At 64.9% G+C, this 108493-nt stretch carries 121 protein-coding genes and 1 tRNA gene (1 of these 122 cut by a window edge); 63 read left to right on the forward strand and 59 right to left on the reverse strand.

From position 1 onward, the window contains the following. Both AO684_RS00145 and AO684_RS00150 read left to right on the forward strand, forming a co-directional pair. Positions 1-295, forward strand: a 295-nt coding sequence (locus AO684_RS00145) for a GcrA family cell cycle regulator (RefSeq protein ID WP_304437858.1), incomplete at its 5' end; no start/stop codon positions are given. Positions 296-372: 77 nt separating this feature from the next. Then, positions 373-783 carry a PaaI family thioesterase gene (locus AO684_RS00150; RefSeq protein ID WP_054300722.1) on the forward strand — a complete coding sequence of 137 codons (411 nt, stop codon included), beginning with the start codon at positions 373-375 and terminating at the stop codon, positions 781-783. A 63-nt stretch (positions 784-846) separates the two neighbouring features. Here the strand turns inward: AO684_RS00150 and glpX are convergent, their stop codons facing one another. From glpX to AO684_RS00165, 3 genes are all read right to left on the reverse strand, one after another. Then, entirely contained in the window at positions 847-1815 is a 969-nt protein-coding gene (glpX, locus tag AO684_RS00155) for a class II fructose-bisphosphatase (RefSeq protein WP_054300869.1), read from the reverse strand. Positions 1816-1932: 117 nt separating this feature from the next. After that, positions 1933-3228 (reverse strand): homoserine dehydrogenase, encoded by a 1296-nt coding sequence (locus AO684_RS00160; RefSeq protein WP_054300723.1) that lies wholly within the window; start codon positions 3226-3228, stop codon positions 1933-1935. A 67-nt stretch (positions 3229-3295) separates the two neighbouring features. Next, a complete protein-coding gene (locus AO684_RS00165; protein ID WP_054300724.1) occupies positions 3296-3586 on the reverse strand; it encodes a hypothetical protein in 291 nt (96 codons plus the stop codon). A 104-nt stretch (positions 3587-3690) separates the two neighbouring features. Between AO684_RS00165 and AO684_RS00170 the strand changes: the two genes are divergently transcribed. The 4 genes from AO684_RS00170 (at position 3691) to AO684_RS00185 (ending at position 9782) form a co-directional block, all read left to right on the forward strand. Next, complete coding sequence (locus tag AO684_RS00170; RefSeq protein WP_054300725.1) at positions 3691-4296, forward strand: TetR/AcrR family transcriptional regulator; 606 nt, start codon at positions 3691-3693, stop codon at positions 4294-4296. A gap of 134 nt (positions 4297-4430) precedes the next feature. Continuing rightward, on the forward strand, positions 4431-7025 hold the full coding sequence (mprF, locus tag AO684_RS00175; protein WP_054300726.1) for a bifunctional lysylphosphatidylglycerol flippase/synthetase MprF: 2595 nt from the start codon (positions 4431-4433) through the stop codon (positions 7023-7025). Positions 7026-7141: 116 nt separating this feature from the next. Beyond that, positions 7142-8896, forward strand: a complete 1755-nt coding sequence (locus tag AO684_RS00180; protein WP_054300727.1) for a tetratricopeptide repeat protein — start codon at positions 7142-7144, stop codon at positions 8894-8896. Continuing rightward, positions 8889-9782 carry a 4-(cytidine 5'-diphospho)-2-C-methyl-D-erythritol kinase gene (locus tag AO684_RS00185; RefSeq protein WP_054300870.1) on the forward strand — a complete coding sequence of 298 codons (894 nt, stop codon included), beginning with the start codon at positions 8889-8891 and terminating at the stop codon, positions 9780-9782. Before AO684_RS00180 ends, AO684_RS00185 begins: the two co-directional genes overlap by 8 nt. Here AO684_RS00185 and AO684_RS00190 read toward each other — a convergent pair. After that, positions 9758-10759: a polyprenyl synthetase family protein gene (locus AO684_RS00190; protein WP_054300871.1), complete on the reverse strand. Its 1002-nt coding sequence runs from the start codon at positions 10757-10759 to the stop codon at positions 9758-9760. The genes AO684_RS00185 and AO684_RS00190 overlap by 25 nt on opposite strands. A gap of 54 nt (positions 10760-10813) precedes the next feature. Between AO684_RS00190 and AO684_RS00195 the strand changes: the two genes are divergently transcribed. The 3 genes from AO684_RS00195 to AO684_RS21150 all read left to right on the forward strand — a co-directional run bounded on the left by AO684_RS00195 (position 10814) and on the right by AO684_RS21150 (position 12052). After that, entirely contained in the window at positions 10814-11029 is a 216-nt protein-coding gene (locus tag AO684_RS00195; RefSeq protein WP_054300728.1) for a DUF2007 domain-containing protein, read from the forward strand. Then, positions 11029-11787, forward strand: coding sequence for a tRNA1(Val) (adenine(37)-N6)-methyltransferase (locus tag AO684_RS00200; RefSeq protein ID WP_054300729.1), 759 nt, complete (start codon positions 11029-11031; stop codon positions 11785-11787). The genes AO684_RS00195 and AO684_RS00200 overlap by 1 nt, the downstream gene beginning before the upstream one ends. Positions 11788-11884: 97 nt before the next feature. Next, positions 11885-12052: a YdcH family protein gene (locus tag AO684_RS21150; RefSeq protein ID WP_082400616.1), complete on the forward strand. Its 168-nt coding sequence runs from the start codon at positions 11885-11887 to the stop codon at positions 12050-12052. On the opposite strand, the gene AO684_RS00205 is transcribed toward AO684_RS21150, so the two are convergent. The 4 genes from AO684_RS00205 to AO684_RS00220 all read right to left on the reverse strand — a co-directional run bounded on the left by AO684_RS00205 (position 12043) and on the right by AO684_RS00220 (position 16100). After that, positions 12043-12924, reverse strand: coding sequence for a DMT family transporter (locus AO684_RS00205; protein WP_054300730.1), 882 nt, complete (start codon positions 12922-12924; stop codon positions 12043-12045). The genes AO684_RS21150 and AO684_RS00205 overlap by 10 nt on opposite strands. Positions 12925-13048: 124 nt before the next feature. Then, positions 13049-13774: an acetoacetyl-CoA reductase gene (gene phbB, locus AO684_RS00210; RefSeq protein ID WP_054300731.1), complete on the reverse strand. Its 726-nt coding sequence runs from the start codon at positions 13772-13774 to the stop codon at positions 13049-13051. 169 nt (positions 13775-13943) lie between these two features. Next, on the reverse strand, positions 13944-15119 hold the full coding sequence (locus AO684_RS00215) for an acetyl-CoA C-acetyltransferase (RefSeq protein WP_054300732.1): 1176 nt from the start codon (positions 15117-15119) through the stop codon (positions 13944-13946). A 135-nt stretch (positions 15120-15254) separates the two neighbouring features. Beyond that, on the reverse strand, positions 15255-16100 hold the full coding sequence (locus AO684_RS00220) for an EAL domain-containing protein (protein WP_229825211.1): 846 nt from the start codon (positions 16098-16100) through the stop codon (positions 15255-15257). A gap of 85 nt (positions 16101-16185) precedes the next feature. On the opposite strand from AO684_RS00220, the gene AO684_RS00225 reads away from it, so the two are divergent. Both AO684_RS00225 and AO684_RS00230 read left to right on the forward strand, forming a co-directional pair. Further along, positions 16186-16764, forward strand: a complete 579-nt coding sequence (locus AO684_RS00225; protein ID WP_054300733.1) for a DNA-3-methyladenine glycosylase I — start codon at positions 16186-16188, stop codon at positions 16762-16764. A 139-nt stretch (positions 16765-16903) separates the two neighbouring features. Continuing rightward, a complete protein-coding gene (locus tag AO684_RS00230) occupies positions 16904-17446 on the forward strand; it encodes a DUF2087 domain-containing protein (protein ID WP_054300734.1) in 543 nt (180 codons plus the stop codon). On the opposite strand, the gene AO684_RS00235 is transcribed toward AO684_RS00230, so the two are convergent. Then, the gene (locus AO684_RS00235; protein WP_054300735.1) at positions 17427-17975 is read right to left on the reverse strand and encodes a TlpA disulfide reductase family protein; all 549 of its coding nucleotides are present in this window, start codon (positions 17973-17975) and stop codon (positions 17427-17429) included. The genes AO684_RS00230 and AO684_RS00235 overlap by 20 nt on opposite strands. Before the next feature lie 26 nt (positions 17976-18001). On the opposite strand from AO684_RS00235, the gene argH reads away from it, so the two are divergent. The 6 genes from argH (at position 18002) to AO684_RS00260 (ending at position 23955) form a co-directional block, all read left to right on the forward strand. Further along, positions 18002-19426 carry an argininosuccinate lyase gene (gene argH, locus AO684_RS00240; protein WP_054300736.1) on the forward strand — a complete coding sequence of 475 codons (1425 nt, stop codon included), beginning with the start codon at positions 18002-18004 and terminating at the stop codon, positions 19424-19426. A 66-nt stretch (positions 19427-19492) separates the two neighbouring features. After that, positions 19493-19645 (forward strand): argininosuccinate lyase, encoded by a 153-nt coding sequence (locus tag AO684_RS21465; protein ID WP_108128149.1) that lies wholly within the window; start codon positions 19493-19495, stop codon positions 19643-19645. After that, entirely contained in the window at positions 19645-19863 is a 219-nt protein-coding gene (locus tag AO684_RS00245) for a hypothetical protein (protein ID WP_054300737.1), read from the forward strand. The genes AO684_RS21465 and AO684_RS00245 overlap by 1 nt, the downstream gene beginning before the upstream one ends. Beyond that, the gene (locus AO684_RS00250; protein WP_054300738.1) at positions 19863-20144 is read left to right on the forward strand and encodes a DUF2834 domain-containing protein; all 282 of its coding nucleotides are present in this window, start codon (positions 19863-19865) and stop codon (positions 20142-20144) included. Before AO684_RS00245 ends, AO684_RS00250 begins: the two co-directional genes overlap by 1 nt. Positions 20145-20213: 69 nt before the next feature. After that, on the forward strand, positions 20214-21479 hold the full coding sequence (lysA, locus tag AO684_RS00255) for a diaminopimelate decarboxylase (protein ID WP_054300739.1): 1266 nt from the start codon (positions 20214-20216) through the stop codon (positions 21477-21479). Positions 21480-21507: 28 nt separating this feature from the next. Continuing rightward, the gene (locus AO684_RS00260) at positions 21508-23955 is read left to right on the forward strand and encodes a DUF4175 domain-containing protein (protein ID WP_054300740.1); all 2448 of its coding nucleotides are present in this window, start codon (positions 21508-21510) and stop codon (positions 23953-23955) included. Positions 23956-23964: 9 nt separating this feature from the next. Here AO684_RS00260 and AO684_RS00265 read toward each other — a convergent pair whose 3' ends face one another. Further along, positions 23965-24804 carry a zinc-ribbon domain-containing protein gene (locus AO684_RS00265; RefSeq protein WP_054300741.1) on the reverse strand — a complete coding sequence of 280 codons (840 nt, stop codon included), beginning with the start codon at positions 24802-24804 and terminating at the stop codon, positions 23965-23967. A gap of 172 nt (positions 24805-24976) precedes the next feature. Here AO684_RS00265 and AO684_RS00270 point away from each other — a divergent pair, with 172 nt between their 5' ends. The 4 genes from AO684_RS00270 to AO684_RS00285 are packed head-to-tail and all read left to right on the forward strand — an operon-like array spanning position 24977 to position 27881. Beyond that, positions 24977-25648 (forward strand): cell division ATP-binding protein FtsE, encoded by a 672-nt coding sequence (locus AO684_RS00270; RefSeq protein ID WP_054300873.1) that lies wholly within the window; start codon positions 24977-24979, stop codon positions 25646-25648. Next, positions 25648-26544 carry an ABC transporter permease gene (locus AO684_RS00275; RefSeq protein ID WP_054300742.1) on the forward strand — a complete coding sequence of 299 codons (897 nt, stop codon included), beginning with the start codon at positions 25648-25650 and terminating at the stop codon, positions 26542-26544. The genes AO684_RS00270 and AO684_RS00275 overlap by 1 nt, the downstream gene beginning before the upstream one ends. Next, positions 26545-27279: a 1-acyl-sn-glycerol-3-phosphate acyltransferase gene (locus AO684_RS00280; protein ID WP_054300743.1), complete on the forward strand. Its 735-nt coding sequence runs from the start codon at positions 26545-26547 to the stop codon at positions 27277-27279. Next, complete coding sequence (locus AO684_RS00285) at positions 27276-27881, forward strand: pyridoxamine 5'-phosphate oxidase family protein (RefSeq protein ID WP_054300744.1); 606 nt, start codon at positions 27276-27278, stop codon at positions 27879-27881. Before AO684_RS00280 ends, AO684_RS00285 begins: the two co-directional genes overlap by 4 nt. A 1-nt stretch (position 27882) precedes the next feature. On the opposite strand, the gene AO684_RS00290 is transcribed toward AO684_RS00285, so the two are convergent. The 3 genes from AO684_RS00290 to AO684_RS00300 all read right to left on the reverse strand — a co-directional run bounded on the left by AO684_RS00290 (position 27883) and on the right by AO684_RS00300 (position 31274). Further along, complete coding sequence (locus AO684_RS00290) at positions 27883-28935, reverse strand: Hint domain-containing protein (RefSeq protein ID WP_054300745.1); 1053 nt, start codon at positions 28933-28935, stop codon at positions 27883-27885. A gap of 106 nt (positions 28936-29041) precedes the next feature. Further along, positions 29042-30001, reverse strand: coding sequence for an acetyl-CoA carboxylase carboxyltransferase subunit alpha (locus AO684_RS00295; protein WP_054300746.1), 960 nt, complete (start codon positions 29999-30001; stop codon positions 29042-29044). Between the two features lie 313 nt (positions 30002-30314). Next, positions 30315-31274 (reverse strand): L-malyl-CoA/beta-methylmalyl-CoA lyase, encoded by a 960-nt coding sequence (locus AO684_RS00300; RefSeq protein WP_054300747.1) that lies wholly within the window; start codon positions 31272-31274, stop codon positions 30315-30317. A 190-nt stretch (positions 31275-31464) separates the two neighbouring features. Between AO684_RS00300 and AO684_RS00305 the strand changes: the two genes are divergently transcribed. Further along, positions 31465-32325, forward strand: coding sequence for a D-amino-acid transaminase (locus AO684_RS00305; protein ID WP_054300874.1), 861 nt, complete (start codon positions 31465-31467; stop codon positions 32323-32325). A gap of 18 nt (positions 32326-32343) precedes the next feature. Here AO684_RS00305 and AO684_RS21695 read toward each other — a convergent pair whose 3' ends face one another. Both AO684_RS21695 and AO684_RS00310 read right to left on the reverse strand, forming a co-directional pair. Further along, a complete protein-coding gene (locus AO684_RS21695; protein ID WP_158640449.1) occupies positions 32344-32496 on the reverse strand; it encodes a hypothetical protein in 153 nt (50 codons plus the stop codon). A gap of 117 nt (positions 32497-32613) precedes the next feature. Then, entirely contained in the window at positions 32614-33351 is a 738-nt protein-coding gene (locus AO684_RS00310) for an N-formylglutamate amidohydrolase (protein WP_054300748.1), read from the reverse strand. 212 nt (positions 33352-33563) lie between these two features. On the opposite strand from AO684_RS00310, the gene pyk reads away from it, so the two are divergent. From pyk to pheS, 6 genes are all read left to right on the forward strand, one after another. Continuing rightward, the gene (gene pyk, locus AO684_RS00315; protein WP_054300749.1) at positions 33564-35009 is read left to right on the forward strand and encodes a pyruvate kinase; all 1446 of its coding nucleotides are present in this window, start codon (positions 33564-33566) and stop codon (positions 35007-35009) included. A 28-nt stretch (positions 35010-35037) separates the two neighbouring features. Further along, positions 35038-35262, forward strand: coding sequence for a hypothetical protein (locus tag AO684_RS00320; protein WP_054300750.1), 225 nt, complete (start codon positions 35038-35040; stop codon positions 35260-35262). A 109-nt stretch (positions 35263-35371) separates the two neighbouring features. After that, positions 35372-35572 (forward strand): 50S ribosomal protein L35, encoded by a 201-nt coding sequence (rpmI, locus tag AO684_RS00325; RefSeq protein ID WP_054300875.1) that lies wholly within the window; start codon positions 35372-35374, stop codon positions 35570-35572. A gap of 12 nt (positions 35573-35584) precedes the next feature. Beyond that, entirely contained in the window at positions 35585-35947 is a 363-nt protein-coding gene (gene rplT, locus AO684_RS00330) for a 50S ribosomal protein L20 (protein ID WP_054300751.1), read from the forward strand. A 202-nt stretch (positions 35948-36149) separates the two neighbouring features. Continuing rightward, positions 36150-37565 carry a sodium:alanine symporter family protein gene (locus tag AO684_RS00335; protein ID WP_054300752.1) on the forward strand — a complete coding sequence of 472 codons (1416 nt, stop codon included), beginning with the start codon at positions 36150-36152 and terminating at the stop codon, positions 37563-37565. 90 nt (positions 37566-37655) lie between these two features. Next, positions 37656-38735: a phenylalanine--tRNA ligase subunit alpha gene (gene pheS / locus AO684_RS00340; RefSeq protein ID WP_108128138.1), complete on the forward strand. Its 1080-nt coding sequence runs from the start codon at positions 37656-37658 to the stop codon at positions 38733-38735. 36 nt (positions 38736-38771) lie between these two features. On the opposite strand, the gene AO684_RS22525 is transcribed toward pheS, so the two are convergent. Together AO684_RS22525 and AO684_RS00350 are read right to left on the reverse strand one after the other, a co-directional pair. After that, positions 38772-39686: a calcium-binding protein gene (locus tag AO684_RS22525; protein ID WP_054300753.1), complete on the reverse strand. Its 915-nt coding sequence runs from the start codon at positions 39684-39686 to the stop codon at positions 38772-38774. An 80-nt stretch (positions 39687-39766) separates the two neighbouring features. Continuing rightward, positions 39767-42070 carry a DNA topoisomerase IV subunit A gene (locus AO684_RS00350; protein WP_054300754.1) on the reverse strand — a complete coding sequence of 768 codons (2304 nt, stop codon included), beginning with the start codon at positions 42068-42070 and terminating at the stop codon, positions 39767-39769. A gap of 139 nt (positions 42071-42209) precedes the next feature. Here AO684_RS00350 and AO684_RS00355 point away from each other — a divergent pair, with 139 nt between their 5' ends. The 6 genes from AO684_RS00355 (at position 42210) to AO684_RS00380 (ending at position 46296) form a co-directional block, all read left to right on the forward strand. After that, positions 42210-42692 carry an SH3 domain-containing protein gene (locus tag AO684_RS00355; protein WP_054300755.1) on the forward strand — a complete coding sequence of 161 codons (483 nt, stop codon included), beginning with the start codon at positions 42210-42212 and terminating at the stop codon, positions 42690-42692. Positions 42693-42755: 63 nt separating this feature from the next. Next, entirely contained in the window at positions 42756-43589 is an 834-nt protein-coding gene (locus tag AO684_RS00360) for an SDR family NAD(P)-dependent oxidoreductase (RefSeq protein WP_054300756.1), read from the forward strand. 80 nt (positions 43590-43669) lie between these two features. Further along, entirely contained in the window at positions 43670-43882 is a 213-nt protein-coding gene (locus tag AO684_RS00365; protein ID WP_054300757.1) for a twin transmembrane helix small protein, read from the forward strand. Further along, on the forward strand, positions 43882-44454 hold the full coding sequence (locus AO684_RS00370; protein WP_054300758.1) for a cob(I)yrinic acid a,c-diamide adenosyltransferase: 573 nt from the start codon (positions 43882-43884) through the stop codon (positions 44452-44454). The genes AO684_RS00365 and AO684_RS00370 overlap by 1 nt, the downstream gene beginning before the upstream one ends. Positions 44455-44608: 154 nt before the next feature. Beyond that, positions 44609-45370, forward strand: coding sequence for an electron transfer flavoprotein subunit beta/FixA family protein (locus AO684_RS00375; RefSeq protein ID WP_054300877.1), 762 nt, complete (start codon positions 44609-44611; stop codon positions 45368-45370). Continuing rightward, a complete protein-coding gene (locus AO684_RS00380; protein ID WP_054300759.1) occupies positions 45370-46296 on the forward strand; it encodes an electron transfer flavoprotein subunit alpha/FixB family protein in 927 nt (308 codons plus the stop codon). Before AO684_RS00375 ends, AO684_RS00380 begins: the two co-directional genes overlap by 1 nt. A gap of 54 nt (positions 46297-46350) precedes the next feature. Here the strand turns inward: AO684_RS00380 and AO684_RS00385 are convergent, their stop codons facing one another. Continuing rightward, entirely contained in the window at positions 46351-47166 is an 816-nt protein-coding gene (locus AO684_RS00385; protein WP_054300760.1) for a DUF6473 family protein, read from the reverse strand. A 159-nt stretch (positions 47167-47325) separates the two neighbouring features. Between AO684_RS00385 and AO684_RS00390 the strand changes: the two genes are divergently transcribed. Further along, positions 47326-48201, forward strand: coding sequence for a 3-hydroxybutyryl-CoA dehydrogenase (locus tag AO684_RS00390; protein ID WP_054300761.1), 876 nt, complete (start codon positions 47326-47328; stop codon positions 48199-48201). 9 nt (positions 48202-48210) lie between these two features. On the opposite strand, the gene AO684_RS00395 is transcribed toward AO684_RS00390, so the two are convergent. Genes AO684_RS00395 through AO684_RS00425 form a run of 7 tightly spaced genes read right to left on the reverse strand, consistent with a single transcriptional unit; the run spans position 48211 to position 53510 of the window. After that, entirely contained in the window at positions 48211-49017 is an 807-nt protein-coding gene (locus AO684_RS00395) for a lysophospholipid acyltransferase family protein (RefSeq protein WP_082400623.1), read from the reverse strand. Positions 49018-49076: 59 nt separating this feature from the next. Continuing rightward, positions 49077-49346, reverse strand: coding sequence for an HPr family phosphocarrier protein (locus AO684_RS00400; protein ID WP_054300763.1), 270 nt, complete (start codon positions 49344-49346; stop codon positions 49077-49079). Continuing rightward, positions 49343-49762, reverse strand: a complete 420-nt coding sequence (locus tag AO684_RS00405) for a PTS sugar transporter subunit IIA (protein ID WP_054300878.1) — start codon at positions 49760-49762, stop codon at positions 49343-49345. Before AO684_RS00405 ends, AO684_RS00400 begins: the two co-directional genes overlap by 4 nt. 16 nt (positions 49763-49778) lie before the next feature. After that, on the reverse strand, positions 49779-50678 hold the full coding sequence (gene rapZ, locus AO684_RS00410) for an RNase adapter RapZ (RefSeq protein WP_054300879.1): 900 nt from the start codon (positions 50676-50678) through the stop codon (positions 49779-49781). Continuing rightward, positions 50678-51136, reverse strand: coding sequence for an HPr kinase/phosphorylase (locus AO684_RS00415; protein WP_229825213.1), 459 nt, complete (start codon positions 51134-51136; stop codon positions 50678-50680). The genes rapZ and AO684_RS00415 overlap by 1 nt, the downstream gene beginning before the upstream one ends. After that, positions 51114-52799 carry a sensor histidine kinase gene (locus AO684_RS00420; RefSeq protein ID WP_054300764.1) on the reverse strand — a complete coding sequence of 562 codons (1686 nt, stop codon included), beginning with the start codon at positions 52797-52799 and terminating at the stop codon, positions 51114-51116. Before AO684_RS00420 ends, AO684_RS00415 begins: the two co-directional genes overlap by 23 nt. A 9-nt stretch (positions 52800-52808) precedes the next feature. Continuing rightward, positions 52809-53510, reverse strand: a complete 702-nt coding sequence (locus tag AO684_RS00425; RefSeq protein ID WP_054300765.1) for a response regulator transcription factor — start codon at positions 53508-53510, stop codon at positions 52809-52811. A gap of 349 nt (positions 53511-53859) precedes the next feature. Between AO684_RS00425 and AO684_RS00430 the strand changes: the two genes are divergently transcribed. Then, on the forward strand, positions 53860-55458 hold the full coding sequence (locus AO684_RS00430; protein ID WP_054300766.1) for a phosphoenolpyruvate carboxykinase: 1599 nt from the start codon (positions 53860-53862) through the stop codon (positions 55456-55458). Positions 55459-55504: 46 nt separating this feature from the next. On the opposite strand, the gene AO684_RS00435 is transcribed toward AO684_RS00430, so the two are convergent. Next, on the reverse strand, positions 55505-56272 hold the full coding sequence (locus AO684_RS00435; protein WP_235451182.1) for a sulfite exporter TauE/SafE family protein: 768 nt from the start codon (positions 56270-56272) through the stop codon (positions 55505-55507). A 165-nt stretch (positions 56273-56437) separates the two neighbouring features. Between AO684_RS00435 and AO684_RS00440 the strand changes: the two genes are divergently transcribed. Next, positions 56438-58102 (forward strand): acyl-CoA dehydrogenase family protein, encoded by a 1665-nt coding sequence (locus tag AO684_RS00440; RefSeq protein WP_054300767.1) that lies wholly within the window; start codon positions 56438-56440, stop codon positions 58100-58102. 41 nt (positions 58103-58143) lie between these two features. Here AO684_RS00440 and AO684_RS00445 read toward each other — a convergent pair whose 3' ends face one another. The 12 genes from AO684_RS00445 to folK all read right to left on the reverse strand — a co-directional run bounded on the left by AO684_RS00445 (position 58144) and on the right by folK (position 68197). Beyond that, complete coding sequence (locus AO684_RS00445) at positions 58144-59361, reverse strand: MFS transporter (protein ID WP_054300768.1); 1218 nt, start codon at positions 59359-59361, stop codon at positions 58144-58146. 106 nt (positions 59362-59467) lie between these two features. Then, positions 59468-60190 carry a DNA repair protein RecO gene (gene recO / locus AO684_RS00450; RefSeq protein ID WP_054300769.1) on the reverse strand — a complete coding sequence of 241 codons (723 nt, stop codon included), beginning with the start codon at positions 60188-60190 and terminating at the stop codon, positions 59468-59470. 63 nt (positions 60191-60253) lie between these two features. Then, positions 60254-60586: a DUF1491 family protein gene (locus AO684_RS00455; protein ID WP_054300770.1), complete on the reverse strand. Its 333-nt coding sequence runs from the start codon at positions 60584-60586 to the stop codon at positions 60254-60256. 3 nt (positions 60587-60589) lie between these two features. Further along, positions 60590-61498: a GTPase Era gene (era, locus tag AO684_RS00460; protein WP_054300771.1), complete on the reverse strand. Its 909-nt coding sequence runs from the start codon at positions 61496-61498 to the stop codon at positions 60590-60592. Next, positions 61491-62180 carry a ribonuclease III gene (gene rnc / locus AO684_RS00465; protein WP_054300772.1) on the reverse strand — a complete coding sequence of 230 codons (690 nt, stop codon included), beginning with the start codon at positions 62178-62180 and terminating at the stop codon, positions 61491-61493. The genes era and rnc overlap by 8 nt, the downstream gene beginning before the upstream one ends. Beyond that, on the reverse strand, positions 62177-62965 hold the full coding sequence (gene lepB, locus AO684_RS00470; protein WP_054300773.1) for a signal peptidase I: 789 nt from the start codon (positions 62963-62965) through the stop codon (positions 62177-62179). The genes rnc and lepB overlap by 4 nt, the downstream gene beginning before the upstream one ends. A gap of 77 nt (positions 62966-63042) precedes the next feature. Next, the gene (gene acpS / locus AO684_RS00475) at positions 63043-63468 is read right to left on the reverse strand and encodes a holo-ACP synthase (RefSeq protein WP_054300774.1); all 426 of its coding nucleotides are present in this window, start codon (positions 63466-63468) and stop codon (positions 63043-63045) included. A gap of 70 nt (positions 63469-63538) precedes the next feature. After that, on the reverse strand, positions 63539-64288 hold the full coding sequence (locus AO684_RS00480; protein ID WP_108128126.1) for a pyridoxine 5'-phosphate synthase: 750 nt from the start codon (positions 64286-64288) through the stop codon (positions 63539-63541). A 25-nt stretch (positions 64289-64313) separates the two neighbouring features. Next, positions 64314-65006: a DUF2062 domain-containing protein gene (locus AO684_RS00485; RefSeq protein WP_054300775.1), complete on the reverse strand. Its 693-nt coding sequence runs from the start codon at positions 65004-65006 to the stop codon at positions 64314-64316. A gap of 22 nt (positions 65007-65028) precedes the next feature. Beyond that, complete coding sequence (locus AO684_RS00490) at positions 65029-67146, reverse strand: bifunctional (p)ppGpp synthetase/guanosine-3',5'-bis(diphosphate) 3'-pyrophosphohydrolase (RefSeq protein ID WP_054300776.1); 2118 nt, start codon at positions 67144-67146, stop codon at positions 65029-65031. Positions 67147-67177: 31 nt separating this feature from the next. Next, a complete protein-coding gene (gene rpoZ / locus AO684_RS00495; protein ID WP_054300777.1) occupies positions 67178-67537 on the reverse strand; it encodes a DNA-directed RNA polymerase subunit omega in 360 nt (119 codons plus the stop codon). A 90-nt stretch (positions 67538-67627) separates the two neighbouring features. After that, the gene (gene folK / locus AO684_RS00500) at positions 67628-68197 is read right to left on the reverse strand and encodes a 2-amino-4-hydroxy-6-hydroxymethyldihydropteridine diphosphokinase (RefSeq protein WP_054300778.1); all 570 of its coding nucleotides are present in this window, start codon (positions 68195-68197) and stop codon (positions 67628-67630) included. A gap of 138 nt (positions 68198-68335) precedes the next feature. Here folK and AO684_RS00505 point away from each other — a divergent pair, with 138 nt between their 5' ends. The 8 genes from AO684_RS00505 to AO684_RS00540 all read left to right on the forward strand — a co-directional run bounded on the left by AO684_RS00505 (position 68336) and on the right by AO684_RS00540 (position 73207). Further along, a complete protein-coding gene (locus AO684_RS00505) occupies positions 68336-68914 on the forward strand; it encodes an NYN domain-containing protein (protein ID WP_054300779.1) in 579 nt (192 codons plus the stop codon). 58 nt (positions 68915-68972) lie between these two features. Further along, positions 68973-69410 carry a YqaA family protein gene (locus AO684_RS00510; protein ID WP_235451183.1) on the forward strand — a complete coding sequence of 146 codons (438 nt, stop codon included), beginning with the start codon at positions 68973-68975 and terminating at the stop codon, positions 69408-69410. A 63-nt stretch (positions 69411-69473) separates the two neighbouring features. After that, positions 69474-70430 (forward strand): 4-hydroxy-3-methylbut-2-enyl diphosphate reductase, encoded by a 957-nt coding sequence (ispH, locus tag AO684_RS00515; protein ID WP_054300781.1) that lies wholly within the window; start codon positions 69474-69476, stop codon positions 70428-70430. 66 nt (positions 70431-70496) lie between these two features. Further along, positions 70497-71105 carry a LysE family translocator gene (locus AO684_RS00520; RefSeq protein ID WP_054300782.1) on the forward strand — a complete coding sequence of 203 codons (609 nt, stop codon included), beginning with the start codon at positions 70497-70499 and terminating at the stop codon, positions 71103-71105. Beyond that, positions 71102-71530 carry a DUF3429 domain-containing protein gene (locus AO684_RS00525; RefSeq protein WP_054300783.1) on the forward strand — a complete coding sequence of 143 codons (429 nt, stop codon included), beginning with the start codon at positions 71102-71104 and terminating at the stop codon, positions 71528-71530. The genes AO684_RS00520 and AO684_RS00525 overlap by 4 nt, the downstream gene beginning before the upstream one ends. Before the next feature lie 27 nt (positions 71531-71557). Next, the gene (gene rnhA, locus AO684_RS00530; protein WP_054300784.1) at positions 71558-72022 is read left to right on the forward strand and encodes a ribonuclease HI; all 465 of its coding nucleotides are present in this window, start codon (positions 71558-71560) and stop codon (positions 72020-72022) included. Then, the gene (locus AO684_RS00535; RefSeq protein ID WP_054300785.1) at positions 72019-72645 is read left to right on the forward strand and encodes a trimeric intracellular cation channel family protein; all 627 of its coding nucleotides are present in this window, start codon (positions 72019-72021) and stop codon (positions 72643-72645) included. Before rnhA ends, AO684_RS00535 begins: the two co-directional genes overlap by 4 nt. A 37-nt stretch (positions 72646-72682) precedes the next feature. After that, entirely contained in the window at positions 72683-73207 is a 525-nt protein-coding gene (locus tag AO684_RS00540; protein ID WP_054300786.1) for a TetR family transcriptional regulator, read from the forward strand. Here the strand turns inward: AO684_RS00540 and AO684_RS00545 are convergent. From AO684_RS00545 to def (AO684_RS00570), 6 genes are read right to left on the reverse strand one after another with little or no spacing between them, the layout of a single operon-like run. Further along, complete coding sequence (locus tag AO684_RS00545) at positions 73197-73430, reverse strand: hypothetical protein (protein WP_054300883.1); 234 nt, start codon at positions 73428-73430, stop codon at positions 73197-73199. The genes AO684_RS00540 and AO684_RS00545 overlap by 11 nt on opposite strands. A 19-nt stretch (positions 73431-73449) precedes the next feature. Further along, the gene (locus AO684_RS00550) at positions 73450-73920 is read right to left on the reverse strand and encodes an EVE domain-containing protein (RefSeq protein ID WP_054300787.1); all 471 of its coding nucleotides are present in this window, start codon (positions 73918-73920) and stop codon (positions 73450-73452) included. Between the two features lie 56 nt (positions 73921-73976). Continuing rightward, positions 73977-74873 carry a methionyl-tRNA formyltransferase gene (gene fmt / locus AO684_RS00555; RefSeq protein WP_054300788.1) on the reverse strand — a complete coding sequence of 299 codons (897 nt, stop codon included), beginning with the start codon at positions 74871-74873 and terminating at the stop codon, positions 73977-73979. Next, positions 74870-75373 carry a peptide deformylase gene (def, locus tag AO684_RS00560; RefSeq protein WP_054300789.1) on the reverse strand — a complete coding sequence of 168 codons (504 nt, stop codon included), beginning with the start codon at positions 75371-75373 and terminating at the stop codon, positions 74870-74872. Before def (AO684_RS00560) ends, fmt begins: the two co-directional genes overlap by 4 nt. Next, positions 75370-75864 carry a peptide deformylase gene (gene def / locus AO684_RS00565; protein WP_054300790.1) on the reverse strand — a complete coding sequence of 165 codons (495 nt, stop codon included), beginning with the start codon at positions 75862-75864 and terminating at the stop codon, positions 75370-75372. The genes def (AO684_RS00560) and def (AO684_RS00565) overlap by 4 nt, the downstream gene beginning before the upstream one ends. After that, positions 75865-76383 carry a peptide deformylase gene (gene def, locus AO684_RS00570; protein WP_054300791.1) on the reverse strand — a complete coding sequence of 173 codons (519 nt, stop codon included), beginning with the start codon at positions 76381-76383 and terminating at the stop codon, positions 75865-75867. 241 nt (positions 76384-76624) lie between these two features. Here def (AO684_RS00570) and AO684_RS00575 point away from each other — a divergent pair, with 241 nt between their 5' ends. Beyond that, the gene (locus AO684_RS00575) at positions 76625-77809 is read left to right on the forward strand and encodes a MalY/PatB family protein (protein ID WP_054300792.1); all 1185 of its coding nucleotides are present in this window, start codon (positions 76625-76627) and stop codon (positions 77807-77809) included. A gap of 3 nt (positions 77810-77812) precedes the next feature. Here AO684_RS00575 and AO684_RS00580 read toward each other — a convergent pair whose 3' ends face one another. After that, entirely contained in the window at positions 77813-78562 is a 750-nt protein-coding gene (locus tag AO684_RS00580; RefSeq protein WP_200907776.1) for a class I SAM-dependent methyltransferase, read from the reverse strand. Further along, entirely contained in the window at positions 78553-78900 is a 348-nt protein-coding gene (locus AO684_RS00585) for a hypothetical protein (protein ID WP_054300793.1), read from the reverse strand. Before AO684_RS00585 ends, AO684_RS00580 begins: the two co-directional genes overlap by 10 nt. A 177-nt stretch (positions 78901-79077) precedes the next feature. Between AO684_RS00585 and AO684_RS00590 the strand changes: the two genes are divergently transcribed. The 7 genes from AO684_RS00590 (at position 79078) to AO684_RS00620 (ending at position 84502) form a co-directional block, all read left to right on the forward strand. Beyond that, entirely contained in the window at positions 79078-80019 is a 942-nt protein-coding gene (locus AO684_RS00590; RefSeq protein WP_054300794.1) for a threonine-phosphate decarboxylase, read from the forward strand. After that, complete coding sequence (cbiB, locus tag AO684_RS00595; RefSeq protein ID WP_054300795.1) at positions 80016-80927, forward strand: adenosylcobinamide-phosphate synthase CbiB; 912 nt, start codon at positions 80016-80018, stop codon at positions 80925-80927. Before AO684_RS00590 ends, cbiB begins: the two co-directional genes overlap by 4 nt. A 252-nt stretch (positions 80928-81179) precedes the next feature. After that, the gene (locus AO684_RS00600; protein ID WP_054300796.1) at positions 81180-81683 is read left to right on the forward strand and encodes a YbjN domain-containing protein; all 504 of its coding nucleotides are present in this window, start codon (positions 81180-81182) and stop codon (positions 81681-81683) included. A gap of 80 nt (positions 81684-81763) precedes the next feature. Continuing rightward, positions 81764-82573: a pyrroline-5-carboxylate reductase gene (gene proC / locus AO684_RS00605; protein WP_054300797.1), complete on the forward strand. Its 810-nt coding sequence runs from the start codon at positions 81764-81766 to the stop codon at positions 82571-82573. Next, positions 82570-82905 carry a tRNA-binding protein gene (locus tag AO684_RS00610; protein WP_054300798.1) on the forward strand — a complete coding sequence of 112 codons (336 nt, stop codon included), beginning with the start codon at positions 82570-82572 and terminating at the stop codon, positions 82903-82905. Before proC ends, AO684_RS00610 begins: the two co-directional genes overlap by 4 nt. Then, a complete protein-coding gene (locus AO684_RS00615; RefSeq protein WP_054300799.1) occupies positions 82905-83852 on the forward strand; it encodes a D-glycerate dehydrogenase in 948 nt (315 codons plus the stop codon). The genes AO684_RS00610 and AO684_RS00615 overlap by 1 nt, the downstream gene beginning before the upstream one ends. Further along, on the forward strand, positions 83849-84502 hold the full coding sequence (locus AO684_RS00620; protein WP_054300800.1) for a sulfotransferase family 2 domain-containing protein: 654 nt from the start codon (positions 83849-83851) through the stop codon (positions 84500-84502). Before AO684_RS00615 ends, AO684_RS00620 begins: the two co-directional genes overlap by 4 nt. A 64-nt stretch (positions 84503-84566) precedes the next feature. On the opposite strand, the gene AO684_RS00625 is transcribed toward AO684_RS00620, so the two are convergent. The 6 genes from AO684_RS00625 to AO684_RS00650 all read right to left on the reverse strand — a co-directional run bounded on the left by AO684_RS00625 (position 84567) and on the right by AO684_RS00650 (position 89980). Then, positions 84567-86750 (reverse strand): 3-hydroxyacyl-CoA dehydrogenase NAD-binding domain-containing protein, encoded by a 2184-nt coding sequence (locus AO684_RS00625; protein ID WP_054300801.1) that lies wholly within the window; start codon positions 86748-86750, stop codon positions 84567-84569. An 88-nt stretch (positions 86751-86838) separates the two neighbouring features. After that, positions 86839-87291: a cupin domain-containing protein gene (locus AO684_RS00630; protein WP_082400618.1), complete on the reverse strand. Its 453-nt coding sequence runs from the start codon at positions 87289-87291 to the stop codon at positions 86839-86841. After that, positions 87291-87761: a cupin domain-containing protein gene (locus AO684_RS00635; RefSeq protein ID WP_054300802.1), complete on the reverse strand. Its 471-nt coding sequence runs from the start codon at positions 87759-87761 to the stop codon at positions 87291-87293. Before AO684_RS00635 ends, AO684_RS00630 begins: the two co-directional genes overlap by 1 nt. After that, complete coding sequence (locus AO684_RS00640; protein ID WP_054300803.1) at positions 87761-88972, reverse strand: acetyl-CoA C-acetyltransferase; 1212 nt, start codon at positions 88970-88972, stop codon at positions 87761-87763. The genes AO684_RS00635 and AO684_RS00640 overlap by 1 nt, the downstream gene beginning before the upstream one ends. A gap of 137 nt (positions 88973-89109) precedes the next feature. Then, positions 89110-89742, reverse strand: coding sequence for a glutathione S-transferase family protein (locus AO684_RS00645; protein WP_054300804.1), 633 nt, complete (start codon positions 89740-89742; stop codon positions 89110-89112). Between the two features lie 154 nt (positions 89743-89896). Continuing rightward, positions 89897-89980: transfer RNA gene (locus AO684_RS00650), tRNA-Tyr, on the reverse strand. 120 nt (positions 89981-90100) lie between these two features. On the opposite strand from AO684_RS00650, the gene rlmB reads away from it, so the two are divergent. Both rlmB and AO684_RS00660 read left to right on the forward strand, forming a co-directional pair. Next, positions 90101-90889 (forward strand): 23S rRNA (guanosine(2251)-2'-O)-methyltransferase RlmB, encoded by a 789-nt coding sequence (gene rlmB, locus AO684_RS00655; RefSeq protein WP_054300805.1) that lies wholly within the window; start codon positions 90101-90103, stop codon positions 90887-90889. Between the two features lie 162 nt (positions 90890-91051). Beyond that, a complete protein-coding gene (locus AO684_RS00660) occupies positions 91052-91474 on the forward strand; it encodes a CoA-binding protein (RefSeq protein WP_054300806.1) in 423 nt (140 codons plus the stop codon). A gap of 4 nt (positions 91475-91478) precedes the next feature. Here AO684_RS00660 and AO684_RS00665 read toward each other — a convergent pair whose 3' ends face one another. Continuing rightward, positions 91479-91943 carry a hypothetical protein gene (locus AO684_RS00665; protein WP_054300807.1) on the reverse strand — a complete coding sequence of 155 codons (465 nt, stop codon included), beginning with the start codon at positions 91941-91943 and terminating at the stop codon, positions 91479-91481. A gap of 54 nt (positions 91944-91997) precedes the next feature. Continuing rightward, positions 91998-92678, reverse strand: a complete 681-nt coding sequence (locus AO684_RS00670) for a hypothetical protein (RefSeq protein WP_054300808.1) — start codon at positions 92676-92678, stop codon at positions 91998-92000. Positions 92679-92825: 147 nt separating this feature from the next. Between AO684_RS00670 and AO684_RS00675 the strand changes: the two genes are divergently transcribed. After that, positions 92826-93623 carry a dimethylarginine dimethylaminohydrolase family protein gene (locus AO684_RS00675; RefSeq protein WP_054300809.1) on the forward strand — a complete coding sequence of 266 codons (798 nt, stop codon included), beginning with the start codon at positions 92826-92828 and terminating at the stop codon, positions 93621-93623. On the opposite strand, the gene AO684_RS00680 is transcribed toward AO684_RS00675, so the two are convergent. Further along, positions 93620-94024, reverse strand: a complete 405-nt coding sequence (locus AO684_RS00680; RefSeq protein WP_054300810.1) for a hypothetical protein — start codon at positions 94022-94024, stop codon at positions 93620-93622. The genes AO684_RS00675 and AO684_RS00680 overlap by 4 nt on opposite strands. 87 nt (positions 94025-94111) lie before the next feature. Here AO684_RS00680 and AO684_RS00685 point away from each other — a divergent pair, with 87 nt between their 5' ends. The 3 genes from AO684_RS00685 to AO684_RS00695 all read left to right on the forward strand — a co-directional run bounded on the left by AO684_RS00685 (position 94112) and on the right by AO684_RS00695 (position 98154). Then, positions 94112-95113: a hypothetical protein gene (locus AO684_RS00685; protein ID WP_054300811.1), complete on the forward strand. Its 1002-nt coding sequence runs from the start codon at positions 94112-94114 to the stop codon at positions 95111-95113. Positions 95114-95121: 8 nt separating this feature from the next. Beyond that, on the forward strand, positions 95122-96783 hold the full coding sequence (locus tag AO684_RS00690) for a hypothetical protein (RefSeq protein ID WP_054300812.1): 1662 nt from the start codon (positions 95122-95124) through the stop codon (positions 96781-96783). A gap of 81 nt (positions 96784-96864) precedes the next feature. After that, positions 96865-98154: an O-acetylhomoserine aminocarboxypropyltransferase/cysteine synthase family protein gene (locus AO684_RS00695; protein ID WP_054300813.1), complete on the forward strand. Its 1290-nt coding sequence runs from the start codon at positions 96865-96867 to the stop codon at positions 98152-98154. A 36-nt stretch (positions 98155-98190) separates the two neighbouring features. On the opposite strand, the gene AO684_RS00700 is transcribed toward AO684_RS00695, so the two are convergent. Then, complete coding sequence (locus AO684_RS00700; RefSeq protein WP_054300886.1) at positions 98191-98883, reverse strand: SIMPL domain-containing protein; 693 nt, start codon at positions 98881-98883, stop codon at positions 98191-98193. A gap of 172 nt (positions 98884-99055) precedes the next feature. Here AO684_RS00700 and AO684_RS00705 point away from each other — a divergent pair, with 172 nt between their 5' ends. Next, entirely contained in the window at positions 99056-102301 is a 3246-nt protein-coding gene (locus AO684_RS00705) for a hypothetical protein (protein WP_054300814.1), read from the forward strand. Between the two features lie 3 nt (positions 102302-102304). On the opposite strand, the gene hppD (AO684_RS00710) is transcribed toward AO684_RS00705, so the two are convergent. Together hppD (AO684_RS00710) and hppD (AO684_RS00715) are read right to left on the reverse strand one after the other, a co-directional pair. Next, positions 102305-103387: a 4-hydroxyphenylpyruvate dioxygenase gene (gene hppD / locus AO684_RS00710; RefSeq protein WP_054300815.1), complete on the reverse strand. Its 1083-nt coding sequence runs from the start codon at positions 103385-103387 to the stop codon at positions 102305-102307. A gap of 153 nt (positions 103388-103540) precedes the next feature. Next, on the reverse strand, positions 103541-104635 hold the full coding sequence (gene hppD / locus AO684_RS00715) for a 4-hydroxyphenylpyruvate dioxygenase (RefSeq protein ID WP_054300816.1): 1095 nt from the start codon (positions 104633-104635) through the stop codon (positions 103541-103543). 134 nt (positions 104636-104769) lie between these two features. On the opposite strand from hppD (AO684_RS00715), the gene AO684_RS00720 reads away from it, so the two are divergent. Both AO684_RS00720 and AO684_RS00725 read left to right on the forward strand, forming a co-directional pair. After that, a complete protein-coding gene (locus AO684_RS00720) occupies positions 104770-105231 on the forward strand; it encodes an Lrp/AsnC family transcriptional regulator (RefSeq protein WP_054300817.1) in 462 nt (153 codons plus the stop codon). A gap of 81 nt (positions 105232-105312) precedes the next feature. Continuing rightward, positions 105313-107163 (forward strand): cation:proton antiporter, encoded by a 1851-nt coding sequence (locus AO684_RS00725; RefSeq protein ID WP_054300818.1) that lies wholly within the window; start codon positions 105313-105315, stop codon positions 107161-107163. A gap of 39 nt (positions 107164-107202) precedes the next feature. Here the strand turns inward: AO684_RS00725 and cobT are convergent, their stop codons facing one another. Further along, the gene (cobT, locus tag AO684_RS00730) at positions 107203-108213 is read right to left on the reverse strand and encodes a nicotinate-nucleotide--dimethylbenzimidazole phosphoribosyltransferase (protein ID WP_054300819.1); all 1011 of its coding nucleotides are present in this window, start codon (positions 108211-108213) and stop codon (positions 107203-107205) included. 81 nt (positions 108214-108294) lie between these two features. Here cobT and AO684_RS00735 point away from each other — a divergent pair, with 81 nt between their 5' ends. Then, on the forward strand, positions 108295-108493 hold the 5' end (the start) of the coding sequence (locus tag AO684_RS00735; protein ID WP_054300820.1) for an adenosylcobinamide-GDP ribazoletransferase. The gene runs 566 nt beyond the window's last position; only the first 199 of its 765 coding nucleotides appear in the window; its start codon is at positions 108295-108297; the stop codon falls past the right edge of the window.

Genomic DNA, 108493 nt, shown 5'->3' on the forward strand with positions numbered 1-108493 from the left:
CCCGATCCCGCTGCGCAAGGCCATCGTTCCGGCAGGCCAGCCGCTGCCGCCGCAACCTTCGGCCAACGAGATCAGCCCCGAGGCGCTGGCCTCGGTGCGCGAGGTGGAAAAGCGCGCCCGCAAGCTGACGCTGATGGAACTGACCGAACGCACCTGCAAATGGCCGATCGGTGATCCGGCGACCGAAGATTTCTGGTTCTGCGGCCTGCCCTCGCAGGCGGGCAAGCCCTATTGCGACGCCCATGTCGGCGTGGCCTTCCAGCCGATGAGCGCGCGGCGCGACCGCCGCCGCTGACCCGGCCTTGTGAAATTCGAACGCCCGCCCCGCAAGGTGGCGGGCGTTTTCTTCTCAACACAGTCCCCGAGTTTCACATGTCTGACATTCCGCCCATCGCTGCCGATCAGCCTGCCTTCGCCCGCCTGCTGGGTCTGAGGATCGTGTCGGCCACGCCCGACCGGGTGGAGGCCGAACTTGAGGTGACCGAGGCTCTGGGAAACCGGAACGGCGTTCTGCATGGCGGCGCCATCATGGGCCTCGCGGATAATCTGGGCGGGACGGCGACCTTCCTCAACCTGCGCGAGGGTGAGGGGACGGTGACAGTGGAAAGCAAGACCGGCTTCTTCCGCCCCGTGCCGCTGGGCACCACCGCCCGCGCGGTGACCGAGCCGCTGCACAAGGGGCGCAAGACAATGGTGTGGCAGACCCGCATCCTGCGCGAGGATGGCAAGCTGGCGGCGATGGTTACGCAGACCCAGATGGTGCTGCGGCCCGAGGACAGGTGAAAACCCGACACTCAGAATGCAAAAGGCCCCCGAAACCGGGGGCCTTTTTGACATTTCGGAACCTCAGGCTTTCACAGGGCTGCGATAGCTCATCCGCCGCACCGATCCGGTTTTCGACCGCATCAAGAGCGTCTCGGTCGTCACCCAGCCCGGCTCGCGCTTGATACCCGACAGGATCGAACCATTGGTCACCCCGGTCGCGGCAAAGATCACATCGCCGGTAACCATCTCGTCACGGGTATAAATCCGGTTCAGATCGGTGATCCCGGCACTGGCGGCACGGGCACGTTCATCATCGTTGCGGAACAGCAGCTGGCCATAGATCTGGCCGCCCATGCACTTCAGGGCCGAAGCTGCCAGTACGCCCTCCGGCGCCCCGCCCGACCCCATATACATGTCGATGCCGGTCTTGTCGCTTTCGGCGCAATGGATCACGCCCGCCACATCGCCATCGGTAATCAGCCGGATCGCCGCGCCGGTGCCGCGCACCTCGGCAATCAGCGTCTCGTGGCGCGGACGCTCCAGGATGCAGACGGTGATATCGCCCGGTGCACAACCCTTGGCGCGGGCCAGCGCCTCCACACGCTCCGCCGGGCTCATCTCCAGTGTCACGGTGTCGGGCGCATAGCCCGGACCGATGGCCAGCTTTTCCATGTAAACATCGGGCGCATGCAGCAACGTGCCGCGCGGCGCCATGGCGATCACGGTCAGCGCGTTCGGCATGTCCTTGGCGGTCAGCGTGGTCCCTTCCAGCGGATCGAGCGCGATATCCACAGCCGGGCCGTTGCCGGTGCCGACTTCCTCGCCGATATACAGCATCGGCGCCTCGTCACGCTCGCCCTCGCCGATCACCACAACACCGGCAATGTCCAGGAGGTTGAGCTGATCGCGCATCGCATTGACGGCCGCCTGATCCGCCGCCTTCTCGTTCCCCCGGCCGATCAGCGTCGCCGAGGCAAGTGCTGCCGCCTCGGACACGCGGGCGAGTCCGAGGGAAAGCATCCGATCCTGAAACTGAGCCGCATCGGCCATGAAAACCCCCATTGTCTGCCCCGTATGGAGGCCGGTTAAAGACTTTGCCCTGTCCTAGCCGCCGCAAGCCCTGCCCGCAAGGATGGTTCCGCTAACGCACTGGCGCGGCCTGCCCGCTTACAGTTCCTCGATGCGGATGGCGACGGGCTGACCAACAAGCACGCCGGTCTGCGCAAAGCTTGTGAGTGCATGTGCCACATCGGCCGGGGCCGCTTTGTGCGTGACAAAGATGACGATGGCATCGTCATCTTCCTCGCCCGGCTGGTTGATCTGGCGCATCTGGTCGATGGAGATGCCCGCCTCGCCCAGACAGGTGGCGATCTTGGCCAGGGCGCCGGGTTTGTCCAGCAGCGTCATCCGCAGGTAATAGGGCGCGGGGGTCGCGGCCTTGGCCGGAACCGCCGGAACCAGCGTGGCGGCAGGCCGCCCGAAGGTCGGCAGTCGCAGACCGCGCGCGATGTCGATGACATCGGACATCACCGCGCTGGCGGTCGGGCCCTCGCCCGCGCCGGGGCCGCGCAGCACGATCTGGCCCACACTGTCGCCTTCCAGCATCACCATATTGGTGCCGCCTTGCAGCTGGCCAAAGGGGCTTTCGGCAGGCACAAGGCACGGGGTCATGCGCTGTTCCAGCCCGCGTCCCGACATCTGCGCCACGCCGAGGAGCTTGATGTGATAGCCCATGTCGTCGGCCAGTTCGATATCCTCGATCGAGACATTGCCGATGCCTTCAAGCTCTACCGCGTCGAAGGCGACGCGGGTGCCGAAGGCGATGGCGGCCAGCAGCGACAGCTTGTGTCCGGCGTCGATCCCGCCCACATCAAGGTTCGGATCGGCCTCAAGATAGCCCAGTTGGCGGGCTTCCTCGAACACGGTTTCATAGGGCAGGCCTGCGTTCTGCATCCGGGTCAGGATATAGTTGCAGGTGCCGTTCATAACGCCCATGACACGGGTGATACGGTTGCCGGCCAGACCTTCGGTCAGCGCCTTGATGACGGGGATACCCCCCGCCACCGCCGCCTCGAACCGGATCACGCGGCCCGCGGCCTCGGCCGCTTCGGCCAGCGCCTGCCCGTGATGCGCCAGCAGCGCCTTGTTCGCAGTCACCACATCCTTGCCCGCTGCGATGGCGGCCTCGGTCGCAGCTTTCGCCGCGCCCTCATGCCCGCCCATCACCTCGACGAACACGTCGACATCTTCGCGCTGCGCAAGAGCAACCGGATCGGTTTCCCAGGCATAGGCCGAAAGATCGGCATCGCGGTTCTTCGTGCGGTCCCGCGCCGAAACGGCGGTAATCACCACGGGGCGGCCAGTGCGCGCAGTGATCAGATCGGCATGTTGCTGAACGATCTTCACCACTCCGATGCCGACGGTTCCAAGACCGGCGAGCCCGAGACGCAGGGGCTGAACCATAATATGCTCCGTGATTTGTCTGTCCGTCTGTTAGCCCGTTCAACCGCCCTGCGCAATCGGGCTGGCGTCAGCCGTCCGTTGCCGGGGTCGGCTCCGGCGTCGTCAGACGCAGCGCGCGCAGGGCAGCCGCACGGGACTGCAGCGCGGCGGCACGACCCGCCAGACCATCCGCCGCGTTGACCGGCACAGCATCAAGCTGCGCCTCTGCCAGAAGCGTATCAATCGGCTGAAGCGCGGGGGCCGGTCCCGCAGGGGCGGCAGGCGGCGCCAGTTCCGGCATGGCCGTGCAGGCCGCAAGGGCCAGCGGCGCAACAAGGAAGGGGCGGAAAGCATTCATCGGCAGGTCCGGCGCTGGCATCGTGCCGCCTATCCTTACAGGGAGGCCGGGCCTTTCGGCAAGCCAGAGCCGCGGCCCGGAAAGGGCGGGCTTGAACTGAACATGCGTTCAGATAGCATGGACACATGGCACGCAAGACCGGCTCACATTCCGAAATCACCGGCCCCCGCATCCGCGCGGCGGCTGAACACCTGTTCGCCCGGCACGGCTATGCCGCCGTTTCCATGCGACAGATCGCAGCCGAGGTCGGGGTGCAGGCCGGGGCGCTGTATCTGTACACGCCCGACAAGCAAAGCCTGCTGGCCGATCTGATGCGCGACCATCTGGACGGTCTGCTGGCCGCCTGCGCCGCCCTGCCCCCTGTCAACGGCCCCGAGGCCCGGCTGGATCAGTTCGCCCGGTTCCATATCGGCTATCACATCGACCGGCCCGACGCGGTTTTCGTTGCCTACATGGAATTGCGCAATCTGGAGCCTGCCAATTTCACCGCCATCGAAGCCCTGCGACGCCGCTACGAGAATATGCTTGAGGCGATCCTGCGTGATGGCCGCGCCGCCGGGGTCTTTGCGGTGCCCGACACCAAGCTTGCCACGCTGGCGCTGATTGCCATGCTGACCGGGGTGACGAACTGGTATCGCGAGGGCGGTCGCCTTGGTCGCGCCGAGGTCGAGGCGATCTATGCCGCCATGGCACTGAATGCGGTCGGAGCCTCCCCCTTGCCGACCCGCTGAATGCCCCCGATGCGCGGCGCTCTGCCACAGCGGCCGCTCCGCCACGGCACAATCCTCCCGTCAGTGTTTACACGCGCACGGTGATGGCCTAGCTGAAACGGGGCCGGAAGACCGCGACAGGCAGCATTTTCAAGATGATCTCATCCACTCTCACTTTCCTGCGCCGAAGCTTTCCGATCCTGCTGGGTATCGGGTTGTTCGGGCTGGGTCTTTATGCGCTGTATCACCTGCTGCGGCCGGTCGATCCGGCGGATGTGATGGCACATATCCGTGCAACCCCGTGGCACAGCCTGATCGGCGCGGTTCTGGCAACAGCGGTCGGCTATGCGGCGCTGGTGGGTTATGATGTCTTCGCGCTGCATTTCATCGGACACCGGCTGCCGTGGCGGGTCGTGGGGCTGGGCGGTTTTCTGGGCTATGCCTTCGGCAATACCATCGGCGTCAGCATCGTTTCCGGCGGGGCGGTGCGCTATCGCATCTATTCCGCCTTCGGGCTGAATGCCTTCGAGGTGGCGGCGGTTTCAGCCTATATCGCCATGGCGCTCGGCACCGGCCTGACGCTGATCGGCCTGGCCGCGCTGGCGGTGCATCCGATGGCGGCCTCGGACGTGCTGCCACTGTCCCCCGGCCTGGTCCGCTGGGGCTCGCTGGCGGTTCTGGTGATCTCGGTCGCGGTGATCGTGTTCATTTCCTGGGGCAACCGCTCCCTGAAGGTCTGGCGGTTCGACCTGCGCCTGCCGCCGCCGCGCAGTCTGGCCGGGCAGCTTGCGGTGACGCTGATCGACGTGGTGGCAGCGGCCTATACGCTCTGGGTGCTGATGCCCGCCGGCACCCCCGATTTTGCATCCTTCGTGGCGATCTACGCTATCGCCATGATGATCGGCATTCTGAGCCACGTCCCCGGCGGCGTCGGTGTGTTTGAAACCGTGGTCATCGGCACCCTGCCTCCGGAAGTGCCCGTCAGTGAGGCTGCCGCCGCGCTGCTGATGTTCCGAATGATCTATTACATCCTGCCCTTCGTGCTGGGCTTCGTCATCGTTTCGGTCAACGAGGCGCGGATGGCGGGCGGGTTCATCACCCGGCTGATGGGGCGCCTGCCTGCACAAAGCCGCCCCGTGACCGAGGCTCTGGGCGGCGTGGTGCCCTCGCTGGTGGGGCTGGTGACCTTCGGCTTCGGGGTCTATCTGCTGATGGCCTCGCTGATCCCGTCGGTTCGGGGGGATGCGATGGCGGACCGCGACGTCATCGCGGCCCTGCTGATCGAAGGCGGCACGCTGGCCTCCGCTGTGGCCGGGGTGCTGCTGCTGATCCTGTCGCACGGTCTGGCCCGGAGGGTGGAGGCCGCGTTCTGGCTGACTCAGACCGTGCTGGCGGGCGGCCTGGTTGCCTCGCTGCTGAACGGGTTTGATGTGGACAGCGCGCTGCTGCTGGGGGCGGGCCTGCTGCTGCTGTTGCCATTCCGGGGAGCCTTCCACCGTAAGGCCAAGCTGACCGAGGGTGTATTCAGCCCGGCATGGTTCGCGCTGGTTCTGGGGGTCGTGCTGGCGGCGGCGGTGTTCTTTTTCTTCGTCCACCGCACCACGCCCTATTCCAACGATCTGTGGACCGAAATCGCCCATGGCGCCAATACGCCCCGCGCGTTGCGGGCCGGGCTGGTCGCCTCGGCCATCCTGCTGTTTTTCGGCATTTATCTGGCGCTGCGCCCGGTGCGCAGCCGCCCGGTACGCGCGCAAGATCCCGGCGTGCTGGAGCGCGCAGCGGCCATCGTGGCGGCGGCGGGCGATCCGCAGGGCTGTATCGGCCTGTCGGGTGACAAGCGTTTTCTGTTCTCGGATGCCGGTGGCGCCTTCATCATGTACGGCGTGCAAGGCGCGACCTGGGTCGCGCTGAGCGATCCCGTCGGCCGCCCGGAGGAGGTGCCTGACCTCTGCTGGGCCTTCATCGACCAGGCGCAGCGCGCCAATTGCCGTCCGATGTTCTACGAGGTCGGGCCCCAGCATCTGCCGGTCTATGTCGATCTGGGCATGGCGCTCCACAAGGTCGGCGAAGAGGCCGTCATCCCGTTGCAGAATTTCAGCCTGTCGGGCGCCGCCTTCAAGTCCCTGCGCGCCACCCACAACCGGCAGGAGCGTGACGGCCTGCGGATGGAACTTCTGACACCGCCGCATGACGCCGCGCTGCTCGCGGAACTGGCCACGGTGTCGGAGGCCTGGCTCGGCGGCAAGACCGCACGCGAAAAGGGCTTTTCCGTCGGACGGTTCGAGCCGTCCTATCTGGCCCGCTTTCCGATCGCCGTGGTGCGGCGCGCGGCGGACGGGCCGATCCTCGCCTTCGCCAATGTGCTGGCTCCGGGTGACGGGCGCCGGGTGTCGGTGGACCTCATGCGCTATCTGCCCGATGAGGCTTCAGGCATGATGGAATTCCTGTTCCTGACGCTGATGGAACATTACCGCGATCTGGGCGCGACCGAATTCAGCCTTGGCGTCGCGCCGCTGGCGGGCCTGTCGGAGCGGTCGGTCGGGCGGCTGTGGAACCGTTTCGGGCGGCTGATCTATCGCCATGGCGGGGCTTTTTACAATTTCGCGGGCCTGCGTGCCTTCAAGCAGAAGTTCCACCCGGACTGGCAGCCGCGCTATATCGCCGTACCACCCGGACTTTCACCCACACGGGCGATGACCGATGTTGCCCTGCTGATCGCAGGCGGGGCGCGCGGGCTGTTGCGCAAGTGATTGAAATAACATCTGCGCGACTTCACGCCATCAACGCCCCTGCGCGGCCCCCGGCGCATTGCGCTGTGCCCAAGCGCAGCCTAATCTGGCGTATCGGCCAGTCAGCGGAGATTTGAATGCGCCTCGGACCTACCGCCCTCGTCCTTGCCCTTGCAGCCCTTGCGGGCGCGCCGCTGGCACGGGCCGAAACAGCCCCCGCGCAAACGACCGAGACCGCACCCGCCCCGGAACAGCCGGTGGATGCCGGCGCCTATCTGGCCGCCCGTGTCGCCGCCACGGACAGCAATTACGCCGAGGCGGCAGGCTGGTTTGCCCGCGCGCTCGCGAAGGACCCGCAGAACACCGATATGCTGAATGGCGCCATCGTCGCCACCATGGGTTCGGGTGATTTCGAGGCTGCGGCGCGCTATGGCCAACAGCTTGTCGATCTGGGGGGCAAAAGCCAGTTCGCCAGCCTCGCCCTGCTGGCCGACGAGGCCAAACGCGGAGATTACGCCGCCATCGTAGCGGCTATTGCCAAGGGGCAAAGCACCAATACGCTGTTCGACCAGCTGGTCGGCGCCTGGTCCGAGGCCGGTCAGGGCCGGATGACCGAGGCATTGGCCGCGTTCGACAAGGCCGCCGAGGCAAAAGGTGCCGCCCTCTTCGCGCGCTATCACAAGGCGCTGGCGCTGGCATCGGTCGGTGATTTCGAAGGGGCAGACAAGATCCTGTCGGACCCTGCCCTCGCCCCCCTGAAAACCGTGCGCCGCGCTTTGCTCGGTCATGCCCAGATCCTCAGCCAATTGGAACGCAATGCCGATGCCGTCGCGCTTCTGGACGGCGCTTTCGCGCAGGGGCAAGATCCGGCGGTCGATGAGATGCGCGCACGTCTGGATGCGGGCGAGCCTGTGCCCTATGCCATCGCAACCAACCCTGCCGAAGGCGTGGCCGAGGCCTTCTACACCATGGCCGTGGCGCTGAATGGTGAGGCGGACAACAGCTATACCCTGATCTATGCCCGCACGGCTGCCTGGCTGCGCCCCGATCACACCGAGGCGGTGCTGATGTCGGCGAGCCTGCTGAATGCGGAAGGCCAGCATGATATGGCCGCCGCAACCTTTGCGCTGGTTCCGAACACCGCGCCGGAATTCTATATGGCTGAACTGGGCCGGGCCGACACCCTGCTGGCCAGCGACCGCACCGATGCCGCGCTGGAGGTGCTCCAGAACCTTGCCCGTACCTATCCGAAGCTTCTCAGCGTGCAGATCGCCTATGCCGACCTGCTGCGTCGCGAGGATCGGTTCGAGGATGCGACCAAGGGCTATGACGCCGCCATCGCGCTGGTCGGCACCCCGACCGCCCGCGACTGGCCGCTGTTCTTCAGCCGCGGCATCTGTCACGAGCGCCAGAAACGCTGGGATCAGGCTGAGGCCGATCTGCGCAAGGCGCTGGAACTGAGCCCCGATCAGCCGCAGGTGCTCAATTACCTCGGCTACAGCTTTCTTGAACTGAACAAGAACCTCGACGAGGCGCTGGACCTGATCAAGCGCGCCGTCGCCGCGCAACCCGACAGCGGGTATATCACTGACAGCCTGGCCTGGGCCTATTTCCGCCTTGGCCGCTATGACGAGGCGGTCGAGCCGATGGAAGCCGCCTCGCTGATGGAGCCGGTGGACCCGATCGTGACCGACCATCTGGGCGATGTCTATTGGGCGGTCGGTCGCAAGCTGGAAGCGCAATTCCAGTGGCGCCGCGCCCTGTCGTTCGACCCCGACGAAAAAGAGGCGAAGCGCATTCGCCGCAAGCTGGAAATCGGGCTGGACCGCGTGCTTGCCGATGAAGGCGCAGCCCCGCTGGGCAAGGTCGATGCTGCCGAAAACGATCACTGAATTCGCTCATGCCAAGATCAACCTCTGCCTGCATGTCACCGGACAGCGGGCAGACGGTTATCACCTGCTGGACAGTCTGGTTGTCTTCGCCGGGATCGGCGACGGGCTCCGCGCGACCCCGGCGGACGGGCTAAATCTGCGGATCACGGGGCCTTTTGCAGCGGGCGTGCCTGCCGGTGACGATAATCTGGTCCTGCGCGCGGCACGGCTGGTGGCGGGCGACATGGGTGCCGAACTGGTGCTGGACAAGCGCCTGCCCCCGGCCAGCGGGATTGGCGGCGGGTCGGCTGATGCGGCGGCGGCCATCCGCGTGCTGCTGCGGCTTCAGGCCATGGCAGGGCGAATGCCGGTCATGGCACAGGCGCAGGCCGATGCGGTGGCCGCGCTGGGGGCGGATGTGCCGGTCTGTCTTGCCTCGCATCCTGCCCGGATGCGTGGCATCGGAGAGAAGCTGGACTGGCTGCCGCCGCTGCCCGAAGTGCATGTGGTTCTGGCCAATCCGCGCGTCGAGGTGCCGACGCCAGCGGTTTTCAAGACCCTGCCCCATAAGGAAAACCCGTCTCTGCCCGAGGCTTTGCCGGGATGGATCGACGCCGCCGCGCTGGCGGATTGGCTGCGCGAGACCCGCAATGATCTGGAGGCCCCCGCCCGGACCATTGCCCCGGTGATCGGCGATGTGGTCAGCGCGCTGGCGGCCCTGCCCGGTGCGCTGTTCGCGCGCATGTCAGGATCGGGCGCCACCTGTTTCGCACTGTTCGCGAAGGAGGCCGAGGCGATTGCGGCGTCCGAGGCTCTGGCAGCAGACCAGCCCGAGTGGTGGGTCGCGTCGGGCCTGATCTATCCGGGACGGGCCGATATGGCTCAGTTGATCCGCGCGACCACATAGGCAGCGAGATCCGACAGCATGCCGCGCAGCGGATGGTCGGGCAGCGTGTCGATGGCGGCCCGCGCCTTTGCGGCCCAGGCCAGCGCATCGTCGCGCGCCGCTTCCATCGCGCCATGACGGACCATGATGGCCAGCGCCTGCTCCAGATCACCGTCTTCCTGACGGCCCTTTGCTATCGTGCGCTCCCAGAAGGCAAGCTCTGCCGCATCGGCCTGCGCCACGGCCTTGATCACCGGCAGGGTCAGCTTGCGCTCGCGAAAATCATCACCCACATTCTTGCCGATGGCGGCAGAGGTGCCGCCATAATCCAGCAGGTCGTCAGCAATCTGGAAGGCAATGCCAAGCGCATCCCCATAGGTATAAAGCGCCTGCACCTGTTCAGCCGAAGCTCCTGCGATGACGCCACCCACCTCGGTCGCGGCAGAAAACAGCGCCGCCGTCTTGCCGCGCACGACTTGCAGATAAATGCTTTCCGTTGTCGCAAGATCCTGCGCTGCCGTCAGTTGCAGCACCTCGCCTTCGGCAATCGTGGCGCTGGCGTTGGACAGAATCTCCATCACCCGCAGCGAGCCCGTCTCGGTCATCAACTGAAAGCTGCGGGCGAACAGGTAATCGCCGACCAGAACCGAGGATTTGTTATCCCACAGCAGGTTGGCCGTCGGACGCCCGCGCCGCTGGGTGCTTTCATCCACCACATCGTCATGCAACAGGGTGGCGGTGTGGATGAATTCCACCGTCGCCGCCAGATGGATGTGGAACGGGCCGTCATAGCCACACAGCCGCGCCGCCGCCAGCGTCAGCATCGGGCGTAACCGCTTGCCCCCGGCCTCCACCAGATGCGCGGTGACCTCGGGAATGCGCGGCGCATGTTCAGACGCCATTCTGGCGCGGATCATGGCGTTCACCGCCTCCATATCGGCGGCCAGCCATTCGCCAAGGCGATCATGCGGTTTCTGTGCAGCCTCGTCCAACCCCATATCGCCCCCGTTCATCCCCTCGACAAGCGCGCCTTTTGCCGACATTGCTGCGACATGAAGGAAATCCTGCGCAGCACAGACCCGACCGTCATCGCCTTCGCCACGACCCTTCTTGAGGGCGAGGGTATAGCGGTGTTTCCGCTCGACGTCCACATGAGCATCCTTGATGGAAGCCTTGGCATTCTGCCGCAGCGGCTGATGGTGGCGGACCGTGACCTTTTCATCGCGCGCGCCGTGCTGCGCGACAATGAGATCGACCCGGGGAGCTGATGTTTTCCGACGCGGACCTCAGTGATGACAAGTTTCTGTGCGGAAAGCTGCGATTGTGGCAGCCGCTGAAAGGCTATCGCGCGGCGACAGATCCGGTGCTGCTCGCCGCCGCCTGTCCGGCAGAGGCGGGGCAGAGCGTGCTGGATCTTGGCTGCGGTGCCGGGGCCGCCTCCTTATGTCTGGGCTGGCGTGTGCCGGGCCTGCGTCTTGCCGGGCTGGAATTGCAAGCCGACTATGCTGATCTTGCCCGCCGCAACGCCGCCCGCAACGGCATCGCGCTGGAGGTGGCAGAAGGCGACCTGCGCGACATGCCGCGCGATCTGCGCCGCGACTTTGACCATGTGATCTGCAACCCGCCCTACTACCCGCCTGGCGGCACCCCCTCGCCCGTCGCCGGCCGCGCACTGGCCATGCGGGTCGAAGCTGTCGCTGTGGGAGAATGGGTCAGCACCGCCGCGCGTCGGCTGCGCCCGGGCGGCTGGCTGACCATGATCACCGGCACCGATGCCCTGCCCGACCTTCTGTCGGCACTTGGCACGCTCGGCTCGGCCAGTGTATTGCCGCTGGCCTCCCGCGAGGGCCGCGCCGCGCGCCGGTTGATTCTGCGCGCCCGCAAGGGCGGGCGGGCACCTTTCCGGCTGCTCGCACCCTTTGTCATCCATCACGGCGCATCACATGAGGGCGACCGCGAAAGCTATACCCCCGCCGCGAACGAAATCCTGCGCACCGGCGGCGACCTTTCGGCGCAGTTCGGCTAATTGCCCGAAAATGCCGCGCCGCAGCGGTGACATTTTGATGACAAGCGAATGAATCCGTGGTGCAATCAACCTGTCGAACACAAAACAGGAGGCTTTGATGACCGTCGCTTCGCATATTGTCGAGCTGAGGAGAAAGCACGAACACCTGTCCGAAATGGTTGAGCGCGCCCAGCGCGCGCCCGGAAGTGACGATCTCGAAATCGCGGCGCTGAAAAAGCAGAAGCTCAAGCTCAAGGAAGAGATTGAGCGGCTGTCTCACGCCTGACCGCGTTTCGCGCCGGGCCGCGCCGATCTTGACCGCGCGGCCAGCGCAGCCCCTCCGGTGATCAGAACCGCCGAGACAAGCAGTGTCAGCGATGGGGGCGCGATACCGGCAATCACCAGCGCCAGCGTGGAGAGGAGCGGCGCAGCATAAGAGGCGACTCCAAGCAACTGGATGTCGCCTTTTTTCATGCCGATATCCCATGTGAAAAACGCCAGCCCCACTGGCCCAAGCCCCAGCGCCAGCACCGACAGCCAGCCTGTCGCGGTTGCGGGCCAGACCGTCTGTTCGATGGCCAGATGCGCAATCGCTGACAGCAGCGCCGTCGCAAGGCAATAGACTGCCACCGCAGCCGTCGGCACCTGCCCGAAGGCGCGTGAAGCGACCGAATAAACTGCCCAGGTGATCGCGCAACCGAAGGCCAGCAGAAGCCCCGTCACATTGGCCTGCCCGCCGTCGCGGCCCAAAACGATCAGCGCCGCCCCGGCGAAGGCGATCAGCGCGCCGAGGATATGCCCCGCGCGCAAACGCTCGCCCGGCAGAAGGCCCGACAGCAGCACGATGAAGAGTGGCCAGAGATAGGCGATCAGCCCGGTTTCTGCAGAGGGCGCGATGCGGAAGGCGGTGAAATAGAGGGCGTGATACCCGAAAAGCCCGATGGCGCCGAAGAGATAGACATACCACGGCACACGGCGCAGCACCGCGCCCTCGCCGCTGGCGAGAACGCGAACCAATCCAAGGCCACCGCCAATGGCGAAGCAGATCGCATTCAGCAGAAAGGGCGGCACCGGCGCCGAACCGATAGTGAACAGCGCAAGCAGTGCCCAAAGCAGCACTGCACTGAATCCGATGGCGGTCGCCCTGCCCTGTGTCATCTGCCCCCGCAAATTTCTTGCAAGAAATTTGCAAAAATCTTTCAAAGATTTTTGCGTCCGACCGCAGGTCTAGGCAAAGAAAAAGGCCCGCGCAAGCGGGCCTTTGAGCGATTGTGTGAACGGGTCAGACGAAGAACTGGCCGCCATTGGCGCTGATGGTCGCGCCAGTGATGAAGCCTGCGTCCTCGGCCGCAAGGAAAACCACGCAGCGCGCGATTTCTTCGGGCTCCCCCAGACGACCGACCGGGATCTGCGGGATGATGCGCTCGTTCAGCACCTTTTCATCAATCGCGCGGACCATCTCGGTGCCGATATAGCCCGGACAAATTGCATTGACGGTGATGCCCGCCCGCGCGCCCTCTTGCGCCAGCGCCTTGGTGAAGCCCAGATCGCCCGCCTTCGCCGCCGAATAGTTCGCCTGCCCCGCCTGGCCTTTCTGCCCGTTGATCGAGGAGATATTGATCACGCGCCCGAATTTGCGGTCACGCATTCCCGACCACAGCGGATGGGTCATGTTGAACAGGCCGGTGAGGTTGGTATCCATCACCTCCTGCCATTGCGCACGGGTCATCTTGTGGAACATCGCATCGCGGGTGATGCCCGCATTGTTCACCAGAACCGATACCGGACCCAGTTCTGCCTCGACCTTGGCGATACCGGCCGCGCAGGCATCGTAATCGGCGACAGACCATTTGTAGGTGGGAATGCCGGTTTCCTTGGTGAAGGCGGCGGCGGCATCGTCATTGCCAGCGTAATTCGCCGCAACGGAATAGCCCGCATTCTTCAGCGCGACCGAGATCGCCGCACCGATGCCGCGCGACCCGCCGGTGACCAGAGCAACTTTCGACATGATTCCTCCTTGAAATGTCTGCTTGGAATCTTGCTATCGGACAGAGCGCGCCTTCGCAACAATGTTGCGAAAGTTTTTTTGCAATCGCAGCAAAATTTCGCAAAGGATCAAAAGACAAGCGGCGCACTGTTGCCAGTGCGCCGCCGAAAGTTTTTAAAGTCTGAAATATTCAGACGCGCTCAAGGCACATGGCGACGCCCATGCCGCCCCCGATGCAAAGCGTGGCAAGGCCCTTTTTCGCGTCCCGGCGCTGCATTTCGAACAGCAGTGTGTTCAGGATGCGGCAGCCCGAAGCGCCAATCGGGTGACCGATGGCAATGGCACCGCCGTTCACGTTCACGATCGACGGGTCCCAGCCCATGTCCTTGTTCACCGCGCAGGCCTGAGCCGCAAACGCCTCGTTCGCTTCGACCAGATCGAGGTCCGCAGCTTTCCAGCCCGCCTTTTCCAGCGCCTTGCGGCTGGCATAGATAGGGCCGACGCCCATGATCGCCGGGTCCAGACCCGCAGTCGCGTAGGAAGCGATGCGCGCCAGCGGCTTCAGACCACGCTTCGCGGCTTCGTCCGCCGACATCAACAGCACCGCCGCCGCACCATCATTGATACCCGAGGCATTGGCCGCGGTAACCGAGCCGTCTTTCACGAAGGCCGGTTTCAGCTTCTGCATCGCATCCATGGTCGCGCCGTGACGGATATATTCATCGGCATCCACCACGATGTCGCCCTTGCGACCCTTGATCGTGAAGGGAATGATCTCGTCCTTGAAGCGGCCGGCTTTCTGCGCCGCTTCGGCCTTGTTCTGGCTGGCCAGAGCAAATTCGTCCTGCATGTCGCGGCTGATCTGCCATTGGTTCGCGACATTCTCTGCCGTCTGCCCCATGTGATAGCCATTGAAGGCATCCCACAGCCCGTCCTTGATCATCGAATCGATGAACTTCATGTCACCCATCTTGTGACCCGCCCGCAGATGCGCGACGTGGGGCGACAGCGACATGTTTTCCTGACCGCCTGCCACGACGATACTGGCATCGCCAAGCTGCACATGCTGTGCGCCCAGCGCGACCGCGCGCAGGCCGGACCCGCAAACCTGATTGAGGCTCCAGGCAGAGCTTTCCTGCGGCAGCCCAGCCAGGATATGCGCCTGGCGGGCCGGGTTCTGGCCCTGACCGGCGGTCAGCACCTGACCCAGAATGGTCTCGGAAACTTCGGATTTGTCGATCCCGGCGCGGGCCACCACGCCCTCAATCACCGAAGCGCCCAGCTCATGCGCCGGCGTATTGGCAAAAGACCCGTTGAAGCTGCCGACGGCAGTCCGCCCGGCAGAAACGATAACGACATTCGTCATGGCTGTAGTCCTCTCCCTTGGCCGATGCGGCGGAGGGGCTCCTCTGCCGCCTTGCAGCATGGGGTAAGCAAGTTTCGGGCGCTGAGCAAGAAGATTGCGCGGCGACGTGCCAATTTTGGCGATTCGTCGCAGATGTCAGGCAAGCTTGCGATCCTCGGGCAAGAAAGCGGGCTTCAGCGTCGGCGCCCCGAAAAGGTAGCCCTGCATACAGTCAATGCCCAGAGTTTGCAGAAACTGCGCCTCTTCCACGGTTTCCACCGCCTCGGCCACGGTAAACATCTCGAACTGACGTGCGATGGAGATCAGCGCCCGGGTCAGCGCCTGATTGTCGCGGTCTGTATGGATGTTGCGGATGAACTGGCCATCAATCTTCAGGATGTCAAAGAAGAACTCCTTGAAGTAGCGGAAGGCGGTATAGCCCGCCCCGAAATCGTCGAGCGCGAAGGCAATGCCCTCACGTTGCAGATCATCCATGAAGGCCGTCACGGTTTCCGGCACCGCAATGGCCGAGCTTTCGGTGATTTCGAGGATCAGCCTTTCCCCGATGGTCGGGGATTGCCGCAACCCGCGTTTGAGAATGCGCATCCAGCGGGGATAGCCGATGGAACGGGCCGACATGTTGACTGACAGACGGATATCCGTATGGCGCGCCAGCGTCCGCAGCCCCAGATCCAGCGCGGCACAATCAATTTGTCGCCCGAGTTCCTGCGTTTCGACGGCGCCCATGAACTCCCGTGCCGGGATCACCCGCCCGGCAGGGTCCAGCAGGCGGATCAGCCCTTCGTGGAAGGCGATTTTCCGGGTATCCGCCGCGATCACGACGGGCTGGAAAGCCAGCCGCACCCGGCCATCGCGCAGCGCCTCCTCCACCATGGTCATGGTCTGCCGGTCCAGTTCGGATATCGCAAAGCTGAGCGGATCGGACAATGGCCCTTTCGGTTTGGCACCGCCTGGCTGCCGGAACTCCATCACCACCCCCATGCTTGCTTCCGCTCGACAGATTGCGTGGCCAAAGGTAAAGACCGGATGAAAGTTCACATTTAGTTCTAATTTTGCGGAGTTTGTCATGGAAGGCAGATGCACCTGGTGCGGCACCGAGCCGCTTTATGTCGCGTATCACGATACCGAATGGGGGGTGCCCGAACACGACAGCCGCGCCCTGTTCGAAAAGCTGATCCTCGACGGGTTTCAGGCCGGGCTGAGCTGGATCACCATTCTGCGCAAGCGCGAGACCTTTCGCGCCGCCTTTGAAGGTTTCCGCCCGGAGGTCATCGCAGGCTGGGGTGAGCCCGAGGTGCTGCGCCTTCTGGCCGATCCGGGCATCGTGCGCCATCGCGGCAAGATCGAGGGCACCATTGCAGGCGCCCGCGCCTGGCTGCGCATCGAGGAACGCGAGGGGTTTTCGCCCTTCCTGTGGCGCTTCGTCGGCGGCAACCCCATCGTGAACCGCTTCTCCAGCATGGCCGAAGTGCCGACCGAGACGCCCGAATCGCGGGCCATGTCGAAAGCGCTGAAGGCCGAAGGGTTCAAGTTCTGCGGCCCGACCATCGTCTACGCCTTCATGCAGGCAACCGGCATGGTGAACGACCACATGGTCACCTGCCCCTGTCATGGCCGGCTTGCCGCCGGAATACCGCCGCGCTAGACTTTGTGCAGGGTCCGCAGTTCACCCAGGCGTCACCAGCCGAAAGGCCAGCTAAACCTGCCGTCCCGCCAGCCATGGTTTCCCCATGCCCGGCCGCCAAGGGTGACCCGCGCCGTTCCGGGCCAGACATGAGGGTGCCATGACACGCCTTTCCCTGCCCTATCGGGCAGAAGACATCTCTGTGCTCGCGCGCCGTCTTGGCGCGGAGCTCGCCGGACATGAGGGCCAGCCAGGCCATCTGACCTTGCTGAACATGCTGGCGCGCGGTGCAGGCTTTCGGAACTTTCAGCATTTCCGGGCCCAGGACGCCGCCCGGCTCCGGCTCGATCCGCCGCTCCTGCCCGAGGTCGACCTGCGTGCGGTCGAAAAGGTCCGGCGGTATTTCGATGCGGAGGCGCGGCTGAAAAGCTGGCCCGCCAAGACCTCGGCCCAGCATCTGGCGCTGTGGGGGCTCTGGGCACAGGTGCCAAAGGGTCAAAGCTGGACGGAGCGCGCGTTTTCATCCCTGCTGGACCGGCTGCACCTGTTCGGAGATGCCGCCATCCTGCGCCGCACCATGGCGCAGAGCGGCCTGATTGCCAGGCAGCCCGACGGAACCGGTTATCGGCGGATCGAACAGGCTCCCCCGGCCGAAGCAGTGGCACTGATCCGGTCGCTTCGGCTCAGCGCATCAGCGCGGTAAGGACGGCCCGCGCCTCGGCGCTGTTCCAGTCGGCATCGCCGATCAGGCGGCCAACCTCCTCGCCCTCGGGGTTGAGGATCAGCGTCACCGGAAGACCCGCGATCCCGACATTGCGGGCCAGCGCCGATTTCGGATCACGCAGCGCGGTCAGATGGGTGACACCCGCCTCTTCGAAGAACTCTTCGATGGCCGGAACGGCATTGCGGCCGGTGGCGACAGTCACGACCTCGAACTCCGGCCCGCCCATCACCTGTTGCAAGGCTCCGAGCGAAGGCATCTCGTGGCGGCAAGGCGGGCACCATGTGGCCCAGAAGTTCACCACCGTCCACTTGCCGCGAAACTCAGACAATGCGCGGGGGCTGTCGTCCAGCCCGACCAGCCCGATTTCGGGCAGTTCCTGAGCCTCGGCGAAGTTCAGCTTCTTCATGTCACCGTCGCGCAGCGCATCGGCGGCGGCAATATCGGCAGCAGCCGGGTTTGCACCGAACAGCAAGGCCGTATAAAGGACGGCGGCACGGACAGGCAGCATTTTCCCTCCACAAAGGCAGGCCCAGAATGAGCGCAGACGACAAGACCCAGACTTCCGCAAACGCCCCGGATACGGCGAATGCCATGTGGGGCGGTCGCTTCAGCAGCGGGCCGGATGCCATCATGCAGGCGATCAACGCCTCCATCGGCTTCGACCAGCGGCTTTACGCCCAGGATATTGCCGGTTCGCGCGCCCATGCCGCGATGCTGGCGGCGCAGGGCATCCTTACCGATAAAGACGCCGGGGCGATCCGGGAAGGGCTGCTCACGGTCTTGTCAGAGATCGAGGCCGGAAACTTCACCTTCAGGGTCGAACATGAAGACATTCATATGTCGGTCGAGGCCCGCCTGACCGAGATCGTGGGCGAGGCCGGCAAGCGGCTGCACACGGCACGGTCGCGCAATGATCAGGTCGCCGTCGACTTCCGGCTTTGGGTCCGCGACCAGTGCGATGCGGCGATTGCCGGAGTGACTGCGCTGATGAAAGCCTTCCTGTCGCAGGCCGAAGCAGGCGCCGACTGGATCATGCCGGGCTTCACCCATCTGCAAACCGCCCAGCCCGTGACCTGGGGCCATCACATGCTGGCCTATGTGGAAATGCTGGCGCGGGACCGTTCGCGGTTCGAGGACGCGCGGCGCCGGATGAACGAATGCCCGCTGGGCGCCGCGGCGCTGGCCGGAACCTCCTTCCCCATCGACCGCCATGCCACGGCGGCGGCTCTGGGTTTTGACCGGCCGACAGCCAACAGTCTCGATTCGGTCAGCGACCGCGATTTCGCGCTGGAATTCCTGTCGGCCTCGGCGATCTGCGCCATGCACCTGAGCCGCTTTGCTGAAGAGCTGGTGATCTGGTCCTCGGCCCAGTTCCGCTTTGTCAAACTGTCGGACAAATGGACAACCGGCTCGTCCATCATGCCGCAGAAGAAGAACCCCGACGCGGCCGAACTGCTGCGCGCGAAACTCGGGCGTATCCTCGGCGCGACGGTGGCGCTGTTCACCGTGATGAAGGGCCTGCCATTGACCTATTCCAAGGACATGCAGGAGGACAAGGAACAGGTGTTTGACGCCGCAGACACGCTGATGCTGGGTCTGGCCGCGATGACCGGCATGGTCAGCGACATGCAGGCGATGACCGAAAACCTGCGTGCCGCCGCCGCCTCGGGCTTCTCCACCGCGACCGATCTGGCCGACTGGCTGGTGCGCGAACTGGGCCTGCCCTTCCGCGAAGCGCATCATGTGACCGGCACGCTGGTTGCGCTGGCCGAGAAGAAGGGCTGTGACCTGCCCGAGCTGACCATGACCGAAATGCAATCCGTTCACGAAGGTATAAACCAAAGTGTATATTCGGTGCTGGGGGTCGAGAATTCCGTGATCTCCCGGCAGTCATATGGCGGAACATCGCCGGTTCAGGTGCGCGAACAGATCGCGCGCTGGCAGGGGCTGTTGCGCTGACGCTCGCCGCCTGATTGCCTGCGGCGCATGTGCCGCGACAGGCGGCGGAGAGTCTTGGAGACGAAAATGACGAATGCAGGCAAAGGGTTGATCGGGCTGGCGCTGGCCGCGCTTCTGGCAGGCTGCGGGGCCGACGGCCCGCCGAAGGCGCCCGAGGCCCAGACCGGGGTTACGCTGTCCGGCGACGCCCGTGCCGGACTGACCCATGTGAGCCCGTGATGCGAACAGCCGCCGTTCTCGGGCTGATCCTGCTGGCCGCCTGCGCCGCCCCGGTGCCGGAGCCGCAGACCAACCTGAACGTTCATGCCACGCCCACCGGCGTGGCGGTGACACCCTCTGTCAGCACGCGGGTCGGAACGGCTCGGGTCGGCGTCACGCCTCATGGCGCGCGGATCGGAACCCGGATCGGCGGCATCGGAATCGGGATCGGCCTCTGATGTCAGCGTTGCGCCTTCTGTATCTGGCGCTGGCACTGGCCGGGGCGGTGGCTCCCCTGTCACAATTACTGGCGGGCGGGCTGCCCGCCGCCCTCGCCCGCTTCACACCCGGCCCGTCGGACATGCTGATCACCGCCATCGCGCTTGCCCTCTGGGCCATCGCGGAAACCTGGGTGCGGCGCAACTGGCTGGCGCTGATCGCCCTGCCGGTGACCTTTCTGCTTGGCCCCGGCTGCGGTCTGCCGCTCTACCTGTTTCTGCGCACCGCGCCGGTGCGGTAACCCTTTGCGCCGCGATTGCGAAGATGCTGTGTTCTGCTATAGGCGGGGCGACTGCTTGAGGAGGCGCGCATGGATCACTTCATCTACCGCAATGGCAGCCTGCACGCCGAGGATGTGCCGCTGACCGAAATCGCCGCTGCGGTGGGTACGCCGTTCTATTGCTATTCCGCTGCGACGCTGACCCGGCATTACCAACTGTTCAAACAGGCGCTGGACCCGCTGCCGAACATGGTCTGCTTCGCCATCAAGTCGCTGTCCAACGTGGCGGTGCTGAAGCTGCTGGGCGATCTGGGCGCGGGGATGGACGTGGTCTCCATCGGGGAATATCTGCGCGCCAAGGCCGCCGGGGTGTCGGGGGATCGCATCGTGTTCTCGGGCGTCGGCAAGACGCGCGAGGAAATGCGGATCGCGCTGGAAGGCGGCATCCGCCAGTTCAACCTGGAAAGCGAACCCGAGATGCGGGCGCTGTCCGAAGTCGCCGCCTCGATGGGCCTGCGCGCACCCGTCACCGTCCGGGTAAACCCGGATGTGGATGCCCGGACCCACGAAAAGATCGCCACCGGGAAAAGCGAGAACAAGTTCGGCATCCCGATCGCGCGCGCGCGCGAAGTCTATGCCGAAATCGCACGGCTGCCTGGGCTGGAGATCGTGGGTATCGACGTGCATATCGGCAGCCAGCTGACCGATCTGGAGCCGTTCGGCCAGGCCTTTGACAAGGTGGCCGACCTGACCGCCGCGCTGCGGGCCGATGGTCATACGATCCGCCGCCTTGATCTGGGCGGGGGTCTGGGTATTCCCTATACCCGGTCGAACGAGGCGCCGCCGCTGCCACTGGATTACGGCGCACTGATCAAGCAGAAACTGGGACATCTGGATTGTGAGATCGAGATCGAGCCCGGGCGGCTGATTTCCGGAAATTCCGGCATTCTGGTGTCGAAGGTGATCTATGTGAAACATGGCGAGGGCCGTGATTTCCTGATCGTCGACGCCGCAATGAACGATCTGGTGCGCCCGGCGATGTATGGTGCGCATCACGACATCGTCGCGGTGGCAGAACCCGCCCCCGCCACGCCGACCCAGCCTTTCGACATCGTGGGCCCGATCTGCGAAACCGGCGATACGTTCGCCAAGGCACGCGATCTTCCGCTGATGGCAGAGGGAGATCTGGTGGCCTTCCGCTCGGCCGGGGCCTATGGAGCGGTCATGGCCAACGAATACAACTCGCGCCCTCTTGTGCCCGAGGTTCTGGTGCGCGACGATCACTTCGCCGTCATCCGGGAACGCCCGAGCTATGACGAGATGCTGAGCCGCGATAAGCTGCCGTCATGGCTGTGACTTCGCGGCCCCAACTGTGACGGAGGCAATGCAGGCGAAATCCGCGCCCGAGCTGTTTCACCGTATCCGTTGGCCGCTTCGGCTGACGTGGGCGGGGCTGTGGGCCGAACGCCTGTCACGCGCCTTCTGGCCGCTGTGGACCGTGCTTCTGCTGGTCCTGTCCGTGCTGGCCTTCGGGCTTCAGGATATCCTGCCACTTGAAGCGGCCTGGACCGGGCTGGTCGCCGCCTGTGTCGGTGCGTGCTGGGCCCTGTGGCGCGGGTTACGCCGCTTTCACGCCCCCCGGCGGACCGAAGCTTTGGCGCGACTGGATGCTTCGCTGCCCGGCCAGCCGATTTCGGCGCTGACCGACGAACAGGCGGTGGGTGGCTCTGATCCGGCCTCGGTCGCGGTCTGGCAGACCCATCGCGCCCGCATGACAGCCCGCGCCGCCACCGCCCGCCCGGTGCGGCCCGATCTGCGTCTGGCGGAGCGCGACCCGTTCGGGCTCCGCTACATGGCGCTGACCGCCATGGTGATGGCGCTGCTGTTCGGATCGATCTGGCGGGTCGCCAGCGTGTCCGGCCTCGCCCCCGGCGCCGCCGAGGCCATGATGGCCGGCCCCTCGTGGGAAGGCTGGGCCCAGCCGCCGCTTTATACCGGCAAGCCGGCGCTTTACCTCAATGACGTACCCGCCGGCCCGCTGGAGCTACCGCAGGGCAGCAAGGTCCAGATCCGGCTTTACGGCGATGTCGGCGCGCTGACGCTGAACGAAACCATCTCGGGCAGCACCCGGCCCGGTGCCGCCTCGGACCCGGCGCAGAGCTTTGAGGTGATGCAAAGCGGCGCCCTTTCGATCAGCGGACGCGGCGGACGCGAATGGCAGGTGGCCGTCAGCCCGGACAAGGCACCGGGCGTTTCAGTGACGGGGCCGGTAACCCGCGAACGCGATGGCAAGATGAAGCTGCCCTTCTCCGCGGAGGACGATTATGGCATTACCTCGGGCAGCGTCAGCATCACGCTGGACCTGCCGCAGGTTGACCGGCGGTATGGCCTTGCGACCGAGCCGGAACCGCGCCCTGCTCTTACGCTTGACCTGCCGCTGCCGATCAGCGGCAACCGCGCCAGCTTCGAGGATGCGCTGGTCGAGGATATCTCGGAACATCCCTTCGCCAACCTGCCCGTGCAGGTGCAGCTTGAAGTGACGGACGGACGCGGACAGACCGGCCAGACTGAGCCCCTGAGTCTCGTGCTGCCCGGCAAGCGCTTTTTCGATCCGCTGGCCGCCGCAATCGTCGAGATGCGGCGTGATCTGCTTTGGAACCGCAGCAATGCCCCGCGCGCCGCGCAGATTTTCCGAGCGATCACCTATCATCCCGACGGGTTGATCCGCGACGAAAAAACTTTCGACCGGCTGAAAACGGCGATGGCAAAGCTGGATACCAATGCCGCAACGCTGACCCCGGAACTGCGCGATGAACTGGCGAAAGAGTTCTGGGAGATTGCGCTGCTGGTCGAGGAAGGCGATCTGGCCTCAGCCCGCGCCCGGCTGGAACGCGCACAGGACCGGCTGAACGAGGCGATCCGCAACGGCGCCGATCCGGCCGAAATTCAGGAACTGATGGAAGAGCTGCGCGCCGCAACGCAGGATTATGTGCGCATGCTCGCCGAACGCGCCCAGCGCAACCCGGATGGGCAGCAGGCCGAAAATCAGGAACGCATGCAGATCACCGGCAACCAGATTCAGGAAATGATGGATGAAATCCAGCGCCTGATCGAGGAAGGAAAGATGGCCGAAGCCGCGCAGGCCATGGCCATGTTGCAGCAATTGCTGGAGAATTTGCAGATCACCGAAGGTGGCGCGGGCGATGATGGCTTTTCGGTACCCGGCATGGGGGCGCTTCAGGAAACGCTGCGCGACCAACAGGATCTGTCAGACGAATCCTTCCGCCAGTTGCAGCAGGGCGATCAGGGTCAGGGCGAAAAGGAAGAGGGCGAAGGCGGCAGTCTGGCCGAGCGTCAGCGCGCTTTGCGCGAACGGCTGGAAGGGCTGGGCAATCGCCAGCTTCCCGGCGAGGGCAGCGAGAAGGGTCAACAGGGACGGCAGGCGCTGGATGGGGCCGAGCAATCCATGGACGAGGCGGAACGCGCGCTGCGCGACGGCGATCTGTCCGGCGCACTGGACCGGCAGGCCGAGGCGATGGACCGGCTGCGTCAGGGGATGCGGGCGCTTGACGAAGCCGCGCGCGAAGCCCGGCGTGCCGATCAGGGCGAGCAGCAGCCTGGCGGTAACGATGATCCCGGCCGCTCCCGCGATCCGCTGGGCCGTGAGCAGGGCGACAGTCGCGCCATCGGTTCGGACAGCAACATGGCGCAGGGGCAGGATGTTTACCGCCGCGCGCAGGATCTGCTGGACGAGATCCGGCGCCGGGCGGGCGAGCAACAGCGCGCCGACAACGAACTTGGTTATCTGAAGCGGCTGCTTGATCTGTTCTGAAGCCGGGCGTCAGCCCTGCAAGGCGGCAATTGCCCGCTGCATCAGCCCGTCAAGCCAAAGTCGTGCCGCATCGACGCCTTCGACATAGCCCGCCAGAGGTTTCGCAAGCGCCGGGATTTGCTGGGCAATCCGGGGCGCCATCACATAGGCCAGCGCAAGGGCGACCGCGACCAGCAGCATCAGCGCAAAGCCGCTGCGGAACGAACTGCCCTGCGGCTGCGTCGCCGACGAGACCTCTGCCTCGTTGACACCGCGCTCGCTTGAAGGGCGGAGCGTGGAATTGATTTCCTCGATATCGGGCAGCAAATCCCGGCCCTTGGCGATACGCGCCGCGGCGGCTTCGCCCTCGGCATCCTCCTGCGGGTCGGTCTCGATTCCTTTCAGCCGGGCCACGCGCTGCGCAGCGGCAGGCACAACAGCCCCCACGGAATCCAGCCCGAGATCACCCTGCACTTCCAGCCCGCGTGGCTCTTCCCTCGCCCGAGCCTGCGCCTCACGCTCCGCCTCTTCGCGCAGGACGGCCATCAGGCTGTCGTCCAGACTGCTGCGGCGGGGTGGTGCTGCGACGGGCGGGACTGGGGGTTCTGGAACAGGCTCGACAATCGGCGGCGGTGGCACAGGCGCCGGTTCCGGCTCCACCAGCGGCGGCGTCCCGGTTTCTAGCACGGGATCGGGCAGCGTCAGCGCGGCTTCCAGCGCATCGGCCTCTTCGCGGGCTTCAAGAACCGAAGGGTGCTCCTGATACCAGGCGTGGCCACAATTCGAACATTGCACATCGCGGCCCTCGGTCGGAATGGCATCATCCGCGACCTCGTACTGCGCATCGCAATTGGGGCAAATCAGCCGCATCCTGTCCCGCTCCCGCCCGCCGTTTCCGGCTTGTTACTGGCCCAGTTGTAGCAACGATATGTTGCTTGTCCAACCCCAAGTCGGACAGGATTCTCCGCAAGTCGTCGCGCATGTGGTTGAATCCGCCGCGCCACTGGGCGAATGTGCGCGCCATGCGACAATGGGGCATCCGGTGATTTCCTTCGAGAACGTGGCCTACAGTTACGGCGGGGGCGAACTGCTCTCGGACATGACGCTCCGGCTGGCACCGGGGTCTTTTCATTTTCTGACAGGCCCTTCGGGCGCTGGCAAATCGACCTTCCTGAAGCTTTGCTATGCCGAGCTTTTGCCCACGGCAGGCCATGTCACGCTGTTTGACCGCGAAGTCCGCAGCCTTGGTCGCGATGACGTGGCGCAGATGCGGCGACGCATCGGGGTGGTGCACCAGGATTGCCAGTTTCTTGACCATCTGCCGCTGGCCGCCAATGTGACGCTGCCGCTGACCGTTTCGCAACGCGAGATCGACAACCGCGATCTGGGCGATCTTCTGGCCTGGGTCGGACTGAAACATCTGGCCGATGCCTTGCCCCCCTCGCTGTCCGGAGGCGAGCGACAGCGGGCGGTTCTGGCCCGCGCCATCATCATGGACCCGGAAGTCATCCTCGCGGACGAGCCGACCGGCAACCTCGACTGGGAAATGTCGCTGCGGCTGCTGACCCTGCTGGTCGAACTGAACCGGATGGGCAAGACCATCGTTGTCGCCACCCATGACATGAACCTGATCCGGCAGGCCAAGGCCCAGATCGCGGCACGCGTGCTGCGGATCAGCAATCGCCGGCTGCAACTGGCCGGGGCGGATCTGTGATGCGCGCCCTTCTGCCCCAGCTTCTGCGTCGTGACCGGCAATCCGACCGGGTTGTGCCACGGTCAGGCCATACCGCATGGCTGACCTCGTTCACCGCAGGCGCCATGACGTTCCTCGCGGTCTTCGCACTGGCCCTGTCGATGGCCGCCGGCCGGATGGCAGACCGCTGGTCCGATGCGCTGGCCCGAACTGCGACGGTGCGGATCTCTGCCCCGGCCGATCAGATCGAGATGCAGACCCGCGCCGTTCTTGACGTGCTGGCCACCACACCCGGCGTCGAAAGCGCCCGCGCGCTGAGCGACGAGGAACAGCGCAAGCTGCTGGAGCCGTGGTTCGGGCCCGACCTGCCGGTCGACAGCCTGCCCCTGCCCCGTCTGGTCGAACTCACCGAGGATTCCACGGGTTACGATGCCGACGGGCTGCGACAGCGGCTGCTGGCAGAGGCACCGGGTGCCGTACTGGATGACCACACGCGCTGGCGCCGCCCGCTGGCGGTAGCGGCGGGGCGGTTGCGGCTGCTGGGTCTGGTGTCGATCCTGCTGATCGGCGGCACCATGGCCGGGATGATCACGCTGGCCGCCCATGCGGCACTGGCCGCCAATGCACAGGTGATCCGCGTGCTGCGGCTGGTCGGTGCGCGTGACAGCTATATCGCGCGGGCTTTCGTGCGGCGGTTCACCCTGCGGGCACTGGCCGGTTCCGCCGCCGGCGCCCTGCTGGGCATGATCGGTGTGGCGATCCTGCCCTCTGCCGACACGGCGGGCGGCTTTCTGACCGGCCTCGGCTTTAGCGGCTGGGGCTGGCTTCTGCCTGCTGTCCTGCCCCTGCTCGCCGCCGCAGTGGCCTTTGCCGCCACAAGGTTTGCCGCCTTCTCGCGCCTCAAGGAGCTGACCTGAATGCGCCGCATCTTGCCCCTGCAATGGCTGTTGTCGCTGATCTTCAGCATCCAGATGTATCTGGCGATGTTTGTCATCGGCGTCGTGCTGCTGATCCCCGCCCTGATAGATCGCCGCTATGCCCATACCGCCTGCCGCAGCTTCTGCGCCTGGGTGCGGTTCAGCCTGCGGCTGCTGACGGGGCTGAAGACCGAAGTGCGCGGCACCCCGCCGCAGGGCGAAGTGCTGATCGCCGCGAAACACCAGAGCTTTCTGGATATCATTCTGATCTTCGGCGCGGTGCCGCGTGGCAAGTTCATCATGAAGCGCGAACTGGTCTGGGCGCCTGTACTGGGCTGGTATGCGCTGCGCATCGGTTGCGTGCCGGTCAACCGTGGCAAGCGGGGCGCGGCGATCATGAAGATGATGGCCGATGTGAAATCGGGCGCCAGCCTGCCGGGGCAGTTGATCATCTATCCCCAGGGCACGCGTGTCGCACCCGGGGTGAAAGCCCCTTACAAGGTCGGGTCTGCCCTGCTTTATAGTCAGCTTGGTCAGGATTGCGTGCCGGTCGGCACCAATGTCGGCCTTTTCTGGCCCAGGCGCGGCGTGCTGCGCAAGCCCGGCACCGCCGTGGTGGAGTTTTTGCCCGCCATCGGCCCCGGTCTTGGCAATGGCGAGTTCATGGCCCGGCTGGAACGCGAGATCGAGGCCTCCTCTGACGCGCTGATGATCGAAGCCGGGTTTTCCGCATGAGCTGGGTTGAGGATCTGGACGCGCTGCATGCGCTCTACGGCACTCCGGGCGAAGCTGCGCGGATCAAGGTCACCCCCATACTGACCCCGGCCTATCGCGCTCATATCGAGCGGTCCCGGTTCTGCGTGCTGACCACCGTAGGGCCGGAAGGCACCGATGGCAGTCCGCGCGGAGACTGCGGGCCGGTGGTGCGCATCGCGGATGCACGCACCCTGCTGATGCCTGACTGGAAGGGCAACGAACGCATCGATTCCCTGCGCAACATCGTGCGTGATGGCCGGGTAAGCCTGATGTTCCTCGTCGCCGGCAGCTCCACGGCGATGCGGGTGAACGGCTCCGCCCGTCTCAGTGCGGCGCCCGAGCTGTGTCAAAGCTTCGCCCGCGATGGCAAGGCCCCGCGCACGGTCATCGTGATCGAGATTGCGGAGGTCTATTCCCAATGTGCGCGTGCATTGATCCGTGCCGAACTCTGGACCTCCGGCGACCAGTCGGCGGGCCTGCCCACTATCGGAGATATGCTGCGTGAAATTACCGAAGGCCGGTTTGACGGGGCCAGCTATGATGCCGAATGGCCGGGCCGGGCGGCGAAAACCATGTGGTAACTCAGGCAGCCAGCACGGCTGCCTCGCGCGCCGACAACACGGGCCGCGCACTGTCAATGATGTTCCGCTGCTGCCGAAGCTGCGGGAACAGCCGCAGAATTTCTTCCCGCGCGGCCTCTTCCACTCCGCCCAGTGACAGGCCGGTGGGCAGAAAGCTTTCGGCCAGACATCCTTCAACCTCGACGATTTCGTGCCTGTCAAACAGGAAGTGCACATAGGTCACCGCCTGATCGGGTCGTGCAAGCCGGATACCCTTGCCGTCGATCAGAGCTTTCGCAGGCACCAGCACCTCGCTTTCTCCGAAATAAAGCTGGCTGCGCCAGTCGCGCAGGCACATGCGATGCTGCTGCGAAACGCGAAGCCGGTGCGCGGGCTGACCCTCGCCCAGCGTACCCGGCTCGAATATCACCGGGCGCAGAGCGGGGGTGGCGCGTTGCTGTGCCTGGCTGATCCGGCGCTGCCCCGACCAGCGGACGGTCTGCAAGCCATGATCCGCGGTCCAGATCCGCATGCCGGGTTCGACCGCCTCGACCGGAACCATGCCGGTTTCGGCACGGATACGCGCGCCAGCGACGAAGCACACCAGCAGCGACACGTTGTCCAGCACCGAGCCGAGGCTGTCATCCGCCCCCGAAGCGGCTTCGGTGAAGCGCACGATGTAATTTCCGGCGCTCGGGAAGGTGACGGTGTAACTCTGGTTGACCCAGGTGGTCGAGGTCGGCGAGATCGTGTGCGACAGGATCACGCTGCCCGTGGTCGCATTGATGATCTGCACATTATAGGCACCGGAGGACGGATTGCCGGTCAGCGCCGATCGCAGGGCGGTATCAAAGCTGAAGGTGCCGGTCTGGCCGTCACGCGCAACAGTGACGGTCTGTTGCAGGACGGTGCGATAGCCGCTGCGGCCATCCATTTCGGTAACCGTTCCGGCTGACGGGTTGGAGCCGCCCGATACCCCATAGGAGGTATATGGGTTCAGCTCGATATCGGTGCCGGTCCAACTGGTGCTGCCAGCCGAAAAGCTCCCGTTCTGGATAAGCTGGTTGGGCGCCATGAACCATTACCTTCCGTCCGATACACATGGACGGAAAGGCTGGATCATGGCCATGGCCGCAGTCGGTCGCAAATGCGGCCATCCTGCGGCAGCCACGCGGATGTGATCAGGCCGCGAGGCCCTTCGAACCCATTTTGAGGAACTTTTGCCGCCGGTCGCGTACCAGAACCTCGCGCGACTTGCCCGAAAGCTCTTTCAGCATCATCTCGACCGCCTTGCCAACGGCATCAATCGCCTCTTTCTTGCCGCGCTGCGCGCCGCCCAGAGGTTCCTTGATGATGCGGTCGATAACGCCCAGCTTTTGCAGATCCTGCGCGGTCAGGCGCAGCGCCTCGGCCGCCTCGCGCATCTTCTCGGCATCCTTCCAGAGGATCGAGGCACAGCCTTCGGGCGAGATCACCGAATAGACTGCATGTTCCAGCATGGCGATCCGGTCGGCCGTAGCAAAGGCCACCGCCCCGCCGGAGCCGCCTTCGCCAATGATGACCGACACCAGCGGCACACCGATTTGCAGGCATTTCTCGGTCGAGCGCGCGATGGCCTCTGACTGGCCACGCTCTTCCGCGCCCTTGCCCGGATAGGCACCGGGCGTGTCGACCAGCGTGATGACGGGCAGGTTGAAACGGTCGGCCATATCCATCAGCCGCACCGCCTTGCGATAGCCCTCGGGACGGGCCATGCCGAAATTGTGCTCGATCCGCGATTTGGTGTCGTTGCCCTTTTCGTGGCCGATCACCACCACCGGCATGTCATTGAACCGCGCGAGGCCGCCCATGATGGCGTGATCGTCGGCAAAGTTCCGGTCCCCGGCCAGCGGTGTGTATTCGGTAAACAGCGCGTCGATGTAATCGCTGCAATGCGGGCGGTCCGGGTGGCGGGCAACAAGGCATTTCCGCCAGGGAGTCAGATCCTTGTAGAGGTCTTTCAGAAGCTGCTCGGCCTTGCGATCCAGCGCGGCGGCCTCTTTCTCGACATCCATCTTCTCGTTCTGCCGGGCGAGGGCGCGCAGCTCTTCGGCTTTGCCTTCGATCTCCGCAAGGGGCTTCTCGAATTCGAGATAGGTCATTGCTCTCTCCGCATTGCGATTGCGGCTTATATGCAGGCGGTTGCGAGGAATTGCAACGTGACTGAGCTGCGACAGGCCGAAACTCCGCTTGCGGAAGCATTGAAAGCGGGGGCCGGGCGGGCAAGGCGCCACTAGGCCAAAGGCTGAAAACAGCAAGACCCCGCGATCAGATCGCGGGGTCTGCTCCTCCCGTGATGCCGCCGGGGGCCTCCTCTCCCCGCTGGCGGCGCGGGTATCGCTACGGCGAGCGATGAATTGTTAAGCTTTCGTGAAATCAGACTGCGACCAAAGGCAGCAGTTTGTCAACGATTCATCACGATGCCGCGATGATATCGGCCTGGCGCACGATCACTTCGGCCTGGCGCATTGATGCGATGTCGACCAGACGCCCCTTGTAGACGGCGGCGCCCTGCCCTGCCGCCTTGGCCTCTTCCATCGCGGCAAGGATTTCCCGCGCCTCCGTCACAGCCTGTTCCGATGGGGTAAACACCTCGTTGGCCAGCGCGACCTGCTTGGGATGGATCGCCCATTTGCCGACCATGCCCAGCGTGGCGGACCGGCGGGCCTGCGCCCGAAAGCCCTCGTCATCGCTGAAATCGCCGAAGGGGCCGTCGACCGGAAGGATACCATGGGTGCGGCAGGCGGCGACGATGGCCGTCTGTGCCCAGTGCCACGGGTCCGACCAGTATTTCGCGCCGTCGCGATACATATAGTAGTTTTCCTGCGTACCGCCGATGCCGGTGGTCTGCATCCCCATCGAGGCCGCGAAATCGGCGGCACCGAGGCTCATGGCCTGAAGGCGCGGCGAAGAGGCGGCGATTTCCTCGACATGGGCTATGCCGGCGGCGGTTTCGATGATGACCTCAAGGCTGATCGGCTTGGTGCGGCCCATGTTCCGTTCAATGGCCGTCACCAGCGCATCCACCGCATAGACATCGGCGGCGCAGCCCACCTTGGGGATCATGATCTGGTCGATCCGCTCGCCCGCGCCTTCCAGCACCTCGACGACGTCGCGATACCAGAACGGTGTATCCAGCCCGTTGATGCGCACCGACAGGTATTTCTTGCCCCAGTCGATCGTGTTGATCGCCTCGAGGATGTTCTTGCGGGCCTGCGGCTTGTCCGCGGGTGCGACCGAGTCCTCCAGATCAAGGTTGATCACATCCGCCGCCGATGCCGCCATCTTCTCGAACAGCGCGGGACGCGAGCCGGGGCCGAACAGCTGGCAGCGGTTCGGGCGGGCGGGGGCAGCGGGCTGGATGCGGAAGCTCATCGACGTCTCTCTGCAAGTAAATTTCAGGGATGATTGCGGAATGGTTAGATTGTTGCGCGATCCTTGGCAAGCAGGATTTGCGAATGCAGCATTGCGTATGCGGCATAGCGGCGAGGATGAATGCTTGACCTGCCCTGCCATCTGCCGCACACCGCTGGGGGTTCCGGGCAAGATTCAAAGGAAATTCAAGATGAGCCGCACCGTCTATGTGAACGGGGACTACCTGCCGGAAGAAGAGGCGAAGGTCTCGGTCTTCGACCGTGGCTTCCTGATGGCCGATGGCGTCTATGAGGTGACCAGCGTGCTGGGTGGCAAGCTGATCGACTTCGACGGTCATTGCAAACGCCTGGCCCGCAGCCTGACCGAGCTGGAGATGACCAACCCGCATTCCGATGCCGAATGGCTGGCCATCCACCGCGAACTGGTGGCGCGGAACGGCATCGACGAGGGCATGGTCTATCTGCAGGTGACCCGCGGCAATCCGGGCGACCGCGATTTCGCCTATCCGCCCGCCGATACCGCCCCGACCGTCGTTCTGTTCACGCAGGCCAAGCCCGGTCTGGCCGACAGCCCGGCGGCAAAGACCGGCTGGCGCGTGATCTCGGTGCCCGACATCCGCTGGCACCGCCGCGATATCAAAACGGTGCAGCTCCTCTATCCCTCGATGGCCAAGATGGCCGCCAAGAAGGCGGGCGTGGATGACGCCTGGCTGGTCGAGGACGGGTTCGTGACCGAAGGCACCTCGAACAACGCCTATATCGTGAAGGGCAACAAGATCATCACCCGGGCCCTGTCTTCCGACATCCTGCACGGCATCACCCGTGCTGCCGTGCTGCGTTTCGCCAAGGAAGCGCAGATGGAAGTCGAGGAGCGCAACTTCACCATCGACGAAGCACAGAAAGCGGATGAGGCGTTCATCACCTCGGCCTCGGCCTTCGTGATGCCTGTCGTGGAAATTGACGGCGCGGCGGTAGGCACCGGAGCGGTTGGCCGCGTGGCCACCCGGATGCGCGAAATCTATCTGGACGAGATGCGCAAGGCCGCCGTCTGACCCCCGCGCGGCGCGGCCTCAGCCCCGCGCCGCATCCAGCAGGTCGCCGTTGGCGGCCTGCTCTTCTTCCTCGGTCCCGGCGTGATCATCGTCTGAACCGGAGTGATGGCCCGCAAAGCTCATCCCCACAAGGGCGAGCGGCAGTGTCAGCAACATTCCAAGCAGTTCCATGGCAAGTCTCCGGTTCAGAACGCCACTGTGCCGCCCTGCCCCGGTTTCGTCAAATTTTTGACGTATTTAGCTGTCGGACGGGAAACACCGCCGGATCAGGCGTCGGATTGTCGCCGCCTAAAGCCCCGACAGGACCGCAGACAGAATCGGCGCCAGACGCGCGGCCCAGTATTCCTGTGCCTCCGCCGTCCCGATCAGATCGTTGCGCAGTTCGATCAGCGTGTTATGCCGCCCCGGCTGCAAGGCATGACGGTCAACCGAGTCACCGGGCAGATGGCCGGAATAAGGTTCATTGTCGCCGATGCACAGATCCGGTTCCGCCTTCAGACGGTCGATCAGCGGGCGCGACAGCCGGTCATCCAGGTGGCTGTAAAGCACACCCACCTGCCAGGGCCGGGGCGCCCTGCCCCGCAGACAAGGCGTGAAACTGTGGATCGCCAGCAACACCGTATCGTCGCGCCGCGCGGCCAAAGCCTCCAGCGCGTCGTGATAGGGGCGGTACAGTGTGTCGAGCCGCCGCTCCACCTCTGCCGCACCGACAGGGCGATTGGCGGGAATGATGGTGCCGTCATAAAGCTTCATCACCAGCGTCGGGTCATCTTCACCCCGGTTCGGGTCGATCACCAGGCGCGAGAAATCGGAACAGATCACGGGGCTGTCCAGCGCCAGGCCCAAAGCCCGTGCCAGACCGGCGGCGCCCACGTCATAGGCGATATGGCGGGCCATATCCTCGGGCGCGATCCCCAGATCGCCGCAGCAGATATCCTGTGGCACCCGATTGGTCGCATGGTCGCAGGTAATCAGCCAGCGGCCGGGCCGCGTGGCGCCTTCAATCGAATAGGGCTGCACTGTCATTCTCGCGTCATCCTGTAGCGTCATTTGCATTAGGGGATTGGCCCGCGAAAGGGAATGGCGAAGCGGATTTGCCGCCTTTTCCCTTGCTGCACGCCAATGTTAACGCTAACATGTGCAGCATTGCCCGAAGACCGGAATTCGGCCATAAGGGACGCGGCCCGACGCAAACGACCGCCGCCGAGACGCGCGCGAAGAACCGAGGACTTGCTGGAATGAGACGCATGCGCAATGTCAAGATCGTGGCCACCCTGGGCCCGGCCTCGTCGGATTATGAAATGATCCGCAAGCTGTTCGAGGCGGGTGCCGATGTCTTCCGCCTGAATATGAGCCATGGCGCGCATGAAGATATCCGTGCCCGGCATCAGATCATCCGCCAGATCGAGGCCGATACCGGCCGCCCCATCGCCATTCTCGCCGACCTTCAGGGGCCTAAACTGCGGGTGGGCACCTTTGCCAATGATTCCGAGGAGCTGGAGGAAGGCGCAAGCTTCCGTCTGGACCTGAGCGATGCGCCGGGCGATGCGACGCGCGTGCAGCTCCCTCACCCCGAGATTTTCGCGGCGCTGGAAGCCGGAGCCTCGCTTCTGATCAACGACGGCAAGATCCGCCTCAAGGTCGAGGCTTGCGGCAAGGATTTCGCCGATTGCACCGTGACCGTGGGCGGCACGATTTCCAACCGCAAGGGCGTGAACGTGCCCGACGTGGTGCTGCCGCTGGCCGCGCTGTCGCAGAAAGACCGCAAGGATCTGGAATTCGTCTGCGAACTGGGCGTGGACTGGCTTGCGCTCAGCTTCGTGCAGCGCCCCGAGGATGTGATCGAGGCGCGTGCATTGGCCAATGGCCGAGCCGCCATTCTGGCCAAGATCGAAAAACCCGCCGCTGTGCAGGTCTATGACAGCATTCTGGCGGTGGCCGATGGCATCATGGTCGCGCGTGGCGATCTGGGCGTGGAACTGCCGGTCCATGCCGTGCCGCCGATCCAGAAACGCCTGATCCGCAAGGCCCGCGCCGCCGCCAAGCCCGTGATCGTGGCGACGCAGATGCTCGAATCCATGATCGAAAGCCCGGTGCCGACGCGGGCCGAGGTCTCGGACGTGGCAACCGCGATCTATGAAGGCGCCGACGCCATCATGCTGTCCGCCGAAAGCGCCGCCGGAAGCTATCCGATCGAGGCGGTGACCACGATGAACAACGTGGCCATCAGCGTGGAAAGCGACAGCACCTACCGCGACGTGATCGAGGCCAGCCGCAAGGTGGTGCGCACATCGGTTGCCGACGGGATCGTTGCCGCCGCGCGCGAGATTGCCGAATCCGCCGACATCAAGGCGATCTGCTGCTTCAGCCAGTCGGGCACGACGGTCAGCCTCGTGGCGCGGGAACGCCCGCGCGTGCCGATCATCGGTCTGACCCCGCTGGTGGACACCGCACGCAGGCTGTGCCTGACCTGGGGCACGCATTGCGTGATCACCGAGGAACAGGACCGTTTCAAGGGCGCCGTCATCTCGGCGGTTCGCGCAGCGCGCGAGCAGGGCTTCGCGACCGAGAAGGAACATATCGTCGTCACGGCGGGTGTGCCCTTCAACGTGCCGGGCACGACCAACATCCTGCGCGTCGCCCCCTGTGATGAACGGTTGATTCACCGCGCCGAGGCCGAGTAATCTGCCCCGGTAACCCGGAGGTGGCCGCGTGAATCCCGATCTGTTGCTTGTCATTGGCATCGTGCTTGCGGTTCTGGCCGTTCCGGCGATGGTTTCCGCCTTCAGCGATGGCCGCGCCCCGCGCGCGGCCTCCATCACCGTGCTGATCGCAGGTGTTCTGATTGTCTTTGCCTTCACCAAGAAGCCCGGCGGCTACGAGGTGCGCGACATTCCGAACGCCTTCTACCGTGTCATCGGCCAGTTCCGGCACTGACCCACTTGCACTTTTCCCGACAGGGCCCTATACGGCCCGCTCTATCCCCGCGCGGCCGGCCGGTGTGGCATTGCCGAGTCGCGCGTTCACCCTCAACGAGGAGATGGAAATGCCCAAGATGAAGACCAAATCGGCGGCCAAGAAGCGCTTCAGCTTCACCGCCTCGGGCCGTGTCAAGGCTGGTGTGGCAGGCAAGCGCCACGGCATGATCAAGCGCTCGACGAAGTTCATCCGCGATGCATCCGGGACCATGATCCTGTGCGACGCAGATGAGAAGATCGTCAAAAAATACATGCCGTATAACCGCTAAGGAGCGCCAGATATGTCCCGCGTCAAATCCGGCAAGGTCACCCACGCCCGCCACCGCAAGGTCATCAAGGCCGCGAAGGGCTACTACGCCGCCCGCTCGACCAACTTCCGCACCGCGACCCAGGCCGTCGACAAGGCCAACCAGTATGCGACCCGCGACCGCAAGGCCCGCAAGCGCAACTTCCGCGCCCTGTGGATTCAGCGCATCAACGCCGCCGTGCGTCTGTATGACATCGAGATGACCTATTCGCGCTTCATCAACGGTCTGGCGAAAGCCGGGATCGAGGTGGACCGCAAGGTTCTGGCCGATCTGGCCGTGCACGAGCCGGAGGCGTTCAACGCCATCGCCGCGCAAGCCAAGGCCGCGCTGGCCTGATCGGTTCAGCCCTGCTGAATGCAAGCCCCCGCCGGGTCCCGGCGGGGGCTTTTTCATGTCCGAAGGCCAAAAACACTCCATCACCTCTCGGCCAGATGGCGAAAACCCTTTGCCAGCCTCTGTCAAAGGGTGCATCCCGGTAACAGGGAGCATGGTTCCGCCGCGCTGGCCCCGTGGCGACAAAAGCGAAAGGACAGTTCGCATGACAGCAATCATCGGGTTTCTGAACACAATATTCTGGGGCTATGTCCTGATTTATGGCCTTCTGGCTGTTGGTGCCTTCTTCACTGTGCGACTCGGCTTTCTTCAGTTTCGCCATTTCGCCGAGATGTTCCGCTGCGTGATGGGCTCGGGCGCGACCGACAGAGACGGGATTTCGCCCTTCCAGGCGCTGACCGTGAGCCTCGCCTCGCGCGTGGGCACCGGCAATATCGCGGGTGTGGCGGTTGCACTGTATCTGGGCGGCCCCGGCGCGATCTTCTGGATGTGGATGGTGGCGCTGGTCGGTATGGCGACCGCTTACGCCGAAAGCACGCTGGCCCAGCTTTACAAGACCCATGGCGCCGAGGGCGGCATTTATCGCGGCGGCCCGGCCTTCTACATTTCGCGCGGGCTTGGGCTGCCGTGGCTGGGTGCCATCTTCTCGGTCTGTCTGATCATCTCGTTCGGGCTGGTGTTCAATGCCGTTCAGGCCAATTCCATCGCCGACGCCTTCGCAGGCGCATTTGGCCTGCCGAAGCTTGCCACCGGCCTGCTTGTCGCGGTGTTGACCGGCGTCGTGATCTTTGGTGGCGTGCGCCAGATCGCCCGTGTGGCCGAGATTGTGGTGCCGTTCATGGCTGGGGTCTATCTGCTGCTGGCCATCGTGGTTCTGGTCATGAACATCGGCGCTGTTCCCGGCGTGCTGGGCCAGATCTTCGCCAGTGCCTTCGGCTTTGGCGCGGCGGCGGGTGGCTTCGCAGGCGGAATTGCGGCTGCGGCGTTGAACGGTATCAAGCGCGGCCTGTTCTCGAACGAAGCTGGCATGGGGTCTGCCCCGAACATCGCGGCCACCGCCAGCCCGGCGCCGCACCACCCCTCCAGCCAAGGCTTCGTGCAGTCGCTGGGCGTGTTCATCGACACGCTGCTGGTCTGCACCGCAACCGCCGTGATGATCCTGCTGTCGGGCGTGCTGGATCCGACGAACGGTGTAACCGGCACAGCGCTGACCCAGGCCGCGCTGACCCATCACTTCGGCAGTTTCGGCGCGATCTTCGTGGCAGTGGCGATCTTTTTCTTCGCCTTCACCTCGATCATCGGCAATTACGCCTATTGCGAAAGTGCGATGGAGTTTCTCGGCCTGGGCCACAAGGGGGCCTTGACCGGCCTGCGCGGTCTGGTGCTGATCATGGTGATCTGGGGGGCGCTTCAGGCGGTTGCCACGGTGTTCGACTTCGCCGATGCCTCAATGGGGCTGATGGCGACGATCAACCTGATCGCCATTGTCGCCCTGTCGGGCGTGGTCGCCGCGCTGACCCGCGACTACCTTGCGCAGCGCAAGGCGGGGCAGGAGCCGCGTTTCCATATTGCCGAACATCCGGGCCTCGCACGCGGGGTCGAGCCGGAAATCTGGAGGTGACACCACATTGCAGGGGCGGGGCACGGCGCCTCGCCCTTGCAAATCCGCCCCTGCCCCGCTAGCACGATGCCGCAAGAAGCGGAGGCGGACATGGACCTGAGCGAACTTCGTGGCAAGTATATCGAGGCTGTCGCCGGTGCCGCCGACGAAACCGCGCTGGAAGAGGTGCGACTGGCTGCCCTTGGCAAGAAGGGCGAGATTTCGGCGCTGATGGCGACGCTGGGCAAAATGGACCCGGAAGAGCGCAAAAGCTCCGGCGCCGCACTGAACGTGCTGAAGACCGAAATCGACGCCGCGCTGCGCGCCCGCAAGTCGGCGCTGTCCGATGCGGCGCTGGATGAACGGCTGAAAGCCGAGTGGCTGGACGTCACCCTGCCCGGCCGGCCGCGCCGTACCGGCACCATCCACCCGGTCAGCCAGGTGATGGACGAACTGACTGCAATCTTCGCCGACATGGGATTCTCGGTCGCCGAAGGCCCGCAGGTCGAAAGCGACTGGTACAACTTCGACGCGCTGAACATTCCGCCGGAGCACCCTGCCCGGCAGGAGCATGATACCTTCTTCATGCACCGCGCCGAGGGCGACAACCGCCCGCCGCATGTGCTGCGCACCCATACTTCGCCGGTACAGATCCGCGCCATGATGGATCAGGGCGCCCCGATCCGCGTCATCGCGCCGGGCCGCGTCTACCGCATGGACATGGACCAGACCCACACCCCGATGTTCCATCAGGTTGAGGGGCTGGCGATCGACCGCGACATTTCGATGGCGAACCTCAAATGGGTGCTGGAGGAATTCTGCCGCGCCTTCTTCGAGGTCGACAAGGTCGAGCTGCGCTTCCGCGCCAGCCACTTCCCCTTCACCGAACCTTCCGCCGAAGTGGACATCCGCTATTCCAACGTCGGCGGTCAGCTGAAGATCGGCGAAGGCGACAAGTGGATGGAGATTCTGGGCTCTGGCATGGTGCATCCCAAGGTGCTGGCCGCCGCCGGGGTGAACCCGGACGAATGGCAGGGCTTCGCCTTCGGCATGGGGATCGACCGCATCGCGATGCTGAAATACGGCATCCCCGACCTGCGCGCCTTCTTCGAGGCCGATCTGCGCTGGCTGCGCCATTACGGCTTTGCCGCGCTGGATCTGCCGGACCTGCCCGGTGGCCTCAGCCGCTGAGCCAAGGGCGCCCACGGGCGCCCTTTTCATTTGCAGTCAGATGATCTGGAAGTGATCGGCATTGAGCCGGGTGCCATCCGTCACTTCGGCCACCAGCACCTTGGCCCGGCCGCCCACCCCGTCCGCATCATACCAGAGCCTGCCGCTCGCCCGGTGATAGATCAGGTGATCATCGGCATCGCGGGCGCGCAGACCGAAGGTCAGCATATCCTCCGGCAGGCTGCCGCCGATCATGCTGAATGCCCTGAAGACATCATTGTCGAGCAGGATCATGTCGCGCGAAGACTGGAAATCCTGGATCGTGTCAAAATGCGCGTCCCCCGGACGGGTATCGAAGACGAACTGATCCGATCCCGCACCGCCAATCAGCGTATCATGCCCCGCACCGCCGGACAGGGCATCATTGCCGCTGCCGCCTGACAGACGATCATTCCCGGCCTCCCCGACCAGATTGTCGCTGCCCGCCTGCCCCAGCAACGTGTCGCTGCCTGCGCCGCCATAAACGCGATCATCGCCGCCCCGCGCCTCAACCCGGTCGCGCCCCCCGCCAGCAAGAAGGGCGTCACTGCCTGCCCCGGCGATGATCGTGTCATTCCCGGCAAGAAGCTTGTTCACCGCTGCTGCCGAATCGTCGCGGATCAGATGATCTGCAAACTGCGCCGCCGGGATGCTGAGGCCGCTCAGCTTCAGCACGGTATCGCCATCGACCTTCCATGTAATCCCTTGCAGCCGCCCGCCGGTAACGGCGACCAGATTGGCACCGGAAAACTGATAAGCCAGCCCCCGCCCCGAAAAGGTCAGCGAATCCGAGCCGGAATCGTAGACGGTCAGCGCCGTGCTCTGGGCATTCACGAAATCATAGCCAAAAACCCGCTCAGAAAAAGACGAGCGGATTTCGAACATATCGAAATAGGGAACCGCCCGATTCGGAGTAAAAACGAGTCGCGCCATCACGCCCTCCTGAAATATCGGAGCGAATGGTCGCGCCCCGAGGGTGATGCGTCAACTGGTTTTACCCCGATTTCCCCTGATCAGGTAAAACGGTTGTCGCGGGGGAAGCCACGGGGCGCCATGGCGCCCGCAGCGGCTCGGCCACCCTTCCACTGGGTCAGATCGGTTTCGGTCCTCGTGCGACCTGCCGGGTCTTTCCAGCTCAGGCCGTCCGCAAGCGAGAAGGTGATGGCATCGCTCAGCCCACCATCCTTGTACTTTTGCAACCTGACGCCCTTGCCCTTCGCCATTTCCGGCAGTTCGGACAGTGGGAAAACCAGCAATTTGCGATTTTCGCCCACCACAGCGACATGATCGCCCCGGATGCGGCGGCAAAGCGCGGTGCGGATGCCATCCTTTACGGTCAGCACCTGCTTGCCCGCGCGCGTCTGAGCCACCACCTCGTCCGAAGGCACGATGAACCCGTCTCCGGCGGTCGAGGCCACCAGAAGCTTTTCCCCCCCGCGCCACACCATGAGATCGGTGATATCGGCGTCGTTCGGCAGGTCGATCATCAGGCGCACGGGTTCGCCCATACCACGTCCGCCCGGCAGATTGGCCCCCAGCAGCGTGTAGAAGCGGCCATTGGCGCCAACGACCAGAATCCGGTCCGTCGTCTCGGCATGGAAGATGAAGCGGCCCTCGTCGCCATCCTTGAACTTGGCGTCGATGTCGAGCGGCTGGTGGCCTTTCATGGCCCGGATCCAGCCCATCCTGGAGCAGATCACCGTGATCGGCTCGCGCTCGATCATGGCCTCCAGCGGCACTTCCTCGACCTCGGCCAGATCGGCGAAGGTGCTGCGACGGCGGCCTGCCTCGGTATTCTTGCCGAATTGCACCTGCACCCCGGCCAGATCACGGCCGATACGCTGCCATTGCAGGCCCGGATCCCCCAAAAGGGCCATGAGATCCTCGCGTTCGGCGCGCAGTTCATCCCGTTCGGCAACAAGTTCCATCTCTTCCAGCCGGCGCAGACTGCGCAGCCGCATGTTGAGAATGGCTTCGGCCTGCACTTCGGTCAGTTCACCCTTGCCGGGTTTCGGCGGCACATAATCGGCCTCAGAGGTCGCCCGCCGGTGCTTCTTGCCCCAGCTTTCGGCCATCAGCGCCGCCTTCGGGTCCTCGTCATAGCGGATGATGTCAATCACCCGGTCGAGGTTCAGGAAGGTGATGATGAACCCTTCAAGGATTTCAAGCCGGTGGTCGATCTTCTCGATCCGGTGCTGGGTGCGGCGGGTCAGAACCTCGCGCCGGTGATCGAGGAAAGCGCGCAGCACATCCTTCAGGCTGCACACTTTCGGCACACGCCCGTCGATCAGCACGTTCATGTTCAGGCTGAAGCGGACCTCAAGATCGCTGTTCTTGAACAGCATCCCCATCAGCATGTCAGGATCAATGGTGCGAACGCGCGGTTCCAGCACGATGCGCACATCCTCGGCGCTTTCGTCACGCACATCGGCCAGAGCGGGCACCTTCTTTGTGGTGATGACCTCGGCCAGACGCTCGATCAGCTTGGATTTCTGCACCTGATAGGGGATCTCGGTCACGACGATCTGCCACTGGCCGCGCCCCAGATCCTCCACCGCCCAGCGGGCGCGCAGGCGGAAAGCCCCGCGCCCCGTGCGATAGGCGTCAAGGATGCTGTCGCGCGGTTCCACGATCACACCGCCGGTCGGGAAATCGGGGCCAGGCACCAGCTTCACCAGTTCCTCGTCCGACACATCGGGGTCGGCAATCATCGCCTGACAGGCATCGATCAGCTCGTGCAGGTTATGCGGAGGGATATTGGTCGCCATACCGACCGCAATGCCGCTGGCGCCGTTGGCCAGAAGATTCGGGAAGGCCGAAGGCAGCACCGCAGGCTCTTCCAGACGGCCATCATAGTTCGGGCGGAAATCAACGGCGGTTTCGTCGATCCCTTCCATCAGCGCCTCGGTCAGCGCGGTGATCCGCGCCTCCGTGTAACGGCTGGCGGCGGCATTGTCGCCGTCGATATTGCCAAAGTTGCCCTGCCCGTCGACGAGCGGATAGCGCATGTTGAAATCCTGCGCGAGCCGCACCATCGCGTCATAGATCGCCGCATCGCCATGGGGGTGAAAGTCCCCCATCGTGTCGCCCGCGATCTTGGCGGATTTCAGAAACCCGCCCGTCGGGCTGAGCCGCAGCCGCCGCATCGCCCAGAGAATCCGCCGATGCACCGGCTTCAGCCCGTCGCGCGCATCGGGCAGCGCCCGGTGCATGATGGTCGACAACGCATAGGTCAGATAGCGCTCGCCGATGGCGCGACGCAGCGGCTCCGACACGGTGACGGGCTCGATCTTGGGGGTCTCGGGTTCCTTGCTCATGGATGTGGTGTAATCGCGGCCCGCGCGCCGGTCCAGCCGGATTTGCCGTCAGGGGGAAAACCGCCGCTTTTTTCCACACGAAACCGTAAACTTCTGTGATAATGCGGGCAGGTCCGAGTGATTCAGGTTGGGATTTGTGATGCTGCGGCTGCTGGCTTTTCTTTGCGCGGGAATGTTCGCCATTCTCCTTATCGGAGGAGAGGATCACGGCCAATTGCGCCCTGGTCTCGTCGCACAGGACAGCCTTGCCCAAGCGCCCGCCCCACGGATCACAAGCCCGGCACAACCGGCTGCGGTGATTGAAGCCGCCTATACCCCCGAGGCCGCGGCACAACCCGCCGCCGCCCATCTGCCGGTCGTACTGCCTCTGATCAAACCCGTGGCCGAACTGCCCGAACCGGAAGCGACCGAGCCCGAGGCAAAGATTCGCTATGTCAGCGCCCGCGCGGTGAATGTGCGCGAAGGGCCATCCACGGAGTTTCCCGTGGTCGAACGTCTGACCCGTGGCGAGGCGATCCGTGTCATGTGGGTCGAGGATAACGGCTGGGTTCATATCGTGATCGAGGGGGACGGGATTTCCGGCTTCGTCTCGGGCGATCTGCTGTCCGCTACCGCCCCCTGACTCCAAGCGCATTGCAATGCGCCCGGTCAGCGCCTAATCCGGGGAAAAACCCCGGAGCAGCGCATGACCACCCCCCGTACCGTCCTGATCACAGGCTGTTCGTCCGGCATCGGGCTTGATGCAGCGCGGGGTTTAAAAGCACGCGGCTGGTGCGTCTTTGCCACCTGCAGGCAGGAGGCTGATTGCGCCCGTCTGCGCGGCGAGGGACTGGAAAGCTTCGTGCTGGACTATGCTGACGAGACCAGCATCGCGGCAGCCGTGGACGAGGTAAAAAGCCGCACCGGCGGACGGCTGGACGCACTTTACAACAACGGCGCCTTCGCCTGTCCCGGTGCGACCGAAGACCTGCCCCGCGCCGCGCTGCGCGAAATTTTCGAGGTCAATCTGTTCGGGTATCACGACCTCAACCGCCGGGTGATCCCGTTGATGCGGGCACAGGGACATGGACGAATCATCAACTGTTCCTCGGTCCTCGGACTGGTCGGGATGAAATGGCGCGGCGCCTATGTTGCCACGAAATTCGCGCTGGAAGGGCTGACCGATGTGCTGCGGATCGAGATGCAGGGCACCGGCATCGAGGTCATCCTGATCGAGCCGGGCCCGATTCCCACCCGCATCCGTCAGAACTCGATCCCCCATTTCGAGAAGTGGATCGACTGGGAAAATTCGGCCCGCGCCGAGGAATATCGCACGCTTCTTGGCCGCCTTTACAACGAACGCACCAGGCCCGACCTGTTTGAACTGCCCTGCTCCGCCGTCACCGCAAAACTGATTCACGCGCTGGAAAGCCCGCGCCCGCGTCCGCGCTACTATGTCACCAAAGCCACGCATCTGATGGGCACCGCGCGCCGGATCCTGCCGACGCGGGTACTGGACTGGCTGATCGCCAAGGGCTGAAATCAGGCCCCGGGACAAGAAAGCCCTCGCCTTTCGCGCCGGGGTCGCTACATCTGCGGCAAGCTCAGGAAGGAAATGCCATGCTTCTGAAAGACCCGCTTTTCCTGCTTGCCGCCGGGGCAAGCTTTGTCGTGCTGATCGTGCTGATGATCGGTATTGGCGGCTTTGCCAAGGGCGGCGATTTCAACCGCAAACATGCCAACCGCCTGATGCGCTATCGCATCATCGCGCAAGCCATCGCGGTGCTGCTGATCGTTCTTTTCGCATGGCTGCATCAACGTGGAGGCATGTGATGGTCGTTCTGTCGAAAATCTACACCCGGACCGGCGACGCGGGACAGACCGCGCTTGGAAACGGTGCGCGGGTTGCCAAGCATGATGCCCGCGTGCAGGCCTATGGCACGGTGGATGAAACCAATGCGACCATCGGACTGGCCCGGCTGCACGCGACCGGCGACATGGACGCGGCGCTGAAGCGCATTCAGAATGATCTGTTCGATCTGGGCGCCGATCTGTGCCGCCCCGATATGGCGAAGGATCACGAGGCCGGCTATGTGCCCCTGCGCATCATCGCCACCCAGGTCGCCCGGCTGGAGACCGAGATCGACGCGATGAACGCGAAGCTGGAGCCGCTGCGCAGCTTCATCCTGCCGGGGGGCAGCGCGCTTGCCGCCTGTCTGCACCTCTGCCGCACGGTATCGCGCCGGGCTGAACGGCTGGCGGTGGAACTTGCAGGGGTCGAGGATGTGAACCCGGAAGCCGTGAAATACCTCAATCGCCTCAGCGACTGGTTTTTCGTTGCCGCCCGCATCGCGAATGATGATGGCCGGGCCGACATCCTCTGGGTGCCAGGCCAGTCGCGTTAAGCGCGCGGGGGGCCTGACCTAACGTCAATGACGCGGCGTCGTGCGCCATCACCGCGTCGCTTTTGGATTGTTTTCCGGATGCGGCACGGGCTAACAACGCTGCGGAGAGCTTGGAAAGACCCCGCGGGGTCGGGAATCTGGGAGATTGCCGCTGATGAAGGTTTTGGTACCTGTCAAACGCGTGATTGACTACAACGTGAAGGTTCGCGTGAAAGCGGACGGGAGCGGGGTTGATCTGGCGAATGTGAAGATGTCGATGAACCCGTTTGACGAGATCGCGGTGGAAGAGGCGATCCGTCTGAAGGAAAAGGGGACCGCGTCGGAGATCGTCGTGGTGTCCATTGGCGTGAAACAGGCGCAGGAAACGCTGCGGACGGCGCTGGCAATGGGCGCGGACCGCGCGATCCTGGTCGAGGCGGCTTCGGACGTGCATACCGACATCGAGCCGCTGGCGGTTGCGAAGATCCTCGCAGCCGTGGTGAAGGCCGAAGAGCCGGGTCTGGTTCTGGCCGGCAAGCAGGCGATCGACAATGACATGAACGCCACCGGCCAGATGCTGTCGGCGCTGCTGGGCTGGTCGCAGGCGACCTTCGCCAGTGAACTGGCAGTGGACGGCGACAGCGCGACGGTGACGCGCGAGGTCGACGGCGGGCTTCAGACCATCAAGGTGAAGCTGCCCGCAGTTGTGACCGTGGACCTGCGCCTGAACGAGCCGCGCTATGCCTCGCTTCCGAACATCATGAAAGCGAAGAAGAAGCCGCTGGAAGAAAAGACCGCTGCCGATTTCGGCGTCGACGTCACGCCGCGCCTGACCGTGGTGAAGACCGTCGAACCCGCCGGGCGGAAGGCAGGCGTGAAGGTCGGTTCGGTCGACGAGCTGATCGCGAAACTGAAAGACGAAGCGGGGGTGATCTGATGGCTGTTCTCCTTCTGGCCGATGTGAATGGTGGCCAGCTTGCCACCGATTCGGTTGCGAAAACCTTGACGGCCGTAGCCGGTCTGGGCGAAATCCACGTTCTCGTGGCCGGTGAAGGCGGCGATGCGGCAGCGGCCGAGGCTGCGGGCCTTGCTGGCGTGACCAAGGTACTGTTCGCCGACGGGCACGACTATTGCCATGGCATGGCTGAAGCGACGGCGGCTCTGGTTGTGGGTCTGGCTGGCAACTACAGCCACATCTGCGCCCCGGCGACCGCTGCGGCGAAGAACGTGCTGCCGCGTGTTGCGGCGCTTCTGGATGTGATGGTGCTGTCGGATGTGACCGCCGTGGTCGACGCCGACACGTTCGAGCGTCCGATCTATGCGGGCAACGCCATCCAGACCGTGAAATCCGGCGACAAGGTGAAGGTCTTCACCGTGCGGACGGCGGCTTTCGCGGCGGCAGGCACCGGCGGTTCGGCGTCGGTCGAGAAGGTCTCGGGTGCGACGGCCGAGGGGCTGTCGTCCTGGGTGGAAGACAAGGTGGCGGCGTCGGATCGCCCGGAACTGACCTCGGCGAAGATCGTCGTCTCGGGCGGCCGCGGTGTAGGCTCGGAAGCCGATTTCGCGCTGATCGAAAAGCTGGCCGACAAGCTCGGCGCTGCTGTGGGCGCCTCGCGCGCGGCCGTCGATTCGGGCTATGCGCCGAACGACTGGCAGGTGGGTCAGACCGGCAAGGTCGTCGCCCCCGCGCTTTATGTCGCCGTCGGCATCTCGGGCGCCATCCAGCACCTCGCCGGCATGAAGGACTCGAAGGTCATCGTCGCCATCAACAAGGATGAAGAAGCCCCGATCTTCCAGGTCGCAGACTACGGCCTCGTCGCGGACCTCTTCACCGCCGTACCGGAAATGACCGACAAACTCTGATCCCGAAAGGGATGTGAAGGAGAGGCCGCGCGATCTGCGCGGCCTTTTCATTTCTTATCGCGCCAACAAGGCCGCCAGATGCGCCGCGACCTCTGCATGCGCGGCAGGCCCCGGCAACAGCCGGGCAGCGGGCAGATCCAGCGCGGAAAACAACATTCCCTCCGTCCCCTGCGCCCGCGCCTCTGCGCTGATGATGACCTCGACATAGGCCGCTGCTGCGGGCCGCAGCGCATCCACCATGGCCCGTGTCACCAGCAGCGGGTCGGCTGCCATGTCCACACCGCCGACCGGTGGCGGGTTCTCCCCCGCCCATAGCAGCGTCACCGGCACCGCCAGCACTTCGATCAGCGCTTGCATCCGCTCCAGCCAGGCAGCGCGCAACTCATCGGCAACACGCTCGAACCGAAGGGGAGAGACCCGGCGCAATTCGGTCAGCATATGCCGGGTGAAGTTGAACTCGGTAAAGTCGACCTCGCGGAACAGCATCCGCAGCAAAGGGCGCGCGGTCAGAAAGCGATCATTGCGCCGGGGATGCACCCGGTAGTAACGATTGCTCAGATTCTGCGCCCCTGGAATCTGAAGCACCACCGCCTCGGCGCCTGCCGCGATGGCAAGCACTTCCGGGTCCCCCAGATAGGCGTCGACGCCCGCGTTGGGGATCCCCAGATTCACCACAGCATGACCTGTCGCGCGGGCAACCAGCGCCGGATAGGCATGTTCGACGAATTTTCCGTAGGTCATCGTCCCGCCCAGCATCGCCCAGTAGGGTTGATCCAGTCGCGCGGCTGGCCCGCGGAAGCTCAGCTTCGACGCGCCATACCGGCATGGCGCATAATCCGGCGCACCAGCGCCCGGTCCAGTAAAACTCATTGGTCCCACCCATGTCTTTTACACCCGCGTCCAGATTGCGCCGCAGTTCTTGCCAAACCGCTAACCCCGGCATTCGCTTCAAATTTCTTGTATCCGTTCCCGGCTTGCGCCCATCCCGTTCCCGCGCATAAGGTTCCGGGGACACTGGTGGAGGCGTGAATGACAATCGAGACGGTGGGCGTGATCGGCGCCGGACAGATGGGCAACGGGATCGCGCATGTGTTTGCGCTGGCGGGCTATGAGGTGCTGCTGAACGACATCAGTGCCGAAAGCCTTGAAAAGGCTGTCACCACCATCGACAAGAACCTTGAGCGTCAGGTCGGACGGGGCAAGGTTTCGGCCGAGGACAAGGCCGCCGCCATGGCGCGCATCAAGACCACGCTGACCCTGACGGATCTGGGCCAGACCGATCTGGTGATCGAGGCGGCAACAGAGCGTGAAACGGTCAAGCAGCAGATTTTCGACGCGCTGCTGCCGCATCTGAAACCTACGACAATCCTGACCTCGAACACCTCGTCCATTTCCATCACGCGCCTCGCCAGCCGGACCGACCGCCCGGAAAAATTCATGGGGTTCCACTTCATGAACCCCGTGCCGGTGATGCAGTTGGTAGAGCTGATCCGTGGCATCGCCACCGACCAGCCGACCTATGAGGCGCTGTTGGCCGTGGTGAACAAGCTGGGCAAAACCGCCGCCTCGGCCGAGGATTTCCCGGCCTTCATCGTGAACCGCATTCTGGTGCCGATGATCAATGAGGCGGTCTATACGCTGTATGAGGGCGTGGGCAACGTCCGCTCCATCGACGAATCGATGAAGCTGGGTGCCAATCACCCGATGGGTCCGCTGGAGCTGGCGGATTTCATCGGGCTGGATACCTGCCTCGCCATCATGAACGTACTGCATGACGGGCTGGCGGATACGAAATACCGTCCCTGCCCGCTGCTGACGAAGTATGTGGAGGCGGGCTGGCTGGGCCGCAAATCCGGCCGGGGCTTCTATGATTACCGGGGAGACACGCCGGTCCCGACGCGCTGAGCCTTCGGCTCAGCGTCCAAGATCGAGGGTCAGCTGCCGCAGCCAGGCAAGGAAGCCACGCGGATTGCTTTCCCATTCCTTCAGCGCCTCGGGCGGGATCGGCTGCCCGATGAAAGGCCGCTGCGGCTTGAACAGCGCGCGCTTGATTTCATAAAGCAGCAGCCCCTGCCGGAGCGTCGCCGACAACTTGTCGGCAATCTGATACGCGCGGCTGTTCTGCCCGGTGAAATGGATCGGCACCACAGTTGCGCCGGAACGCATGATCATCTTGTGGGTGAAGGGGTTCCATTCCGGCTCGATCGCCGGACCGAACCAGCCCTCTGATACCGCCACCTTGCCCGCCGGGAACAGGATGACCAGCCCGCCACTCTTCAGATGCGCCATGGTCAGCGCCCGCATCTCCAGCCCCGCCTCGCGCGCGTTTTCCTCATGCGGGAAGGGGACCGGGATCATGAATTCCTCGATCTCGGGGATGCCTGTCAGCAGCGAGCGGGTCAGGATCTTGAAATCCGGCCGCACGCGCGACACCATTTCAGCCATCACCATGCCGTCGACCAGCCCATGCGGATGGTTGGCCACCACGACCACAGGGCCGGTCGCGGGAATACGGGCAATCTCGTCCGACGGGGTCTGGATCTCGATCCCCATCTGGCGGATCGCCTTGGGCCAGAACGGGGCGCCAAACGGGGCACCCGAACGCTCGAACTGGCGGATCAGCCGCAGGAGCGTGATCTTGGCCGTCAGCCATTCAATCGCGCGGATTGTGCCTGCCTTGAACGGATTCGTGAAGGTGCCTGCATATGACAGGCGGCGCATGTCATACTGGCGCTCGTCCGTCGGGCGCGGGGTGGGTTCGGTCACGGTTTTCGGCCCCGTCACCTGTCTTCGCCAAAGCGGTTGGCGACCAGAGCCGACAGGGCCTCGCACAGCGCCTCGGCCTGCGGGCCTTCGGTCACGACAGAAATCGACGTCCCGCGCGAGGCACCCAGCATCAGAAGACCCATGATCGAGTCACCTGAAACCGTCATTCCGTCTTTGGAAACCTCGGCGCGCGCATCATATTCCTCGACACATTCCACGAACTTGGCCGAAGCGCGGGCATGCAGCCCCTTCTCGTTGACGATGCGCAACTCGCGACTGATCATGCATTCCCCCCCTGCCCCGGCGCGGGTTCCCCGCCCAGATCAAGGCTGTTGATATACTTGCGCCCGGCGTCCAGCGCCAGACTTACCGCTTCCGCAAGCGGAAGGTCGCGTGATTTGGTCAGCTTGATCAGCATGGGCAGGTTCGCACCATAAAGAATGCGCCGGTTGCGCGCGGCACAGGCGGGAAGCGACAGGTTCGACGGCGATCCACCGAACATATCGGTCACCACCACGACGCCCTCGCCCCGGTCCACTGCGTCGGCAGCAGCGCAAATCTCGGCCGATTTGGCGCCACGGTCGTGTTCGTCCTCGATGGCAATGGCGCTCATTGCCTGCTGCGCGCCCACGACGTGTTCGACAGCAGCGAGATACTCCCGTGCCAGACCGCCGTGCGCCACGATCACAATACCGATCAAACCCCGATCACCCAGATCATTGCGGTCGCCCCCCGGCGGACCGTCTTTCAAGTTCCCTGTGTCGTTTTGACACCGCCCAGCCGGCTTCTGCAAGTGCATTGGCCATGAATTCCGCTACGGCGACAGAACGATGTTGCCCGCCGGTACAGCCGAAGCCGATACTCAGATGCGCCTTCCCCTCGGCCGTTTGTTCCGGCAGAAGAAACAGGATCAGATCGCGCAATTTTGACGTGTATTCCTGAAATCGCGGATCGTCGGCCACATAAGCCGCAACCTGCGGATTTCTCCCGTCCAGAGCGCGCAATTCGGGCTGCCAGTGCGGATTGTTGAGAAACCGGCAATCAAAGATCATGTCCAGCCCGCGCGGCACCCCACGTTTGTAGCTGAAGCTTTGCAGCGAAACCGCAAGTCCCGGCGCCCCTTCGCCACGAAACCATTCCGCGATCTCGGCCTTCAGATCATGCGGTGACATCTCGGTCGTGTCGATCAGATGGTCGGCGCGAACGCGAATCGGTGCCAGCAGATCAATCTCGCGGTCAATGCCCAAGGCCGGGGTTTCCGCTGCGGCAAGCGGATGCCGCCGCCGGGTTTCCGAATATCGGCGGATCAGTTCGGCCGGTGCGCAATCCAGATACAGAAGCTCCAGATCCACCCAGGGGTCGGCGGTCAGCGTATCGACCAGCTCGATCAGCGCCGTTGCACTGAACTCGCGGTTGCGGACGTCAATGCCCAGCGCGATAGGCCGCCCCAGCGGCGGGCCATCCAGCACGCGCGGGATCAGGCTCAGCGGCAGGTTATCGATGACCTCATAGCCCAGATCCTCCAGAGCGTGAATGGCCGTGGACCGACCGGCACCCGACGGGCCGGTCACCAGCACGATGCGGAAATCCCCCGATTTGGCGGTGGCGCCGTCCATCATCCAACCCTTCCTTCGCCCCGCAACCATTGCAGAAGCGCATATTCAAGATGAGGGTTACCGCACCCCAACACAAGGTCGAGCGCACGACCAAGCACGGGGATGTGTCGTTGCGGCGGCAGCCGATCCGTCTCGGGGCGCGACAGGTCGGTCACCAGCCGCAGTTTCACCCCACTTACATGCGCCGCATGCAGAAGGCCGACGCCACGCGCCTCGATCATGCCGGCAAGACGGGGGGGCGGAGAGGCGATCACATCCTCCCCCTCGCGCCGCATCTGAACCTGGTCATCGGCGACCAGCGTGGCCCCCGATGCCATCATACGCAACGCGAGGCTGGATTTGCCGCTGCCTGACGGCCCAAGGATCAACAGCCCCTGCCCGCCGACCGCAACACAGGAGCCATGGATCAGCCCGGACGGCGCCGCGCCCCCGCCGTCAGACCGGGAGGCCGACGACAAAACGGGCCCCCAGTGGCTCGGAGGTGATATCGGCGTCGGTCGGGCGGATGTTCTCGGCCCAGATCACGCCGCCATGCGCCTCGACGATTTGCTTGGAAATCGCAAGACCAAGGCCAGAGTGATTGCCAAAATCCCCCTGCGGTCGTTCCGAATAGAAGCGCTTGAATACCTTGGTCAGCGCCGCTTCGGGAATGCCCGGCCCGGTATCTTCTACCACCACCAGCACGCGGTTATCCCGCCGCCGCGCCCAGACCCGCACGGCATCACCTTCGTCGCAGAAGGAAATCGCATTGGTGATCAGGTTGACGAAAACCTGCGCCAGTCGGCCTTCGAGGCCGCGAATGATGATCGGGTCGGGTGGCAGGTCGGTGATGAATTCGACCTGTTTCGCCACGGCCTCCTGCGACAGATATTCGGTCAGGTTCGACAGGGTTTTGAGAAGATTGAACTCTTCTTCGTCTTCCTTGACCAGTTCACTGTCCAGCCGCGAGGCATTGGAGATGTCGCTGACCAGCCGGTCGAGCCTGCGTACGTCATGGTCAATCACCTCCAGCAGGCGGACACGCTGGTCATCGCGCTTCGCCAGATGCAGCGAGGCGACCGCTGAACGCAGGCTGGCAAGCGGGTTCTTGATCTCGTGTGACACATCGGCCGCAAACTGTTCGTTCGCGTCGATCCGGTCGTAAAGCGCCGCAACCATGCCGCGCATGGCAATCGACAGACGGCCGATTTCATCCGGGCGCGCGGTCAGGTCCGGGATGCGGACACGCCCCGGCGCCATCTTGCGGGCATCGCGGTCGCGCCCCAGTTCCGCCGCAGTTGCCAGATCGTTGAGCGGATTGGCAATGGTCGAGGCAAGAACGAGGCTCAGCCCGACCGAAACCAGCAGCGCGATAATGAACATTTGCAACACCTGCTCACGTTCATAGCGGACCAGCCGGTCAATCTCGCCCTCAGCAGAAGTCAGGGCCAGAACCCCCACAACGGCGCCGTTCTGGCGGATCGGCGTGGCGACAGAGAATACAGTGCCACCCTCCGATGTCCGAGCGGTATCCACCGCCGTCTCCCCCGCCTGCGCGACCGGCAGCAACGCGCGCGCCAGGGCCTCGCCATCCGGCGCTCCCGGTTGCGGCTCATGCGCAGTCAGAAGATTGGAGACCCAGTCCCACGACCGGTTCAGAAAATCGGTGATGATCGTTGCCCGCGCATCCTCCAGTACCGGAAGCGCGGTGCCCCTGCCCCGTGCCACCACCGCCCCGGTGGCGTCGAAGACATGCATTTCGACCCCCGGACCAAGATCAGGCGCGACCGGCAGCGCCGCATCCAGCACGCCACCATCCGCCAGCCTGGCCTCGAACACGCGGGCCGAAAGCTGTGCCTCAGTCACCAGCCCCTGTTCGCGTTGCAGCACAAGGCTGTCGCGGAAAGGATTCAGGAACAGAACCCCGGCGACCATGATGACCAGCGCCATCATGTTGAAGATCACGATCTTGCGGGCCAGCGGAGAATGGTTCAGCGCCACAAGCCCGCGCCGGGAACTGCGGGCCCGCAGCTCCAGCTCGGCCAGAGCCTCGGGCTTTTCCCAATCTTCACCGATCAGCACCTCGCTTTTGCGCGTGCCGTTTTCCTGCCGGTTCGTGCCGATCCGCCGCGCGACGGTCATGGCCGACGCTCACTCCTCATTATAGCGGTAGCCGATGCCATACAGCGTCTCGATTGCCGAGAAGTCGGGATCGGCCGCGCGCATTTTCTTGCGCAGGCGCTTGATATGGCTGTCGATCGTGCGGTCGTCGACATAGACCTGATCGTCATAGGCCACATCCATCAGCTGATCGCGGCTTTTCACGAAGCCGGGCCGCTGGGCAAGTGCTTGAAGCAGCAGGAATTCGGTCACCGTCAGCGACACGTCCTGCCCCTTCCAGGCCACCGCATGCCGCAGCGGATCCATCCGAAGCTGCCCGCGCTCCATGATCTTGTTTTCCTCGGTCACCGCGACCTCGCCGGTGGCGATCACCTCCTGCCGCCGCAGCAGAGCGCGGATACGTTCGACCAGCAGACGCTGGCTGAAGGGCTTCTTGACATAATCGTCAGCGCCCATCCGCAGGCCCAGCACCTCGTCAATCTCATCGTCCTTGGAGGTAAGAAAAATCACCGGCATGCTGGTCTTCTGCCGCAGCCGTTGCAGCAGATCCATACCATCCATCCGGGGCATCTTGATATCAAGCACCGCCATATCGGGCAGGCGCCGGTTGAAGGCATCAAGCGCGGATTGACCGTCATTATAAGTTTCGACCTCAAAGCCTTCGGCCTCAAGAGTCATGGAAACCGACGTCAGGATATTCCTGTCGTCGTCCACAAGGGCGATCCTGGACATCTAGGGTTTTCCCGTACTGCTCGTTGTTATGAATTTTGACAACATTGTGGTTTTTCCTTGTTCCAGAATCAACAGGAAATCACGAATCAGGACCGCCAGCGCCCCAAGCATCGGCCCGAAAGGTTCAAGGAATGACTAATATGTCTCACCTTGAGGTTCCGACGACAAATGGTTGCGCTAAACCGTACTTGGTTGCGCTAACCGATGCAAAGGGCGCTGTTCCGTCACGAAACGGTCGTGTTATAGCGCGGGTGTCGACCCGCCCGTCCGGGCCGACCGGTAGCCTTTTGGCCCTGGCTGCCGACGTGAACCTGAAGACGCCGCGCTTGCGGCACCGGGAGCTTGCACAATGACGCATGGACGCGTGAACCCCAGCCAAACGCTGGAAACCCAAGGCATCAGCGGTCTGGGAACGGTCTATTACAACTTCATCGAACCCTCGCTTGTCGAAGCGGCGGTGCAGCGCGGCGAAGGGCGTCTGGGCAAGGGCGGTGCATTCCTCTGCACCACCGGCCAGTTCACCGGCCGCTCGCCCAAGGACAAGCATGTGGTCCGCACCCCCGGGGTGGAAAACACGATCTGGTGGGAAAACAATGCCGCCATGGCACCGGAGGCGTTCGACCGCCTCTATGCCGACATGCTGGAACACATGAAGGGCCGCGACTATTTCGTGCAGGATCTCTATGCCGGGGCCGACCCCGAGCATCGGCTGGATGTGCGCGTCGTGACCGAACTCGCCTGGCATGGCCTGTTCATCCGTCACCTGCTGCGCCGCCCCGACCGGGCCGAGCTTGACAGCTTCGTGCCGGAATTCACCATCATCAACTGCCCCAGCTTCAAGGCCGACCCCGCCAAACACGGCTGCCGCTCGGAAACCGTGATCGCGCTGAACTTCGAAAAGAAGCTCATCCTGATCGGCAATACCGCCTATGCCGGCGAGAACAAGAAATCGGTCTTCACCCTGCTGAACTACATCCTGCCCGAAAAGGGCGTGATGGCGATGCATTGCTCGGCCAACCATGCGATTGGCAACCCCGAGGATACTGCCGTGTTCTTCGGCCTGTCCGGCACCGGCAAAACCACGCTTTCCGCCGATCCGTCGCGCATCCTGATCGGCGATGATGAACATGGCTGGTCGGACAAGGGCACCTTCAACTTCGAAGGCGGCTGCTACGCCAAGACGATCAACCTCTCGGCCGAAGCCGAGCCGGAGATCTATGGCACCACCTCGAAGTTCGGCACCGTGATCGAGAACATGGTCTACGATCCCGAGACGCTGGAGCTGGATTTCGATGATGCCAGCCTGACGCAGAACATGCGCTGCGCCTACCCGCTGGATTACATCTCGAATGCTTCGGACAATGGCATGGGCGGCCATCCGAAGAACGTGATCATGCTCACCTGCGATGCGTTCGGCGTGCTGCCGCCCATCGCGCGGCTGACCCCGGCGCAGGCGATGTACCACTTCCTGTCGGGCTTCACCTCGAAGACGCCGGGAACCGAGCGTGGCGTAACCGAGCCGACCCCGACCTTCTCGACCTGCTTCGGTGCGCCCTTCATGCCGCGCCGCCCCGAGGTTTATGGCAAGCTGCTGCAAGAGAAGATCGCGCAGCACGGCGCTGAATGCTGGCTGGTGAACACCGGCTGGACCGGCGGCAAGCACGGCACCGGCAAGCGCATGCCGATCAAGGCGACCCGCGCTCTGCTGACCGCCGCGCTGGACGGCTCGCTCTCGAAGGTCGAATTCCGCAAGGACCCGAACTTTGGCTTCGAAGTGCCGGTTTCGGTGCCGGGCGTCGATGCGACCCTGCTGAACCCGCGGGAAACCTGGGCCGACAAGGCCGCCTATGACGCGCAGGCCGCCAAACTGGTGTCGATGTTCGCCGAAAACTTCGGGCAATATGTGCCCTATATCGACCAGGACGTGAAGGCCGCCGCCATCGGCTGAGGCCCACCCGATCTTGAAGAAGGGCCCGCCGCTCAGGCGGGCCTTTTCACATGATGGCCCGCCGCATCAGATTGGCGCCCGTCAGCACCAGAAGCACCAGCGTCCACCAGCGGAATCGCTGCTGGTCCAGCCGGTCCTGCACCCATTGCCCGGCAACCATGCCCATCACCGAGGGCAAGATCAGCGCCATCGAAAACGGCAATGTCCGCGCATTCAGCACCCCCGATTGCAGATGCGCCGTCGTCAGCACAACTGCGCCGATCAGGAAGATCACGCCCTGAACCCGCACCATTTCGCGCTTGTCGGCATCGACCGACAGCAGGAACACCAGCACCGGCGGCCCCCAGACCCCGGAAATCCCGCCGTACAGCCCGCCCACCATGCCGAAGGCCCATTCCGCTCGGTTGCGGTGATGGAGGTTCAGCGCAAGGCTGCGCCCGGCAAGCTGCACCAGGGCAAACAGCGTGATCGGCAGGCCAAGGCAGAACAGGAACAGATCCTGCGGAATGACCCGCACGAATTGCGCCGAAATGACGATGAACACCACCGTCGCCGTGATCATCCGCCAATAGGCACGGCAGGATTCCAGCGCCGCTTGCCATCCTTGCCGGAATGCCTGACCAAGATTGGCAACCACGGTCGGCAGGATCAGCCCGGCCAGCGCCAGTTCAGGCGGCAGGAAGCTTGAAAAGGCAGAGATCATGATCATCGGCATCGCAAAACCGATGGCGCCTTTCACGAAGCCCGCAAACAGCGTCACCACCATCGCGGCCCAGAACACCGCCTCCGTCTGCCCCGCCATCAGGAAATCCATGCCCGCCCTCCTGTTTTTCCTTGCTTACCCGTTGAGGGGGGCAACTGCACGGCCTATTCGGATGCGACACTTTCCTACTCACAACACGCATGCTTTGAATTTTTGTTGCGCTGCGACTGCGAAAGGACTACGTCTTTCGCAACCGCAGAACCCCGAGGAATCGCCATGCCGCATGATGGACAAGCCGCGCCGAATTCGCCCCGTCTCGCCGATCTGACGGCGCTGACCGCCGCCGCCCTGCCTGAGGTTGAGGCACTTTTCACTGACGCGCGCGAGGCGCTGCGTGCCCGCGTCACCGTCGGCGGCAAGATTTCCGCCGCCGCGCTGGAAACCGAACAATTCGCGGCCCATACGCTCAGCTGGCTCGCCACCTATGTGGAAAGCCTCCGCCAATTGAACGCCTGGGCCGCGCGCCTGTCCGACCAGGGCAGCTTCGGCGAAATGGAAGCCCTGCTACTTCAGATCGGGTTTGGTGAATATCTCTCACAACTCGCGGGCGGCATTCCGATGTCGCAGAACGAAACCGCGCGTCTGTCCGACCTCGGGCTGCACTGGGCGCCGGGCGAGGCCGCGCAAACCCTGATGGCCGGCGGCAACAGCCCCGCCGCGCGGGCAGCGCTGGTCGCGCTGATGCGCGACAATCATGGCCGTGCCACCTTCGGCGCCACCGGCCTTGAGGAAGAACTGGAGATGATCCGCGACCAGTTCCGCCGCTTCGCCGATGAACAGGTAATTCCCAACGCGCATGACTGGCACCTGAAGGATGAACTCATCCCGATGGACATTATCGAGGCGCTGGCCGAAATGGGCGTCTTCGGCCTGACCATCCCCGAGGAATTCGGCGGCTTCGGCCTGTCCAAGGCCTCGATGGTCGTCGTCTCCGAAGAACTGTCGCGCGGCTATATCGGCGTCGGCTCACTGGGCACCCGGTCCGAGATTGCAGCGGAGCTGATCCTCTGCGGCGGCACACCGGAACAGAAGGCGCAATGGCTGCCGAAACTCGCCAGCGGCGAGATCCTGCCCACCGCCGTCTTTACCGAACCGAACACCGGCTCTGACCTCGGCAGCCTGCGCACCCGCGCCGTCCGCACCGAGGACGGCTGGGAGGTTACCGGCAACAAGACCTGGATCACCCATGCCGCGCGCACCCATGTGATGACGCTGCTGGCCCGCACCGAACCCGACACGACCGACTGGCGCGGCCTGTCGATGTTCCTTGCCGAAAAGACTCCCGGCACCGACGAAAACCCCTTCCCCACCCCCGGCATGACAGGCGGCGAGATCGAGGTTCTGGGCTATCGCGGCATGAAGGAATACGAACTCGGCTTCGACGGGTTCAAGGTGAAGGCCGAAAATCTGCTGGGCGGCCAGCCCGGCCAGGGCTTCAAGCAGCTGATGCAGACCTTCGAATCCGCCCGCATCCAGACCGCCGCCCGCGCCATCGGCGTGGCGCAATCGGCGCTGGAAACCGGCATGCGCTATGCCGAGGACCGCAAGCAATTCGGCAAGGCGCTGATCGAGTTTCCGCGCGTGGCGGGCAAGCTCGCCATGATGGCGGTTGAAATCAATATCGCCCGGCAACTGACCTATTTCAGCGCCTGGCAAAAGGATCACGACAAGCGTTGCGATCTTGAGGCGGGCATGGCCAAGCTGCTGGGCGCCCGCGTTGCCTGGGCATCTGCTGACAACGCGCTGCAAATCCATGGCGGCAACGGCTTCGCGCTGGAATATCAGATCAGCCGCATCCTTTGCGATGCGCGCATCCTGAACATCTTTGAAGGGGCCGCCGAGATTCAGGCCCAGGTCATCGCCCGCCGTCTGCTGGACTGACGGGATGAGAGCGGGCGCAGCCGGATGGCCCCTGGCTGTGCCTACACCCCGCCTCGGGATGGCCGTACCACCCCGAGGCGGGGATGCAGACGTCCTGCAATGAAATAGGCGGCAACGAATCCCAGACCGCTGGCCAGAAACACCCCTGACAGCGGTGCCACCAGCAGCACGGCCCAGGCAACACCGGGTGTCAGCACGCCGGAAACGTCCCGGAAGCTGGAATAGACCGCCGCCATCTCGACCCGTTCCGATGGTTTGACCGACAGCATGAAGGGCAGACCACCCGCAGCGTCCAGTGTCACCAACCCGATCGAACCTGCCAGCAGGCACAGCACGGTGACCCATGGCCAGCCCGCCAGCAGACCGGATGCCGAGAAGGTGATCATGCACAGCGCGAAAGCTCCCCGCACGGTGCGCCGTACCGAATGGCGCTGCACGAACCGCAGCATCAGCGGCGTGATGAACAGCAGCCCGTTCGACAGCGACAGGGCCACGCCACCCACCTTGTCGCCCAGACCCGCCTCGATACAGAAGATCGGCAGGTAGACGACATAAACCCACCATCCACAGCTTCGCAGCACCGCAAACAGCCAGCCGGCAATCAGCCGGGGCTGTCGGAAAAACCGGCCCAGATAGGCCAGCGGGTTGATGGCCGGGCCGCGCGCGCGCTGGATCTGCTTGCCGTTGCCCAGACGCAGGATCCAGAAGGTGACCAGCAGCGCAATGGCAAAGCCGCCTGCGATCAGGAAAGGCAAGGGCCGCCAGGCATCCCGCAACCAGACGCCAAGCAGCGGCCCCAGTGCCCAGGGGGCGGCGGCATAAACCATCTGGAGGCTTTGGGTTCGCCCCAGGTCAGCCCGCGCCACATAGTCCAGCACATAGGCGTTGAAACACACGAAACAGGTCGCCGTGGCCAGCGCCATGGCCAGCAGCGCAAGCGGCACCGCCACCGGGCCACCGACCAGCGCCAGCGTCATCGCCACCAGATAGGACAGCGCCCCAGCCGTATAGACCCAGCGGCGGGCCACAAAACGTGTGGCCCAGGGCACCATCAGCCCCCAGAGCATCGAGATCAGCCCGACCACAAAATAGGCCCGGCTGACCGCCGCCGCATCCTGAAGGGCATCATACATCACAAGGGGCATGACCGAGATGAGCGTGCCACGCACCGCCGCCTCCAGACCGGCCAGCAATGCGAAATTCTGAATCCGCGGCGTCGGCGAATGCCGCAGGAACAGCGGTATGTATTTGTTGGCCATGCTCGTCTCCCGCCCCGACCTTGGCCGCGTTCCGGTGGGCAGGTCTTGACCGGAGGCGACACCGGATGTCGCGTGTAGCATTCCACCAGAGAAGGCAGCAGGCCCGCTATGAGCTTTCTCGCGCCAGACGATCAATCAGCCGCGCCCGCGCTTCGGGCAGCTGCCGACCATGATGCAGGGCAGAAAGCTCCCGCAACAGGAAATGCCCTGTGATCGCAAAGCCCTGCGCCAGCTCCGTGCCTGACATGGCCCCCTGCCCCAGCAGCCCCTGGGGAAGTGGCAACAGGCGCGGCGTCCAGTCGCCGGCTCCGCCCCGGCTGACTGCCCGCCCCGTACGCGGGCTGACATAGGCCAGATCCTCGCGGCTGCCCGTCACCGCACAACGCGCAAGATCAAGCCCGAACCCCGTCTCCTCCAGCAGCAGCATTTCCCAGCGCAGATAATCCGCCGCCCAGCCTGCACCGTCCAGCCGGGACAACAGATCCTGTGTTCGCCCATAAAGCAAAGGATAGGCGGCACGTTCCGGCAGGGCAAACCGCAGCATGGCGCATATCGCATTCAGCCCCGCCAGTGCCATCCGATCCGCCATCAACCCGGCCCGGCTGCGCAGAGGCTCTGCCTGAAAGACCCCGAGATGATCGTCCAGACGCGCGCGCCAGTTCACTGTGACCTGACTGCCCGGTTGCAGCATGGCCGCCACCTTCCGGGAAGCGCCGCCCCGCAGCACCCCGGCATGGCGCCCGTGTTGCGCCGTGAATACCTCGATAATAGCCGATGTCTCGCCATGCGGGCGCGAGCCGATCAGCGTGCCTTCATCCTGCCACTCCATCCCTGCACTATCCGATGCGTCCAGAATGGCGGCAAGATGCCAAGAGGCGGTTAACGCGGGTCGTCAGTCCAGCCCCGGTTCCTCCAGAAGGCTGCGGCCAGCGCGATCTTCCAGCTCGATCACCCACAGATCGGGGTCGCCCCGCCGCGCGCGCGTAATAGCGGCATCGACCTCCGTCTCTGATCCTGCGGCCAGAATCACCCAGACCCGCCGGTCGGCTGTCAGGTCATAACTCCGTTGCCAAGCCTGCGCCTGCCCGTCCAGCGTGGCGCATTTCACCACAACGGCCCCCGCTGTGGCATCGCCTTTCGCCGTCACATAGACGGGAATATCGGCCAGCCGGAGCCGCGCAAGATAGGCGGAGACCCAAAGATCGGTGGCAAGCCGCGGCTGCATGGCTCAGTCGCCGTCGCGGAAATCCAGACCCATCTCGGAATAGCGGTCAGGCTCGTCAAGCCAGTTCGGCCGCACCTTGACCTGAAGGAACAGATGCACCGGGCGGTCGAGGAATTCCATGAGATCGGCCCGCGCTGCCTGACCGATCGCCTTGATCGTCTCGCCCTTGTTGCCCAGAACGATTCCCTTGTGGCCGTCGCGAGCAACATAGATCACCTGGTCGATCCGGGTAGAGCCGTCCTTGCGATCTTCCCATTTCTCGGTCTCGACGGTCAGCTGGTAGGGCAATTCTTCGTGTAAACGAAGAGTCAACTTCTCGCGCGTAACCTCGGCGGCGATCATGCGCATCGGCAGGTCGGCGATCTGGTCCTCGGGGTAAAACCACGGCCCCTCTGGCAGTTGCCCCGCCAGCCACTCGCGCAGCTTGTCCACACCATATCCGCGTTCAGCGGAAATCATGAAGGTTTCGACAAAGGGAAACGCCGTGTTCAGCTCCTGCGCCAGCGCCAGCAGGCTTTCCGCCTTCACCCTGTCGATCTTGTTGATCGCGAGGGCAATCTTCTGGCCTTCGCCGCGTTCTTTCAGGGCATCCAGAATCGCCTGCACGCCATCGGTCAGCCCGCGATGCGCCTCGATCAGCAGCACCACGATATCGGCATCCGCCGCGCCGCCCCAGGCTGCGGCCACCATCGCGCGGTCAAGGCGACGACGGGGGCGGAACAGGCCGGGCGTATCGACAAACACGATCTGCGCCGCCCCCTCCATGCAAACGCCACGAATGCGCGCGCGCGTCGTCTGCACCTTATGGGTGACGATAGAGACCTTCGCCCCCACCATCCGGTTCAGCAATGTGGATTTTCCGGCATTCGGCTCGCCGATCAGCGCCACGAACCCCGCCCGCGTGTCAGCCATGTCCGTTCTCCATCCGCGCCAGCAGCGCCCTTGCGGCCGCCTGTTCGGCCGCCCGTTTCGTTCCGGCCTTCGCCTGTTCGCTCTCGCCGCTTTCCAGCCGCACCTCGACGGTAAAGATCGGTTGATGATCCGGCCCCTCGCGGCCAAGTGCAAGATAGTTTGGCGGCACCTGACCGCGCGCCTGCGCCCATTCCTGAAGTGCGGTTTTCGGGTCGCGGGCATCGGTTTCCACGGTCTCGATCCGCCCGCCCCACAGCCGCAGCACAAGGTCTCGGGCTGTCTCGAAACCGGCATCGACATGGACAGCAGCGATCACCGCCTCCATCGCATCGCCCAGCAAGGCCTCTTTCCGCCGCCCGCCCGACATCATCTCGGACCGGCCGAGCTTCAGCACATCACCCAGACCGATCTGCCGGGCCACAGCGGCACAGGTTTCCTTGCGGACCAGCGCATTGAAACGAGGCGCCAGCGTACCCTCCGCCGCCCCACGGTCGGCCGCCAGCAGCGCCTCGGCCATGGCCAGCCCCAGAACCCGGTCGCCCAGAAACTCCAGCCGCTGATTGTCAGGCCGGGTGGCAGAGGCGATGGAGCCATGGGTCACCGCCCGCACCAGCAGTTCCGGGTTGCGGAAGTGATAACCCAGACGTTCCTCGAACGCACGGAGATCGGCAGCCAGTTTCACTCGATAGCCTTGAAGAAACGGTCGGAACGCCAGGTCCAGAAATACAGCATCGACCGCCCGGCGGAGGAGAAGATCACCCGGTCGGCACGACCGATCAGATATTCGGCAGGCAGCATGCCCACACCGCCCACAGCCTGGCTGTAGCGGCTGTCAGTGGAATTGTCGCGGTTGTCGCCCATGAAGAAGTAATGCCCCGGCGGCACGGTGAACACATCGGTGTTGTCGCCGAAGCCGTTGGTGTCGATGTTCAGCACATCATGTTTCACGCCATTCGGCAGCGTCTCGATGAAACGCGAGCGTTTGCAGATGCCGCCAGCACCGACCGGGCCGTTCTCGCAGCGCGGAAGATTGCCCATCGGCCCCTGCGGCTCGTAGATTTCTTCAAAGGTGCCCGCCGGTTCCTGCGGCACTTCCTGGCCATTGATCCACAGGATGCCATTCTTCATCTGGATCGTATCACCCGGCAGACCGATCAGCCGCTTGATGAAATCCGATCCGTTCACCGGATGGCGGAACACGACAACATCGCCACGCTCCGGCTCACTGGCCAAGATCCGGCCCGAGAAGGGGCACATCGCGAAGGGGCAGGAATATTGCGAATAGCCATAGGCCATCTTGTTGACGAACAGGAAATCGCCGATCAGCAGCGTATCCTTCATGGATTCCGAAGGAATCCAGAACGGCTGGAAGAACAGCGTGCGGAACACGCCTGCGATCAGCAGGGCGTAAACCACCGTCTTGATGGTCTCGACAATCCCGCCGTCCGATTTCGCCTTGCGTGCCATGCCTGCGCCTCTCGTCTGTTGCCGGCGCACCGGCGCCAGATGGTATCGCCGCTACATGCGCGCGGGTGGGCCGGGAGTCAAGTTTGCGGCGGCGCCCCGGCGGCCATCGGCCGGGCCTCAATCACCACGAAAGCCTGCGCCCAGGGGTGATCATCCGTCAGGCTGACATGCACCACCGCCTCATGCCCAGGCGGTGTCATACCTGCCAGCCGCTCCGCCGCCCAGCCGGTCAGATGCATGACGGGCTGCCCCGTCGCCAGATTGGATACCGCCATGTCGCGCCAGGAGATGCCCATGCGCAGCCCCGTCCCCAGCGCCTTGGAGCAGGCCTCTTTCGCCGCCCAGCGTTTCGCATAGGTTGCGGCCTCAGCCCGGCTGCGCCGCGCCGCCTTGGCCTGTTCGCGCGGCGTGAACACGCGGTCGCGAAACCTGTCGCCATGCCGCTCCAGCACGGCCGCAATGCGGTCGATATTGGCCAGATCGGTGCCAACGCCGAGGATCATCGCCACCCTCGGACCGCGAATCCCTTCAAAGGAATTTGCAAGATTCTCACAAGAATTCTGGTGCCCGGCGTCACGCGCGCGCCTCGTCCATGCGGCGGCGCATTTCCTCGATGGCGGGGCCAAGCCCCATATAGATCGCCTCCCCAATCAGGAAATGGCCGATGTTCAGCTCGGCCAGTTCAGGCATGGCCGCGACAGGGGCCACGTTGTCATAAGTCAGCCCGTGTCCGGCATGGACCTCCAGCCCCAGACTGGCCGCCAGGCGCGCACCCTCGCGCAGTGCCGCAAGCTCGGCTTCCGCCTCGGCCATCCGCCCTTCGGCATGGAGGTCAGAGTAATGGCCGGTATGCAGTTCGACCACGGCAGCGCCGATCCGGGCAGAAGCCTCGATCTGGCGCGGATCATGGCCGATGAACATGCTGACCCGGCATCCTGCGGAGGCCAGTGGGGCAATATATTGCGTCAGCCGCGCCTCGTCGCCTGCCACATCCAGCCCGCCCTCGGTCGTGCGCTCCTCACGTCGTTCCGGCACCAGACAGACGGCATGTGGCTTCAGCCGCAGCACGATCGCCTGCATCTCGTCCGTTGCCGCACATTCGAAGTTGAGCGGAATGCCGATACCGGCGCGCAACGCATCCATATCGGCGTCGCGGATGTGACGACGATCTTCGCGCAGATGTGCCGTGATCCCGTCGGCCCCCGCCGCCTCGGCAAGAAGCGCCGCGCGCAGCGGGTCTGGCCAGGCCGAGCCGCGCGCATTGCGCACCGTCGCCACATGGTCGATGTTCACACCCAGCCGCAATTTGCCCGAAGTCATCATGCCTCTCCTTGCCATCGGCGGCACCTTAGGCTGCGCCGGGCGTGTCGTCATCCCCTGATGAGGGCGTTTTCCCTGCGGCACGCCGCGCAGGAAGAAGGCCCTTCATCGCCTTCCGCCGCTCTGCCCCTTCGCGCAGCCGTGCGGCACGCAGTTTCTGATAGGCGTTGATCAGCGGCAGGGTCAGGTAATAGCCCGCGGCGCTGGCCGCCAGCCCGGGGAGGATCGACCCCACAGTGTAGGGCCAGAAGATGAACCAGAAGAAGTTTTCCAGCTTGTCCCAATGCGCCACTTCGCCGGTGAAGATGGCACTGAAATTGTGCCAGAGCTGCACCCCGGCCTCGGTAAAGGCGGCATAGACCGTCATAAAGGTCATCGGGGCCTCGATGCCCAGCATCCAGTGGCCCAGCTTCAGGCACAGCATAGCGATGAAGGGCGTCGTGAGCGGATTGGAGATGAAGGTCGCCAGCAGTGCAGCAACGATATTGCCCCGGATCACCCAGGCCAGGCCCGCTGCCAGCAGCATCTGAAGTCCGAAGACCGGCGGGAAGTTCACGAAGGTTCCGGCAAAGATGCCGCGGGCGATGCGGTGCGGCTGATCCGGCAGGCGGCGCATCCGGTGCAGCACATACTGGATTGACCTGCGGATGCCCCCGCGCGGATAGACCAGATCGCGGACGATCTGTGCGTAGCTTCTTGGATTGCGCCGTTTGAAGACCACGCCCCCGCCTTTCCCGGCTTGCTCAGGGCTTCCGGCCCAGATCCCTGTAGCGCGAAACCTGCGCCACGTCGCTTTCCGCCTCAAGGGCGGTCATGACCATATGCAGGTGCTCGACATCCCGCAAATCCACATCGACCAGCAGGCGGAAGAAATCCGGCTTGCGGTCCACGAAGTTCAGATCGGAGATATTGGCCTTCTGCTCGCCAATCAAGGTGCAGATCCGCCCCAATACGCCGGCGTCATTGGCAATGGTGACATCCAGCGTCACGGTATTCACCGCCGCATGGCGCCCGCTTTGCCAGCGCAGGTCGATCCAGCGTTCCGGCTGCTCCTCGTATTCGGCAAGCGCCGGGCAGTCGATGGCATGGATCACCACGCCCTGCCCGCGATAGGTGATGCCCACGATCCGTTCGCCCGGAACCGGCTGGCAGCAGGGCGCACGGCGATAGCTCTGGTCGGCCGTCAGGCCCTGAACCGGGCGCTGCACATCCACCTCGTCGGGCTGCGCGGTCTGCAATTCGGGGTAAAGCGTTTCCAGAACCTTGCGCGCCGTCGTCTCGGCCGAACCGATCTGGGCCAGAAGCTCGGTTTCATCGGGCAGGCCCATCATGCGCGCGGCGGTACGCAGCGCCTTGTCCGACACCCGCTTGCCCGCGTGATCGAAGGCCACACGTGCCAGTTCCAGCCCCAGCTTGACGAACCTGCCGCGATCATCCTCGCGCAGGCCGCGCCGGATGGCCGCCTTGGCGCGGCCCGTCGCCACCAGATCGACCCAGGCGGCCTGCGGACGCTGGCCTTCGGCGGTGATGATCTCGACCGACTGGCCGTTCTTCAGCCGCGTCCACAGCGGCACGCGGATGCCATCGACCTTGGCGGAAACCGTGGAATTGCCGATCCGCGTGTGGATCGCATAGGCAAAATCCAGCGGCGTCGCACCGCGCGGCAACTGGATCACATCGCCCTTGGGCGTGAAGCAGAACACCTGATCGGTGTACATTTCCAGCTTCACATTCTCCATGAAGTCGTCGTGATCTTCCTCGCCCAGACGCTCGGTCAGGGCGGCCACCCATTTCGCCGGATCGACCGCGAACGGGTTCTGGACCCGCACCCCCTCGCGGTAGGACCAATGCGCGGCGACGCCCGATTCGTTGACCTCGTGCATCTGGCGGGTGCGGATCTGCACTTCGACCCGCTTGCCGTCACGCCCCGAAACCGTGGTATGGATCGAGCGATAGCCGTTGGATTTCGGCTGGCTGATGTAATCCTTGAATCGCCCCGGCACCGCGCGCCAGCGCTGATGGATCACGCCAAGAATGCGGTAGCAGTCCGCCTCGGAGGCGCAGATGACGCGGAAGCCGTAGATGTCGGACAGACGCGAGAAGGCCAGATCCTTCTCCTGCATCTTGCGCCAGACGCTGTAAGGCTTTTTCGCGCGGCCATAGACATCGGCCTCGATCTGCGCCTTTTCCAGTTCGTTGCGGATATCGGCGGTGATCTTGTGCACCACATCCCCGGCCTCGCGTTGCAACGCGATGAAGCGGCGGATGATCGAATTGCGCGCCTCGGGGTTGAGAACCCGGAAGGCGAGGTCTTCCAGCTCCTCGCGCATCCACTGCATCCCCATCCGGCCGGCGAGGGGCGCGAAAATTTCCATCGTCTCGCGCGCCTTCTGCACCTGCTTGTCAGGGCGCATGCTCTTGATGGTGCGCATGTTGTGCAGCCGGTCGGCCAGCTTCACCAGAATGACCCGCAGGTCGCGCGACATGGCGACGAACAGCTTGCGGAAATTCTCGGCCTGCTTCGACTCGGTCGAGGTCAGTTGCAGATTGGTCAGCTTGGTGACGCCATCCACCAGTTCGGCGACTTCCTCGCCGAATTTGGCGGCGATATCGCCATAGCTGGCCTTGGTATCCTCGATCGTGTCGTGAAGCAGTGCCGTGACCAGCGTCGAATCATCCAGACGCTGTTCGGTCAGAATGGCGGCCACGGCCACCGGATGCGTGAAATAGGGCTCGCCCGACTTGCGGAACTGCCCTTCATGCATGGCCTTGCCATAGGCATAAGCCGTGCGGATCAGATCGGCATTGGTGCGCGGATTGTAGTTGCGGACGAGGGCAATCAGATCCTCGACGTCGATCATGCTGCCCTGCCCGCCTGTATCTGCCCGCCGATCAGCGGTCGCCTTGCGCTTCCATCAGGGCGCGCAGCAGCTTTTCTTCCGACATGTCGTCCTGCGCCGGGCGGTCGACCATCTCGCCATTGCCCATGAGCATGGCCATCTGGTCGTCTTCCGGCTCGTCCACCTCGATCTGGGTCTGGTGGCTTTCGATCATCCGCTCGCGCAGATTTTCGGCCGACTGGGTTTCCTCGGCGATTTCGCGCAGCGCCACGACAGGATTCTTGTCGTTGTCACGCTCGACGGTCAGAACCCCGCCCGAAGCAATCTCGCGGGCGCGATGCGCGGCCAGCATCACCAGCTCGAACCGGTTGGGAACCTTGTCAACGCAATCTTCGACCGTCACGCGGGCCATGGGTGTCTCCGTCAAGGATGGGGCATGGAACGGTCTCTTTAAGCCCAAGTTTGCCCCTTGACAAGAGAGGATCGTCCGAGGCGCCCAAGGTCAAATCACCGTGATATCCGCCAGATCCCCGGCGGGCAGCCGCGCCAGCATCTGCCGCACGTTCTGCCCCAGTAACGGATGCAGCCAGTCGGGCGCCACATCGGCCAGCGGCACCAGCACGAAACCCCGGTCCTGCATGCGCGGATGCGGCAGGATCAGGCGGTCCGGGGCCTGCCGGGCCTGATCTTCCGGCGGCAGGTCGCGCCAGGCCACCTGCGTCGCGGCATCCGGCAGCACCTGGGTGCCCATGGCCAGCAGATCCAGATCCAGCGTCCGGCCGCCCCAGCGCGTCACCCGCTCGCGGCCGAACCGCGCCTCGACCGCATGCAGGGTCGCCAGCACCTCCACCGCAGTCCTGTCCCCGCAGTCCAGCACCGCCGCAGCATTCACATAATCCGGTCCGGCCCCTGCCGGAAAGCACGGCGTCCTGTAGAACCGGCTGACCGCTGTCGGTGGCAGACCGCATCCCGCAAGCTCTGCAAGTGCTGCGCGCAAAACATCAACCACAGGGAGATTTTCGGCAGGAAGATTTCCGCCCAATGCAATCAGAGCTTGATTTGCCTTTATCATATTCAATGATAGTCTCTTAAGTATAGGTTGTGCAAATCGCGGACAGCTTGGTATCGATTATCGTTTCCCGCGGCAGCCTGCCGGACAGCCTTACCTGTTTACACGTTGTTTGCGCGAGACATTTGAGGGGAAAATGATATGTTTTACAAGGACGAACGGCTTGCGCTGTTCATAGACGGATCAAACCTTTATGCGGCGGCCAAGGCGCTCGGGTTTGATATCGACTACAAGCTTCTGCGGCAGGAGTTCATGCGCCGGGGCAAGCTTTTGCGGGCCTTCTACTACACCGCGCTGCTGGAAAACGACGACTATTCGCCGATCCGGCCGCTGGTGGACTGGCTGCACTACAACGGCTTCACCATGGTCACCAAGCCGGCCAAGGAATATACCGACAGCCAGGGGCGCCGCAAGGTCAAGGGCAACATGGATATCGAGCTGACCGTGAACGCCATGGAACTGGCGCCGCGGGTTGATCATATCGTGCTGTTCTCGGGCGATGGCGATTTCCGGCCGCTGGTGGAAAGCCTGCAACGTCAGGGCGTTCGCGTCTCGGTCGTCTCGACCATCCGCAGCCAGCCGCCGATGATCGCCGATGAACTGCGCCGTCAGGCCGACAATTTCATCGAGCTGGATGAACTGCGCGAAGTGATCGGCCGCCCCCCGCGCGAGCCGCGCGCGGTTGAACGCGAGGATCTGCCGCAAGCCAGCGGCCAGTGACACGGCTCCGGCCCCCTCCCCAGAAGGGTGGCCGGTCTCCTGCCCGGATCTGACACCCGTGTTCCTCGCCCTCGCCGGCCTTATGCTGGCCGCCTTTCTGGCGGCCACGCCCCTGCCGATGCAATCCGAAGCCGTTTTCGTGGGTCTGCAACTGGCAGGCTCTGCCCCGGTTGTGCCGATGATCCTGCTGGCCGGTCTGGCCAATACCGCAGGCTCCGCCGTGACCTGGGCCATGGGGCGCGGAGCGCGCAGGCTGGAACACCGTCTGCGCCTGCCTGCCGAAAAGCTCGCCCGAGCTGAAGGCTGGTATCGGCGCTGGGGCAAGCTGAGCCTCCTGCTCAGCTGGGCGCCGCTCGGCGATGTGATCTGCCTGCTGGCCGGGGCCTTCCGCGTGCCGCTGTGGCAGTTCCTGCTGATCGTCGGTTTTGCCAAGACAGCGCGCTATGCGGTTCTTGCCGGTCTGACCGCCGGTGTCATCTCCTGGGGCTGGACGTGATGGAGGGCTGGACCTGAGCCGTCCGAGGGCTTAGCTGGAAGCCAGACGCGAACGAGGCCCCCGATGACCGACCCGAAGCCGCCGCTGACCCTTTACCTTGCCGCCCCGCGCGGCTTTTGCGCGGGTGTGGACCGCGCCATCAAGATCGTCGAGATCGCGCTTCAGAAATGGGGCGCCCCGGTCTATGTGCGGCACGAGATCGTGCACAACAAATTCGTGGTCGACGGGCTGAAGGCGCTCGGCGCCGTTTTCGTCGAGGAACTGGACGAGGTGCCCGACGACCGTCCCGTCATCTTTTCTGCCCATGGCGTGCCCAAATCGGTCCCGGCCGCTGCGCAGGCACGCGAGATGATCTGGGTCGATGCCACCTGCCCCCTGGTCAGTAAGGTGCATATCGAGGCTGAACGGCATCATGAAAACGGTCTCCAGATGATCATGATCGGTCATGCGGGCCACCCGGAAACCATCGGCACCATGGGGCAACTGCCCGCGGGCGAAGTTCTGTTGGTGGAAACTGTTGCCGATGTGGCCGAGGTTCACCCGCGCGATCCCGAAAAGCTCGCCTTCATCACCCAGACCACGCTGTCGGTGGATGATACCACCGACATCATCGCGGCACTGCGAGCGCGGTTTCCGGCCATCATTGGGCCGCATAAGGAAGACATCTGCTATGCCACCACCAACCGGCAGGCCAGCGTCAAGGCCATTGCCGGGCAGATCGACGCGCTTCTGGTGATCGGGGCTCCCAATTCCTCGAACTCGCGGCGTCTGGTGGAGGTGGGCCGCGCCAATGGCTGCGCCTATGCCCAACTGGTGCAGCGTGCCACCGACATCGACTGGCGCGCGCTGGAGGGCATCCGCGCCGTTGGCATCACCGCAGGCGCCAGCGCCCCCGAGGTGCTGGTGAACGAGGTCATTGATGCCTTCCGGGCACGGTTCGACACCACGGTCGAACTGGTGGAAACCGCGAAGGAGCATGTGGAGTTCAAGGTGCCCCGCATCCTGCGCATGGCCGAGTGAACCCGCATCCAAGGGCTTGCCACCACCGCGCGAGTGCCTAGTCTGTCGCAAACAGCGGAGGTTTCCATGTCGCCCGAATTTCTCGTGACCGCTTTCATCGTCTGCATCAGCCCCGGTATCGGCGTGGTCTACACGCTGTCCGTCACCCTTGGCGGCGGGTTCCGTGCCGGGGTCTGGGCCGCCACCGGCTGCACGCTGGCCACCATCCTGCACATGGTTGTCGCGCTGGCCGGTCTGGCGGCGATCCTGCTGACCAGCGCGGTGCTGTTCCAGACCGTGAAATATGCGGGCGTCGCCTATCTGCTGTGGATGGCCTGGGCGGTCCTGCGCGGACGGGGCGGGATGGATATTGCCCCCGCCGCCCCGGCCAGCACGGCCCGCATCGTCACGCGCGGGGTGATGCTGAACATCCTCAACCCCAAGCTGCCGCTGTTCTTCGTGGCCTTCCTGCCGCAGTTCCTGCCGACCAGCGGCGCAACGCCGGGACAGATGATCGAACTTGGCCTAGGCTTTGCCGCCATGACCTTCGTGACCTTCCTGCTTTACGCCATCATTGCCGCCTCGGGCCGTCGGGCCATTCTGGGCAGTGCACGGGTGATGACGTGGATGCGCCGCGCATTTGCCGTGTCCTTCGCGGGCCTCGGCCTGAAACTGGCCATGGAGCGGGCGGCATGATCCCGCAGCCGGTCGCCGTTCTGGGGCTTCTGGGCCTGACGCCGTTTCTGGCCGGGGCGTCACTGGCGCGCTGGCCGGTGGCGCATCCGCTGCTCGCGATGCTGGCAGATGGCAACCGGATGCTGGTGCATTACGGTGTCGTCATGCTGTGCTTCCTGTCCGGCGCCCTGTGGGGCTTTGCCACACGGGCCGAAGGGCGCGAGGCCTGGGTCGCCTATATCCTTTCGGCCCTGCCCGCGCTCTGGGCCTTTCTGGCGCTGGCGCCGGGGCACCCCTATCCGATCCTTGCCCTGATGGCCGGATATGCCGTGCTGCTGGTGTTCGATTTCTGGTTCTGGAACGAAGGGCTGGCCCCGGCCTGGTGGATGCGGCTGCGGCTCTGGCTCACCGTCGGGGTTCTGGCATCCCTGAGCGCGGCGCTGTAAGGCGGGCGTCCAAGGAAAGGAAACCCGATGCCCCAGCTTTTCGCCTATACCGACGGAGCCTGCTCCGGCAACCCCGGCCCCGGCGGCTGGGGGGTGCTGTTGCTCGCGCGCGAGGGCGAAACCGTCGTCAAGGAGCGCACGCTGAATGGCGGCGAGGCCGATACCACCAACAACCGGATGGAGCTTCTGGCCGCCATTTCCGCGCTGGAGGCGTTGAGCCGTCCCTCCGAAATCATCGTCGTCACCGACAGCGCCTATGTGAAGAACGGTGTCACCGGCTGGATCTTCGGATGGAAGAAGAACGGCTGGAAAACCGCTGATCGCAAGCCGGTGAAAAATGTCGATCTGTGGCAGCGGCTGGACGAGGCGCAGGCACGGCACAAGGTCGAATGGCGCTGGATCAAGGGCCATGCCGGGCACGCCGAGAATGAACGCGCCGACGAACTGGCGCGTGAGGGCATGGCCCCCTTCAAGAAACAGGGCGCGGCATGACACTGATCGGGGCGCTGGATCACGCCTCGGTTCTGGTCTTTGCACTGACCGGGGCGCTGGTTGCCAGCCGGGCGCAGCTTGATCTGGTGGGTTTCGTCTTCATCGCCTGCCTGACGGCCCTTGGCGGCGGCACGTTGCGCGATGTGCTCATCAACCGCGAGGCCGTGTTCTGGATCGCCGATCCCGGCATTCTGGCGGTGCCCACACTTGCCGCCGTTCTGGTGTTCTTCACCGCGCATCTTCTGGAAAGCCGCTACAAGGCGCTCCTCTGGCTTGATGCCTTCGCGCTGGCCGTGGCGGTGCCTGCGGGCGTGGCCGTGGCGCTGGATGCCGGGCTGGGCTGGCCGGTCGTCATCCTGATGGGGGTCGCCACCGGCTGCATGGGCGGCCTCATGCGCGATGTGGTGTGCAACGAGGTGCCGCTGGTGCTGAAACAGGGCGAGCTATACGTCACCGCCGCCTTCGCGGGTGCGCTGGCTGCCGTGGCTCTGGCAGGCACGGGTCGTGAAACCGCACTGATCGGCTGCGCCGCGGCCACTTTCGTTCTGCGGGCCGGATCGGTGGCGCTGGGATGGCGCCTGCCGGTCTATCGTCCCCGTCCGCCGCGCGACGGTTTGCGCTGAGGCTTTTCCTTTACAATCCTGTGGCTATGATCGGCACATGGCCCGCAGGAAGATCATACCCGATACTGATGTCTACGCCGAAATCCGGCGCATGATTGCCCGTGATGGCGAACGCGCGGTCTCGTTCCAGACCGTTGCCCGCGCCACCGGGCTTGCCGCGCCGACGCTGGTACAGCGCTTCGGATCGCGCGAGGCGATGGTGCACAGCGCCCTGGCCGCCGGGTGGGAGGCGCTGGAGGCCGCAACCGAAGCCGCCGAAGCCGACGCGCCGCTGAACGCCAAGGGGGCGCAGGCCTTCCTCAAGGCTCTGGGGGCCGATACGCCGGAAGCGGCCGACCTGTCTCATCTGGCTGCCGATTTCCGCGATCCGGTGCTGCGGGACCGCGCCGACCGCTGGCGTCAGCGGGTCGAAACCGCCATTGCCCTGCGTCTGGGTGGCGGCGCCAAAGCACAAGAGGCCGCCGCGCTGCTGTTTGCGGCATGGCAGGGCCAAAGGCTCTGGCAACCCGCAGGTGGCAAGGGGTTCCGCCTGAAGGACGCGGTCAAACGGCTCAGCGGCTGAAGCGCTGCCACAGCCAGATCAGCGCCATCGCGCCCGCCACGGCCAGCACGAACATCAGGCCCGAGCTTGCCAGCCGCGTCAGCAGCCGCACGATGACCCAGGCCAACCCGGCGCCGACCGTGCCGATGAACACGGTGGTCGGTACATCAGCCTGCACGCGCATGAAGCGGGTGGCAAGAAACCCTGCCGCCGCGCCGACGATCAGGATAAGCAGAAAGTTCATGGCCATGCCTCGCAGCGGATCATCCGGCCTCAGCTTGGCGCAAGGGCCAGCCCATGTCCATGCCACAGCCCATGGCCCCCGCGATACATGCGAAATCCGCCGCCGTCAGTTCACGCAGGCCATAGCGGAAAGCCATGCCCCAGGACGCAAGCCCCCGCGTCAGGTCAAGCCGGTCCAGCAACAGGCGGATCGGCGCAGGCCGGGCCTCGCGCCACAGCATCCGGCGCCGGAACGGATGAAAACCACCGCCCATATCCACCTGCCAGCTGTCACCGTCCGCCACCCGCCCCAGCGCAGTGAAGGCCTGCAATGGCGCCCCGCCGGTAAAACGATCCCGCGGGCTGTAGATCACCACCCCGTCGCCCGGACGCATCCGGCGCAACGGGGCCACCTTGCCATGGCAGGTCTGGACAATACCCAGTGCGCGCCCGGTGGCCGCATGATCGGCAGAGGCGGTGATGACCCAGTATCGTGGCTCTTGATGTGACATGGTTTTCCCCTTTCGGGGACACCCTGCCAGACCCATGCTGACAGAAGCTGTCAGGATCAGTCGACTCTTTCCGGCAAAGTGAAGCCGCGCAGGAAATCCTCGGGCGCCATGGCGCGCTTGCCCTCGCGCTGTGCCAGCGTGATTTCCACCGCGCCGCTGCCGCAAGCGATGCGCAGGCCGCCCAACACCTGCCCCGGTGCGCCCTGCCCTTCGGCCAGACGGCTGCCCAGCAGTTTCACCCGGTCGCCCGCCACCTCGCACCAGGCACCGGGAAAGGGCGAAAGTCCGCGGATCAGCCGATCAACCTCGGCTGCCGGAGCGGACCAGTTCACCCGCGCCTCGGCCTTGTCGATCTTGGCGGCATAGGTCACGCCGTCCTCGGGCTGCGGATCGGGGCGCAGTTCCGCCAGACGGTCCAGCGCCTGAAGGATCAGCTGTGCCCCCATCGTGCTCAGCCGGTCGTGCAGCGCGCCGGTGGTTTCCTCGGGGCCGATCACCGTCGCCTCGCGCAGCAGAACCGGGCCGGTATCCAGCCCCGCCTCCATCTGCATGATGCAGATGCCGGTTTCCGCATCCCCCGCCATGATGGCGCGATGGATCGGCGCCGCCCCACGCCAGCGCGGCAGAAGCGAGGCATGGATGTTCAGGCAGCCGTGGCGCGGCGCGTCCAGCACCGCTGGCGGCAGGATCAGCCCATAGGCCACCACCACAGCGACATCGGCACCCAGCGCCGCGAACTCCGCCTGTTCCGCCGCGCCTTTCAGACTGACCGGATGGCGCACCGGAATGCCCAAAGCCTCGGCCCTGGCCTGCACCGGCGAGGGACGGTCTTTCTTGCCCCGGCCCGCCGGGCGCGGCGGCTGGCTGTAGACACAAACCACCTCATGCGCCGCTGCCAGCGCCTCCAGCACGGGGACCGAGAAATCGGGCGTCCCCATGAACACGACCTTCATCCGCGCCTCCGCAGCTTTTCTGCTTTTTGCAGCAGCATCTTGCGTTTCAGCGGTTTCAGATGGTCGAAATACATCCGGCCGTTCAGATGGTCGATCTGATGCTGCACCGAGGTCGCCCAGAGGTTCACGAAATCGCGCTCCTCCATCTCGCCTTGCGCATTCACGAACCGCACCGTCACCGCGCGCGGGCGGCTGATGACGGCAGACACACCGGGCAGGTTGGGGCTGGCTTCCTCGTGCTCACGGAACTGCACGCTGGCATGCAGCACCTCGGGATTGGCCATCAGCACGACCTTGCCACGCTCTTCGCTGCAATCCACCACGGCGAGCCGTTGCATCACGCCGATCTGCGGCGCGCCAAGGCCATAGCCCGGCATTGCCTCCATCGTGTCCACCATGTCGCGCCAGATCGCGCGCACGTCGTCGGTGATCGCCTCCACCGGGGCGGCGACCGTTTGCAGGCGCTTGTCGGGCCAGGGGATACAGCGGCGGGCGGTCATGTCTCATACTCCGCCAGCGCTCGGGCGCGGGCTTCAGGGGAAATGCGGTCGAAAATCACGATCCCGTCCAGATGATCGAATTCATGCTGGGCGCAGATCGCGTCGAAATCATGCAACTCCTGTTCGTGCAGCTTACCGTCCAGCCCGGTCCAGCGCAGCCGGATCGCCTGCGCGCGGCGCACCTGCATGGTGACGCCAGGGATGGACAGGCAGCCCTCCGGCCCCTCGGCACGGGTGTCTGACATCCACAGAATATCGGGGTCGATGCAGACGCGCGGGCTGCGGGTGCCTTCCTTCCAGGTGGTGTCCATTACGAAGATGCGCCGCAGCACCCCGACCTGCGGTGCTGCCAGCCCTCGCCCAGGCGCAGCGTACATCGTCTCCAGCATGTCGGCGGCCAGACGCGCCGTCGCATCGTCCACCGGACCCACCGGCATGCAGCGGGTCGCCAACCGCACATCGGGCCAGCGCAGGATCGGCAGAACGGTCATTCAGCCCTGCCGCGCGCGTTCGCGCTTCAGCTTTTCCATCTTGCGCGTGATCATCTGCCGCTTCAGCGGGCCCAGAAAATCAATGAACAGCTTGCCGTTCAGATGGTCGATTTCGTGCTGCACACAGGTCGCCCAGAGATCGGAAAACTCTTCCTCCTGCGCGCTGCCATCCAGCGCGGTCCATGCGACACGCACACGGGCCGGGCGCGCGACCTCGGCATATTGCTCGGGGATCGACAGGCAGCCCTCTTCGTAGGTCGACAGATCCTCGGAGGCCCATGTAACCTCGGGATTGATCATCACCAGCGGGCGCGGCTCATCCGGCGCCTTGGCGCAATCCAGCACAATCACCCGGCGCATCACACCGATCTGCGGCGCAGCCAGCCCGATGCCCGGCGCATCATACATGGTTTCCAGCATGTCCTCGGCCAGCGCCGCAAGATCGGGCGTGATTTCGGTGACAGGCTCGCAGGTCTTTTTCAGACGCGGATCGGGATGAATAAGGATGGGGCGCTTCATGGCTCTGATTTACGCGCAGTCCGCCCGCCGCGCAACCATGGCAAAGGGAGGTCGTGATGCGAAGCGGGTGCCCGCCCGCCCTTCATGCAGAACAATGCCCATCATTCGCATGATGATTGAGAATATTTCCCGACATGCAACATCAGTCCGCAACATATGATCACTTCAAAGCGATGGATTGCCCGTTCCTCCCACCCGGCCTAGTCTGCCCCGCAAGACCGCCCGAACGGAAGGAAACCGCATGAGCACCGCCCCGAACTTTGACGAGATCATCAACCGCCACGGCACCCATTCCGTGAAATGGGACATGATGGAAAAGCTCTATGGCGTGCCGGCCTCGGAAGGGATCGCCATGTGGGTCGCGGATATGGAGTTCCGCCCGCCGCATTGCGTGCAGAAGGCCGTCGAGGACATGGCCGCCCATGGCCTTTACGGCTATTATGGCGATGACCGCGCTTATCTGGAGTCGATCCGCTGGTGGATGGCACATCGCCATGGCTGGGAGGTTCCGGCCGAGGCGATCTTTACCACCCATGGCCTTGTGAACGGCACCGCCCTTTGCGTCGATGCCTTCACCGCGCCCGGTGATGGCGTGGTGCTGATGAGCCCGGTCTATCACGCCTTCGCCCGCGTCATCCGCGCCGCCGGGCGCGAGGTGGTGGAATGCCCGCTGAAGACCGAGGCCGGGCGCTATGTCTTTGACACCGCCGACTGGGAGGCGCGGATCACGCCGCGCACAAAGATGTTCGTGCTCTGCTCGCCCCACAATCCCGGCGGCCGGGTCTGGAGCGTGGCGGAATTGCAGGCCATCGCCGCTTTCTGCGAAAAGCATGACCTGATCCTCGTCTCCGACGAGATCCATCACGATCTGGTCTATCCGGGCCACAAACATACCGTGATGCCGCTGGCCGCACCGGGCATCGTGGACCGGCTGGTCGTCATGTCGTCCACCACCAAGACCTTCAACATCGCGGGGTCGCATTCCGGCAATGTGATCATCCTCAACCCGGAACTTCGGACACGCTTCGCCGCGCGGATGAATGCGCTCGGGATTTCGGCCAATTCCTTCGGTCTGTTCATGGCGACCGCCGCCTACAGCGCCGAGGGCGCGGCCTGGGTCGATGCGCTGATGGCCTATCTGGACGGGAACCGCCGCCTGTTCGACGAGGGCGTGAACGCGATTCCGGGTCTTGCCTCGATGAAACTGGAAGCCACCTACCTGGCCTGGGTCGATTTCGCGGGCACCGGCATGGCCCCGGCCGAATTCATTGCCCGTGTCGAAAAGGGCGCGAAGATCGCCACCAACCACGGCGCGAGCTTCGGTCTGGGCGGCGACAACTTCCTGCGCTTCAACCTGGCCGCCCCCCGCGCTCAGGTGGCCGAGGCGGTGGCGCGTCTGCAAGCGGCCTTCGCCGATCTGCAATAAGGCTCAGGCGCGGCGGCCCAGCGGGATGATCTCGGGGGCCGTCGCATGCCAGGGGGTGCCAGCCCAGTCGCCCCACCATTCGTCGACCTCAAGCCCCGCCGCCGCGATCTGCGCGGCGATTTCCGCCTGCGGGGCGAAGGCGATGCGGCATTCGGCCCGCTGCGCCGGTTGCCCCTCGGGCTGGTAGAAGGTCCAGTAAGTAACGATGCCGGTCGCCGCATCGTGGGAAACATCGTTCCACACCCGCACATCGCCTGCCTGCGGATGAATAAACCGGCTTTCTGATCGTTCGGGCACCCAGTCGCGCCATTCCTCGCACACCGGGTTGCGGCTGTCGAAGAGGAAGCGCCCGCCGGGGCGCAGGTGGCGGGCAATGCCACCCAGCACGGCGGCGCGGTCTTCCACCGTCAGAAAGACCTGAAAGGCATGGCCGGTCAGGATCACCAGATCGAAGCTTTCTCCCAGATCAAGCTTCCGCGCATCGCCCTGAACCCAATGCACCCTGTCGCCGCCGGGCCTGCTGCGCGCCACCTCCAGCATGGCCTCCGCCGGATCGACCCCGACGACACGCGGCACGCTTTCCGCAATCGCTGCCGCAACCATGCCGGTGCCACAGCCCAGATCCAGCACCGAGGCGCAGCCCCGCGCCAGCCGCAGACAGGCCGCACTGTCGGCGGCCCAGCCGTTTTCATGGTCATAGAACCGCGTGAAAGCGGGATCGTGATACAGCGCTTCCGGCCCGATCAGCGCCACGGCAGATAGCCGGAGGGCGCGTTCTCGTCGCGCGGATAATCCAGCGGCGGCGTTTCGCTGACACGGTTGCTGCGTTTGAAGGTGCAGACAAGACGCCCGTTCTCGACCTGCGCCGCGACGATCAGCCCCTGAAGGATATGACGCGCGCCATCATAGACATCGACCATCCCACGCAGGCGGGGCACTTTGGCCGCATCCAGCACCATTGCCTCTTCACTGAGGCTCAGCACCGGAAAGACCGCCTCGCCCAGTTGAACCCGCAACCGGCTGCGCCGCGCCCTGCGCGACTGTGCAAGGGCAAATCCCTCGCGAAGTTCCTGTGGCAGAAATTCCAGCATGGCGTTCCTCCCGTCGCCGTCCCTTGATCATTACGCTGCCAGAAGTGATTGACAACAAGGCAACAACCGACATTTGCGAAACAATTCCGCCATCGTGGGCCGCAAGACACGACGCGCACTCGGAATGGTTGCGCTTGGGCGCCAAATCGGCCATCCCTGCGGGTCGGAGGTGCGGGAATGGCAGAAGCTCAGGCAGATCACGGGGGCGGAATCGACGCGGCGGCGCGGCGGTTCGGCGGCGCGCGCGCCGATTGGCTGGACCTGTCGACCGGCATCAACCCCAACCCCTTCCCGCTGCCCGCCCTGCCCTCTGACGCCTGGACCGCGCTGCCTGACCAGACGGCGCTGGACCGGCTGATTGCGGCGGCACGGCAGGTCTGGTCGGTGCCGGACGGAGCTGCGGTTCTGGCCGTCTCCGGTGCCTCGGCCCCCATTGCGCTGGTGCCGCATCTGCGGTCTGCGGGCCGCGTGCATATCCCCGGCCCGACCTACAACGAACATGCCCGCGCCTTCCGTGCGGCCGGGTGGGAGGTGGTCGATACCGGCGCCACTGCGCAGGTCCTGGTGCATCCGAACAATCCCGATGGCCGCTTTCACGCGGCGCCCGGCGCGCTGCCACTGACGGTGATCGACGAAAGCTTCTGCGACATCGCGCCCGACCGCAGCCTGATCCATCTGGCCACCCGCCCCGGCACACTGGTGCTGAAAAGCTTTGGCAAGTTCTGGGGGCTGGCCGGGCTGCGGCTCGGTTTTGTCATCGGCGATCCCGAACTGATCGGGGCGCTTTCGCAGCGGCTCGGGCCATGGCCCGTCTCCGGCCCCGCGCTGGAAATCGGCGCCGCCGCGCTGGAAGATACCGAATGGGCCGAGACCACCCGCCTGCGGCTTCTGCGTGACGCGGCGCGGCTCGACGCCCTGGTGCGCGCGCCGCTGGTGGGTGGCACGCCGCTGTTCCGGCTTTACGAGGTCGATGACGCCGCCCGCTGGCAGGAGGCTCTGGCAGAGCGGCAGATCTGGAGCCGGATTTTTCCCTACTCCCGCCGCTGGCTGCGGCTGGGCCTGCCCCCGGCGACAGGGTGGGACCGTCTCGCCGCCGCATTGCAAGGGCTTCACGCATGAGCGCGGCGCTGCTGGTCCCCGCCATGCTGCTGGACGCCGCGCTGGGCGAGCCGAAAGCGCTGTGGAACCGCTTTCCGCATCCCGCCGTTCTGATGGGCCGCGCGGTCGGGAAGCTGGACCATGCCCTGAACAAGGGCCGGATGCGGCGCGCGCGTGGCATCCTTGCCATGGCCCTGCTGGCCGGGGGCGGCTGGCTGCTGGGCCTGCTGATCTCCGCGCTGCCGGACGCCGGCCTGATCGAAGTGCTGGTGGTCGCGGTTCTTCTGGCCCAGCGCAGTCTGGTCGATCACGTCCGCGCCGTCGGGGATGGCCTGCGACAGTCGCTTCCCGAGGGGCGGCGCATGGTGGCGCGGATCGTCGGGCGTGACACCGCCACGATGGATGCCCCTGCCGTTGCGCGTGCCGCCATCGAAAGCGCGGCTGAAAACCTGTCGGATGGCGTCATTGCGCCGCTGTTCTGGTTTCTGGTCGCGGGCCTTCCGGGCCTGCTGCTTTACAAGATCACCAATACCGCCGACAGCATGATTGGCCATCGCACCCCACGGCACGAAGCCTTCGGCTGGGCTGCTGCGCGCTTCGACGATCTGCTGAACCTGATCCCCGCACGGCTGACCGCCTTCCTGCTGGCGCTGGCGCATTGGCGGCCCGATGCGACGCGGATCATCCTGCGTGACGCCCCGCTGCACCGTTCCCCCAATGCAGGCTGGCCTGAGGCGGCGATGGCCGTGGTTTTGGGCATCGCCCTCTCGGGTCCGCGCAGCTATCACGGCGAGATGCGCGATTTCCCCTGGGTCCATTCGGAAGGCCGTCGCGACCCCGGCCCGGCGGAAATCGAGGCGGCCTGTGACGCTCTCTGGCGGGCGTGGGCAGCCATGCTGGCCGTTGCGGTGCTGCTGGCGCTGTTCTGACAGGGGCGCGATGCGGCCTTCAGGCTTGCAGCCAGGGCCAATGCCAGAGCAGCCCGGCGCGCAGCACCCTTTTCCCCGGAATCGGCATGTTTGCGCAGTTATGCACAGAAGATTTGCCCTGAAAGTTCTTTACAGGCTTCCCCTTTGGCGACACCATATCTAGTAAGGGGCCACAAAGTGTTCCGCAGTTACCTGCCTGAACCACATGAGGTTGTGGGGCGAAGCTAACACAAGCAGTGAATGAGGTCAGGGATGTCGCTCGCAGAAGATTTCTTGGTGCATGATGACCTGCACCCGATCGACATGGCCGAAACGCTTGCAGCAGACCATGCCTGGGAATTCGACCGCCTGACCGACAACCAGATCGCCATGTCGGTTGAAGGGTTGTGGCGTACCTATTCGCTGACGCTTGCCTGGTCGCCGCAGGACGAGGAGTTGCGGCTCATCTGCACCTTCGAGATGGAGCCGCCCGCCCCGCGCCTGCCCGCACTTTACGATGTGCTGAACCGCTGCAACGATCAGGTCTGGGCCGGTGCCTTCACCTTCTGGGCCGAACAGCAACTGATGGTCTGGCGTTATGGCCTGTCGCTGGCAGGCGGCCAATATGCGGGCAGCGAACAGATCGGCCGCATGATCGAGGCGGCCATCACCGCCTGCGAACGCTATTACCCGGCCTTCCAGCTGGTTGTCTGGGGCGAGCGTGACCCGGCCGAGGCCATGGGCGTCGCCATGGCCGAAGCTTACGGCCGCGCCTGAACCACCCCAAACCGGCCATTGCCCCCGCCCGTCCGGCTGCCTAAGCTGCGCCCGAACATGGGCAAGACGCGGGGGATGCGATGCTGGATAGGGTGAAGGACCGGGGGCTTGTACTGCTGGGTTGCGGCAAGATGGGTTCTGCCATGCTGGAAGGCTGGCTGGCGCAGGGCGTGCCCCCCGCTTCGGTCCATGTGATCGAACCCTATCCTTCGGACTGGCTGAAATCCACTGGCGTTCACCTGAACGAACCGCTGCCTGCCGCCCCCGCCATCGTGTTGCTGGCCGTGAAACCGCAGATGATGGGCGCGGCGCTGCCGCAAGTCGTGGCCCTGGGCGGCGGTGACACGCTGTTCCTCTCCATCGCCGCCGGCACCACCATCGCCAGTTTTGAGGAAACCTTCGGCGCCGCGACACCGATCATCCGCGCCATGCCGAACACCCCTGCCGCCGTGGGACGCGGCATCAGCGCGATCACCGGCAACCCCCGCGCAACCGAGGCCGACCTGCAACTGGCCGAGGCGCTGCTGTCGGCGGTGGGTCAGGTTGTGCGGCTGGAAGGTGAGCATCAGATGGATGCCGTTACCGCCGTCTCCGGCTCCGGCCCCGCCTATGTCTTTCACCTGATCGAGGCGCTGGCAGCAGCGGGTGAGGCCGAGGGCCTGCCCGCCCCCCTCGCCATGCAGCTTGCCCGCGCCACGGTCTGCGGTGCGGGTGAACTGGCTCAGCAATCGCCGGAAACCGCCAGCCAGCTGCGGATCAACGTCACCTCCCCCGGCGGCACCACGGCCGCCGCGCTGGCGGTGCTGATGGATGCCGAAACCGGCTTCCCGCCCCTGTTGCGGCGCGCAGTGAAGGCAGCGGCGGATCGCGGGCGGGAACTGGGCAAATGACGATCACCTATGACGATTTCACCAGGGTCGACATCCGCGTCGGCGTGATCACCCGCGCGGAACCCTTTCCCGAGGCGCGCAAGCCCGCCATCAAGCTCTGGGTCGATTTCGGGGCGGAGATCGGCGAGAAGCGCTCCTCCGCGCAGATCACCGTGCATTACAAGCCCGAAGAGCTGATCGGCCGTCAGGTGCTGGCGGTGGTGAACTTCCCGCCGCGCCAGATCGGCCCGGTGAAATCCGAGGTGCTGGTGCTGGGCGTCCCCGATGCGGCGGGCGAGGTCGTGCTGATCGGGCCGGGGCATGACGTGCCACTGGGCGGGCGGCTGTTCTGATGCGGCTGCTGATCACCCGCCCGTTGCCCGACAAGGTCATGCAGGCCGCCCGCACCCGGTTCGACGTGACCGCGCGGGAAAGCACCCTGCCGCTGACGCCCGAAGAACTGCGCGCCTCGCTGCGTGACTTCGATCTGGTGCTGCCGACACTGGGCGATCTTTACGCGGCGCCCGTCTTTGCCGATGTACCGAAGCCCCGCGCGCGGCTCCTGGCCAATTTCGGCGTGGGCTACAACCACATCGACGTGGCCGCTGCCCGCACCGCTGGCCTTGCCGTGACAAATACCCCCGGCGCCGTGACCGATGCCACCGCCGACATTGCGCTGACCCTGATCCTGATGACAGCCCGCCGCGCCGCCGAAGGTGAACGGCTGGTGCGTTCGGGCCAGTGGCAGGGCTGGCATCCGGTGCAGATGCTGGGCCTGCATGTGACCGGAAAGCGCGTCGGGATCATCGGGATGGGCCGCATTGGCCGCGCCATCGCCCGGCGCTGCCATTTCGGCTTCGGGATGGAGGTGGTGTTCCACAACCGCTCGGTCACCGATCCCGGCCTGCCCGCCCGTCAGGTGCCGCTGGCCGAGGCGATGGCAGCCGATGTCGTGGTGATCGCCGTGCCAGGCGGCCCCGCCACCCGGCATCTGATCGGTGCCGAGGCGCTGGCCGCGATGCTGCCCCATGCCATCCTCGTCAATATCGCGCGCGGCGATGTGGTGGACGAGGCCGCGCTGATCGCAGCGCTGGAGCAGGGCCGGATCGCCGGTGCCGGGCTGGACGTCTACGAACGCGAGCCACTGGTGCCCGAGGCGCTGCGCGTGCTCGACACTGTGACGCTGCTGCCGCATCTGGGTACCGCCGCGCTGGAAGTGCGCGAGGCGATGGGGATGATGGCGCTCGACAACATCATCGCCTTCGCGGAAGGCCGCGCCCTGCCCAACGCCGTCGCATGATCCTGTCGCGCGGGCGCCGCTTCATCTTTATCCATATACCAAAGACCGGCGGCACCGCGCTTGCCCTCGCACTGGAAGCGCGGGCGATGAAAGATGACATCCTGATCGGCGACACGCCCAAGGCCCGCGCCCGAAAAGGCCGCTGGCAGGGGGTGCAAAGTCACGGGCGGCTCTGGAAACACTCGACGCTGGCCGACATCGCAGGTCTTGCGAGCGACGATGAAATCGCCGCGTTCTTCACCTTCACACTGATCCGAAACCCGTGGGACCGTGCCGTCAGCTATTACCACTGGCTGCGCGGCCAAAGCTTCGCCCATCCGGCGGTGAGCCTTGCCCAAAGCCTTGATTTCACCGCTTTCACCGCGCATCCACAAACCCGGGCGGCCTTCCGCGCCAGCCCCGCCCGCAGCTACCTGACCGACCGCTTCGGTCAGGAACGCGCCTCGGCCTATGTGCGGCTCGAACATCTGGCAGAAGACCTTGCCCCGGTCGAAGCACATCTGGGCTTCCGCCTTGGCCCCCTCCCCCAAACCAATGAAAGCAGCCGCGCCAAAGACTGGCGCGGCTATTTCAACAATGAGACCGCCGCCATGGTCGCCACCGACAGCGCCGAGGATATCGCCCGCTTCGGCTATTGCTTCGATCCCTGAGCCGCTTTCATCTTGGCAAAAATATCCCGCGGGGGTCCGGGGGCGCGAAGCCCCCGGTGCCACCTCAGGCCGCCTGGGCGGTGGCGCCGGGATAGAAGCTCTGCCCCTTCGCCGCCATGTCCCGCAGCAGTTTCGGCGCCGCGAAGCGCGCGCCGAAACGCTCGGTCAGCACGTCACAGATCTCGACGGCGCGCGCAGCGCCAAGGATGTCCAGCCAGCCGAACGGCCCGCCCGACCAGGGCGCAAAGCCCCAACCGAGGATCGCCCCCACATCGCCCTCGCGGATGTCGGTCAGCACGCCTTCCTCCAGCGCCCGCACAGCTTCCAGCACCTGCGCCATCAGCAGACGATGCTGCACCTCGGCCAGTTCCGGCTGGGCTTCCGCCACCGGATAGCACGCTTCCAGCCCGTCCCACAGGCCCAGACGCTCGCCCTTGTCAGAATAGGCGTAGAAGCCCGCATTGGCCTTGCGCCCCATGCGGCCCTGATCAGCCATCCAGAAGATCACCTCGTCCACCGCCCCGTCGGGATAGGCGTCGCCCATCGCCGCCTTCGTCGCCTTGGCAATCTTCACCCCCAGATCAATCGAAGTCTCGTCCACCAGTTGCAGCGGCCCCAGCGGCATGCCGACGAGCTTTGCCGCATTCTCCACCAGCGCCGGTTCCACCCCTTCGGCCACCATGCGGATGCCTTCGTTGATATAGGGGATGATGCAGCGGTTGGCGTAGAAGAAGCGCGCGTCATTCACCACGATCGGGGTCTTGCGGATCTGGCGCACGAAATCCAGCGCCTTGGCCACGGCGCGGTCACCCGTCGCCTTGCCGCGGATGATCTCGACGAGCATCATCTTGTCGACGGGCGAGAAGAAATGGATGCCGATGAACTGTTCCGGCCGCTGGCTGGCCTTGGCCAGCGACGTGATCGGCAGGGTGGAGGTATTGGTGGCAAAGATACAATCGGCACCAACGACGGCCTCGACCTTCGCGGTGACCTCGGCCTTGACCTTCGGATCTTCGAACACGGCCTCCACGATCAGGTCGCAGCCCGCAAGCGCCGCATAATCGGCTGTGGCGGTGATGCGGCCCAGCACTTCGGCCTTTTTCTCGGCGGTGACCTTGCCACGCTTCATGCCCTTGTCGAGCAGGCTTTCCGAATGGGCGCGGCCCCGATCGGCCGCCTCTTGCGTCGCGTCGATCAGCACGACTTCGATGCCGGCATTGGCGGCGACATAGGCGATGCCCGCCCCCATCATGCCCGCACCGATCACACCGAGCTTCGCCACCTTCTGATCCGGCACCTGCGGGCGGTTGGCGCCTTTCTCCAGCGCCTCCTTGTTGATGAACAGGCTGCGGATCATCGCGGTGGCCGAGGGGTTCATCAGCACAGAGGTGAACTGCCGCGCCTCGATTTTCAGCGCGGTGTCAAAGGGCACCAACGCGCCTTCATAAACCGCGCTCAGAAGCGCCTTGGCTGCCGGGTAAACGCCTTGGGTCTTGCCGTTCACCATGGCCGAGGCGCCGACGAAGGTCATGAATCCCTGCGCGCTGTAGGGCGCACCGCCGGGCATCTTGTAGCCCTTGGCATCCCAGGGTTTCACCAGATCGGCGTCGGTCGCGTTCAGCACCCAGTCCTTCGCGCGGGCGAGCAGTTCCTCGGGCGCGACCACCTCGTCCACGATCCCGGCGGCCTTGGCCTTCTTCGGATCGCTCAGCTTGCCTTCCAGCAGGAAGGGCGCCGCGATCATGGCGCCCATCTTGCGCACCAGCCGCGTGGTGCCACCGGCGCCGGGGAAGATGCCGACCATGATTTCCGGCAGGCCGATCTTGGCCTTCGGATTGTCGGCGGCGAAGATACGGTGGCAGGACAGCGGCAGTTCCAGCCCAATGCCCAGCGCCGTGCCCGGCAGCGCCGCCGCGATGGGCTTGCCGCCCTTCAGCGTCTTGGGGTCCATCCCCGCACGCTCGATCTTGCGCAGGATGCCGTGCATGTTCATCACGCCGTCAAAGATCGCCTGTGCGCCCCCGGCCCGCATCCCGGCGATGACATTCAGATCCATCCCCCCGGCGAAATCCTTCTTGCCGGAGGTGATGACGATCCCCTTCACGCCCGGATCGGCAAGGGCAGCATCGACGAGGGCATTCAGCTCGGCGAAGCCCTCCATCGACATGACGTTCATGCTTTTGCCCGGAACGTCCCAGGTGATGACGGCAACGCCGTCGCTGTCGGTCGTGCTGGTGAAATCGGTCATCGTGTTCCTCCTCTCGGGCCGCAGGACCCGGGGCTTCGCGCCCCCGGACCCCCGCGGGATATTTTTGCCAGGGTAAATGGCAGGGGTGTCACCAGGGCGTGCCGTCGCGGTGCAGATAACGGCGGGCGCTGCCCTGTTTGTGGGTGATCAGGTCATGGTCGGTGTAGTGGATGACATCGGCCTCATTGCGGGTGCCGATGACGAGGTAGCGCGCGGGCGCGTCGGACCGGTTGTCGAGCCGGTGCCCCACGGGCTGCCCCGCGGGCCAGCAGGCGGCGTCCCCGGCCCGCAGCAGGGTTTCGCTGTCCTCGACCAGCACCACCTCCCCCGCAAGCATCAGGATCATCTCGTCCTCGGCCTCGTGCCAGTGGCGGCGGCCGGAGGTTGAGCCGGGCGGCAGTTCCTCGATGAAGGCGCCGAACTGCGTGAGACCGCCGGGATCGGACAGCAACTGATAGCGATAGGGACCGATGCCGCCGCCCAGAACCGGATGAACGGTGTCGTCTTCGGTCACGAAAGCGGGCAGATCGACCTTTGGCATCAGCGCGGCCCCGTCCAGTCGGTGCCGTCACGGTAGGTGAAGCGCGCCTGACCGCCTTCCATTTCCACCCGCAGGTCGACATCGGAATAGGTGGCAACCTCGCGCGGGGCCTTGGTGCCCACCACGAGGAAGCGCGCCACCACATCGCTGCGGTTGATGAAATGGTGCCCGTCCGGTGTATTTGCCGGGAAGGCCGCGCAATCGCCCGGCCGCATCACGGTTTCGCCCGCGTCCTCGACCAGCACGCATTCGCCTTCCGTCACCATCACGAATTCATCCTCGTTCAGGTGCCAGTGCCGCAACGAGGACAACGCGCCGGGTTCCAGCGTCACAAGATTGACACCGAACTGGGTCAGCCCGCCCGCCTGCCCCAGCCGCAGGCTGGAGCGGCCCTGCATCATGGACGCATAGGGCTCGGGGTAAATCGAGCCGGTTTTGAGGGGCACCTGCGACAGGTCGAGCTTCGGCATCACACCCTCTCGATGATCGTGGCGGCCCCCATGCCGCTGGCGATGCAGAGCGTGGCGAGGCCGGTGGATTTGCCGGTGCGTTCCAGCTCGTCCAGCAGGGTGCCGATGATGATGGCGCCGGTCGCGCCCAGCGGATGCCCCATGGCGATGGAGCCGCCGTTCGGATTCACCTTTGCCGGATCCACATTGAACGCCTGCATGAAGCGCAGCACGACGCTGGCAAACGCCTCGTTCACCTCGAAAAGGTCGATATCCGAGATGGACATGCCGCTGTCCCTCAGGATCTTTTCCGTGACCGGAACCGGGCCGGTGAGCATGATCGTCGGGTCGGTGCCGATCTTTGCGGTGGCACGGATGCGGGCGCGGGGTTTCAGCCCGTGGGCCTTGCCGAAATCGGCATTGCCGATCAGCACCGCGGCGGAACCATCGACGATGCCCGAGGAATTGCCCGCGTGGTGGATATGGGTAATCCGCTCCAGATGCGGGTATTTCATCAGGGCGATCTTGTCGAAACCCGGCATGACCTCGCCCATATCCCTGAAGCTGGCCTTCAGTGCGCCCAGCGTCTGCATGTCGGTGCCGGGGCGCATGTATTCGTCATGGTCGAGGATGGTCAGGCCATTGCGGTCGGTCACCGGCACGATGGAGCGCGCGAAGCGGTTGTCCGCCCAGGCCGCAGCGGCGCGGCGCTGACTTTCCACCGCCAGCGCATCGGCCTGATCGCGGGTGAAGCCGTATTCGGTGGCGATGATGTCGGCCGAAATGCCCTGCGGCACGAAATAGGTCTTCATGGCAAGCGAGGGGTCCACCGCGATCGCGGCGCCGTCACTGCCCATGGCGACACGGCCCATCATCTCCACCCCGCCCGCGATGTAGGCGGCGCCTGCGCCGCCCTTCACCTGATTGGCGGCAAGGTTCACCGCCTCCATTCCGCTGGCGCAAAAGCGGTTGATGGCAAGGCCGGGGATTGACTCGTCAAGGTCCGAGGCCAGCACGGCAGATCGCGCAAGGCAGCCGCCCTGCTCGCCCACCTGGGTGACGTTGCCCCAGATGACATCCTCGACGGCATGTCCCTCCAGCCCGTTGCGGTTGCGGATCGCGTTCAGCATCTGGGCCGACAGCGCGACCGATGTCACCTCGTGCAGCGCGCCGTCCGGGCGCCCCTTGCCGCGCGGGCTGCGGATCGCGTCATAGATGAAAGCCTCGGTCATGATCTCCTCCGGTATCTGACGGGCGTCCGGGCAAAGACTTGCCCCGACGCTGCTTTAGGGAAACCCTAGCAGGGCCTTCCCCATCATGTGTAAATGCCGTCACGTCGCGAAAAGATTGACGTGCATATCACGTCGCGTCACTTTGCAGCGCGGTCCGACGGATGGCCAGGCATCAGGTCATAGGGATGCTTCCAGCCCGGCAGCGCGGCGATATTCTCCAGCCAGCGGTCGATATTCGGTCGTGCCTTGCGGTCAAAGCCGAAGGGTTCGGGGTAGTAAAGGTAACCGCAGCAGGCGAAATCGGCGATGGAGGGGGCGTCCCCCACCATCCAGTCGCGCCCGGCCAGATGCCGGTCAAGCGTGCCCAGCGCGGTCTGCACCCGCATGGAAAGCCAGTCAATTGCCGGCTGCGGCCGTTTCTCCGCAGGGACAAAGTTCATCAGAAACCGCAACCCGCCCTGCTGGCCCGAGCCCTTCTGGGCGTCCCAGAACAGCCAGCGCAGCACCTCGTTGCGGTCGCCGCCCAGAAATTTCCCTGTCCGCTCTGCCACATGCAGCTGGATGACGCAGGATTGCGTGAGGGTCAGATCGCCCTCCACCAGCACCGGCGCCTCGCCCATTTCATTCAGCGCCAGAAATTCCGGCGTGCGTGAGGCGCCGTTAAAGAAATCGACATAGACGGGCTGCCAGTCATAGCCCGAAAGCTGCATCGTCAGCGCCGCCTTGTAGGCATTGCCGCTTTCGCCAAAGCAGTAAAGTTGCGCGGTCATCCTGATCCTCCTGCCTGATTCCATGAGGGAATCGCCCCGCTGCGGGGCGCGCAGGGCCAGTTAAGCAGGCAGAGAGCAGGGAGGCGAGGAGTCAATCCGCACGAAACCGCGACCCGCGCCGACGGGCCTGAAGGATTTGAAATTTTCAGGAAGATGGTGGGCGACCCTGGAATCGAACCAGGCACGAGTCGCCTCGGCGGAGTTACAGTCCGCTGCCGCACCTTGCAGCACGTCGCCCACTGGCGGCGGATGTATCCAAGGGGGCGGGGGGCGTCAAGAGCGAATTCGCGGGTTTTTCACTTGCGCCCCCGCGCGGCCCCTGCGCATTCTGCCCGCCTGAAATCGAGGGACACGAAAGATGAGCGGCGGAGCCAAGAAACCGGCCTGGGTAATCGACAAGGAACGCGCGAAACGCGCGGCGGCCAGCGAAACCGTCTGGCTGTTCGGCCTGCACGCGGTGCGCGACGCGCTGCTCAATCCCCGGCGCGAGAAACTGCGGCTGGTGCTGACGAAGAACGCCTATGACAAGCTGGCCGATGCGGTGGCGGAGGCCGGGATCGAGCCGGACATCGTCGATCCGCGCAAATTCAGCGTGCCGATCGACGAAGGCTCGGTCCATCAGGGCGCCGCGCTGGAGGTGAAGCCGCTGAACTGGGGCAAGCTGGCGGATGTGGCGATTTCGGGTGAAGGGGCGCCGCTGGTCGTGCTGCTGGACCGGGTGACCGACCCGCATAACGTGGGGGCGGTGCTGCGTTCGGCCGAGGTGTTCGGCGCGCGGGCGGTGATCGCGCCGCGCCACCATTCGGCGCCGGAAACCGGCGCACTGGCCAAGACTGCCAGCGGGGCGCTGGAACGTCAGCCCTATCTGCGCGTGACCAATCTGTCGGATGCGATGGTGGAGCTCCGCGATATGGGCTTCGTGCTTCTGGGGCTGGATGGTGAGTCGGAAACCCCGATTGATCAGGCGGTGGCCGAGGCAGGCAGCCGCCCCATCGCGCTGGTTATGGGGGCCGAAGGGCCGGGCCTGCGCGAGAAGACCCGCGAGACCTGCGACCGGCTCGTGCGCATCCCCTATGCCGGAGGGTTCGGGTCGCTGAACGTCTCCAACGCCGCCGCTGTCGCGCTTTATGCCGTCAACCGCCGTTGATTTTCACGCTTTTGCGACTGGCCCTTTAATGGTTCGGCAACCCACCCATATCATTCTCACAAGGAGCGGGTCAGGAACTCCCGTCCCTTCCCTTACTGTCCCTCGTTCCACACCTGGCGCCCGGGCCCTCTGTCCCGGGCGCTTTTTTGTCTGAGGCCCGCCATGACCGAACCCACCGATGCCGATATTCGCGAAATCCTGACTGAAACGAAGGTGATTGCGCTGGTGGGCTGGTCGCCCAAACCCGACCGGCCGAGCCACGGCGTCGCGCGCTTCCTGAAAGACCGGGGCTATCGGGTGATCCCCGTCAATCCGGGCCATGCCGGAGAACAGGCGCTGGGGGAAACCGTACGCGCCTCGCTGTCGGAAATCGACATCCCGGTGGACATGGTCGACATCTTTCGCCGGGCGGAGGATGTGCCCCCCGTGGTGGCCGAGGCGCTGGCGCATCTGCCGGGCCTTAAAACCGTGTGGATGCAACTGGGTATCCGCAATGATCCGGCGGCCGAAACTGCCCGCGCCGCCGGGGTGAAGGTGGTGCAGGACCGCTGCCCCGCCATCGAAATCCCGCGCCTCGGTCTGTGACGGCTCAGTTCAGCGCGAGGCACTCGCCGCCGCGATGGCAGGTCAGCAGGCGATGCAGATCGTCCTTTGACGGCTGCGCGATCAGCATGTCGCCGCAGAGCGTTTCAAACAGCACCAGCCGGTCATCTTTCTTCTGCACGAAGATCAGCTGTTCGCCCCAGGGCACATAACTGGCATCGCAGGCGGGCTCGGCCGTCAGGCAATGGCGCACCAGCGTGATCTGGCCGGTGAACGCAGTGCCGAAGCCGCTGGTCCCCAGTTGTTTGCCGGTAAAATTCAGCACCGGGCCGGTCTTGCCCTGCCTCACCGGCGCCTGATCGAACTGGCCCAGCAAGACGACATAGTCCTCCTTCGCCTTACGCGCGGTTTCATAGGCGTGCACCGCATCGGGGATCAGGCAGGACAAAGCCATGGCACCCTGCGGCAGGATCATCAGACCCAGAACGGCCGCCAGCCTCGCAATACGCATCTTTTGCTCCTTCCATTTCCCCACAGGACGCAGATCATTGAGCGTTCCTTGGTGTCAGCCCGCCGTTTCCAGCACCTCGGCCAGTGACAGGCCCAGATCGGCGAAGCGCTCCATCTCCCCCACGGACCACAGATCGGAGCGCAACCGCAGGCGCAGGCCGCCGGGGCCAAGGATCACGATGGGGAATTGCCGCTCTGCCGGGTGATCGCGCCGCCAGGCCGCCAGCAGCGGGTGCAGCCGGGTCGCATCCGGCAGGGGCACGCTTTCACTGGAACTGAACACCGTGCCCCCGAAGCCGGTTGCCTCCGGGCGTGGCACCAATGGCCCCATTTCACCTGCTGTCAACAGGGACATGGCGGCGGCCCCGCCCGTCAGCCGCGCGGCCAGCGCCGCCTCTGCGCCGTCCAGCGTCGGGCCGATGACCACATGCCCCGGCCATGGCACACCCGGCGCCTCGAACTCGGTCGCAAAGACCGATGTGCCGGTTTCACCCTGAACATAGCGCCGGGTCTCTGCCCTCCAGCCGGGACCGGACAGCCGCAGCTTACGGGCCTTTCCGCCGGTTTCCTCGACCAGCGCCGCCTGCCAGCCACGCCGCGTGGCCAGCGCCGCCGCCCCCTTGCGCAGCCTCGCACTTCCCCGTCCCGCCGTTAGCAGCAGGATCGCACCAAAGGCGACAATGATCAGCGCCAGCGCCACCAACCCGAGGGCATCCATGCCCGGTTCCGCTTCCATGATGCCCCCCGGCACCGGGACAGGCGCCTGATCCCTATTCTGTAACCGGATCAGCGTAAGCCGCCCCTTGCCTGGAGTGCAAGCGCGACGCGCTGGCCCGGGCGCGGCGGTCGTGCTAACCACAGGCAAAGTGCGAAGGAACAGCCCATGTCCGACAGGTCTTACCGTTTCACCCATGCGATCACCCGCAAGCCTGCCGCCTCGATCATCGCGGGTCTGCGCGCGGTGGATACCGGCACGCCCGACCTTGCCACGATGCAGGCTCATCACGCCGATTACATCGCGACCCTGCGCGAAACCGGCGCCACGGTGATCGAGCTTGAGGCGCTGGAGGCCTATCCCGACAGCGTGTTCGTGGAAGATACCGCGCTTTGCCTGCCTTCCGGCGCCGTCGTGATGCGCCCCGGCGCCCCCTCGCGCCTGGGCGAAGCCGCCGAGATGGCGCCGCATCTGGCCGCCCTTTACGGCGACATCCGCCGCATCGAGGGCGCGGACAGCTTCATCGAAGGCGGCGACATCCTGATGACCGAGACGGAAATCCTCGTCGGGCGGTCGGCCCGCACCAATGCGGCAGGCATCGCCGAACTGGCCCGCCTGACCGCCGATTGGGGCGAGGTCGTGCGCGAGGTCCATACGCCCCCCGGCGTACTGCATTTCAAGACCGACTGTTCGCTGCTGGATGCTGAAACCATCCTGTCGACCACGCGCCTTTCGGCCTCCGGCTGTTTCAAGGGCTATCGTCTGATCGACGTGGCCGAGGGTGAGGAAGCGGCCGCCAACACCATCCGCTTCAACGATCTGGTGCTGATGCCCGCAGGCTTCCCCCGTACCCGCGACCGGCTGGTGCAGGCGGGTTACGATGTGCGCGAGATCGGCAACAGCGAATGCGCCAAACTCGACGGCGGGATGTCCTGCCTCAGCCTGCGTTTCACGCCGAAGCCCTAAGGCATCAGCACCGCCGCACGTTCATAAGTGGCACTGTCGGCGGTGCCGTCGTCATAAACGACCATCACATCCACCCGCTGCACTGATCCTGCCGGCAGCACCGCATAGGGCAGCCGGTCGGCCCCGATGGCATTGGGCTGCGCCGTGCCCTCGCGGCAGGGCTCCATCGCCCAGTCGGTCAGCGGGCCGCCGTTGATGGCATAAACCACCCGGTCCAGCCCGCAGCGCCAGCTTTCCAGATGGGTGAAATACAGAAGATCCTGCCCATCGTAATCACGCAGGGCAATCCAGTTGCCCCTGGTAGCCTGTAGGATCGGCCGTACCTCGGCCGCCGTGGTCATCTGCTGGGCGAACACCGGGGTGGCCGCCAGAAAAACAAACGGAAGAACGATCCGCAACATGATGAAAACCCTTTCAAAACGAAGATTTTGACGCCCGCGCACCTGTTCTGTAGGGTGGCCGGGCAAAACCAGACGAGTATCCGCATCATGGCAAAGGTTCCCGGCGCGGGGCAATCCTTCAATATTCTCGCCATCATGCAGGCGGGACGCCTGCAATATGAGGCCGTGTTGCTTGCGGCCTCCTTGCGCCACTGCAACCCCGGCTTCCGGGGCCAGCTGTTTCTGGCAGAGCCGCAGCCCGGCCCGCGCTGGCAGGAGGATCCGCGCGTGACCAACAGCGCCGTGCGCGAGCTTCTGGCCGAACTGGGCGCAGTGTTCCTGCCCTTTGAAAACAAGGTGTTCGGCCAGTCCTACCCCTATGGCAACAAGATCGAGGCGCTGACCGCGCTGCCGGACGAACCATTCCTGTTTCTGGATACCGACACGCTGATCACCGGCAGCTTCGACACCGTTGGGTTCGATTTCACCCGCCCTTCGGCCTCGATGCGTCGGGAGGGCACATGGCCCGAGCTGGAGCTTTACGGCCCCGGTTATGCCGCCACCTGGAAATCGTTGTATGACCGTTTCGGGCTGGAGTTCGACAGCACGCTGGACCTGAGCCAGCCAGACGAATACTGGCAGCGCTACCTCTATTTCAACGCGGGCTGGTTCTTCCATCAAAGCCCGCAGGCTTTCGGGCAGCGTTTTCTGGATTACGCACGCGAAATCCGCGACAACCGTCCCGATGCGCTGGTCTGTCAGACGCTGGACCCCTGGCTGGACCAGATCGCGCTGCCGTTGGTCATCCATTCCTTCGGGGGTGGCCGTCCGGGGCCGGAGCTGGCGGGGCTGGATGGCGATGTGACCTGCCACTATCGCACCCTGCCCCTGCTCTATGCCCGCGAAAGTGACCACGCCGTCGCGGTGCTGGAGGAGGTGTGCAACCAGAAGCCAGTGAAAAAGGTCTTGCGGGAGTATGAAGCCTTCCGGCGCATGGTGTTCCAGCCCAAGGGCCGCAAGGCACGCGCGCTGTTTGACCGCAGCGACCTGCCTCACCGCGAGCATGTGATCCGCAACACCCTGAAGCGGAACGGCTTCTGGTATCGCTGACACAGCAGATGGCACCGCCTCTCACCCCTGCCCTGCTGTCGCCGCTTGCGGCCTTTGCCACCGCGCATCTTGCGGGGGAACCTGCGCCGCTGCCCGATCTGCCGGCAGAGATCCGGGATCAGCGGCTGGTCCATCTGACCCTGCGCCGCAAGGGCAGCTTGCAAATGGCCTTCTGGGCGCAGGGCGCCGGGCTGGCTGACGCCCTTGCGCATGGTCTTGCGCAGGCCCGTGCCGCGCTGGCGGCGGGGCGCCGGTCGCCCCCCGACATGCTGCTGCTGGATATCACCGGGGCACCCGAGCCTCTGGACCCCGATGACCTGCGCCGGGGGCGCTGCAATGCGTTTCGCGGGATCTTTGGGATGGAATTGCGCGCGGCGGGGCGGCTGGCGCGGATCGCACCATCCCTGATGATCGCGCGCAATCTGACACCTGCGCGCGCGCTGGAACTTTTACAAGCGGACCTGTCCCAGCCGCCTGAGGCGCCGGTCGAGGCGCTGCGCCTTCCCGCCGTCCAGATTCTGCTGGAACTGCCGAAGGGCCGGGCAAGGCCACTGATGCGCGGGCAGCCAGTGGTGCCACAAGCGGCGATCACCCGTGCCAGGGTGGCGGAAATGGCCGCCTTGATGACCGGCTGGATGCAGCGCGGCGTATCACCTTCGGGCCGGGCGACCTACAAATACTGGCCCTCCTCGGGGCAGTATGCGCTGTCCAACAACATGATCCGACAGTTCATGGGCAGCGCCTGCCTTGCCCGCGCCGCCGCACGCCCCGAGGCACCTCAGGGGCTGGCCGAGGCGCGCGACCGCAACTTTGCCCATAACTTCCATCATTGGTATCGCGACGAGGGCGCCTTTGGCGTGATTGTCGAGGGTCCGAAGGTCAAGCTGGGGGCCGCTGCCGTCGCGCTGGGGGCCATCCTCGATCTGCCCGACCCTGCGGCCTATGCCACCGAGCTGCGGGGGCTCGCCGCCTTTCTGACGGCGATGCAGCACCCGGAGGGCCGGTTCACCTGCTTCCTGCGCCCGCCGGGGCGTGAGGATGATTGTCAGAATTTCTACCCCGGCGAGGCGTTGCTGGCGCTGATGCGGCTATACCGTCATACCGGCGATCCTGCCCTGCTGGATCAGGTCGCGCGTGGCTTCGCCCATTATCGCGACTGGCATCGCGCGCAGCCGAACCCGGCTTTCGTACCCTGGCACAGCATGGCGCTGGCGCTTTATCACGCCGAAACCGGCGACGCCGCCGCCGCTGCTTTCGTGTTCGAGATGAACGACTGGCTTCTGGGCATGCAGCAGGGCGATGAGGCCCCCACCGATGTGCAGGGCGAGTTCTTCGACCCTGCCCGGCCGGAGTTCGGCCCCCCCCATGCCTCTGCCACAGGCGTGTATCTGGAAGGGCTGGTCGAGGCTTTCGCGCTGGCGCGCGCCCTGGGTGACCGCGACAGGGAAAGCCGCTATCGCCGCGCCATCCTGCGCGGGTTGCGATCACTGCGCCAGCTACAGTTCCGCCATGCCAGCGACATGGGCTATATCACCCGCCGCAGCGCGGTTCTGGGCGGACTGCGGTCCTCGGCCTTCGACAATACGCTGCGCATCGACAATGTGCAGCATGGGCTGATGGCGATTTTCCGCATTCTCGACCTGTTTTCGGATGCGGATTATCGAATGTGACCCCGCCGGCCCGATCCTCCGTTGCCTGCCGCGCGGCTGTCCCCTAACCTCCGCCGCGACTGCATACCGGGGAGGAGACCCATGACCGACAAACCGCTCGGCTTCGATACGCTTGCCATTCATGCCGGCGCCAAGCCCGATCCCGCCACCGGGGCGCGGCAGGTGCCGATCTATCAGACCACCGCCTATGTGTTCAAAGACGCCGACCATGCTGCACGGCTCTTCAACCTTCAGGAAGTGGGTTACATCTATTCCCGCCTGACCAACCCGACCGTGATGGCGCTGGCCGAACGCGTGGCGGCGCTGGAAGGCGGCGCGGGCGCGATCTGCTGCTCCTCCGGCCATGCGGCGCAGATCATGGCGCTGTTCCCGCTGATGGGGCCGGGACGCAACATCATCGCCTCCACCCGGCTTTACGGCGGCACGATCACCCAGTTCAGCCAGACCATCAAGCGTTTCGGCTGGTCCTGCAAATTCGTCGATTTCGACGATCTGGCGGCGCTGCGTGCGGCAGTTGACGACGACACCCGCGCCATCTTCTGCGAAACCATCGCCAACCCCGGTGGCTATATCACCGATCTGGACGCCATCGCGGGTATCGCCAACGAGGTCGGCCTGCCGCTGATCGTCGACAACACCACCGCAACGCCCTGGCTGTGCAACCCGATCAAGCATGGCGCTACGCTGGTCGTGCATTCGGCCACCAAATACCTGACCGGCAATGGCACCGTCACCGGCGGCGTGGTGGTGGATTCGGGCAAGTTCGACTGGTCGGCCAGCGGCAAGTTCCCATCGCTGTCGGAACCGGAGCCCGCCTATCACGGGCTTGCCTTTCACCCGGCGCTGGGGCCGATGGCCTTCACCTTCCACTCCATCGCCGTCGGCCTGCGCGATCTGGGCATGACGATGAACCCGCAGGGTGCGCATTACACGCTGATGGGGATCGAGACGCTGGGCCTGCGCATGCTGCGCCATGTCGAAAACGCCCGCACCGTCGCCGAATGGCTGGAGGCCGATCCGCGGGTCGAAGCCGTGACCTGGGCCGGGCTGAAATCCTCGCCCTGGTATGACCGCGTGGCGCGGATCGTGCCCAAAGGGGCCGGGGCATTGTTCACCGTCGCGGTGAAGGGCGGTTACGAAGCCTGCGTGAAGCTGGTGGATAACCTCAAGCTGTTCAGCCATGTCGCCAACCTTGGCGACACCCGTTCGCTGATCATCCACCCGGCCTCGACCACGCACCGCCAGCTGGACGAGGCGGCGCAGGTTCGTGCCGGGGCGGCACCGAATGTGGTGCGCATTTCCATCGGGATCGAGGATGCCGCCGATCTGATCGCCGATCTGGATCAGGCGCTGAGCGCCGCAACTGCCTGAAACAAAAAGGGGCGCCACCGGGCGCCCCTTTCAATTTTACTGGCCGATTTCCCAGACGATCGTCACCTGCATCGCGGTTTCGACCTCACCTCCGGCCATCGGCACCGGGGCCGCCTCGGCCGCCATGCGGAACATCGGCGCCGGGTAATTGCCGCCGCCACCGCCTTCGGTGATCGTCACGATGGGACCAAGCGTCACACCCGCAGCCTCGGCCAGAACGGCAGCCCGCGCCTTTGCGTCGGCGACCGCACGCTTGCGCGCCTCGGCCTCGACCGGGGAGGGATCGGCCAGACCGAAATTCACCCCGTTCAGTGTATTGGCGCCGTCCTTCACGGCCGCATCCAGCACATTGCCAAGACCATCCAGCGCGCGCACCCGCACGGTCAGCATGTTGGAGGCGATATAGCCGGAAATCCGCGACCCGCCGGTCGAACTGTCATTCTGCCAGTTCGGGTTCAGCGACAGCCCCGAGGTCTGAAGATCGCCGGGGGCGATTCCCGCCTGGGTCAGCCGCGCCATGACCGCCGCCAGCGCGGTCGAATTTGCCGCCAGCGCCTCGGCTGCGGTCTTGCCTTCGGTGGTTACACCGAGGCTGACGCTGGCCATGTCAGGCGCCTGCGCCACACGCCCTTCGCCGGTAACGGTCAGCGTCGCCGGGGCAGCCGCGGCAAAGCCGGCAAAACCGGCCACCATGGCAGCCGCCAGAAGGGTCGAACGGAAAGCTTGCATCGTGATCTCCTTGTCCTGATGCGACATTCGCCTGTTATGACGTCCGGCAAAAGCCGATCCTTGGCGTTCACGGGGGTGTTTTTCTTTCATTCGGCGGAAAGCTGCTATAGTGACTTCGGCGGGCGGCGGCTGCGACTCCCCGCATCCTGCCAAGAGTGCTAGACCTCGTGCAATGAAACCAAATTTCGCCCTGAACTTCTCTGACGACGGCATCAGCCTGCTGCATCGCACCGCGCGCGGCTGGCTGGAAGTGGGCTCCACCGCGCTGGACGCGCCCGATCTCGGCGAAGCACTGAATTACCTGCGCCGTTCGGCGCTGGGGCTTGCCCCGCATGGCGTGACCTCCAAGCTGGTCATTCCCAATTCGCAGATCCTCTATACCGAGGTGGATGCTCCCGGCCCGGATGATGCGCACCGGCTGCAACAGATCCGCCGCGCGCTGGAAGGGGTGACGCCCTATGCCGTCGACGATCTGGCCTTTGACTGGTCGGGGGACGGCCCGCGCGTTCAGGTCGCCGTGATCGCGCGCGAAACGCTGCAAGAGGCGGAAGGCTTCGCCGCTGAATACAGGTTCAACCCGGTGTCCTTTGTCGCCATCCCGGACGAAGGCCGCTTTACCGGCGAGCCGTGGTTCGGCCCCTCGTCCATCGCCCCCGAGGTCTTGCCACAGGGCGAAAGCGTGGAACGCGACGCCGAGCCGGTGCTGATGATCAGCCGGGAAACCCGCACGGCCGAAGCCCGGCATGAGGCTACCAGTCCGCCGGAGCCCACTGTTTCGGCAGCGCCCGAGCCCGCCCCCGTGCCGGAGCCCGAGGTTGAGCCCGTGCCAGAACCGGCCCCGGTCGAACCGCCTGCGCCTGTGCCCGCACCTGTCGAGGAGCCTGCCCCCGCACCGGAGCCGGAAATCCCCGAGCCGGCACCCACTCCTGCGGAACCGGAGCAGCCGGAACCCGAGGCCCCGCAGCCGGACCTGCCGGAACCCGCCCCGGACCTGCCTCCCGAACTGCCGGAACCGGAGCCGGAACCCGATCTGCCGCCCGCAGAGCCGGAACTGCCCGAACCTGCCGAGCCGGAAATCCCGCTGCCGGAATGGGAACCGGAGGTCGAACTGACAGCGGTTCAGGAGGTCGTGGCTGCGGCATACGAGGCCGCGCAGCACGAAGCTGCGCCTCCACCCGCCGAGGTTGCGCAACAGCCCGAGCTGGATTTTTCGCCGCCACCCGCTGCGCCTGCCCCGCCGCCGCAGCAGGTGGCGGCGGAAAGCGTGCCCGAAGCGCCCTTCATCAGCATCGACATGGAGGAAGCCGAGGAACTGCCGGCCCGCCGCCGTGCCGAGCCGCCACTCGCGCGCAGCCCTGAGGTGATTCCGCCGGTTGCGCCGGGCAAGCGGAGCACTGGGCGCCGCGTGGCCGATCCGGGTCTGCCGGAAGAACCCCCGGCCTTCGCCTCGCGCCGCGCCGCCGGGCAAGAGCCGCCCGTGTCTGCCGAAGCCCCCAAGCTTTCCGTGACCAACGTCACAGCCCGGCGCAAGGCGCCTGCCGCACCGCTCAGCCCGCCGCCGCTGGCCAGCACGGCCGCCGAGGCCCGGAGCTATGCGCCGCCCGCCGAGGACACCGCAACCGAGGATGATGTGCCGCCGCCGCTGGCCCCCGCGCTTCAGGCGCGTCTGGCAGCGCAACGCGCCGCGCCCGTCGCAAGCCGTCCGCCCCGGACTGAGGCCGCCAAGCCTGCCGTCGCCAGGGATGCCGCGGCCAAGGCAGCAAAATCTCTTGGCGGGATGGTGACGGCCCCTGGCATTCCTGGCCTGGCAGCCGGACGCAAGGCAAAGCCCGCGCGCCAGATGTCGCCGCAGGCTGCGGCAGAAACGCTGGTCGCCCCGCCGCCGGGTGCGGTGGGAGAGCCGCCTTTCGGCATAGGCCGCCCGGCACGGCGCGGCAAGCCGCGGTTCCTCGGGCTGATCCTTACGGCGGCGCTCCTGCTGCTGCTGGGCCTGATCGCCGCATGGTCCAGTTTCTATCTGGCGCGTGGCGATGATACGGCCCCCGCCGAGGTTGCCGGCACGGATGGCACTCCGACGCTGGCCGCGCCCGAAAGCGGGGCCGATCCGGCTTTCGCCGAAGCCGCGCCGGAAGACACTCCGACGACCGAGGACGAGGCCGCCGCAGATGGTGTGCCCCTGCCCGAGGATGAGGCGGCTGCCGACGGGCAGGCCCTTGCCCCCGAAGCGGCGCCGGTCACCGAGCCTGCGCCCGAAGCCGCCTCGGGCACCGGCGCCGCCCCGGTGCCCCTGCCGGGCAGCCAGGATGAAATCATCCTGTCCACCATGGATAACCCGCCCGAGGCACTGGATGCGCTGGCACTTGAGGCGCCACAAACCACCGCTGATGCCGGGCCGGTTGCCCCTGCGCCGCCACCGCCCTTTGGCACGCAATATGAATTTGGCGCCGACGGGCTGATCAAGCCCACGGCGGAAGGCATCGTGACGCCGGATGGCGTGCGGCTTGTCGCCGGGTCGCCCCCGCGTGTGCCACCAACCCGCCCCGAGAGCATCGCGACGCAGGCCGCTGCGGCTCAGGCAGCGGCCGCACCTGCGGCAGAAGCAACGCCCGCCGAACCGGCACCCGAAGCCGCAACGGCGACGACAGCCGAGCCACCGCCCGCCGCCGACCCGGCGCTGGAGGGGTTCCGCCCGAAACCGCGCCCGGAAGGGCTGGCCACTGCCGCGCCTGCGCAGGATGACGCCGCGCTGGATATTCCGGCGGATCAGCGCATGACCAGCCGCCGCCCGCGCGAACGCCCCGCAAGCATTGCTGCGCAGGTGGAACAGCGGCGGCTTGATGAGGAAGCCCGTCGCGTTGCCGAAGCCGCCTCGCTTTCCGCCGCTGCCGCAGCCGAAGCGCTTGCTGCGACCGCGACGCAAACCGAGACGCCCGCTGTTGCGGATCGTGGCCCGGTCAGCCCGCTGGCCGTTGCCATCTCGCGCCGTCCCGCTGCCCGCCCGAAAGACCTGAGCCGCGCCGTCGAGGCCGCAGTGGCCGCAGCCGCCCGCCCGGTGAAGGAAGCCCCGGCCAAGGAAGCGGAGCCCGAGCCGAAACGTGTGGCCCGCAGCGCCATTCCGGGTGAGGATGAAGAACCTGACAACGTTCCCGCCGCGCGCGCACCGAAGATCCCGACCAAAGCCTCGGTCGCCAAGAGCGCGACGTTCGTCAATGCGATCGACCTGCGCAAAACCAACCTGATCGGCGTCTATGGCACACCCGCCAAACGCTACGCACTGGTGCGCACCGGCTCCGGCAGCTACAAGAAGGTCCGCGTGGGAGATCGTGTGGACGGCGGCACCGTGGCCGCCATCACCGACAACGAACTGCGCTACAAAAAGGGCAGCCGGATGATCGCCCTGAAAATGCCGAAGGGCTAAGCTCTATTCTGCCGCGAGCACTCCGCGTTCGATCTGGTCCCGTTCGATGCTTTCGAACAGGGCCTTGAAATTGCCCTCGCCAAAACCCTCATCCCCCTTGCGCTGGATGAACTCAAAGAAGATCGGCCCGACCACGGTTTTCGAGAAAACCTGAAGCAGTATCTTGGTCCGGCCGCCATCCACCACGCCCTCGCCGTCAATCAGGATACCGTGACGAGCCATGCGGTCTATCGGTTCGCAATGGCCCGAAACCCGCGCGTGGCTGTCCTCGTAATAGGCCATCGGCGGCCTTGGCATGAAGCGCAGGCCGCGCGCGTGAATCTCGTCCGCCGCGTCATAGATCGCTTCGGTGCCGATGGCGATGTGCTGGATGCCCTCGCCGTTGTAGCGGCGCAGATATTCGACGATCTGCCCGGTCTCGCCCTTGTCCTCGTTGATCGGAATGCGGATGCGGCCGCAGGGCGATTGCATCGCCCGGCTGTAAAAGCCGGTCAGCTTGCCCTCGATGTCGAAAAAGCTGATCTGCCGGAAATTGAAATGCCGCCGGTAGAACGCGACCCAGGTTTCCGAATTTCCTTTGTGGACGTTGTGGGTCAGGTGATCGAGATAATAAAAGCCCACGCCTGCCGGACTGGCCTCGGCAATCCAGTCGAAATCCGCATAGGCGCCGCTATCGTCAACGAAATAGATCAGCGAGCCCCCGATCCCCACGATGGCCGGAAGATCCAGAGCACGGTCACCGGCGGTATAGGCGACGGCCCCCTGAGCAACCGCATGGGCCAGCGCCTGTGCCGCATCCACGACCCGCCACGCCATAGAAGGCGCGCAGGGTCCGTGTTCCCCGACAAAGCGGCGGGCATGGCTGCCTGGTTCGTCATTCAGCACATATGTCACATCACCCTGCTGCCAGAGTTCGATGGCCTTGTGCCGATGACGGGCGACGCAGGCAAAACCCATGCGCGAAAACACCACACGCAACTCATCCGGTGCCGGATGGGCAAATTCGATGAACTCTATGCCATTGGTTCCGGCGGGGTTTTCGGCAGTGATTTGCCCTGCCGGGGCGGAATGGGGGAACGGACCCAAGGGGCACCTCACACATTGACGCAAGGATGCCAGAATAAGGCCAAAATGTGCCTAAAAGGTGCCTCAAATGAGATCGCGGCGAGGAAAGACCGTTTCCCTCGCCGCAACATTTTCCAACAAGGTCAGAATGTTACCGTTGCAAATGCAACCTGGTTATTCCGCCGCCGACAGAACCCCACGCTCGATCTGATCGCGTTCGATGCTTTCGAACAGCGCCTTGAAATTGCCCTCGCCAAAGCCGTCATCGCCCTTGCGCTGGATGAATTCAAAGAAGATCGGACCGATCACGGTTTTCGAGAAAATCTGAAGCAGGATGCGGGTTTCGCCGCCATCCACCACGCCTTCACCGTCGATCAGGATGCCGTGCTTCGCCATCTCCTCCAGCGGTTCTTCATGGCCAATCACGCGGTCGCGCGACATCTCGTAATAGGACATCGGGGGCTTCGGCATGAATTTCAGCCCGCGATCCGCGATGGCATCGGTGGCGGCATAGATATCATCGGTACCAACGGCGATGTGCTGGATGCCCTCGCCGTTATAGCGCTTCAGATATTCGACGATCTGCCCCTTTTCGCCCCGGTCCTCGTTGATCGGGATACGGATGCGACCACAGACCGAGGTCAGCGCGCGGCTGTAGAGGCCGGTGAACTTGCCTTCGATGTCAAAGAAACGGATCTGCTTGAAGCCAAAGATGCGGCCGTAGAAATCGAACCAGACATCCATATTGCCCTTGTGGACGTTGTGGGTCAGGTGATCGAGGTAGTAGAAGCCCACGCCTTTCGGCTGTTCAGGCGTCAGGAAATCGAACTCCGCCCAGGCGCTGCCTTTGCGGTGGCCGTCGATAAAGTAGATCAGCGACCCGCCGATGCCGACAATCGCGGGCACATCCAGCGCCTTGTCGTCGGAGTCATGCGGCCTGGCGCCGCTTTTCACCGCATGGTCATAAGCGTGCTGCGCATCCACCACGCGCCAGCCCATTGAGGGGGCGCAGGGGCCGTGTTCCTCGACAAAGCGGCGGGCGTGACTTCCGGGTTCGTCGTTCAGGATATAGGTGATATCGCCCTGCTGCCACAGCTCAATCGCCTTCTGGCGATGGCGGGCGGTCAGGGTATAGCCCATGCGGCTGAACAGCGCGCGCAATTCCTCGGGTTGTGGATGGGCAAACTCGACGAAGGCAAAGCCCTCGGTTCCGGCCGGGTTTTCAGCCGAAATCACCGCCGGCGGGGCATTGTGCGGAAACGGACCCATCTTATCCTCCTGTTCGTTCGCGTTCCCGCATTATAGCGCGGAGGCTCCGCCGAATTTGCGCGAACTGGAGCGCATGTCTGGACATAAATGCGTAATTCACGCACGTTTAAAGAAAAACATACGGAAAACCCGCCATGCTGGATGAAACCGATTCCCGCCTTCTCGCCGCGCTGCAACGCGACGCCCATCTGACGGCCGAGGCATTGGGCCAGATGCTCAACCTCTCTCCCAGTCAGGCAGGGCGAAGACGGCAGCGGCTGGAGGCCGAGGGCTATATCACCGGCTATACCGCGCGGCTGGACCCGGCCCGCGTCGGTCTGGCGGTGCAGGCTTTCGTGCAGGTGCAGATGGCTGCGCATTCACCCGAGGCCGCGCGCGGCTTCGCCACGCTGATCGCCACCCTGCCCGAGGTGATCTCTGCCTGGACCCTGACCGGAGAGGCGGATTACCTGCTGCGGATCTGGTGCGCCGATCTGCCCGCACTCAATGACCTGATCCACCATCGTCTGCTGCCGCATCCCGCCGTGGCGCGCGTGCAAAGCCAGATCGTCATGGATCAGTTCAAGGCCGATGCACCGTTGCCCGTGCGCACCTGAGACACGGCATGTTACAAGTGCAGCGCAAAAGGTGAGCCAGCGCCCGTTGCCTCTGCCCCGCTGCCACCGGATAGTCGCGCCATGGAAAATCTGCTGCTACAAGCCACCTTCTATCTGGGCGCCGCCGTCCTGATCGTTCCGATTTCGGTACGGCTCGGGCTGGGGTCCGTTCTGGGCTATCTTGCGGCGGGCCTGCTGCTTGGCCCTGCCCTTGGTCTTGCCGGGTCCGAAACCCACGACCTGCAACATTTCACCGAATTCGGTGTGGTGCTGATGCTGTTCCTGATCGGGCTGGAACTGGAGCCGCGCACGCTGTGGGACATGCGGCACAAGTTGCTGGGCCTCGGTGGGCTTCAGGTCACGCTGACCTCGGCTCTGGTCGCGGCCCTGCTGCTGGCGATGGGAGAGCCGTGGCAGATCGCGGCAACGCTGGGCATGTTGTTTTCTTTGTCCTCGACGGCCATCGTGCTGCAATCCATGACCGAAAAGAACCTGCTGCGCACGGCGGGCGGACGCTCCACCTTCGCAGTGCTGCTGTCACAGGACATCGCGGTGGTGCCGATGCTGGCGCTGATCCCGCTGATGGCCCTGCGCAGCCCCGCGCACACGACCGAGGAGGGCGCCGCGCAGCCCATCATGTCGCTGGTCGAGGCGCTGCCCGGCTGGGCGGTCACCGGGCTGACGCTGGGCATCGTTGCGACCATCGTTCTCGTCGGGCATTTCCTGTCGCGCCCGGTTTTCCGCTTCATCCATGCCTCGCACCTGCCCGAGATGGGCACCTTCATCTCGTTGCTCATGGTCATCGGAATTGCCTTCCTGATGATGCTGGTCGGTCTGTCGCCTGCGTTGGGAAGCTTCATCGCCGGTGTCGTGCTGGCCAACTCGGAATTCCGGCACCAGATCGAGGCCGATATCAAACCCTTCAAGGGTATCCTGATGGGCCTGTTCTTCACCACTGTGGGCGTGAACATCGACACCGGCCTCCTGGCGGATCAGCCCTTGCGTATTCTGGCGCTGACCCTGCTTCTGATGCTGGCCAAGACGGCCGTGCTGTTCCTGCTGGCCACATTGTTCCGTCTGCGCGGCCGCGACCGCGTGCTGTTCACGCTGGCGCTGGCGCAAGCGGGCGAGTTCGGCTTTCTGATCGTCAGCTTCGCCTCGACCCAGGCGATCCTGCCGGAAATGGTGGCACAGCGCGCACTGCTGGTCATCAGCCTGTCGATGTTGCTGACCCCGCTGCTGTTCATCCTGCATGACCGGCTGGCGCGCCGCCCCCAGCGCGGTGGCGACCAGCCCGCCGACGAGATCGAGGAGAAAGGCACGGTCATCATCGCCGGGATCGGGCGCTTCGGGCAAGTGGTCAACCGCATGGCCCGCTCCGCAGGGCTGAGCACGGTGGTGCTGGATTCCGATGCAGCGGCCATCGAGCGGCTGCGCCGTTTCGGCATCAAGGGCTATTTCGGTGATCCTTCGCGCCCGGACCTGCTGCAAGCCGCCGGTCTGGCAGAGGCCGAGGTTCTGGTGGTCGCAGTCGACAGCCCGGAAAACGCCACAAGGATCGTGGAGTTCGCTCGTCGGCAAAGGCCCGACCTGCATATCGTTGCCCGCGCCTATGACCGGGTGCATGTCTACGAGCTGTTCCGTGCCGGGGCGAATGACATCCTGCGCGAAACCTTTGACAGTTCGGTCCGCGCAGGGCGCTATGTGCTGGAAAACATGGGCTTCACCGAATACGAGGCCGCGAAGCTGAGCCAGACCTATTACAAGGTTGACCGCGCCGCCCTGCGCGATCTGGCCGAGCTCTGGGTGCCGGGCCAGCCCATCCACCAGAATGAGGCCTATGTCGCCCGCGCCCGGCGGCTGGACGAGGATCTGCGCACGGCGCTGCTGGACGATCAGGACGACATCGCCGCCGACCGCGCCGCGCAATAGGGCGTTCGGGGCAAAGCGACGCCCCGAACCACCGCAGGCTCAGGCGTCGGACACACCGGCTTCGGCGAAGGTCGCCATGCCGGAATGGCAGGCAACTGCACCTTTCAGCACGCCGATGGCCAGCGCCGCCCCAGAACCTTCGCCCAGACGCAGGCCCAGCTCCAGCAGCGGCTGCTTGCCCAGCTTCGACAACAAGGCGCGATGCGCCGCCTCGGCACTCGCATGGCCCGCGATGCAGTGATCCAGCGCGCCTTCCGCCGCCTGCGCCAGCACGGCGGCGGCAGCGGTACAGATGAAGCCGTCAAGGATAACCGGAATACGCGCGTGATGCGCGCACGCGATGGCCCCCGCCATGGCGGCAATCTCGCGCCCGCCAAGGCAGCGCAGCACCTCCAGCGGCTCGCGGTCCGGATTCGTCACCAAGCCCTCGGCCACAACCTGCGTCTTGACCGACAGCCCCTTGTCATCGACGCCGGTGCCCCGCCCGGTCCATTCGCCGGGCGTCCCCCCGAACAGTGCGCAGGCAATGGCGGCGGCCGGGGTTGTATTGCCGATTCCCATCTCGCCCACCACCAGCAGATCGGCAGCCGCATCCACCGCCAGCCAGCCCGCCGCAAGGGCAGAGATCACCTCGGCTTCGGTCATCGCGGCGGTTTGCGTGAAATCGGCGGTCGGGCGATCCAGTTCCAGCGCCAGAACATCCATTGTGGCGCCGAAAGCCTTGGCAAGCTGGTTAATCGCCGCCCCGCCTGCCCGGAAATTCGCCACCATCTGCACCGTCACCTCGGCCGGAAAGGCCGAAACTCCACGGGCTGCGACGCCATGATTACCTGCAAAGACAATGACCTGCGGGTGTTCCAGCCGGGGCCGGGCATCGCCGCGCCAGCCCGCATACCAGATCGCCAGTTCCTCCAGCCGCCCCAGGGCGCCGGGCGGTTTGGTCAATTGCCCGTTGCGGGCCTGCGCTGCCGCGACCGCCGCCGCATCGGTGGCCGGAAGCGCCTGCAACAGGGCGCGAAACTCGGACAGGCTGGAAAACGGCGCAGTCATGGCGCACTCCTCGATTGAACCTCGGCTGCGCCTTGGCTAGCGAGGATCACGGGTGAAAACCATCCCGGAAAGGGCATTGCAATGTATCAGAGCGACCCCGAGACCCTTGCGGCGCGCCTGTGGACCGAGGCGCGCGCCGGGCTGAGCCTGCTCAGCCGCCTGCCCCTGCCCGCCCCCACCCGTTTTCCCAACCCGCCTGCCGTCTGGGCCTGGCCTGTGGCCGGGCTGGTGCTGGGCGGTCTGGCAAGCCTTGGCGCGGCGCTGGGTGGCTGGTTCGGTC

It is taken from the genome of Gemmobacter sp. LW-1, assembly GCF_001303875.1.
GTDB classification, from domain to species: Bacteria; Pseudomonadota; Alphaproteobacteria; order Rhodobacterales; family Rhodobacteraceae; genus Gemmobacter; species Gemmobacter caeni.

Excerpts from the sequence above, each read along its gene's own strand:
- AO684_RS00505 (WP_054300779.1), top strand. The coding sequence starts at position 68,336 with ATGTTTTACAAGGACGAACGGCTTGCGCTGTTCATAGACGGATCAAAC.
- AO684_RS21150 (WP_082400616.1), top strand. The coding sequence starts at position 11,885 with ATGACCGTCGCTTCGCATATTGTCGAGCTGAGGAGAAAGCACGAACAC.
- AO684_RS00310 (WP_054300748.1), bottom strand. The coding sequence starts at position 33,351 with ATGACAGTGCAGCCCTATTCGATTGAAGGCGCCACGCGGCCCGGCCGC.
- AO684_RS00435 (WP_235451182.1), bottom strand. The coding sequence starts at position 56,272 with ATGGATTTCCTGATGGCGGGGCAGACGGAGGCGGTGTTCTGGGCCGCG.
- cbiB (WP_054300795.1), top strand. The coding sequence starts at position 80,016 with ATGAGCGCGGCGCTGCTGGTCCCCGCCATGCTGCTGGACGCCGCGCTG.
- AO684_RS00170 (WP_054300725.1), top strand. The coding sequence starts at position 3,691 with ATGGCACGCAAGACCGGCTCACATTCCGAAATCACCGGCCCCCGCATC.
- AO684_RS00205 (WP_054300730.1), bottom strand. The coding sequence starts at position 12,924 with ATGACACAGGGCAGGGCGACCGCCATCGGATTCAGTGCAGTGCTGCTT.
- AO684_RS00300 (WP_054300747.1), bottom strand. The coding sequence starts at position 31,274 with ATGAGCTTCCGCATCCAGCCCGCTGCCCCCGCCCGCCCGAACCGCTGC.
- AO684_RS00670 (WP_054300808.1), bottom strand. The coding sequence starts at position 92,678 with ATGGAAGCGGAACCGGGCATGGATGCCCTCGGGTTGGTGGCGCTGGCG.
- AO684_RS00535 (WP_054300785.1), top strand. The coding sequence starts at position 72,019 with ATGACACTGATCGGGGCGCTGGATCACGCCTCGGTTCTGGTCTTTGCA.
- AO684_RS00360 (WP_054300756.1), top strand. The coding sequence starts at position 42,756 with ATGACCACCCCCCGTACCGTCCTGATCACAGGCTGTTCGTCCGGCATC.
- AO684_RS00375 (WP_054300877.1), top strand. The coding sequence starts at position 44,609 with ATGAAGGTTTTGGTACCTGTCAAACGCGTGATTGACTACAACGTGAAG.
- AO684_RS00290 (WP_054300745.1), bottom strand. The coding sequence starts at position 28,935 with ATGGCGCCCAACCAGCTTATCCAGAACGGGAGCTTTTCGGCTGGCAGC.
- def (WP_054300789.1), bottom strand. The coding sequence starts at position 75,373 with ATGACCGCCCGCCGCTGTATCCCCTGGCCCGACAAGCGCCTGCAAACG.
- AO684_RS00335 (WP_054300752.1), top strand. The coding sequence starts at position 36,150 with ATGACAGCAATCATCGGGTTTCTGAACACAATATTCTGGGGCTATGTC.
- lysA (WP_054300739.1), top strand. The coding sequence starts at position 20,214 with ATGGATCACTTCATCTACCGCAATGGCAGCCTGCACGCCGAGGATGTG.
- AO684_RS00540 (WP_054300786.1), top strand. The coding sequence starts at position 72,683 with ATGGCCCGCAGGAAGATCATACCCGATACTGATGTCTACGCCGAAATC.
- AO684_RS00455 (WP_054300770.1), bottom strand. The coding sequence starts at position 60,586 with ATGCAGCCGCGGCTTGCCACCGATCTTTGGGTCTCCGCCTATCTTGCG.
- AO684_RS00305 (WP_054300874.1), top strand. The coding sequence starts at position 31,465 with ATGAGCCGCACCGTCTATGTGAACGGGGACTACCTGCCGGAAGAAGAG.
- glpX (WP_054300869.1), bottom strand. The coding sequence starts at position 1,815 with ATGGCCGATGCGGCTCAGTTTCAGGATCGGATGCTTTCCCTCGGACTC.
- AO684_RS22525 (WP_054300753.1), bottom strand. The coding sequence starts at position 39,686 with ATGGCGCGACTCGTTTTTACTCCGAATCGGGCGGTTCCCTATTTCGAT.
- AO684_RS00615 (WP_054300799.1), top strand. The coding sequence starts at position 82,905 with ATGCGGCTGCTGATCACCCGCCCGTTGCCCGACAAGGTCATGCAGGCC.
- pheS (WP_108128138.1), top strand. The coding sequence starts at position 37,656 with ATGGACCTGAGCGAACTTCGTGGCAAGTATATCGAGGCTGTCGCCGGT.
- AO684_RS00160 (WP_054300723.1), bottom strand. The coding sequence starts at position 3,228 with ATGGTTCAGCCCCTGCGTCTCGGGCTCGCCGGTCTTGGAACCGTCGGC.
- AO684_RS00350 (WP_054300754.1), bottom strand. The coding sequence starts at position 42,070 with ATGAGCAAGGAACCCGAGACCCCCAAGATCGAGCCCGTCACCGTGTCG.
- argH (WP_054300736.1), top strand. The coding sequence starts at position 18,002 with ATGAGCGCAGACGACAAGACCCAGACTTCCGCAAACGCCCCGGATACG.
- AO684_RS00195 (WP_054300728.1), top strand. The coding sequence starts at position 10,814 with ATGAAGGAAATCCTGCGCAGCACAGACCCGACCGTCATCGCCTTCGCC.
- AO684_RS00620 (WP_054300800.1), top strand. The coding sequence starts at position 83,849 with ATGATCCTGTCGCGCGGGCGCCGCTTCATCTTTATCCATATACCAAAG.
- AO684_RS00590 (WP_054300794.1), top strand. The coding sequence starts at position 79,078 with ATGGCAGAAGCTCAGGCAGATCACGGGGGCGGAATCGACGCGGCGGCG.
- AO684_RS00700 (WP_054300886.1), bottom strand. The coding sequence starts at position 98,883 with ATGCAAGCTTTCCGTTCGACCCTTCTGGCGGCTGCCATGGTGGCCGGT.
- rapZ (WP_054300879.1), bottom strand. The coding sequence starts at position 50,678 with ATGGACGGCGCCACCGCCAAATCGGGGGATTTCCGCATCGTGCTGGTG.
- fmt (WP_054300788.1), bottom strand. The coding sequence starts at position 74,873 with ATGAAGGTCGTGTTCATGGGGACGCCCGATTTCTCGGTCCCCGTGCTG.
- AO684_RS00645 (WP_054300804.1), bottom strand. The coding sequence starts at position 89,742 with ATGACCGCGCAACTTTACTGCTTTGGCGAAAGCGGCAATGCCTACAAG.
- AO684_RS00695 (WP_054300813.1), top strand. The coding sequence starts at position 96,865 with ATGACCGACAAACCGCTCGGCTTCGATACGCTTGCCATTCATGCCGGC.
- AO684_RS21465 (WP_108128149.1), top strand. The coding sequence starts at position 19,493 with ATGACGAATGCAGGCAAAGGGTTGATCGGGCTGGCGCTGGCCGCGCTT.
- AO684_RS00385 (WP_054300760.1), bottom strand. The coding sequence starts at position 47,166 with ATGAGTTTTACTGGACCGGGCGCTGGTGCGCCGGATTATGCGCCATGC.
- AO684_RS00725 (WP_054300818.1), top strand. The coding sequence starts at position 105,313 with ATGGAAAATCTGCTGCTACAAGCCACCTTCTATCTGGGCGCCGCCGTC.
- def (WP_054300790.1), bottom strand. The coding sequence starts at position 75,864 with ATGACCGTTCTGCCGATCCTGCGCTGGCCCGATGTGCGGTTGGCGACC.
- AO684_RS00625 (WP_054300801.1), bottom strand. The coding sequence starts at position 86,750 with ATGACCGATTTCACCAGCACGACCGACAGCGACGGCGTTGCCGTCATC.
- AO684_RS00260 (WP_054300740.1), top strand. The coding sequence starts at position 21,508 with ATGCAGGCGAAATCCGCGCCCGAGCTGTTTCACCGTATCCGTTGGCCG.
- AO684_RS00545 (WP_054300883.1), bottom strand. The coding sequence starts at position 73,430 with ATGAACTTTCTGCTTATCCTGATCGTCGGCGCGGCGGCAGGGTTTCTT.
- AO684_RS00370 (WP_054300758.1), top strand. The coding sequence starts at position 43,882 with ATGGTCGTTCTGTCGAAAATCTACACCCGGACCGGCGACGCGGGACAG.
- phbB (WP_054300731.1), bottom strand. The coding sequence starts at position 13,774 with ATGTCGAAAGTTGCTCTGGTCACCGGCGGGTCGCGCGGCATCGGTGCG.
- lepB (WP_054300773.1), bottom strand. The coding sequence starts at position 62,965 with ATGGCACGCAAGGCGAAATCGGACGGCGGGATTGTCGAGACCATCAAG.
- era (WP_054300771.1), bottom strand. The coding sequence starts at position 61,498 with ATGGCTGACACGCGGGCGGGGTTCGTGGCGCTGATCGGCGAGCCGAAT.
- AO684_RS00365 (WP_054300757.1), top strand. The coding sequence starts at position 43,670 with ATGCTTCTGAAAGACCCGCTTTTCCTGCTTGCCGCCGGGGCAAGCTTT.
- AO684_RS00425 (WP_054300765.1), bottom strand. The coding sequence starts at position 53,510 with ATGTCCAGGATCGCCCTTGTGGACGACGACAGGAATATCCTGACGTCG.
- AO684_RS00400 (WP_054300763.1), bottom strand. The coding sequence starts at position 49,346 with ATGATCAGTCGCGAGTTGCGCATCGTCAACGAGAAGGGGCTGCATGCC.
- AO684_RS00420 (WP_054300764.1), bottom strand. The coding sequence starts at position 52,799 with ATGACCGTCGCGCGGCGGATCGGCACGAACCGGCAGGAAAACGGCACG.
- AO684_RS00675 (WP_054300809.1), top strand. The coding sequence starts at position 92,826 with ATGTCCGACAGGTCTTACCGTTTCACCCATGCGATCACCCGCAAGCCT.
- rnhA (WP_054300784.1), top strand. The coding sequence starts at position 71,558 with ATGCCCCAGCTTTTCGCCTATACCGACGGAGCCTGCTCCGGCAACCCC.
- AO684_RS00190 (WP_054300871.1), bottom strand. The coding sequence starts at position 10,759 with ATGGGGTTGGACGAGGCTGCACAGAAACCGCATGATCGCCTTGGCGAA.
- AO684_RS00525 (WP_054300783.1), top strand. The coding sequence starts at position 71,102 with ATGATCCCGCAGCCGGTCGCCGTTCTGGGGCTTCTGGGCCTGACGCCG.
- AO684_RS00235 (WP_054300735.1), bottom strand. The coding sequence starts at position 17,975 with ATGCTGCCTGTCCGTGCCGCCGTCCTTTATACGGCCTTGCTGTTCGGT.
- AO684_RS00445 (WP_054300768.1), bottom strand. The coding sequence starts at position 59,361 with ATGGCCAACAAATACATACCGCTGTTCCTGCGGCATTCGCCGACGCCG.
- AO684_RS00165 (WP_054300724.1), bottom strand. The coding sequence starts at position 3,586 with ATGCCAGCGCCGGACCTGCCGATGAATGCTTTCCGCCCCTTCCTTGTT.
- AO684_RS00690 (WP_054300812.1), top strand. The coding sequence starts at position 95,122 with ATGGCACCGCCTCTCACCCCTGCCCTGCTGTCGCCGCTTGCGGCCTTT.
- AO684_RS00200 (WP_054300729.1), top strand. The coding sequence starts at position 11,029 with ATGTTTTCCGACGCGGACCTCAGTGATGACAAGTTTCTGTGCGGAAAG.
- AO684_RS21695 (WP_158640449.1), bottom strand. The coding sequence starts at position 32,496 with ATGGAACTGCTTGGAATGTTGCTGACACTGCCGCTCGCCCTTGTGGGG.
- AO684_RS00230 (WP_054300734.1), top strand. The coding sequence starts at position 16,904 with ATGACACGCCTTTCCCTGCCCTATCGGGCAGAAGACATCTCTGTGCTC.
- AO684_RS00150 (WP_054300722.1), top strand. The coding sequence starts at position 373 with ATGTCTGACATTCCGCCCATCGCTGCCGATCAGCCTGCCTTCGCCCGC.
- AO684_RS00250 (WP_054300738.1), top strand. The coding sequence starts at position 19,863 with ATGTCAGCGTTGCGCCTTCTGTATCTGGCGCTGGCACTGGCCGGGGCG.
- folK (WP_054300778.1), bottom strand. The coding sequence starts at position 68,197 with ATGATAAAGGCAAATCAAGCTCTGATTGCATTGGGCGGAAATCTTCCT.
- AO684_RS00220 (WP_229825211.1), bottom strand. The coding sequence starts at position 16,100 with ATGGGGGTGGTGATGGAGTTCCGGCAGCCAGGCGGTGCCAAACCGAAA.
- AO684_RS00685 (WP_054300811.1), top strand. The coding sequence starts at position 94,112 with ATGGCAAAGGTTCCCGGCGCGGGGCAATCCTTCAATATTCTCGCCATC.
- hppD (WP_054300816.1), bottom strand. The coding sequence starts at position 104,635 with ATGGGTCCGTTTCCGCACAATGCCCCGCCGGCGGTGATTTCGGCTGAA.
- AO684_RS00520 (WP_054300782.1), top strand. The coding sequence starts at position 70,497 with ATGTCGCCCGAATTTCTCGTGACCGCTTTCATCGTCTGCATCAGCCCC.
- AO684_RS00480 (WP_108128126.1), bottom strand. The coding sequence starts at position 64,288 with ATGATGACTTCGGGCAAATTGCGGCTGGGTGTGAACATCGACCATGTG.
- AO684_RS00355 (WP_054300755.1), top strand. The coding sequence starts at position 42,210 with ATGCTGCGGCTGCTGGCTTTTCTTTGCGCGGGAATGTTCGCCATTCTC.
- AO684_RS00245 (WP_054300737.1), top strand. The coding sequence starts at position 19,645 with ATGCGAACAGCCGCCGTTCTCGGGCTGATCCTGCTGGCCGCCTGCGCC.
- AO684_RS00430 (WP_054300766.1), top strand. The coding sequence starts at position 53,860 with ATGACGCATGGACGCGTGAACCCCAGCCAAACGCTGGAAACCCAAGGC.
- AO684_RS00635 (WP_054300802.1), bottom strand. The coding sequence starts at position 87,761 with ATGCCGAAGCTCGACCTGTCGCAGGTGCCCCTCAAAACCGGCTCGATT.
- AO684_RS00490 (WP_054300776.1), bottom strand. The coding sequence starts at position 67,146 with ATGATCGACGTCGAGGATCTGATTGCCCTCGTCCGCAACTACAATCCG.
- AO684_RS00295 (WP_054300746.1), bottom strand. The coding sequence starts at position 30,001 with ATGACCTATCTCGAATTCGAGAAGCCCCTTGCGGAGATCGAAGGCAAA.
- AO684_RS00585 (WP_054300793.1), bottom strand. The coding sequence starts at position 78,900 with ATGCTGGAATTTCTGCCACAGGAACTTCGCGAGGGATTTGCCCTTGCA.
- AO684_RS00275 (WP_054300742.1), top strand. The coding sequence starts at position 25,648 with ATGCGCGCCCTTCTGCCCCAGCTTCTGCGTCGTGACCGGCAATCCGAC.
- AO684_RS00575 (WP_054300792.1), top strand. The coding sequence starts at position 76,625 with ATGAGCACCGCCCCGAACTTTGACGAGATCATCAACCGCCACGGCACC.
- AO684_RS00665 (WP_054300807.1), bottom strand. The coding sequence starts at position 91,943 with ATGCGTATTGCGAGGCTGGCGGCCGTTCTGGGTCTGATGATCCTGCCG.
- AO684_RS00215 (WP_054300732.1), bottom strand. The coding sequence starts at position 15,119 with ATGACGAATGTCGTTATCGTTTCTGCCGGGCGGACTGCCGTCGGCAGC.
- AO684_RS00660 (WP_054300806.1), top strand. The coding sequence starts at position 91,052 with ATGACCGAACCCACCGATGCCGATATTCGCGAAATCCTGACTGAAACG.
- AO684_RS00630 (WP_082400618.1), bottom strand. The coding sequence starts at position 87,291 with ATGCCAAAGGTCGATCTGCCCGCTTTCGTGACCGAAGACGACACCGTT.
- rlmB (WP_054300805.1), top strand. The coding sequence starts at position 90,101 with ATGAGCGGCGGAGCCAAGAAACCGGCCTGGGTAATCGACAAGGAACGC.
- AO684_RS00180 (WP_054300727.1), top strand. The coding sequence starts at position 7,142 with ATGCGCCTCGGACCTACCGCCCTCGTCCTTGCCCTTGCAGCCCTTGCG.
- AO684_RS00600 (WP_054300796.1), top strand. The coding sequence starts at position 81,180 with ATGTCGCTCGCAGAAGATTTCTTGGTGCATGATGACCTGCACCCGATC.
- AO684_RS00225 (WP_054300733.1), top strand. The coding sequence starts at position 16,186 with ATGGAAGGCAGATGCACCTGGTGCGGCACCGAGCCGCTTTATGTCGCG.
- rplT (WP_054300751.1), top strand. The coding sequence starts at position 35,585 with ATGTCCCGCGTCAAATCCGGCAAGGTCACCCACGCCCGCCACCGCAAG.
- AO684_RS00390 (WP_054300761.1), top strand. The coding sequence starts at position 47,326 with ATGACAATCGAGACGGTGGGCGTGATCGGCGCCGGACAGATGGGCAAC.
- proC (WP_054300797.1), top strand. The coding sequence starts at position 81,764 with ATGCTGGATAGGGTGAAGGACCGGGGGCTTGTACTGCTGGGTTGCGGC.
- AO684_RS00705 (WP_054300814.1), top strand. The coding sequence starts at position 99,056 with ATGAAACCAAATTTCGCCCTGAACTTCTCTGACGACGGCATCAGCCTG.
- acpS (WP_054300774.1), bottom strand. The coding sequence starts at position 63,468 with ATGATCCTCGGCGTTGGCACCGATCTGGCCAATATCGACCGCATTGCG.
- AO684_RS00265 (WP_054300741.1), bottom strand. The coding sequence starts at position 24,804 with ATGCGGCTGATTTGCCCCAATTGCGATGCGCAGTACGAGGTCGCGGAT.
- rpoZ (WP_054300777.1), bottom strand. The coding sequence starts at position 67,537 with ATGGCCCGCGTGACGGTCGAAGATTGCGTTGACAAGGTTCCCAACCGG.
- rpmI (WP_054300875.1), top strand. The coding sequence starts at position 35,372 with ATGCCCAAGATGAAGACCAAATCGGCGGCCAAGAAGCGCTTCAGCTTC.
- AO684_RS00285 (WP_054300744.1), top strand. The coding sequence starts at position 27,276 with ATGAGCTGGGTTGAGGATCTGGACGCGCTGCATGCGCTCTACGGCACT.
- AO684_RS00610 (WP_054300798.1), top strand. The coding sequence starts at position 82,570 with ATGACGATCACCTATGACGATTTCACCAGGGTCGACATCCGCGTCGGC.
- pyk (WP_054300749.1), top strand. The coding sequence starts at position 33,564 with ATGAGACGCATGCGCAATGTCAAGATCGTGGCCACCCTGGGCCCGGCC.
- AO684_RS00395 (WP_082400623.1), bottom strand. The coding sequence starts at position 49,017 with ATGCGCCGCCTGTCATATGCAGGCACCTTCACGAATCCGTTCAAGGCA.
- AO684_RS00680 (WP_054300810.1), bottom strand. The coding sequence starts at position 94,024 with ATGTTGCGGATCGTTCTTCCGTTTGTTTTTCTGGCGGCCACCCCGGTG.
- AO684_RS00550 (WP_054300787.1), bottom strand. The coding sequence starts at position 73,920 with ATGTCACATCAAGAGCCACGATACTGGGTCATCACCGCCTCTGCCGAT.
- def (WP_054300791.1), bottom strand. The coding sequence starts at position 76,383 with ATGAAGCGCCCCATCCTTATTCATCCCGATCCGCGTCTGAAAAAGACC.
- ispH (WP_054300781.1), top strand. The coding sequence starts at position 69,474 with ATGACCGACCCGAAGCCGCCGCTGACCCTTTACCTTGCCGCCCCGCGC.
- AO684_RS00720 (WP_054300817.1), top strand. The coding sequence starts at position 104,770 with ATGCTGGATGAAACCGATTCCCGCCTTCTCGCCGCGCTGCAACGCGAC.
- AO684_RS00380 (WP_054300759.1), top strand. The coding sequence starts at position 45,370 with ATGGCTGTTCTCCTTCTGGCCGATGTGAATGGTGGCCAGCTTGCCACC.
- cobT (WP_054300819.1), bottom strand. The coding sequence starts at position 108,213 with ATGACTGCGCCGTTTTCCAGCCTGTCCGAGTTTCGCGCCCTGTTGCAG.
- mprF (WP_054300726.1), top strand. The coding sequence starts at position 4,431 with ATGATCTCATCCACTCTCACTTTCCTGCGCCGAAGCTTTCCGATCCTG.
- AO684_RS00640 (WP_054300803.1), bottom strand. The coding sequence starts at position 88,972 with ATGACCGAGGCTTTCATCTATGACGCGATCCGCAGCCCGCGCGGCAAG.
- AO684_RS00440 (WP_054300767.1), top strand. The coding sequence starts at position 56,438 with ATGCCGCATGATGGACAAGCCGCGCCGAATTCGCCCCGTCTCGCCGAT.
- AO684_RS00280 (WP_054300743.1), top strand. The coding sequence starts at position 26,545 with ATGCGCCGCATCTTGCCCCTGCAATGGCTGTTGTCGCTGATCTTCAGC.
- recO (WP_054300769.1), bottom strand. The coding sequence starts at position 60,190 with ATGGAGTGGCAGGATGAAGGCACGCTGATCGGCTCGCGCCCGCATGGC.